Below are 115,343 nucleotides of genomic sequence, written 5' to 3' on the forward strand. Positions count from 1 at the left end.
AGTTTTGAGAGAACACTCTCAATGGTTTGGTGGCGATAGCGAAGAGGTCACACCCGTTCCCATGCCGAACACGGAAGTTAAGCTCTTCAGCGCCGATGGTAGTCGGGGGTTTCCCCCTGTGAGAGTAGGACGCCGCCAAGCGATCTTGACCCAGTTCATGATGAACTGGGTTTTTTATATGAAAGATGTATATATAAAAAGCTAATGCCTTTCCAAGGCATTAGCTTTTTTGTTTATATTGATTTTGTTTTACTGGTGTGATTTTGAAGACTGTTTGATTTTATTGTTTCGAGCATTCTTAAACTGAACACAATCAGCAGCATAAGAAGCATCAGTGCAGTAAACAGCCAGAATGCGGTTTGGGCAGGATATTCATCTAAGCTCCAGCCGACGGCGATCGGAAGGAGTGAACCTCCTAATCCATTTGAAGCGAGCAGAATACTGGTGGTCGTTTCTGTCTTTCCGGGGTAAAAATGATTGGTGATGATCAGGGCAATTGCAAACATGCCGGCCATGAACAATCCTAAGAAGAAACAAAGGGCAAACCCAAACCATACGTTTTTACTTAAAGCTAGTACAGCAAGTGCAGCCAGACCGCCAATACTTATGATCCGGAGATAACGGTGATAGGTCAGTTTTTCAGATACCGGGCCTGTTAATAACCTGCCGATAATCATCCCGGTCCAATACACTGTTACTGTTATCGTTGCTAAAGAGCTGGGGATATCCCATTTTTCAGCGAAAATGGAGGAGATAAAATGCACGATTGAAACTTCACTGCCGCCGTAAAAGAAGAAATAAGCAGCCGCCAGCGCGATAAACAGCACTCCGTGTGACCGATACCCGGAGCTTTTCTTTTTAGTATCATCAGAAGAGACCTCTTTGCGTACGAGAAGCTCATCAATACTGCCGAAACTCATTTGCTTCCATGCGATTAAAAGTGCAAAACTGGATAACCCTAATACTAAGAAAGCAATTGTCCACATGTGGCTGTTGATAAGAAAGCCTGAGAGCAGAGGCATGAACAACGCCCCTAATCCGTAAGCCACTTCCATCTTGCTCATGGCCACGGCTTGTCTTTCTTTTATAGCTGTGAGGATGATTGTGCCTACGCAAGATTCCACCAATCCTGCGCCAAGTCCTGCGAGGCTGACGAGAAGAAAGAGCAGCGGCCAGGGCGGCAGGAAGGTGATGAAAATTTCACAGCTGATGAGCGCCAGGCCAAGGATAACGGCGTTTTTGCGTCCGAGTTTTTTCACCATGTAAGGCATTCCGATGACACCTATGAGGAAGCCCATGAACTGAGAAAATACTAATACTCCGCCATTACTGTAGCTTTGTGAATAATGTGTGAGTAACTCAGGCAGTACGGCTCCAAGAATGACAAGTGTAAAAGCAATCGATCCATAAGAGAAACAGCTTATCCACAGCAGACGAGTTTTCATCATTTTATCTCCTTATTGGTAAAATAATTTTTCTCTCTACTTGCACGACATGTTGTTTTTACAAAAAATCCAAGTATTGTTACTATATCACATAACCTTTTCACGTACATCCCTTATGGTAACGTTAACAAATTGTTAACATTTTTTACAAGAAAGATCGTTGACATTATTTTCAATAATTAATACGATAAAAAGCGAGTTTCTAATAATTTCATAGGGGTGGTATTTGTGGGAACGAAGGAAATCACGAATCCAGACAGCTTGTATTACAGTGTTGACGACGTAGTCATGGAGCGCGGAGAAGGGATTTACCTGTACGACCAAGAGGGAAATGAGTATATTGATTGCGCCTCTGCCACATTTAACTTGAATTTAGGATACGGTAACAAAGAGGTCATTGATACGGTTAAAGATCAAGCCGACAAGCTGATCCATGTGACATCGTCCTTTCAAACAGATGCCGTAAATAAACTAGCAGAAAAACTAGTAGAAATCGCCCCCGATAATCTCACAAAAGTACACCCTAAAGTCAGCAGCGGTTCCGGTGCAAATGAAGGAGCTATTAAAATGGCTCAGTATTACTCCGGAAAAACCGATGTCATCTCCTTATTTCGAAGCCACCTCGGACAAACGTATATGACTTCCGCTTTGTCCGGCAACTCATTCAGAAAAGAACCTTTCCCGCCGCAAATTTCTTTTGGCTTACAAGTTCCAGATCCCTATTGCAGCCGCTGTTTTTATAATCAGAAACCGGATTCGTGCGGTATGCTGTGCGTAGAAAGAATTAACGATTTTATTGAGTATGCGAGCAATGGAAAAATTGCCGCCATGATTATTGAGCCGATATCCGGAAATGGCGGAAACGTCGTCCCGCCTAAAGAGTATTTTAAACAGCTGAGAAAGCTTTGTGATGAACATGAAATCGCCCTGATCTTTGATGAAATTCAGACCGGGTTCGGACGGACGGGCAAAATGTTTGCCGCAGACCATTTCGATGTGAAACCTAATATGATGACGGTAGCAAAAGGGCTCGGAGGCACAGGCTTCCAAGTCGCCGCCACTCTGACGGAGGACAAGTACACCGGGCTTCCGGGGTATACGCATTCCTTCACGTACGGGTCAAATGTGATGGCCGCCGCTGCCGCTTGTAAAACCATAGATATCATGCAGCGTCCGGGATTTTTGGAGAACGTAACGACAGTCGGTCATTATATTATGGATTGCTTAGAAACGATGAAAGAGGATTTTGCTTTTATTTCTGAGGTAAGAGGCGTCGGTCTGATGATCGGTGTGGAAATTGTCAAAGAGAACAATGAACCGGATGTGGAATTGACCAATTATATTGCCAAACGGGCGATGGATTACGGGCTGATTCTCCGGACATCCCGTTACGGATTCGGAAATGTATTTAAAATCCGTCCGCCTTTAACCATTACACTTAGTGAAGCTGAGGTGCTCTGCTACAGACTTCGCAAGCTATTGGAGGAAATCAAGTGAGAAACTATATCATTGAGCTTGGACAATTTGTTTATCAAAAGGTGAAAAATCAAAAAGGCACACTGAAAAACCGGCTTGTTAACGGATATTCACCTGGTGGCGACGCGCAATTTAATATAGACGCCGCTGCTGAGGAGGCGGTGCTGGATTATATCCACGAAAAGGGCCATCCGGTTGCTTTTTACACGGAGGATGGCGGCCTGAAGCTGATTGGAGAAGATCCGCAATATATTTTAATTGTAGATCCGATAGACGGAACGCGTCCGGCCGCCGCGGGGCTTGAAATGTCATGTATCTCGATTGCGCTTGCTTCATATAAGCCAAACGCAAAGATTAAGGATATCGAATTTGCTTTTTTGCTTGAATTGAAATCGGGCGCTTACATGTACGGTGATATTTACAGTGATGCCATTCAGTTTGAGGGGTATCAGGGAGAATTGCCGAATTTGAGCGGAGTGCAGGATATTAAGAATATGTTTTGGAGCCTTGAGTTTAACGGGCATCCGGCGCAGCTGATGACGGACGCATACGGTCATCTGATTGACCGGTCGGCCAATAACGGAGGAGTCTTTGTTTTCAACAGCGCTTCTTATTCGATTTCACGAATTATTACGGGGCAGATGGATGCTTATGTGGATATCGGCAATCGTCTGCTGAAAGATGATCCGAAACTGCTTTCAGATTTTCAGCAGGTCGGGAACGGACAGGTGCTGCACTTATTTCCTTATGATATTGCCGCAAGCGTCTTTTTGGCGAAGAAAGCGGGAGTGGTCATTACAGATGCGTACGGCCAGTCTTTGGACGAAACGCTTCTGACAGATTTAAGTTATCAGAATCAGCAATCGTGTATTGCAGCATCAACGAAGGAGCTTCATCAAACATTATTAGACCAAATCCGCTGGGGCAGAAAGGAAGAGAGATATGAAAGCGTTGGTCTGGACTCCTAATGATAAGCTTGAATATCAAGAGGTGGACGAGCCTCAAATTCGAAAATCCAATGATGTGAAGGTGAAAATTTTCGGCACCGGAATCTGCGGCACGGACTTAAATGTGCTGAAGGGAAAAATGAATGCGACCCATCATATGATTATGGGGCATGAATCCGTGGGAGCGGTCACGGAAGTCGGGCCGGACGTGACAAATGTAAAAGTCGGAGACCGCGTCGTGATAGATCCTACGCAGTTTTGCGGGAAATGCCATTATTGCCGGAGAGGGCTGACGTGTTATTGCGAAACCTTCGAGGAGTGGCAGCTCGGAATCGGGGCGCACGGGACGTTTGCGGAATATTACGTGGGGGAAGACAGGTTCATGTACAAAATTCCGGATTCAATGGAATGGGAGCGGGCCACATTGGTTGAACCTCTCTCCTGTGTGCTGAATGTTGTGGATAAGGCTTCGATTCAGCCGGAGGACTCGGTTCTGGTTTTGGGTTCCGGACCGATCGGACTGCTTGTGCAAATGATGGTGAAAAAACTGGCGCGATTGACGGTTGCGACTGAAATAGGCAGTTTCCGGAGCGAGGCGGCAAGCCGGATATCGGATTATGTCTACCATCCTGAAGCATTAACTGTAGATGAAGTGAAACGGATTAATCAAGGAAGAAAGTTTGATGTGATATTTGATGCGATCGGCAACCAGCTTGATTGGGCTTATCCTTTTATTGAAAAGGGAGGCCGAATTGTGCCGATGGGCTTTGATGATACGTATGAGATGACGGTCAGGCCGTACCAGCTGCTGTCAAACGGCGTGACGATTGTGGGCACAGGTGAAGCCCGGCAGATCATGGAAGCCGCGTTAGCATGCGCATCCGATCTCCCCCAGCTCTATGATTTCATTACTGAGAAGACAGAACTAAAGAATTATGAAGAAGCCATTGATCATCTCATGGGCATCGACCCGGTGACAAAAGAAAGAAAGGATATCAGTGCAATCAAAACCATTCTTGTGTCTGATCCGGAACTTTTATAAAAGCGGAAGCGGCTCCAGTGAGAGCCGTTTTCTTTTCTTATTTATACGGTCTTGCACATTTCTTTAAAGTTTAATATGATACTCTTTGTTAACCATTCCTTTCCTCAACGATATGATACTCTGAGCGTGTCCCCTTTTTCCCCGTAAGCTTGCCTCATATTCCCCAGATGAAAATCAATGTTTCCAACTGATAGGGTGCGGATTTTTATAGTAAAAAGGAGTCGTTATCATTTGAAAGATTATACGTTACAGCAGCAATGGTTCGGGAATGTCCGGAAAGACATTCTGGCGGGTATCCTTGTTGCTCTTGCTCTGATCCCTGAGGCGATCGGGTTTTCAATTATTGCAGGTGTCGATCCGATGGTCGGCCTTTATGCATCATTTTGTATCGCGATTATTATTTCTATCTTTGGCGGCAGACCGGGAATGATTTCAGCCGCTACGGGTTCAATGGCGGTTGTTATGGTGACATTGGTGGCCGATTACGGACTGCAGTATTTGTTTGCGGCAACCATTTTGACAGGTATTATTCAATTTATTCTTGGTGTCAGTAAGATAGCGAGATTGATGAAATTTATTCCGCGTTCGGTCATGATCGGATTTGTGAACGCCTTGGCGATCTTGATTTTTTCTGCGCAGCTCCCGCAGTTCAAAGGGGCTTCATGGGTCATGTATGCCATGCTTGCCGGATCACTGGCTATCATATATGTATTGCCGAAGATTACGACTGCCGTGCCGTCTCCGCTGGTGGCGATTATTGTCATGACGGTTATTGCGGTGGTTTTCCATGCGGACGTCCGCACAGTCGGTGATATGGGCGGAATTACAAGTTCACTTCCGCATTTTTTGATACCGGATGTTCCGTGGACGTTTGAGACATTGCGGATTATTTTCCCGTATTCATTGGCGCTTGCATTCGTCGGATTGCTTGAGTCGCTGCTGACGGCCCAGATCATTGATGAAATGACGGATACGGATAGTGATAAGAACAAAGAAAGCCGCGGACAAGGCATCGCCAATATTGTGAACGGCTTTTTTGGTGGCATGGCCGGATGCGCCATGATCGGCCAGTCTGTCATTAATACGAAAGCCGGAGGTCGCGGCCGGTTATCGGCTTTTACGGCCGGAGCGTTTTTAATGTTTTTAATTGCCGTATTAAGCGGCATCGTCGTGAAAATTCCGATGGCTGCGCTGGTGGCGGTGATGGTTATGGTATCCATCGGCACGTTTGACTGGTCGTCGATTAAAGGTTTGCGGAAAGCGCCCCTCACTGATTCGATCGTTATGGTTATTACCGTCGTGACGGTCGTTCTGACCAATGATTTATCAAAGGGTGTTTTCGCGGGTGTGCTGCTAAGCACGATCTTTTTCACGGCTAAAATTTCTAAGCTGAAAATTGTGTCACATTCCGAACAGAATGATGTCAGAACATATAAGGTAACGGGACAGATCTTTTTTGCTTCCGTGTCTGAGCTGATGAATGCGATCGTTTATGATGAAGGTGTGAAGCGGATTGTCATTGATTTGACTAATGCTCATGTCTGGGATGATTCTGGAGCGGCGGCTCTTGAGAAAATTGTCGGCAAATGTAAAGAATACGGGATTGAAGCTGAATTAAAGGGATTAAATCAGAAAAGCCGAGATTTAATGAAACAAATGGCATAGGATTTGTGAAGTCCGGATGAATATATCCGGGCTTTTTTTCGGTTAAATTCGCCGGTGTGCATTGTTATAATGAATGAGACTTGAAAACCGTATATAGGGGACTTGCATATGATGTGGCTTCAGAAGTTGAACCAAGTGTTGGGGAGAATCATGCCGCTGTTGACTCCATCAAGTGTAGCGGCGGGTGTGCTGTTATCTCAGCATATCAGCTGGATGGCCGGCGCTGTGCCGTGGATTTTTGCATTTATTACATTTACGGGCAGTCTGAGTGCCAATTTTCAATCGCTGAAGCGCAGTATTGAGCAGCCGCTCCCGATGATTATGGCATTGTTTGTTCTGCATATTTTCATGCCTGTTTTTGCATGGGGAAGCGGCCATCTGATATTCAGCGGTGACCCTTTAACCGTGACGGGGCTGATTATGGGTGTGGTAATCCCGACCGGAATTACGAGTTTGATTTGGGCTGCGATGTATAAGGGAAATGTCGGATTGACGCTGTCTATTATCCTTGTTGATACCGTGCTGTCTCCTTTTATCGTACCGTTAAGCCTTTCTGTCCTGGCCGGGGCGAATGTTCAGATGGATGTATGGGGAATGATGAAAGGGCTGGCGGAAATGGTGGTGATCCCGTCTATCGCAGGGATGATGGTCAACCAGTTCTCTCCGCCGGTAAGGACTCAGGCGATAAGCCGGTCACTGTCTCCATTTTCAAAAATCTGTCTGATGATTGTCATCGCCATTAACAGTTCGGAAATCGCGCCGTATGTCACGCACGTGGATATCAAGTTTGCGGGCATCGCGGCTATGGTATTTTTTATTGCCATGACGGGTTATGCCGTGGCTTGGCTGATCGGAAGGCTGATGAAGCGGAGCCGGGATGAAATTGTGTCTCTGATTTATACGGGAGGCATGCGTAATATCAGTGCGGGAGCTGTTCTTGCCGTTTCTTTTTTTCCGTCCCAAGTGGCGGTTCCGGTCGTCATCGGGATGCTTTTTCAGCAAATCCTTGCCGCTTTGTTCGGCTATTTGCTGAGACGTTTTGAACTTAAACCGGTCGTGATGAAGTATGAAAAAAACCGCTCAGCCACGTGAGCGGTTTTTTCTGTATAGCCAGCTTAGAGCTGAATTGAATTGTCTTTTGAACGCTTCTTGATGGTGCACGGCGCCCTCTTCGATCGTGAATGAGAGCTGAGCTTGAGAAAAGCCTTTTTGCCTCAGGCTTTTGTACACGTCTTTATTTTGTCGGATCATGGTGTTTTGGATGTTACATTTTTGCTCTGCTTCACGGCTTCCGACAGACATGTAGATACGCTGCCGTGCCGGCTGCAAAGACGCGGAGCGGACAAAGTCAGCCGATTTTTCATACCAAAAGGACCCGGAAATACAGCCGATTCTGCCGAATGTTTCAGGCTTCAGTAACATCGCATATATCGAGAACAGTCCTCCTAATGATGCGCCGATCAGTCCTCTTGTATCCGGATGGGCAGACATGGGATTCATACTTTCAATCGTTGGGATGATGACATTTGTCAGCTCCTCAAGAAAGAGGCTCCCTTTGCCGCCGAAATCAGGAAACGCAGGACTCAGAGAAGGCACAGGCCATGGCGTGTACTCATCGAGCCTGGTATCCGGTTTGATGCCGGCGAGAATCAATTCAGGGAGTTTTCCGTTTGCGAATTGGAGTTCAAGCTTATCCATCTGCTCTAAAAACAAATCGCCCCCATCAAGCACGTAGACACAGGGTAAAGCCCTCGTTTGAACCGGAGCGGAAGGAGGAAGGTATACCGTGCATTCCTTTCCGTTTATCCGGTGTTTTGTAAGTGTGCCTCTCAAGCATCCAACCCCTTTTTTTGCTTAAACAGAAGAAAAAAGAAATAAGGAACGCCGAGAATCGCAAGAATAATGCCCGCCGGCACCTCTGAAGGCTGAAAGAATAATTTGCCCGCAAAATCGGCGGAGATGACGAGCAGCATGCCGACCAGTCCGCTGACAGGTAATGAATATCTGTGTTCAATGCTGGCAAGCCTGCGGGAAATATGAGGCGCGATCAGTCCGACAAATGCCATGCTGCCCGCTGCGGTTACACATGCGCTGATCAAAGCGATGCAGGCAACGAGTAAAATGGTTTTTTCTTTATTGGTTGAGACTCCGAGGCTTTTCACCGTGTCCTCATCGAAACGAATGGTATCCAGCAATGACGTTTTTGCCATCAGCAGAGGAATGAACACGATCAGCCACGGCAGTATTGCGGTAATGGTCATCCAGTTTGCCGACCAGATGCTGCCGTTCTTCCAGACCATCGCCATCTCATAATCCTGCGGGTCCATTTTTAATGAAAGAAATAAAGACAGCGCGCTGAATCCGGAATTCATGGCGATTCCCACAAGAATAATTCTTCCGGATTCTAAATGCCCCCGGTGCCAGGCGAAAATATAAATCAGCACGGCAGCCATTAATCCGCCGATGAGCCCAAAGACAGGCATGCCCATTGCGGAGGCAAGCGCCGTCGCTTCAGATTGACCCTGAAACAGAAGCATAAACGTGACGATTCCCGCACCGGCTCCGGCATTGATGCCCAGAATGCCGGGATCGGCAAGCCCGTTCTTGGTAACGGCCTGAATAACGGCTCCGGCTATCCCCAATCCGAGTCCGACGGCAGCCGCCATGACAATACGCGGCAGCCTCAGCTGAAACAGCAAAATGTCATATTGAGGATTCGGATGGATGCGGAAAAGCGCACTGAGCAGTTCACCCGGTTTTGCTGAAAAAGGCCCGCTGGTCATGCTGAAATAACTTACGAGCAGGATGAGAGCAATCAGAATGATATAGATTCCGGCCATTTTACGCACCACGCTGATCCCCTCCTTTTCTTTTAATCAAATAAAGAAAGAAAGGAACACCGATGATAGAAGTGACAACTTCAATAGGCGTCTCAAACGGATAATTGATCAATCGGCTGGCAAGGTCGCAAAGGGTCAGGAAGACGCCGCCGATGATGCACGCACAGGGAATCAGCCGGCTGTAGTCCGATCCGACGAGAAAACGGGTGATGTGCGGAACGACCAAACCGACAAAGGCAATTTTTCCGGCGAGCGCCACCGAGCTTCCGGTCAATATGACAACGGCCGCCATTGCCATGAGTTTGATGGTTCTTTTCTGCTGTCCCAGACTTTTTGAAATGTCGTCTCCTAATGATACGGCTGTGACCTTTTTGCTGAGAATCATGGCTGTGATGATTCCGAGTGCAAAAAACGGGACGGCCAGTTTCAAAAAATCAGGGTTCATTTGATGCAGTCTCGCACTGTACCAAAAACTGAGATCCTGCGAGATTTGAAAATAAATCGAAAGCGCAGCCGACAGACTGCTGAGAAGCATACTGGTCACCGTTCCGATAATGGCAAGCTGCACCGGGGTAAAACCGCCGGGAAGAATGGAGGCCAGCCCGAAAACAAGGGCAGCGCCGAATGCGGAACCGACAAACGAGTATATGATCATTTCAATGGATGTTGATTGAGGGAGCAATACCATGCAAAGGGTAATGATAAAAGCGGAGCCGTCCGACACACCCATGATCGAAGGCGAGGCCAGATAGTTCCGTGTGATTCCCTGCATGAGCGCCCCGGAAACAGCAAGGGCGGCGCCGATAAACATCGCGCCAACCGCCCTCGGGATTCTTGAATGCCATATGATCTGATGGTCGGTATTCTCCGGATTAAAGTGCAGCAATGCGGAGAACACGGTATGGAAGTCAAGCTGCTTTGCGCCGTATAAAACGGAAAGCAGCAGTGACAGAACAATGGCAATCGGTGAAGCGATGATAATAATGTGTGTCCGCCGTTTTGCATACATGTGAAAAACCTACTCTTTATTAGTCTTGAGTCAATTTGTCAGCCGCAACCTGTAAGAAGCGGATTTTACTCCAAGCGGTACCGCCTTGGGCTAATGGATCGATCGTATTGACGTATACATGGTCTTTTTTGACTGCCGTCAGGCTCTTCCAAATCGGATTTTTCTCTAAGTCCTTCAAAGCATCCGGCTTATCTGCGTTTTCATCATCAGAAAATTGTACGAATATATGGTCGGGGTTCATTTCGCTTAATTTTTCAAGAGAAATCAGCTCCTGCGCTTTCGCCGCTTTCACTTCGTCCGGCGCCTTCAGGCCTAAATCACCGTAAAGCGTAGAGTTGAAATAAACTTGTTCAGGGTAAATGTAAATATTGCCTTGTCTGATTCTGATGACCAGTGCGTTTGCCTGTTTTGCTTTGCTGTTCATCTTTGTTTTCGTCTTTTTCAGGTCCTGATCGTAATCAGCAATGATTTTTTTTGCTTTTTCCTCTTTGCCTGTAAGCTGGGCAAGCAGCATCATGTTCTCTTTCCAGTTTGATGAGATATGAGAGACAGGAATGGTCTCAGCCGTGCCGCTCAATTTTTTTATCGTTTTTTCAGGGAACTTGGTTGATGCCAGAATGACGTCCGGCTGCAGTTCAAGAATTTTCTCCATATTCGGCTGCATTTTTTCACCTGTTGATACGGATTTATCTGTAATATCTTTAAACAGTTCCGGGAATTTGCCGGAGAATGATATCGCTCCTGCCGGATGGACGTCGAGCAATTTGGCGTCTTCCATTGATTCTACGCTGCCCGTAATGGCGATTTTGTCAGTCGGCGCTTTGACTTCGTATGTTTTTCCGAGATATTCGATTTTCTTTTTATTTGAAGAAGCGTCCTTACCTTTACTTGCTGTATCAGATGTTTCTGAGCTTCCGCAAGCCGCGGCCGTGAAAGCCAAAAGCAAAATCATGAAAGCGAATGCCAATTTCTTCATCTATTGTTCCTCCTGTTCAATTGATAACTATTATCAATTGGAATTATAGAGAATGAACAAAGATAAGACCATGGACAATTTCCGGTATTACCATGGACGATCTTCGGAAAAAAAGGAAATGCTTTGTTCAATCATCCGCTGATGCCCGCTTGGAGAATATTCAATCCACGGGTCAGATGAAACGGGAAACACACGTTTATTGCTGACGGCTCTAAGGTTCTGCCATATTTCAGACTGCTGAATGCGCTGAAAATAGCGAAGCGTTTCCGGTTCTTTGCAAGTGAAAAGCATGATGCAGTCAGCCTGGCAATCCGCCAGCATTTCCAATGAAATCTTTTCGTCGGGAGCAAAAGATTCCGGTTTTGCGGAGGCAAAGCCCAGATCACCGAAGAAGACATCCTCAATGCTGTTGTTATGGGCGATATACATATTTTCTTTATATACACGGACAAATAAGAAACGCTGATGCCGCACGTGTTCAAGAGCGTCTTTTGCTGAGTATACGAGATTTTGATAGGCTTCAAGCCAGTGCCGGGCTTCCTGTTCTTCATTCAAGTGTGCAGCTGCGTGAAGAAACTGATCTTTCCAATTGTCTTGAGTCGGAATGTAGAAAACTTCGGTGATGTCATTCAGACGCTGTTTTTCTTCTTCACTGACAGAATCCAGACTGAAAATGATGTCCGGCGCAGCTTGAGACAGCGTATGCAGGTTCTCTTCCCAATTTGCGTTATAGCGGTAAGCGCTGAGGTGCACGGGAATGTCTGAAGAGAATTGTTTATAGTAATAGGCCGTCCATTTCGGATGAAGCGTTGCAGCGTAAGGCACGTGATGCAGAGGAATCAAATGTCCCATCATTTCTTTCCCGTACGCGGCCATTTTTGTGCGCCTTTTTTTCATATAGCTTGTAGGTGAGCTGCCCGTACGTTTTTTAAAGATGCGGCTGAAATAAAATTCGTCTTGGTAGCCGATTTGATGAGCGATTTCCCGCAGTTTGCAGCTGGCCTTGGCCATCAGTTTTTTCGCATTGGTTATGCGGATGTCTGTGATATATTCTGTTACGCTTTGTCCATATAGTTTTTTAAAGGTTTCACTGTAATGCTTAGGACTGATTCCCGCCATTTGAGCAAGCTGGGTGAGTGTGATTTTTGTGTCGGACTGGGCATGTATGAATTGTTTTGTCTGTTCGATCGCCGCTTTCGTATTGTTTTGATGGCACACTTTTGCGGCATAAAGGTCGTACATCAGCTGCTGAAAGTCGGCTGTTGACTTCATTTTCTGCAATTCATCCGCCGATCGCGCGTTTTCGGAAAGTGACTGAAGCCGGCTTGTCAGGTGTTCAACCGTTTGCAAATTCATTTGCTGAAGTCCGCGGAAGATGTCTCCTCCGTTATCCGGAAGCATCGCTTTATCATCTGATGAATATGAGAAAATACGGAGTCTGACGATATACAAATGGATGCCGTCTGACGGTGCAGGGTCAATATTGAATGTCTCATCACAAGGACAGATGTAGAGCGTTTCCTTCTGCAGCGGGAAGCTGTCTGTTCCGATATCAATTTGTCCCTCGCCTGTCACATGAAAGATCAGTACCGGGGAATCAGTGAGCTGATGCTCTGACAAAAGGTCTGCTGTTTTTTTTACGGAGATGATATCAATTGGGTGAAAGAATAATGTGTTTTTCATGAGAAACCACCTTTTAGGAAACATTCATTTAAATGATAACTGTTATCATTTGAATTGTACCAAATAAATGAATGTTTTCCTATAAAAAGCGGAAATGTGAAATGCGTCAAAATGTTACACGTGTAACACGAACGTTGTCAGTATATGAGGTATTGCTTTCTTACAAGTTTGAATTGGTCAAGCCGGCGTTGATAAGTGCTGGTGATGTCTTGAATGGAAGCGCCTTGTTCTATTTTTTTGCGTACCCAGCCGTTGCCGATCAGCTTGTCAAAAGCTCCTGTCGGCAGAAATGAGAAGTCATTCGGATATAAGTCATGCATGGTTTTCAGAATGGAGAGCCCTGTTTTTGCCGCTTCAAAGGTGTTTCTGTTCGTTACGTAGACTTGTACGCCGTGGCATAGCTTGCCCTGGTGCTTGGAGAAGCTGGGGATAAATGAAGCGGCTCTGAAGGTGACGCCCGGAAGCTTGAGACTGTTAAGGCGTTCTTCGAGCTCGGTGCTTTTCATATAAGGTGCGCCGATAAGTTCAAACGGCTTTGTCGTGCCCCTTCCTTCAGATACGTTCGTGCCTTCGATTAGTCCTGTCGCCGAATAAGCGAATATGCTGTCCGGGGTCGGGATGTTAGGCGAAGGGAGGACGAACGGCAGACCGGTATCTTCAATGGTCATCGTCCGCTTCCAGCGCTTCATCTTTACGACGGTGAGGTCGGCGCCAATATGAAACTCTCTATTGAATAGGAGGGCAAGCTCGCCGATGGTCATGCCGTGTTTCAGCGGGATTGGATACAGTCCGACAAATGAAGCGTAGTCAGGTTCAAGAACCGGGCCATCCGGATGTCGTCCGCCTTGCGGATTCGGCCGGTCCAAGACATAAAAAGGAATGCCTTTTTCTTTGGCCGCCTCCATGGCATAGGCCATTGTATAAATGTAGGTGTAGTATCGCATTCCGACATCCTGAATATCGAAAATCAGCACATCGGTATCTTTCAGCATGTCAGGCGTCGGTTTCCTCGTTTCTCCGTAAAGGCTGTAGACGGGAAGACCTGTTTTTTCATCTATATAGGATGTGACTTTGTCTCCGGCCTGAGCGTCGCCGCGAACACCGTGCTCAGGTCCGAATAATGCCGTCAAATGCATGTCTTGTGCTTCGTAAAGCACGTCAACGCTGCTTTTTAATGTTGAGTTCACACCGGTCGGATTAGTGATCAGTCCGATTCTTTTTCCCTTCAGTTCTTGTTTATAATCTTTCAGCAGGCGGTCAATGCCTGTTTGGATGCTTGGTTTTTTGGCAGTGTGTGTGTTTCTGTCAGAAGCCGCCGTGACTGCCGTCATAGCACTGATGACGACAAGTCCGGCGAGAAGTGCAGCCGTATGTGTTTTCATGATCAGCCCTCCTGTTTAAAGCGGTTTTCCGGTCTTCAGATTGATACCGAAACCATATGGATACAGTGTCGTTTCCGGATGGGTGACGGAAGGAATAGCAGCGGGCAGCCTGCCTTTCGGTTTTGTCTGCCCGAATATCGCTTCAATGCCTGCCGGAATGTTTGGCTGGAGAAATTGTCCGTCTGCATATCCTTTAAACCCGTAGACTGCGATAAGGGCGTCAGCTTCTTCAAAATTCGCGGCGTCGTAAGGATTCCGAAGACTCATCAGCACAAAGGGTTTTTGGTTCGACTGCGCAGCCTTCATGACGGCCCGCGGAAACGCGGTCGTCCATTTGCCGGGATCTTTGACGGAATCGTCAATGACGCCGTCGTTTACGACAGGATCATTTTTTACGACATATGAGCCTGTAATGACGTAATCAGCGTCTGATACCAGCTTTTTGTGCTCGTCATGAAATGTGCGCTCGGCGAAGTTCATTTTACTGATGGTTACCGGCCGGATTTTTTTCTTCTTGATGAGCTGCCGAATGGTTTGTTCCATTGACGCTGTTTGATCTTCATAAGGAGCGGCAAGGAGAACGCGGCTGTTCTTTTTCGGTTTGAATGGGAGCGTGCGGTTTTTGTTTTGTAAGACGGTGACGGATCTTTCCGCGATTTGTTTTTCAGCCTTCAGATGGTTTTTGCTGCCGACGGTTTTATGCGCTTGAGCAATCTTCTTTTTCAGACTTGTTTCTTTCGGAGCGGGATATATCCCTCGTTTTATTTTCAGGGAAATGATGCGCTCAACCGATTTGTTGATTTGCTGAAGAGGAATATCACCTTTTTGAACCGCCTTTTTTAAAGCGGAATGAACTTGGGCAAAGCGGTTTTCTGTTTGCAGCGATGTCACTTGGGCCGGCATCAGGGCGATGTCGACTCCTGCTTTTATTGCCATGACGACCGCCTCTTCCTGACCGAAATGATCGGCAATGGCTTTCATGTTTAATGCATCCGTCACAATGACGCCGTTAAACCCCATTTCCTCACGGAGAAGATGAGTCATCACTTTTTTCGAGAGTGTGGCAGGTACAAGAATGTCTGAACCGTCCAGCTTGCTTTTATAGGTTGTATCATCAAAAGCGGGAAATTGCACATGGGCTGTCATGATCATATCGGCCCCCGCCTGAATGGCCTGACGGAACGGATACAGTTCGATCTGCCGCAGCCTTTCTTGACCGTGGGTGACAAGCGGAAGGCCGTAGTGGCTGTCGACATCCGTGTCGCCGTGTCCCGGGAAATGTTTGACGGCGGAAGCGACATCCTGTTTTTGCTGAGCCTTCATTGAGGCAAGGCCGAGTGTTGCTGTCAGATTCCGGTCTGAACTGAATGACCTGACACCGATGACCGGATTTCCGGGATTATTATTGATATCGAGAACGGGAGCGAAATTCGTATTAATGCCGAGTGCTTTCAATTCTTTCCCGATAATGGCGCCGGTTTGGGATGAATAGGCTGTTTTTCTTGCGGCTCCGAGTGCCATATTGCCTGGGAAATGAGTGCCCTCACCAAGTCTTGTGACGATGCCGCCTTCTTGATCAATGCTTAATAATAGCGGAATGTCAGGGCTTGCTTTTTGAAAGGCATCTGTCAGGCGGACTGTTTGTTCAGTGTTTTTTACATTTTCTGCAAATAAGATAACGCCGCCGAACCGGTACTTTTGAATAAGCCCTGCGACTTCGTCATTCATTTGAGTAAGAGCCTCAGGTGATGACTGCCCCTTTTTTTGCCAATTGCGGAAGTCTGGCATGAGCATCTGCCCTAATTTCTCATCTAATGTCATGCGGGATACCGTTTGTTCCGCCTGTGACGGAATATCCGGTTTTGTCGATGCATGATGCGTGCCGAAAACAATAAACAACAGTAATACAGCTGAGATGACAAGTTTCATAATGGCGCCCTCCTGCCGTCATAGTTTGGACAAAAGACATAGGTTGTCATTCAATGGCTTCGTAAATCGCTTTTACGACGCTGCCGTAGCTTCCGGTCGGGAAAAGATCCCCTTCAAAAACATTCGGATTTTCACCGGGGCTGACGACGGGTGAATGCTTTTTGTTGGTCAAAAGCGTGATCCCGAGATGATAAGCGGGGTCAATGATCGTGACGGTGCCGGTCCATCCGGTATGGCCGTAAGCCTGCCTGCTTGCATAAGGGCCGAACATCCACTCCATATCAGGGCTGCCGTTTTTCCGCCAGCCGAGAGCGAAAGTCGGGTCAGAGGATGACGCCGTTGTGAACAGATCGGCCGTTTGCCGTGTGAAGAGAGAAACATGTTTGTAACTGCCGCCGTTCAGCATGACTTGAAGAAGGACGGCCATGTCATCAGCTCTTGAAAACAGTCCTGCATGGCCGGACACCCCTCCCATTGAGTAAAATGCTTTTTCGTCATGAACCTCTCCTTGCAGCGTATACGTCCTGATATGAGGAAAATGGATAACCCCGTCACGCGTGTTGCCTAAACGTTCAGTAGCTGCGAATGCTTTTTCTTTGAAGCCTTTTTGCAGCGGGTTAAACAGTGTGTGCGTCAGTTTCAGCGGTTTGTACAGTTCTTGTTCCGCATAGGCATCAAGGGTTTTTCCGGTTATGTTTTCAATAATGCAGCCGAGCAGCATGTAACCGATATCACTGTATACGTGTTTTGTTCCCGGTTTGTATTCAAGCGGGATCTGGGTGAGAAAACGGATCGTTTTGTCCCGTTCTTGTGAATAAAAAGGGCCTGCGGTGTCCGGCTTATAAAAATAAAAGCTTGCCGGCAGACCGGATTGATGCTGCAGCACATCAATGACGCGTATGCGGTCTTTTCCTTGAATCGGATCGCTTTTCCTGTCTTTGAAATCGGGAAGGTAAGCCGAGACTTTTTGATACACATCCAGCTTTCCCTGGCTGACGAGGCGCTGTAATGCAAAATTCGCCGCATACATTTTTGTGTTGGAAGCTAAATCAAACATAGTTGACGTTTTCATTTTTTTCGGACGGGATAAAAGGCTGTTTCCGTCATATTTTTTGCTGTAGCCGTATGCTTTCTTTTTGATCACCCGTCCGTCCTTTACGACAACGAGGACGGCTCCCGGGAATCCTGCTGCGATGTCTTTTTCAATCATTTGATCAACCTTTCTGAGCTTTGCTGTGTCGTATAATTTGGATTGGGCTCCGGCTTTGTGCTGCGGCAGAAAAGAGAGGCTGATGACCATGGTGAGTACGGCGGCTGCCAGTGTTTTCATATTCTGTTCCCTCCCGGCTTATTCAAATTCAGCAGCCATGTCATCCTTAAACCCGAAAGCATAGGTGAAGACAAAGCCCGCCGCATAAGAGATGAAGAGACCGATGATATACAAAACGATTTGAGCCGGCTGTACGAGAAAAGAGAGCGGAAGGCCGGAGACACCGATTGAAAAAGTCGCTACTTGAAAATGGGCTTGAAAGGCGCCGCCGATACCCGCCCCTAAACACGCTGTTAAAAACGGCCGGCCGAGCGGAAGTGTGACGCCGAAGATGAGCGGCTCCCCGATTCCGAGCAGACCGGATGGAAGTCCGCCGCCGATCGCTCTTTTCAATGAGGCTTTTTTTGTTTTTATAAAGATGGCGAAGGCCGCGCCTACTTGACCTGCGCCTCCCATTGCGAGAATCGGCAGAAGCGGGTCATCCCCGATGGATCGGATGAGTTCCAAATGCACGGGAGTCAAGCCTTGATGCAGGCCGGTGATGACAAGCGGCAGGAAGGCGGCTCCTAATACAAATCCCGACAGCACTCCCCCGATATTCAGCAGCGACAATAAACCTGATGTAATCAAATCAGAAATAAAACCGCCTGCAGGGATGAAGATGACATATGTCACCAGTCCTGTGATGAGCAAAGACAAAGTAGGCGTGACGATAATGTCGATGGATTGATGGACGTATTTTCTGATAAACCGTTCCGTATAAGCGATAAAAATCGCAGCGAAAAGAACGCCGATTAAACCTCCCCTGCCCGGGAGCAGATTCTCTCCGAACAAACTGATATTGGCGATCTCCGGGTTTAAGATCAATATGCCTGCAAGGCCGCCCATCGCGGGTGTTCCGCCGAATTCCTTCGCCGCATTGATGCCGACAAGGACGCCGAGGTAAGCGAATAAGCCTGAACCGATAACCGTTAAAATAAGTGCGATTTGAGATTCTTTCGGGAGCCAGCCGGCCTGAATGACGGCTTTCGTCATGCCGGTGATTAAACCTGATGCAATGAGTGCGGGAATAAGAGGAATGAAGATGCTTGATATTTTTCTCAAAAGCAGTTTGATGGGTGTTGTATTTTTTCTGTTAAGATCGGCTTTTTTCCGTGAGGCGGCTTCTTTTAAATCAATGTTTTTTCCGGGTGACACCAGTTTTGCGAAAGCGTCGGCGACATGATTGACGACACCCGTGCCGAGAATGATCTGCAGTGTTTCGGCTTCGACGACGCCTATTACTCCGTCAAGACGTTTCAGCGCTTCAATATCCGTTTTGTCCTGATCTAAAGGCGTAATTCTCAGGCGTGTCATACAGTGGGTAAAGCCCGAAATATTCGATGAACCGCCGCAGTTGTCCAGAATATCTTTGGCCAGCGACTGATAAAATGCCTCTTTGCTCATGAAGACCCTCCTCTTTCCGTACCATTTTTCCCGCGGAGCTGTGCCTGAAACGCATCCTGAAAGCGCCTGCGCCGATCATGAAAACGGCGCGGCTGGTAAAAGGCACATGATGATCAGTAACGGAGCCAAAAGAATGATCAGCGATTTGTTTCGCTTGAAACATGCTGTTCTATGGCTTTGTCAATGAAGCCTTCCGATTCTTCGAGCAGTGCTTTCGCGTGTGTTTTGTCCGAATTCGTCTTCAGCATGACGATTGCCGTTTTGACATGGCTGTCTGCGGCCTCAAGGGTTTCTTTTGCTTTATCGTACGGAACGCCCGTAATGCTTTGGATAATGCCGATTGCCCGTTCTTTCAATTTTTCGTTGCTGACATGAACGTCCACCATTAAATTTTCGTACACTTTGCCGCTTTTGATCATCACGGCCGTGGAAATCATGTTCAGAATCATTTTATGTGCCGTCGCGGCTTTCATTCGTGTTGACCCTGTAATCACTTCGGGGCCGACGACGACTTCAATGCTGTGATCGGCAAAGGTGCTGATCAATGAGTGCTTATTGCATGTGAGCGCGACGGTTTTGGCGCCGATTGTTTTTGCGTATTTCAGCACACCGGCCGCATACGGTGTGCGCCCGCTTGCGGCGATGGCGATCACGGTGTCTTCAGCGGTAAGGCCGATCGTTTTGAGATCGAGAGCGCCGGTTTCCTCGCTGTCTTCTATACCTTCAGCCGCTTGCAAAAAGGCGTCTGCCCCTCCGGCCATCAGACCGATGACGGTGCCGGGACTTACGCTGTATGTAGGCGGGCATTCAACCGCATCAAGTACACCAAGCCTGCCGCTTGTGCCCGCTCCCGCATAAATCAGCCTGCCGTTTCGCCGCAAAGACTGATGGGCAAATTGAACGGCAATTTCAATATCAGGCAGCACCTGCTGAACGGCGTCCGCCACTTTGAAGTCCTCTTGGTTAATGATGCGGAGGATTTCCATCGTGTCTGCTTGATGGATTGAAGCGGTCTGCGGATTTCTTGTTTCTGTGGTCAATCTGTGAATGTTAAGCCGGTCTGTCATGAAAGTACCCTCCCAAGTCTTTATTACTTGAAGTATAGGGGCTTCTGAATATATGTTTCAAGAAAAAAATCAAACGCTTTCACAAAAAAAGATGCAGAATGTGCTGTTCGCCGATGGGGCCGATCCTGCGACGCTCTTTATCAATAAAACCGGAAGACAGGTACAGGTTCTTTGCGCGATGATTGCGATGGTTCACTGCAAGCACGATCTCGTCACACCAAGGAAAATAACTTGCGGCAAAAGCGGGGAGCTGCAGCATCGCTTGTTTGGCATAACCTTTTCCTTGCTGCCGCGCATCTATGGAAAGTGCGCTCAGTAAAATGGCAGACACGCTGTTCGAATATGGAGCTATGGTTTCCTTTGAGGTATGTAAAATGAAAAAACCGACGGGGGTGTCTTCTTTTAAAACGACTGTAGGATAGCGCTCCCGGATGACAAGAGCCTGCGGCAGTACATCCTTCGGGAGCGCTGTGAACATTTTATCTTCTTCACTGAGTACAAACCCGTTCAGGCCGTCTGCATGCTCCGGTTTATAAAAGGATAGGGCTGCAACCATGATATCTACTCTCCTTTTTATAGTTGATCCAGTTCATTTTCTGATAACACGCGGCAGCCTGCCCGTTTTAATAGAGCGGAAGTGATGCCGTCCCCGATTATCTTTTTCCCGGAGAAAGTGCCGTCATAGATGAAGCTGCTGCCGCAGGACGGACTGTTTTCTTTAAGGATGACCGTTGCGGCGCCTATTTCTTTTGCGTATGCTAACGTTTTTTCCGCGCCGTCTATATATAAAGATGTAACGTCTTCACCTGATGCTGTTACGATTCTTGCTGTTCCGTTCAGCACGTCTTCGCCCGTGCCGCCGATGATTTCCGCCGGTTCGCGGGGAGTGGTGAAGCCGCCCAAAAGTTCGGGGCAGACCATAACAGCTTTCTTTTCCTCTACGAGTCTGCGGATTTTTTCCGAAGCGGCGTGAGAGCCGTTATACCTGCATTCGATACCGCCGAGACAAGAGCTGACTAAGATCATCTGTGTCCATTCCCTTCAATATTTTGATACTTTCATCTTAAATGAAATAAGAGAGAAGGGACGAGTTTTTCAGTTAAAAAACGGGTAAAAAAGTTTGAAAATAAAAAAAATAAATTTTCTCTTTACAAAAGGGGTATAACCTGTATATAATAACTTTTGTCAGCTCGACGCGGACACAACGGCCCGTTGGTCAAGCGGTTAAGACACCGCCCTTTCACGGCGGTAACACGGGTTCGAATCCCGTACGGGTCATATGGAGGATTAGCTCAGCTGGGAGAGCATCTGCCTTACAAGCAGAGGGTCGGCGGTTCGAGCCCGTCATCCTCCACCATATTTGCCGGCCTAGCTCAATTGGTAGAGCAACTGACTTGTAATCAGTAGGTTGGGGGTTCAAGTCCTCTGGCCGGCACTGTTTTTCAACAAAATACGGAGGGGTAGCGAAGTGGCTAAACGCGGCGGACTGTAAATCCGCTCCCTCAGGGTTCGGCAGTTCGAATCTGCCCCCCTCCACCATTTTTGGGCTATAGCCAAGCGGTAAGGCAACGGACTTTGACTCCGTCATGCGTTGGTTCGAATCCAGCTAGCCCAGTCTCAGACACCTTTTGCATAAGGTGTCTTTTTTATTTGTATTTCGTCTCGAATTCTGATTGTTCATCAGATATACTATTTTTAAGCTGCTGTTAAGGCATTATATTCTGTATTTTCCATCTACACCCTGCCTGAAATTTGGTAAAATAAATGTAATAAAAAAATGAAACCTTTTAAAACAATCAACGTATAGATACAGACCGGTGAAGGGCAGAGGTAAGATAAAACATGGAAAACCTGATTAAAAAAAGAATCAAGCAAGTCAAAAAAGGCGATCAAAATGCGTTTGCGGAAATCGTTGACCTTTATAAAGATAAGATTTACCAGCTTTGCTACCGCATGCTCGGCAATGTCCACGAAGCGGAAGATATTGCGCAGGAAGCTTTCATCAGAGCGTATGTCAATATCGAGAGCTTCGACATCAACAGAAAGTTTTCAACGTGGCTTTACAGAATTGCGACCAACCTGACCATTGACCGAATCCGCAAGAAAAAGCCTGATTATTATCTGGACGCAGAAGTGGCGGGCGCAGAGGGGCTGACGATGTATTCGCAGATCGCCGCGGACGGGGTTCTCCCTGAAGACGCCGTGTTGTCATTGGAGCTGTCGGACACAATTCAGAAAAAGATTTTAAAGCTGCCTGACAAGTACAGAACGGTTATTGTATTAAAGTATATTGATGAACTCTCTTTAATTGAAATCGGGGAGATTCTGAATATCCCTGTCGGCACCGTCAAGACAAGGATACACAGAGGCAGAGAGGCTCTTAGAAAACAATTAAGGGATCTTTAAGTGGGGTGATGAAATGAGCTGTCCTGAACAGATCGTGCAGCTTATGCATAAGCATCTTGATGGAGATATTCTTCCTGAAGATGAAGACGTATTAAAACAACATTTGCGGTCATGCGGGAATTGCAAACGGCATTTTCATGAAATGGAGAAATCCGTAGCGCTCGTCCGGAGCACATCGCATGTCACAGCCCCTGCTGATTTTACTGCCAAAGTTATGGCGAATCTTCCAAAAGAGAAAAAACGCGCTTCTGTAAAACGATGGATCAAAACTCATCCGATAATTGCAGCCGCGGCGGTTTTTGTGATTTTAATGGGCGGCGGTTTTTTCAACAGCTGGCATAACGACCACAATTTCAGTGTGTCAAAGCAGCCGAACCTTGTCGTGCAGAATCACACGGTCACCGTCCCTGAAGGAGAGACCGTAAAGGGCGATGTCACAGTAAAAAACGGCAAGCTGGTCATTAAAGGGAAAGTCGACGGCAACGTGACCGTGGTTAACGGAGAAAAATACATGGCCTCAGCCGGACAAGTCACCGGGCAGATTGAAGAAATTAACGAATTGTTTGACTGGGTCTGGTACGAACTGAAAACAGCGGGTCAGGGCGTCGTGAGTGCTTTAGACTCCGATTAAAGATGAGTAAAGCGTATAATCGCTTTACTCTTTTTTTACGCGGCGCCGCGCTGGCTGATTTCACTTGATAAATCAAAATGTGGTATAATGAGCACGCTATATGATGTACATATTGCTCATGCAGCACAATTCATAACAAAAAACGAAATGACTGAATTCTTGGAGGACGAGGAAATGGCTTTTGAGGACATCCCATTTTTGCAATACCTCGGCAATGCCGTTGATATTCTCCTTGTTTGGTATGTGATATATAAATTAATCATGGTCATACGCGGAACGAAGGCGGTTCAGCTTTTGAAAGGAATCGTCGTCATCGTGTTGGTCCGGATGGCCAGTTCATATTTGGGACTCAGTACGCTTCAGTGGCTGATGGACCAAGCGATAACATGGGGATTTTTAGCGATCATTATTATATTCCAGCCTGAGCTGAGACGGGCGCTTGAACAGCTCGGACGGGGCCGGTTCTTTTCACGGAGCGGCACCCCCGTGGAGGAAGCGCAGCATAAGACAATTGAAGCGATTACAAAATCAATCAGCTACATGGCGAAACGCCGCATCGGCGCCCTTATCGCCATTGAGCGCGACACGGGGATGGGCGATTATATTGAGACGGGCATCCCGCTTAATGCGCAGGTCAGCTCGGAGCTTTTGATTAATATCTTCATTCCGAATACGCCGCTGCACGATGGAGCGGTCATTATGAAAAATAACGAGATCGCAGCGGCTGCCTGTTATCTGCCGCTTTCTGAAAGCCCGTTTATTTCAAAGGAGCTGGGGACGCGGCACAGAGCTGCTGTCGGCATCAGTGAAGTGACGGACAGCTTAACCATTATCGTATCTGAAGAGACGGGCGCCATCAGCGTGGCCAAAAACGGAGACCTTCACAGAGAATTGACGGAAGAAGCACTGAAAGAAATGCTTGAAGCCGAGTTTAAGAAAAACGCCAGAGATACTTCTTCTAACCGCTGGTACTGGAGGGGCAAGAAAAATGGATAAATTCTTAAACAACCGCTGGGCTGTAAAGATCATTGCATTGCTCTTTGCGCTCCTGCTTTATGTTGCGGTTAACAACAACCAGGCGCCGACTCCGAAAAAGCCGGGGGAATCCTTTTTTCCGACATCAACGACTGACGAGGCTACGCTTACTGATATTCCTGTAAAAGCATATTATGATGAAGCGAATTACGTGGTCACCGGCGTGCCTCAGACCGTAAATGTCACGATTAAAGGATCGACAAGCGCGGTGAAAAAGGCGAGACAGACGAAGAATTTTGAGATATACGCCGATATGAACAAGCTGAAGACCGGGACTCATAAGGTCGAATTGAAGGCGAAAAATGTATCGGACGGACTGACGATATCCATTAACCCGTCAGTCACGACGGTTACGATTCAGGAAAAAACGGCTGAGAGTTTTCCGGTTGAAGTTGAATACTACAATAAAAGCAAAATGAAAAAGGGGTATACGCCCCAGCAGCCGATTATCAGCCCGAAAAACGTACAGATTACGGGTTCGAAAAATGTGATTGACAACATTTCGCTTGTCAAAGCATCCGTGAACCTTGAAAATGCAAATGAAACCATTGATAAGGAAGTGAAGGTGACCGTCTATGACAAAGACGGCAACGCACTTCCTGTTGATGTTGAACCGTCAGTCATTAAAGTGACGGTTCCCGTGGCCAGTCCGAGCAAAAAGCTCCCTTTCAAAATCGAAAGGAAGGGAAGTCTTCCTGACGGGGTGAGCATTGCAAGCATTGACTCGAATCCGAGTGAGGTGACGGTTTACGGCCCGCAGGACGTGCTGGATTCACTTGAGTTTATCGACGGCGTATCTCTTGATTTAGGCAAAATTGATAAAGATACGGATATAGATGCCGACATCCCGCTCCCTAAGGGTGTGACAAAGGTGTCGCCGGGGAAAATTACGCTTCATGTTAAGGTAGACAGTGAAGACAAAAAAGATTTTGACAATGTCGCAATCAAGACGGTCGGATTGGGAGGCTCGCAGCAGATTGAGTTTCTCGACCCTGAATCGCGGGCGATAAATATTACGGCCAAAGGCTCTCCGGCCAACATTAAGGCGCTGAAAAAGTCGGACATTGAACTGTACGCCAATGTCTCAGACTTAGATGACGGAGAGCATTCTGTAAAGCTTGCAGTAAACGGACCGCAAAACATCACATGGTCCCTGTCCAAAGATACGGCTAAAATCAAGCTGACTTCTAAGAAAAACACAAGTTCAAATAAAAATAACGGCAGCTCCGCCGATTCCGGCAATAAGGACGGAACAAGCGGAGACGCAGATAAAGACAAGAACAAGAACCGGGAAGAAGACACTGACAGCGATCAGAATAAAAGTCAGAACCAGGATCAAAATCAAGACCAGGATGAAGGCGGATCAAGCGCTGATTCATCTTCAACAGAATGAAAAAGGAGCGATACAAAATGGGCAAGTATTTTGGAACAGATGGTGTAAGAGGTGTTGCCAACAGCGAGCTTACGCCAGAGCTGGCCTTTAAAGTGGGGCGTTTTGGCGGTTATGTCCTGACCAAAGATAAACAGCGCCCGAAAGTGCTGATCGGCCGTGATACACGCATCTCCGGACATATGCTGGAGGGAGCCCTTGTCGCCGGACTTTTATCGATCGGAGCTGAAGTGATGCGCCTCGGCGTCATTTCTACACCGGGGGTATCCTATTTAACGAAAGCCATGGATGCTGAGGCGGGCGTCATGATTTCCGCTTCTCACAATCCCGTACAGGATAACGGAATTAAATTTTTCGGAGGAGACGGCTTTAAGCTTTCTGATGAGCAGGAGGACGAGATTGAACGTCTTATGGATGAACCGGAAGATAAGCTGCCGAGACCGACAGGCGCGGACCTCGGGCTTGTGAACGATTATTTCGAAGGCGTTCAAAAATATCTGCAGTTTTTAAAGCAGACGGCAGACGAAGATTTCACGGGCATTCATGTAGCGCTTGACTGCGCCCATGGTGCGACATCTTCCATTGCGACGCACCTTTTTGCCGATCTTGATGCTGACGTGTCTACAATGGGGACGTCTCCGAACGGATTAAATATTAATGACGGCGTCGGTTCTACACATCCGGAAGCGCTGAGTGCTTTCGTCAAAGAAAAAAACGCCGACATCGGCCTTGCATTTGACGGCGACGGCGACCGCCTCATTGCCGTTGATGAAAAAGGAAACATTGTCGATGGCGATCAGATCATGTACATATGCGCGAAGTATTTGAAATCAGAGGGCCGTCTCAAAGATGATACCGTCGTATCAACCGTGATGAGCAATCTCGGTTTCTACAAAGCGCTTGAAAAAGAAGAAATCAAAAGCGTTCAAACGGCAGTCGGAGACCGCTATGTCGTAGAAGCGATGAAAAAAGACGGCTATAATGTGGGCGGCGAGCAGTCAGGGCACCTTATTTTCCTTGATTACAACACTACCGGTGACGGGCTCTTGTCCGCGATCATGCTTGTGAATACGCTGAAAGCGTCCGGCAAAACCCTTTCAGAGCTTGCGGCTGAAATGAAAAAATTCCCGCAGCTTTTAGTAAATGTGAAAGTGACGGATAAATATAAGGTGGAAGAAAACGCTAAGGTGAAGGCCGTTATTTCTGAAGTGGAAAAAGAAATGAACGGAGACGGCCGGATATTAGTGCGTCCGTCAGGCACCGAGCCGCTCGTCCGCGTGATGGCTGAAGCGAGAACAAAAGAGCTTTGTGACGAATATGTCACAAAAATCGTAGATGTCGTGCGGACAGAAATGGGAGCGGAGTAGCGAAGTTTATAAACAGAGAGCGAACAAGACAAGTGCGATCAGCATAATATGATAGTAAACATGATGCCGGGGCGGCAAAAAATAATTGACCGTCCTTGGCACATGCTGTAAAATCAAGCTTGTTCGGCCTTTGTTTTTCACTTGCAGGGAAGGCGGAATTGTTTGCATCTTTTATAATTACAGCGCCCGAACTAAGCGCCCGAAAAACGGCTTAGTTGACGAGGATGGAGGTTATCGAATTTTCGGCGGATGCCTCCCGGCTGATTCATTTAGATCACAGCCGTAAGGATTTCTTCAAACCGGAGGGGCGACTCTCCGAACAAAGGGAAATCACATGATCTTCCAAAAAAACATGTGGGAGGGGACGATTGAAAGTCCCCTTGTAATTCGGCTTTCTTCGTCTCCTTTTACACCTTTAGGAGGAAGAAAAAATGTGTGGAATTGTAGGTTATATCGGTCAGCTTGATGCGAAAGAGATTTTGTTAAAAGGATTAGAGAAGCTTGAGTACCGCGGATATGACTCTGCCGGTATCGCTGTGGCGAACGAGCAGGGCGTGCATGTGTACAAAGAGAAAGGCCGCATCGCCGACCTTCGTGAAGTGGTGGATCCCGCGGTTGAATCTCAAGCGGGAATCGGACATACACGCTGGGCGACTCACGGCGAACCAAGCTTCCTGAACGCTCACCCGCATCAAAGCGCACTCGGCCGCTTTACACTTGTTCACAACGGTGTGATCGAGAACTATGTTCAGCTGAAGCGCGAATATCTTGAACACGTTGAACTGAAAAGCGACACGGACACTGAAGTAATCGTTCAAATGATCGAGCAATTTGTGGCGGGAGGTCTTAATACAGAAGAAGCGTTCCGAAAAACACTCACTCTGCTAAAAGGCTCTTACGCAATTGCATTATTTGACGGCGAAAACACAGACACCATTTTCGTTGCAAAAAACAAAAGCCCTCTGTTAATCGGTCTTGGAGATACGTTTAACGTCGTGGCATCTGACGCGATGGCTATGCTTCAAGTAACGAATGAATACGTTGAGCTTTTGGATAAAGAAATGGTGATCGTGACAAAAGACGAAACCGTGATTAAAAACCTTGACGGTGAAGTCATGACACGTGCGTCTTATATCGCTGAGCTTGACGCCAGTGATATCGAAAAAGGCACATACCCTCACTACATGTTAAAAGAAACGGATGAGCAGCCGCTTGTTATGCGCAAAATCATCCAAACGTATCAAGACGAAAATGGCAGACTGGCTGTGGCCGGCGATGTCGCTGACGCCGTGGCGGAAGCGGACCGCATTTATATCGTGGCTTGCGGAACGAGCTACCATGCCGGTCTTGTCGGGAAACAATATATTGAAATGTGGGCAAACGTCCCGGTTGAAGTGCATGTAGCGAGTGAATTCTCTTACAACATGCCGCTTCTGTCTAAGAAGCCGCTCTTTATCTTCCTTTCTCAAAGCGGAGAAACAGCGGACAGCCGTGCCGTGCTTGTTCAAGTCAAAGCGCTGGGCCACAAAGCGCTGACAATTACAAACGTTCCGGGGTCCACGCTTTCCCGTGAAGCGGATTACACATTGCTTCTGCATGCAGGTCCTGAGATCGCGGTTGCATCAACAAAAGCGTATACGGCTCAGATTGCCGTGCTTGCGATCCTTGCATCAGTTGCGGCAGAACGCAACGGCGTTGATATCGGCTTTGATTTAGTCAAAGAATTAGGTATCGCGGCAAATGCCATGGAAGCCCTCTGCGACCAGAAGGACGAAATGGAAATGATCGCGCGTGAGTACCTGACTGTTTCAAGAAACGCTTTCTTCATCGGCCGCGGCCTTGACTACTTCGTATGTGTCGAAGGCGCCCTGAAGCTGAAAGAGATTTCTTACATCCAGGCGGAAGGCTTTGCCGGCGGCGAGCTGAAGCACGGAACAATCGCCCTGATCGAAGAAGGAACACCTGTCTTTGCACTGGCAACACAAGAACACGTCAACCTGAGCATCCGCGGAAACGTGAAGGAAGTCGCAGCCCGCGGCGCCAACACTTGCATCATCTCGCTGAAAGGCTTAGATGACGCAGACGACAGATTCATCCTGCCGGAAGTCAACCCTGCGCTTGCTCCGCTGGTTTCTGTTGTGCCATTGCAGCTGATCGCTTACTACGCTGCACTGCACCGCGGCTGTGACGTTGATAAACCGCGTAACCTTGCGAAGAGTGTGACTGTGGAATAGATATATTTAACCCCTTTGGTTATTAGCCAGAGGGGTTTTTTAATGCGGAAATGAGAAAACCCTACTCTTTGCGATTTTAAAGAAATCCCCGTTTATATATTGAAAAGGAATAACACCTGCTTTATAATACGAGTTGCATTCCGGTTAACATCCATAAATGTAATCATTAGTAAATCGTTTTGTGCATGCCTCATCGGAAAGTAATCACCTCCAGCAATTTTCATCATGAATATCCATTCTATAAACGTAATCAATCGATTGCACTTCCACATTATGCTTAAGACTTTAAAATCTTTTTTGTTTTGCCGACTCCGGCTTCATTATGGAATACCTCGACTAGATATAAAAATCACAATATTTTTGCAATAATCCGGTTCAATTCTTGAAAAAGTCCTGACAGCAGTGATAGGAGTGGAATGATGTCAAATCTTTTAGAAGTCAGAAACCTCAGCAAATCTTTTGGTCATAAAGCTGTTTTAAAAGATGTCACATTCAATGTGCCTGCCGGGTCCATTGTCGGTTTTATCGGTGATAACGGTGCAGGCAAATCAACAACATTTAAAACGATATTAGGGTTAATCTCTCAAGATAGAGGGAAAGTGAAAATCTTTGGTGAGGAGAATCTGGATAAACATATAAAGTTCAAAGAAGATATAGGGGCCGCATTTGATGCGATGAATCTGCCCGTGCATCTTACGATAAAGCAGCTGAATCATGTATTTAAAAAGCTATTCGGTGCTTGGGACCAAGACAATTTTTATCGGTTGGTTCAATCTTTCTCTTTACCTATGGATAAAAAAGTAAATACATTCTCGCGCGGCATGTCGATGAAGTTATCCGTAGCTGTTGCTTTGTCGCATAACGCAAAATTATTAATCTTGGATGAAGCAACGGGAGGGCTTGATCCCTCTTCAAGAGATAATCTGTTAAATGAATTAAAAAGCTTTGTGAGTAAATGCAACGGCGGTATTTTACTTTCATCACATATTATGTCTGATGTTGAGAAGATAGCAAGCCATATCATTATTATGAAAGATGGCGAAATTTTATTAAATGAAGAGAAAGACAAGGTTCTTGCAAGCTATACTGTTATAGATGTTGATGAAGGTCAATTGGCTGAGCTCAACGAAGATATCGTTCTTGCAAAAAGGAACCTTGGATCTTATTGGAGTGTGCTTGTATCGGATCGACAGAAATTGCCGAATGGCGTAACGGCCAAAACCATTTCAATAGAAGAAATCAGTGTCTTTTTAACGAGGAGTGAAAAACATGAGAGGTCTGTTATTGACTAACTATTACTTAGTTTATCGAAGTTTCTTTGCATACACGGGGTTGGCCATATTGATATCAGCAGTCATCTTTTATTTTGGAGACGCTTCAATGCATCGTTTTGTTGCTATGCTGATTATTTTGTTTGTCGTCATGCCCGCACTTGAGGTTATAAAGTATGAGAGTAAGTCTGGCTATGACAAGTATGTGCTGACTTTACCGGTCAGCAGAACAAATATTGTTCAAAGCCACTATGTCTTCTATCTTTTGGTTGTTATGATCGGAGCTGTAATATCTTATGGCGTTTTCTTTGTATACAGCCTGGGTTCTGATGAACAAATTGTCGGCATATTGAATATTGTCTCTTTTGGAACGTTCATCGTTCTCTTTGCCGGTGCAATCGTTTATCCTCTTCTCTACATGATAGGCCCGGAAAAGTCTGATGCTATTGTAATTGGAGGGGCAATGGGGGGACTTTTTGCTACCTTTGGATTGCAAAGTGTCGTTGGTTATGTAGCAAAACAATTATCGCCGTCGTTTTTGCACATAAATCCTTCTTTATATGTCCCGATTATATATCTCATGATCGGCGTTATCTTATATATCATTTCATTTTTCATAGCCGCAGCTATCTATCATAAAAAAGAATTTACAACAGGATAAGGCATGGAACGGGCTCATAAATTAACCTAAACCCAAGGAGAAAGCCGCCCGCACAATGGGCGGCTGTTCTTCTCATTAATACTGTGATGTCACATCATACTCATAATCAATCTTCAATTTTACATTTTTCATAGTCGATCTAGCTGTTGCAAGTGTGTTGTATTTAAAATTCCAGATGCTTGAGACTGAGAGGTTATCATCCAGTGTGATACCGTAATTTCCTTGAGTGGAGCTGTTTGTGAGTGCGCGGTGCCACACTTTATTTTCTTCAGACATTATGCTGTGTTTTGTGTTTCCTTGACTTGGTATTTGAGTCGCGGTGGTGCTGATTCTTTTCACTATGGCGTCTTTTGGAATGCTTGTCTGTTTGGTTAAGTCGAGCCTGAGAACGGTTGAATCTGATCCGTTCGGACTGAGGCTTGTATTTCCTTTATTTTCAGCTGTGCCGCTGGATGCGAAGGTCTCGCTTCCGGCTTTGATTCGATCGTAAATGGAGAGTGTAAAGTATATATCGTCAGTGTATGAGCCGCGGGACACTTTCACGTAGAACGTCTCGTTATTTTCTTTCGCATCTGTAATGGCATAGATAAAAGGAAGCAGCGTATCAGGGTTTATCACTTCTGTGCCTTTACTGACCAGCACTTTATGCTTCTTGTTGAGCTCTTGACATAGAGTCTTTCTCCCTTATTGGCAGTGAAAGTGAAGTACGAGTCTTTTTCCCCTTTCGGCAATACGGCTGTATCAATATTTTTATATTTCCAGTTTCAAATGAGTGATTTCCTGTAATAGTACTTACTTGAAACGCAGAGGCTGAAGCTGAAGGTGCGAACAATACGCCTGATAATACGATTGCAGTGACAAATAGAATAGATATATACTTCTTCATGGAAAAATACCCCTTTTTACTTCATCATATATAAAAACAACCCTTATGTAAATATTTGTTATTTAAGGTTAAAATCAACTGGGAAACAGCCGATAAAAACACTAGAACATCATCTCAAGCGGAGGTTAAAAACATGCGCCTAAACGCTCGTTATATAAAAAATCAAACAATGGCTCAGCAAGTGCTTCAGCAGTATTCTTCCAAAACAAATGCGAAAGATGCGGCAAAAAGGCCGGACCGGTTATTGATTCAATCAGGCGGGACCCGTGATCTGAGCCAGGTGAATTATTCAAGGAGCGGTGTCACTGAGAAAGGGAGCAGCCTGTCCCGTTTATATCAATCCGCAAATCAGAAAACGATTACGGATAATGGGAATGAGACGGTAATAGCCGCTGATAATCCGTATGAGTCTGAGAGTGATATTGCAAGCAGGATTCTTGATGAGAAATACAGCCGTATCAATGAAATCAATAAACGAAAATCAGATCCTTTACGTTTTATTAAGGACAAATACCAGCGTCCCGATTCACCTTATTTCAGGAGTGATTTAACAGAATCAGAGCGTCAGGCCGCTTATCATAATGAAACGGAATGGCTGTTTAAGGGGAAAGCCCAAAGCTATGATTTCCGTGATGCTGCGTTTCGGGGTGAAACACTCAATGGAGAAATTCAAGGAGAAAATGAAAAGGTGTTTCAGAGAGGGCAGGTCAATCAGCAAATCGGAGTGCTTTTTCATCGGAATCATATTCAGATTCCGGAGGGCGCGAATCTTACATTTACGATATCACCGATTGATTATCTGTTAAAAGTGAGCGGGACTGACGATAAAGAGCTCACTCAGCAGATCGAAGCTGTCTTAAACTCCGGGGAAAACAGCAAAGAGCTGTTTGCGCACATCATTCGCAGCCGGAGTGATGACTCCTCGCAGTTTACGCCGGAAGCGTATGAGAAATATCAAGTCGTTCGGGAAATGTATGAGGTGACCGGCTATCATCTGAAAGACTTGCAGACTGTGGGCGGGAAGTTCGTCACAGAAGACGGCCGCGACCTTTTAGAGGTTTATAAGGAAGCGCTGCAGCAAGATCCTTTGCTGAAACATACGGCGGCAGAAGCGGCTGCCCATTACGGACAGGCGCTTACGAAGCTCGCGAGAACGGGTTATGATGCCATTCCTGATTTGGTGCTGTCCATTGATTACAAAGACGGATCTCTGCGTGATGCCGGCCAAAGCAGGCAATACGGATCTGGGGATACGGATTGGCTTTCTGAATGGAAACGGGAGCTGGGTGTGCGTATATAAAATGAGAAAAAAGCTGACGAATGATGCCGTCAGCTTTCTTTATGTGCTTGCTTAAAACTCCTCATATTCCGCCGGGTCTTGGCCGTTTATGCGTCCATCCGGGCGGGTAAGCGAATCGATAAGTTTCATGTCGTTTTCATCAAGAGAGAAATCAAAAACAGAGATGTTTTCGAGCTGGCGCTCTGGTGATGCTGATTTTGGAATCGGGATGGCGCCCAGCTGAATATGCCAGCGTAAAATGACTTGAGAAATGGTTTTATCGTATTTGTCCGCAATCTGTCCGAGTTTTTGGTCGTTCAATACTTCACCGGCGCGGGCTAACGGACTCCATGATTCTGTCACGATGCCCTGTTCTTCATGCCATTGCCGCTGCTGCTGCTGATTAAAAGCGGGATGCAGTTCAATTTGGTTTATGCCTGGCTTTACGCCGGTTTCACGTTCGAGCCGTTCGATATGCTCAGGCAGGAAATTGCAGACGCCGATGGAGCGGATCAGGCCCCATTTTTTCGCATCAATCAGTGCCTGCCATGCTTCAGTGTAGCGGTCTTGTTTCGGATTCGGCCAATGGACGAGATACAGGTCATAGTAATCCAGACCGGCGCGGTATAAAGATTCTTGGATAGTTTGTACAGCTTTGTCATATTCATGGTAGCGTCCCGGAAGCTTGGACGTCACGTATAGCTGCTCTCTCGGAACAGAGCTTCTCTTGATGGCTTCTCCGACCGCCCCTTCATTTTCATAGTTATAAGCGGTGTCAATCAGGCGATAGCCGATATCAATGGCGCTGGTAACGGCATGAACGCCGTTGTTTCCATGAAGAGCGTATGTACCGAAGCCGATCGCGGGAATGCTTGTCCCATCCAGCAGTTTCTTTTGCGGAATTGCTGCAGTCATCTTAAATCCCTCCTTGTTTTCTACTTTACCATTCTTCTTACAAATGAAACATCTATATTGGAAGAAAATGAGATAATCTGCATATAAAAAAGCTGACGGAGAACCGCCAGCTTTAAATTTGAAACATCCATGCTACGTAGTAAGCGAATAGTTTGTTTTTATGAATATTATCAGAATTCATACAGGTATTTAGTAGAAAATAACTTTCCATCTTTGAAGGAATTTCTTCCATTCTATGCAATGGGACCTTTGAGATTTAATATTTGCTTTTATAGGGATGATGAATTTGGTGGCGGAGTTGAAGTTACTTGGGAGCCTGCTGTTGATATAAGGGAGAGTAAACCATATATTGTCCAAATTCCAAAAAGAAAAAATCGACATGATACAATTCAAGGAGAGAAAGATTATAAAAAAACTAATGAAGCCTTATCGAAATTAGGAAGAAAAAGCCTACCTTTTTTTAGTAGTAGTAACTCAGCTCTTAGAGGTTGTCTCGACGTACGCTCTTGATAGGGGAATAGCTATTCCGATTGTATTAGAAAAAACTATGAGATCGTCAAAACTTGTCACGTAAAAGGCATCCCTAACTTTTGTCTATTAAGTCAATACGGTCAGATCGTAGCTAAAACGATGGGGGATGTCGGTTGGGGTAAGATGGTAAAAAAGATTAAAGGCTTGTGAAATTTTCTGTCTTGTAAGTATGTACGACAAACAGTTAATACTATGATCAAACGATCCTTCCTATGAGTGGGAAGGTTTTTTAATGTCAAAATAAAATTTCCTAAAATTAATCAGAAATTTATTTTCATATCGTATCCTTTCCGTATCACGTGAAAGGAGCATCATATGAAAACATTATGGAAAGTCCTAAAAATCGTTTTTGGCGTTTTGGCTGCCTTGATTTTGCTTGTATCCGTCTTGGTATTTATTTATCACCACTATCAATTAAATAAGGAAGCGGCACTTCTTAAAGGTAAAGGCACAGTAGTCAATGTTGATGGGAAAAAGATGAATGTGTATCAGGAGGGAAGCGGGAAGGATACGTTTGTGTTTATGTCCGGTTCGGGGATTGCTGCGCCTGCTTATGAGATGAAAGGTTTGTACAGCAAATTTTCAAAAGAAAATAAGATTGCTGTTGTTGATCGGGCAGGTTATGGATACAGTGATGTGTCTAACGATGATAGAGATATTGATACGATACTGGAACAGACAAGGAAAGCGCTTATGAAAAGGGGGAATAAGCCTCCTTATATTTTAATGCCTCATTCCATATCCGGGATTGAGGCGATATATTGGGCACAGAAATATCCTAAAGAAATCAAAGCCATTATTGCGATGGATATTGGCTTGCCTCAGCAGTATGTCACGTATAAGTTGAGTGGGATTGACAGATTGAAAGTGAGAGGATTCCATCTGTTAACGTCGATTGGTTTTCATCGATTTATGCCTTCCGCTGTATATAACCCTGAGGTGATTCGTCAGTCGTTTTTAACCGATAAAGAAAAAGAAATCTATAAAGCCATTAACTTTAAGCAATTTTTTAATGCTGATATGGAGCATGAGCTTTTACAGTTTTACCAAAACGGTAGCAAATCTGTGAATCTGCCGGCCCCGAAAGAAACTCCTGTCTTATTGTTAGATGCGGTTTCTGACCAAAATAGAAATTCAAAGTATGCCATACGAAACCGAAAAGATTATGAAGCGTTTGCGGCTCAATTCAATACAGCCGATATAAAGGAACTGAGGGGAACACACAGTATTTATTTATATCAGCCTGATCAAATATATAAACTTTCCATGGAGTTTATTAGAAAGGTTCGCTAGGATGAAGGGTTATCATATTTTAATCGTGGAAGACGATGTGATGATTGGTGTTCTGCTGCAGAAGATTTTGCAGCGTGAGGGCTATCATGTGATGTGGAAAACAGATGGGGCGGATGTGCTTTCAGTGATTCAGAAGGCGGATTTGGTCATTATGGATGTGATGCTGCCGGGTGAAGACGGGTATCAAATGTCTGCAAAAATCAAAAAGCTGGGGCTTCGTATTCCGGTCATTTTTCTTTCGGCCCGCAATGATATGGACAGCAAGCTCCAAGGATTGCAGATCGGCGAGGATTATATGGTGAAGCCCTTTGATCCGAGAGAGCTGCTGTTAAGAATGCAGAATATGCTTGAGCATCATTATGGGACCTTTACGCAAATCAAGCACTTGTATATTGATGCTGAAACCAAAAAAGTGTTCAATGAAAGCCTGCATGATGAGGTGTTGTTTACTGCGATTGAGCGGAAAATTTTCTTTTATTTATATGAAAATAGGGACAGCACCCTGACAAAGGATCATTTCTTTGAATATCTGTGGCAGCTCGAAGACAGAAACCCGAATATCGTCAATGTGCACATTAAAAAAATCAGAACCAAAATCAATGATCAAGCAGGTGAGATTATTGAAAATATATATGGAGAAGGGTATCGGCTGAATACCGTTGTGAAGAAATGAAGTTAAAGACAAAATATCAGTTGTTATTATGTACGGCTGTCATTAGTGTGCCGGTGCTATTGCTGGCGGTTAGTATTTTGATGTCTGTCATTTATGAAAACATGTTTAAATCAATGAATCACGGTACGCCTTTTCATAGGTCTTTTGCGTATCCGGCAATGCTCGTTGTATTTTTGTTATCACTCTTATTATTAGCTTTTTTATTTTCGAAGTCGATTCATTCTCTGCTGCATAAAATCAATCTATTACATCATACCATTCGGCATCTGGCGAGTGATCAAAAGGTGCCGGATAAAATAGAGGTGAAACGAGCTGATGAAATCGGGGAGCTGATTAAGTCGGTCAATTTGTTAATTGAACGGACGACATATCGTGAACTGGAACTGAAACAGCAGGAGGAAATTAAAAAAGAGCTATTGCAAAAACTGCGGCATGACATTAATACACCTTTGACCGCTTTCAGGCTGCAGTTGTTTTATTTGGAGGGCCAATGTCATGATCAGGCCGTATTCGAATCGCTGTATCAGCAAATCGATTATATCTCGGAACTAACCAATGAATTCAATCTATATTCTGCTGAGACGCTGGAAAGCTCTTATATTGTAAATGAAGAAGTGCGTCTAAACGAGCTGTTAGAAATAACGGTGAAAAAGTGGGATTATTTATACAGTATGAATGGGATTGAATTGCACTATAAGCCGGCAGATCAAGATGTGATATGGATGAGCAACGCGTTATGGATGCAAAGGCTGTTTGATAATATTTTTCAAAATACGTTAACGCATTCAAAAGCTGAAAAGATGGAAGTCATGATCGAAGATGGCACTGTTTCTATTCGCGATGATGGGACTGGGTTTGATCAGAATGAGAACAGTGAGGGGCTTGGGTTGAAGATTATTGAGGACATATGCAGGCTGCTTACGATAACATATGAGCTACAGACAAATGAGAATGGAACGGGGTTTTTGTTTGCAAAAGAGTGACCCCGCTGATGTTTTTCTTTCTCCCATAAACTATTTATAATAGGAAGAAAGAAATGAGGTGATTAGCATATATTTAAAAAATTCATCAAAACGATCAAGCACCTCTCAAGCAGCTCTAGTGACCGATATCGCAGACACCGGCATTACAGCAGCCGGCGCAGACATTACCGAAGTTACAGCAGCAGTTAATCCAAAAAAGTTCTTGTTCCGCTTTTGCGACAAGGGTTTTTTTATGTGACCGATTGAATGGCGCGGTTTAGGTCTTCGCGAATGAAAGCGGTGTGCTGGTACTCTTCATCAATGCCTAATAATTTTTTCAGCAGCAGGGTTATTTCATTTGTGAGCGTTAATTCCTCCAGCCAGGTTCCGTTTTTCTTCTTTTTCCCTTTGTATTGAGAGTAGAGCAGGAAAAACAGCGTTTCTCCGAGATCGAAGAAATCATCCTGTTTTCTTATCTTTATTTCCTCCGTTTCTTCAGGAGTCAATTGCTTTGCAAGACCGAAATCGATGAGGCAGAGCCTGCCGTCATTGATGATGATATTAGGCGTTCTGATGTCGCTGTGAAATATGAAGCGATCATGCAGGTATTCGACGATCCCGAGAAGCTGTGAAAGCAGCTGTAACGCCAAGAGTTCTGTAAATGGCTGTTTTTGGAAAAATAATAATTCTTCTATATTCTCTCCCTCAATGAGCTGCATGACATAATAAGCCTGTCCGTCTATGATGAAATCATCTATGAAGTCCGGAATTTGTGGGCAGTGAATGCTTTTGAGCAGTTTTATTTTCTGCTGGAACCGGACTTTTTCTTTTTCCTTTTTCGCTTTTGTCGGCCGCAGCTGTTTTAAGACATAAGGTGTTTGAGTTAGGATATCGGTGCACAAATAAACCAAACCGTAGCCGCCCATGCCGAGGCATTCTTCAATTCTGTATTGATGATGTAGGGTAACACCATTCTGTAGAGGGCGGTCAAAAAGTAGCTTTTTTCGCTGTTTTAATGCCATATTTGCACTTCCCTTGGTTGTGCTGACTATAGTTTACCTTCTAGGCTGAGAATAAAAAAGAGCCGGATAACCGGCTTGGTATAAGTTAAAACTGCTTTGTTACGTCGTATTCATAATCTATTTTTGCTTTGACATTACTCATCGTTGATCTGGCCGTCGCTAATGTATTATATTTAAAACTCCATACCTTTGCCACACTGCAGTGACAGACACAGGGAAAGAAACAGTGATGACTCCAATAATTCCTATGAATCTGAGAGTGATATCAGAATCAAAATACTAGATGAAAAATACAGCAGGATCAATGCAATTAACAAAACAAAGTCTGATCCATTAGGCTATATTAAGGATAAGTATCAAAATTCAAAGTCTCCTTATTTCAGAAGTGATTTGTCTCCTGCAGAAAGACAGGCTGCCTACGACAATGAAACAGAATGGCTATTCAAAGGCAAGGCGCAAAGCTATAACCTGCAGGATGCCGCATTTCGCAATGTCACATTCCGGAGGGGACAGAGCTGACGTTTACAATCACGCCGATTGACTATAAGGTGCAGGTGAGCGGGACAGACGATGAGGACCTGATCAAGCGAATTGAGCAAGTGCTGCAATCTGGGGACAACAGCAAAGAGCTATTTTTACATATCATGAAAAGCCAAAGCAGTGATTCAACACAATTTTCAGAAGAGGCTTATCGAAAGTATCAGGCAGCTCGTGAGATGTACGAGGTCACAGGCCATCACTTGAAGGATTTAGCAGTGATTGACGGGCGGTATGTAGCGCTTGATGGACGTGACTTATTAGACGTGTATAAAGAAGAGCTTGAAAAAGTTCCTGTGCAAAAACAAACGGCATCCTATGCTATATCTCACTATCGTTCAGAACTGAGTAAGATTGCGGAAGCCGGGTATGGTGCGATTCCGGATTTTATTTTATCAATTGATTACAGCAATGGATCTTTGAGAGATGTGGGGCAAAGTAAGAGCTATGGCACCGGAGATAGCGGGTGGCTTGAAATATTAAAGCGCCAAACTGGCGTGAATTATTAGATAAGCTGTTCATTGAGAACAGCTTATTTTTTTATGAAAGGTATAATTTTAATATTCTAATGATTTAATTATATCTATATAAAAGATTTTAATCGAAGTTTTGGTGAAAAACTCTGGATATATGTGTTTGCCTGAAAAAAACAATTGTATTTTCCAGAGAAATTTATTATGATGAAATAAGTAATTTTGGAGATTATATAACAATTTTAAGTTTGAATTTTCTGATTGTTGAGAAGGCAAGCTGTTCTGTTGTTTTCTCATTTTCGAGTATGTGGTTAAGAGGAGGAAGCGAAGTGGCAAACAAGGAGTTAAAAAGAGGCTTAGGCGCGCGTCATATCCAGATGATTGCGCTGGGCGGCACGATCGGTGTCGGTTTATTCATGGGGTCATCCAGCACGATTGGATGGACAGGGCCGTCTGTTCTGCTGGCTTATGCGATCTCGGGTATCTTTATCTTTTTTATCATGCGTGCGATGGGCGAAATGCTTTATGTAGAGCCGAGTACAGGGTCGTTTGCGACATTCGGCCATAAGTATATACATCCGTTAGCCGGCTATATGACGGCGTGGAGCAACTGGTTTCAATGGGTGATCGTCGGGATGTCTGAAATTATCGCCGTCGGTTCGTATATGAAATATTGGTTTCCTGATCTGCCGGCATGGATTCCCGGCCTTATCGCCATGGCCATTCTCGGTGCGGCGAATTTGATTTCGGTAAAATCTTTCGGTGAGTTTGAATTTTGGTTTGCCATGATCAAAATCGTCACCATTATTCTGATGATTGTTGCGGGTATCGGCATTATTTTCTTCGGTTTCGGCAACGGGGGTCATGCGATCGGATTATCTAATTTATGGTCGCACGGCGGTTTCTTTACAAATGGTTTTTCCGGGTTTTTCTTTGCTTTGTCTTTGGTCGTTGCGGCTTATCAAGGGGTTGAGCTGATCGGGATTACGGCAGGGGAAGCGAAAGATCCGCAAAAAACGCTGCGAAGCGCGATTCAGAGCATTATCTGGCGGATTTTGATTTTCTACATCGGTGCGATTTTCGTAATCGTTACCGTATATCCGTGGAATGAGCTTCACTCACTCGGCAGTCCGTTTGTTTCGACATTTGCGAAAGTCGGGATTACGGCGGCAGCCGGTTTGATTAACTTTGTTGTGATTACCGCTGCGATGTCCGGCTGCAACAGCGGGATTTTCAGTGCGGGACGCATGCTTTATACGTTGGGCGTGAACGGACAGGCGCCGAAATTCTTTAAGAAAGTTTCATCGAGCGGTGTGCCGATATTCGGTACGCTCGCAGTATTAATCGGACTTGTGATCGGTGTCGTGCTGAACTACATCGCGCCTCCGAAAATATTTGTCTATGTCTACAGCGCGAGTGTGCTCCCTGGAATGATTCCGTGGTTTGTTATCTTAATCAGCCATCTCGGTTTCAGACGGGCGAAGGGCGCTGAGCTTGATCAGCACCCGTTTAAAATGCCTTTTGCGCCGTTTACAAACTATGTGACGATCGCTTTCTTAATCATGGTATTGGCCGGCATGTGGTTTAACAAAGAGACGCGGATATCTTTGGTCGTCGGGGTGATTTTTATGGCGATTGTGACGATCAGCTATTATGCGTTCGGCATCGGCAAGCGCATGTCTGATGAAGACTCGAAAATAGAAGACGCTGTATAACTCAACAAGACACCTCTCTTAAAGGGGTGTCTTTTTCGGCTTGTCCGCGAGTGGTATACTGGTTAAAAAAAGCAGAACCGGGGGAAACATCGATGAGTCACTACCGTACGTTATTATTTGATATAGACAATACGCTGCTGGATTTTACCGCTTCAGAAACCGATGCTCTTCAAAAATTGTTTCAAGGTTCAAAGCTGGAACTGACGCCAGAGGTGGAAGCCCGTTATAAAGCAATAAATCAAGGGTTGTGGAAGGCGTTTGAAGAGGGGGATATGACCCGCGATGAAGTGGTGAATACACGGTTTGCCCTTTTGTTTAAAGAATACGGCCTCGAGGCGGACGGCGTGCTGATGAATGAGGCGTACCGCCGATACTTAGAAGAAGGACACCAGATGATAGACGGAGCTTATGAGCTGATTGAAAGGCTGAGTCCTTTATTTGATTTATACATCGTGACAAACGGTGTATCAAGATCCCAATATAAGCGGCTGGGTGATTCCGGTTTGTATCCGTTTTTTAAAGATGTGTTTGTATCTGAGGATACGGGTTTTCAAAAGCCGATGAAGGAATACTTTGATTATGTATTTGCGAGAATTCCCGGTTTTTCTGCCGAGCGCGGGCTTATTATCGGCGATTCACTGAGCGCGGACATAAAAGGCGGTCAGATGGCGGGAATTGATACGTGCTGGTTTAATCCCGGAAAGAAAATAAATGAGTCGGGGATCATTCCGACGTATGAAATTCATTCGCTTGATGAGCTGTATGATCTGCTGAACGTGGAGCGAAAAGCCGCCGCTCATCTGTAAGGAGAATACGATGAAGATTGCACATACGAAGTTACTGATCAGGGGCTTTGCGTTACTATCAATTTTTCATACGATTCTTCAGCTTCCTCCCGGCCGGGGGGAGCTGAAGGTTTTTTTGTCTGTACTCGTGATGCTGCTGACGGCGAATGACTGCCTGCGGCCGATATATATGAAGAGACAGTCCGCCATCTATCACGGATCTTTTCTCCTGAGCAGCGTCATGGCGGGAGTTCTGCTGTACAATGTCTATTGCATTGGTGCACAGGCCATAATGGTGCTTTTATTGGTGGAGGTGCTTATTACTGATAAGCAGATTTCGGCTGTTTTGTTAACGATGCACGCCGCCGCATTTGCCGCCGCTTTATACGCCTCCGGAGCGGGTGTCAGTGATATCGTGCTCCCTTACTTCATCATGTTTGCGGTGATTTATTTATATCGGAAGAATCTGCAGGAGAAGTCAAAGGTTGAATCGCTGAATCGAGAGCTGAAGACGGCCAACGCCACACTGAAGGAATACTCAGAACGCATTGAAGAACTGGCGGTTACGAAAGAAAGAACAAGAATTGCGCAGGAGCTGCATGATTCTTTAGGTCATTATCTCGCTGCTCTGAAAATGAATTTGGAGTTTGCCGGGAAGACAGCCGGGCATCAGCCGGAAAAAGTAAAGCAGATCATTCATAAGGCGCATGATCTTACGAAAGAATCGATTTTAAAGCTTCGCCAGGCCGTGATGCTGCTGCAGGGCTCTTTGCCGGGGCGGGGATTTGAACAAGCGCTCCGTGACATTTTCAGCCATTTTCAAGAGGCGGGAGGGATACACTTCGAGCTGGAGATGGACGAGGCCATAGAAGCGGCGCAGCCTGATGTGAAGCACTGTCTTTATCAAACCATCCAGGAATCGATTACGAACGCGGTGAAGCACGGACATGCGTCATATGTTTCTGTCCGGATTCAAAAGGACCTGAACATGATATTGGCGCATATTCATAATAACGGCTCAGCGTGCGGGACGATTATAAAATCAAATGGTCTGAAAGGAATTGAAAAAAGAGCGGCCGCGCTTGGCGGAGAAGCTGTTTTCACTTCCGGAAATGAAACGGGTTTTGACGTGAAAATAAAGATACCGTGCAAGGAGGAATGATCTAGTGAATGTCATGATCGCAGACGACCAGTCCATTGTCAGGGAGGGGCTGAAAATGATTCTGAGCCTACACGAAGAAATTCAAGTATCGGGAGAAGCTTCTTGCGGTGAAGAAGTTCTGCAGCTGCTTCCGCAAACCGATACCGATGTGATTTTAATGGATATCAGAATGCCCGGCATGGACGGAATCGAAGCGACAAAAGCAGTAAAAGCCAGCTATCCGTCCGTAAAAGTCATCATTCTGACAACGTTTGAGGATGATCACTATATTTTTGCCGGGCTGAAAAGCGGGGCTGACGGCTATATCTTGAAGGATGCTGATTCAGAAGAAATTATTGCCTCTCTTCAGGCCGTTTATGAAGGAAATATGATGCTGAATCCCAAGGTTACGGTTCAAGTCGTAAAAGCGCTGAATCATATCGGCATCCCGGCCGTTCAGGAGGAGCCGCAGCCAAAGCTGACAGAGATTCTCACGCCGAGAGAGCTTGATGTCGCAAAACACATTATGGAAGGCAAAAGCAATAAACGCATTGCCGCAGACTTATTCCTGACTGAAGGCACTGTGAAAAACTATGTATCCAGAATCCTCGATAAACTCGAAGTGACAAACAGGACTGAGCTTACATTATATTTGCAAAAAATGATATAACCCCGCTTCACCCCCTCCCTCTTTTCATCACCAAACATATGACGAAAGTAATATCCATATCGAGTACGAAAGTGAATAGAAAACAAGGATCGCCAAGAGTAGAATAAGTGCAGACATGACACAAGGAGTGCTGCACGAATGCTTGAATTAACCGATTTGACAAAGAAGTACGGCGATTTTACCGCTGTCAATCATATATCGCTGCGCGTCGAAAAAGGAGAGATATTCGGTCTGCTGGGACCAAACGGCGCCGGTAAATCAACAACGGTGTCAATGATCAGCACCGTGCTCTCACCGACGGGCGGAACCATTTGCATTAATGGAATGTCATTACAAAAACAGCCTGCGGCCATAAAAAAAGTGATGGGTATCGTCCCGCAGGAAATAGCCTTGTATCAAGCGCTAAGCGCAAAGGATAATTTGGCTTTTTTCGGGAGCCTGTACGGACTTTCCGGTAAGGAGCTCGATAAGCGGATCGATGAAGTGCTGGACATCATCGAATTAAAGGAACAGCGAAACCAAAGGGTGTCTGAATTTTCAGGCGGTATGAAGAGACGGGTGAATATCGGTGCTGCCCTGATGAACGAACCGAAACTATTCATTTTAGATGAACCGACCGTCGGAATTGATCCGCAATCCAGACACCATATTCTTGAAACCGTTAAGACGTTAAATCAAGAAAAAGGAATGACCGTCATCTACACGAGCCATTACATGGAAGAGGTCGAATATCTATGTGAAAGAGCGGCGATCATGGACCGCGGCTCAATCATTGCCTGCGGAACGAAAGACGAATTGAAACAGTCAGCGGGTGCCTCCGATACCCTGATCGTGAATGCAGAGGGTCTGAATGATGATGCCGTACAAAAAATCCGCCGCATTCCCGGTGTTTCCGAAGCCGCCGTCAGCCATCAGACCATTTCGATGCTCGTTTCCGCGGCAGAGCGGAATATCCTTGATATTGCGGATGATATCAGAAGAACCGGTATCACTATTAAGGGCATTCATTTCGAGGAAGCCAATCTTGAAAGCATTTTCCTCCGGCTTACCGGCAAAACGCTGCGGGATTCACAGGGGGCGTCATGAAAACACTGATCAGGCTGATTTTATTAGATTTTCGGTTAATGGCCGGAGAAAAGTCTTTCTATATAAAACTGATTCTATTTCCGGCGCTGATGATTTTTATTTTAGGAACGGTTTTTCACGGCGATTCGAAAGCGAAGTCATTTAAAATCGCGTTTTATAATGCGGATCACGCGGAGAGTGCTTTGGGAGACATATTAAAGAATGACGTTCTGAAACAAAATGATCTCATCCGTGTAAAAGACATAAGCGGTTATCAAGCAGGGAAACAGCTTGTCGAAAGCGGCAAAGTTTCGGTTTTTGTATACGTGCCGAAAGGCTTTGCAGAAGCGGCGGAACACAATGAAAAAACAAATATCAACGTCATTTCAGACCAACAAGGCTCTGTAAACGGAGACATTGTTGAGATAATGGCCGATTCGTTTGTCACCAGAGTAAAGATGAAAAACAGCGAAGAAAAAACGGTGCTGAAACAGTCGGGACATCTGTCAAAGGAGGAAGTCGGCAGCATAATGAGCGGACTTTCCGCTGAGCGCGGACAGGCTGTGGCCATTCCGAAACAGTCGGCTGGCCATCACGCGGCTCCGATTGATGCGATGCAGTATTATTCAATCGCGATGGTCGTCATGTTTTCTATCATGACCGCTTTTGCGCTCATTCACGGCATAGTGGAAGAAAGGCAGCAGCACACATTCTTCAGAATCAAATCAATGCCTGTATTACATATCCAGTACGTGGCTGGAAAGCTTTTGGGGATCATGTTTGCCATCCTTATACAAATGGCTGCCGTCATCATCGCAAGCAGCATCTTGTACCATGTGAAATGGGGCAATTTTTTTGAAATATTGCTGGTGACGATCGTTTATTCATTTGCGGTCGGCAGTATCGTGCTTCTTTGGGGGTTTACTGCAAAAAACCACGAGACCGTCTCAAGCATGGCGGCTCCTATTCTGTATGGCTTCAGTTTTTTAGGCGGAAGTTTTATTGCAAAAGACAGCCTGCCTGCCGGTTTGAAAATCGTGCAGGAGCTGATACCGAACGGCAAAGCGATCAACAGCTACGTAAGTGTCACGCAGCATGCCGGCCTGAGCGGTATTCTGGCGGATTTGGCAGAGCTTTTCGCTATCGGCGCCGTGTTTTTATGTTTGACCATATGGGTGTTTAAGCGGAAGGAGGCTGTTTCATGATGCAGCTGTTATTCATGATCAGACATCAGCTGAAACTGATGTTACAGAATCGGGTTGCGATCTTTGCGACCATTTCCGTCCCGCTCCTTCTGACTTATCTCTTTTCCTTTTCTGCCGATGACAGTCAGCAGAAGGAAGTCTATGTGGCTGATAAGGATCAGAGCGTCTTTTCAGCACAATTGATGAACATGATTCAGACAGCCGGCCATGTAAAAGTCACGAAGGTCACGGAGGATGTTTTAAAAACAAAGGTTAATCATCAGGATATTTCCTTCGGATTGCTGATCGGAACTCATTTTGAAGAGACATTATTTTCCGGAGATGAATTGAACGTTTCATTTATACAGAATGAAGAAAAGGGTGATGCTGTTTTGACAGAGCAGCTGATTGCGCAGCAGGCGGGCACGCTGAAAAAGATCGTCCGCGATGCGGCAGTGATGTCCCGCACGCTGCACACTGACGCTAAGCAGGCGGCGGCTGACCTGTTGAAGGATATCCAAAGCCATTCTGCCGTAAGCGTTGACCGCCAGCACATTTATGCAGGCGGACAAGCGGCTGACAGGCTTATCGGATTTTTAGTAATGTTTATCTGGTTCGTTGCGGTTCAAAGCTTGCGATCATTTATAGACGAAAAAGAAAATCATACATATGCCAGATTGCTGAGCACGCCCGTGTCCTATACGGCATATGCAATCTCTAAGTTTGCGGCGGCGTATCTTTTCGGACTTCTCCATATTATAGTGATTCTCGGTGCCGGAACATTCATGCTGCATATCCGTTTTGCCGATCACGTTCTTGCTGCGGGAGCAATGCTTGCGGCCTGTGTATTTGCGCTGACTGCTGTAACGATGGCGGTGATCCCGTTTATGAAGAGCCAAAAGCAATTCACATCGCTTGCTTCTGTTTTCATCGCTGTTACGGGTTTATTGGGAGGGGCTTTCTTCACTTTAGATGCGGCTCCGGAGTATATGCGGACGCTGTCGTTGTTTACCATTGAAAAATGGGTGATCGGCGCATTTCAAAACAATGGCGGAGACAGTGTTCAGATTGCGCCCTTGAGCCTGTTTCTTGCCGCCGGCGCAGCGGCACTGGCCTTATCACTCTGTTTGATAAACCGCAATATGAAAAAACACAGTTAGGAGGATGGCTGCTTTGTATATGGCAGAAATCATCGGAATCATAGAATTGCTTGCTGGAGCCGCAATGAACGTCTGGATCGGCTGGCTCGGAAAAACCTTTTTCGGTAAAGATGACAGAAGTTCAAGAGTCGTGTTAAGAATCTGCGGCATCTTTCTGATCATCAATGGTGTTTCCAGAGCGTTTCATATCTAGTTCACAAAGTTTTCCAGACTCTTTTTTGGAATGTAATCTTTTTCCTTTGGAATCATGTAAAATAGAATAGAGTTCTATGAAAATATGACAAGAGGAGGAAGAAACATGAAAAAAAGAATCTTGATGTTATTCGCCGCGGCTGCCGCTGTATTGATGCTGGTAAGCGGGTTGTGGATGCCGTCAGCTTCTGCGGCGCCCGCTCCTGCTTTAACACAAATCCGTATTATCGGTGTGACGTCTGACGGACAGAATTATCAATGGGAAAATATCGGACCGAACCAAATCAGCGCATCAAAACCGATGAAGGGCACAACGGGGTATTTAGCTGTATATTTTCAAGGGTATCCGAACAATAACACAATTCAGGCGTTTAACAACGGAACGAATATTACAAATCTCACGGCAAAAGCGCTGGAAGATGAATATACGAAAAACGGCAATATCATTACAGGCTACATTAAATATTACAGCGTTCCTCTTTCTTATGTCAGTTCAGGAACGTTCTCTTTCTCCGCAACGGGGCTGAATGGGCCGTACACACCGTTAAGCAGCGGATTTTTCTCCATTCAGGTACAGAGTTAAAACAGCCTCGCTTTCATGTATAGTTTTTCTCTCTTTCCGGGAAGCTATTCCTAAAGAAAAGGGAGGGCTTACATGATGGACACGACACTCGGGTATTTGCGCGAGTCGCTTTCGAACCACTTGGAGCATGATGTTTGCCGCGGGATTTATAAAAAGCTGCAGGTGAAGCATTATGCAAATGAGGGCGAGTTCGTGAAGGATCTTAATGATCTGGAAATGGATGCGCTGAATCAGGTGCTTGAGAAGGAGATCAAATATGCTGAGAACGAGCAGGATGAGAAGCGTACAATGGAATTGAATGAAGTGTATGAACTGCTGTTTTAAAAAGCCTCCCGGCGGCCGGGAGGCTTTTTATTGTTTCGGAAATAGTTTACAGAATCATCCAACCCTTTGTATAATGGATAGTTGTGAAAAACACAGACGGAGGAGAAACATGAACGAAATAAAAAAACAGACGGTTCTTGAGTTGTCATCGGCTGAGAAAGCTTTGGTTTTTCTGGTGCCGCCATTATTGGGTCTGGTCATCGGCTGGTTTCTGCCGGTCATTGCGAAATGGGCCGTTACATTGGATTGGCTGCCTTTTCACGGGCCGCTGAAAATCATCGCATCTTTTCACGGATTGAAGGCTGCGGCAGCAACTGCCGTTATCGGCTTAATTGGGGGAGTGTGGCTGACGCGGGCGGCTTTTAAAGAAAGTCTTGTGGCAGTCGTGACGGACAGTGAGGTGTCCTTAACCATACATAATAAAGAAAGCGTGTTTTCGAAAGACAGCATTTCCGGTGTGTTTACGGATGGGAAGTATCTGGTCTTATTGGGGACTGAAGGGCAGGAGCTTTTTCGGGAAAAGCTTGAGCCGGCGGTTGAAAAAGCGGCTGATGCGTTTTGCGGTCATGGGTATGTCTGGCTGGGAACGGAAGATCCTTTTAAAGAAGAATACAAACGGTGGGTGCCGGACATGCCGGATTTGGAGCCTGGGGCAAACGCTCTCTTAAAAGCGAGGGAAAAGGCGCTGAAACAGGATGAAACCGAAGATGCGAAAGAACTGAAAGCGGAAATATCCAAACTGGGCATTACCGTGCGGGATCAAGGGTCGCGTCAATATTGGCGGATCTATAAAAAGCCGTCTGCATAAAAAAGCTGCCGCCGTTTATACGGCCGGGCAGCATGGGAACAGATTATTTCTTCTTGTCATCGTAGTATTGAACCGGATACATGGAGCCTTCGGATACCATTTTGTTATCTTCAATATCTTCGGGATGCGGGTTGCCTGCTTTGTGGACGGGAAATGATTCAATATCGTGCTTCCCTGAAAGCGATGTTTTCATATTGCGGATAAAGTCCTTCACCTTTTGGCGGTTTGATTTATCTTTGAGCAGGTAGGAAGTCACTCCGACAGTCGACACGGCAAGTCCTGAAATGAGCAGTTTTTGTTTCATGATAAAAACTCCTTTCTATTTCTGGCTTGCAGTAGTTATTCCCGCTTGACGGCTGTTTAAACATCAAAGGGTAATTTTTGGATTCCTGCTTTAATGCGATAAAGATTGACAAAACTATTTTCAGAATAATATTATAAATATATGATAGCGTTGGAGTCATATATTAATTGAAAGGTGTTAACTTTATGAATCAATTACATCGCAGAATGGGAACGTTTGCACTCATGATGGTCGGACTTGGGTCAATGATTGGCTCTGGCTGGTTATTCGGGGCATGGCGGGCGGCTCAGATTGCGGGACCTGCCGCAATTATTTCCTGGATTATCGGTATGATCGTTATTTTGTTTATCGCACTTTCTTACAGTGAATTAGGTTCAATGTTCCCGGAAGCCGGGGGAATGGTAAAATATACTCAATATTCTCATGGATCATTTATTGGATTTATCGCAGGATGGGCAAACTGGATTGCGATTGTTTCCGTTATTCCGGTGGAAGCGGTCGCGTCCGTTCAATATATGAGCTCATGGCCGTGGGAGTGGGCGAAATGGACAGGCAATCTCGTTCACAACGGCACACTTACGGGAGAGGGTCTCGGCTTTGCGTCCGTATTGCTGATTATTTACTTTTTACTGAATTATTGGACAGTTAACTTATTTTCAAAAGCGAACTCATTGATTACCATCTTTAAAATCATTATTCCGGGGCTGACAATCGGAGCGCTGCTGTTTACCGGTTTTCACGGCGGAAATTTCACATCCGGGTCAAGCATTGCGCCGAATGGCTGGGCGAGCGTGCTGACAGCAGTGGCCACATCAGGTATCGTCTTTGCGTTTAACGGGTTTCAAAGCCCGATTAACATGGCCGGAGAAGCAAAAAATCCCGGTAAATCGATTCCGATTGCGGTTGTCGGTTCGCTGTTGGTCGCAACTGTCATTTACGTCCTGCTGCAAATCGCGTTTATCGGTGCGGTTGAACCTTCTATGATCGTTCACGGCTGGAGTCACCTGAACTTTAACTCTCCATTTGCCGATTTGGCGATCGCCTTGAATATCAACTGGCTTGTCATTATTCTTTATGCGGATGCGTTCGTATCTCCGTCAGGAACCGGTATCACTTATACCGCTACGACGTCTCGCATGATTTACGGCATGGAAAAAAATAAATATATGCCGAGCATTTTCGGAAAGCTTCATCCGCTGTACGGCGTGCCGCGCCAAGCGATGATTTTTAACCTGATCGTATCGTTTATCTTTCTGTTTTTATTCAGAGGATGGGGCGTGCTTGCTGAAATCATTTCCGTTGCGACACTGATTTCTTATATCACGGGTCCTGTGACGGTGATGACGCTGCGGCGGACGGCGGCGGATTTGTACAGGCCTCTCCGTCTGAAAGGCCTCAGCATGGTTGCTCCGCTCGGCTTCGTGTTCGCGTCTCTCGTGCTGTATTGGGCGCGCTGGCCGCTAACGGGGCAGGTGCTGTTTATCATTTTGATCGGTCTGCCGATTTACTTCTACTACCAAGCGAAAGCGAAGTGGAAAGGATTCCGCAGAAACTTTAAAGGCGGCGTCTGGATGGTTGTCTATCTGCTCAGCATGATGACCATTTCATGGCTCGGAAGTGAAAAATTCGGCGGTCTGAACATCATTCCGTACGGCTGGGATATGGGGCTGATCGCAATCGTTGCCCTTGTCTTCTATGCGTGGGCGCTGAAGAGCGGATTCAAGACTGAGTATTTGAAAGACGCCAAAGCAATCAACGATCAATTAAAAGGCGGACAGGCCGAAGCCGCTGCCGGAAAAGAATAACGATTGATACAACCCTTGCGGTACATTTCCCGCAAGGGTTTTTTGATCGCGCAAAAAAACATGGGTTCGGCATCATCTCCGAACCCATGCTGGCTTTATGATTTGTATTCTTTTTTGACCTTTTGGAATATATCCGCATAGTTGGTGAACACACCGGTTACGCCCCAATCCAGCAGGCGGCGCATGTCCGCTTCGCTGTTTACGGTATAAGGGTGAAGCAAAAGGCCGTGGCTGCGTATGTTCCGGACGTTTTGAGCGTTCAGCGCTTTGTAATCCGGCCCGATTCCGACGGCATAGGTTTTGATGTCCGCTAAATCAGCGTCAGTCATTGACGTCATCTGATCCGCTTCAAGCAATTGGACGGCGGGAAGTTTCGGATCGAGCTTTTTGATTTTCAAAAGGCTGTCCCTGCTGAAAGACTGAATGATCACTTGTCCAAGTTTCGCATGCTTACCTGCCAATTTGTATTTTTTCAGTGAAGCGATCAGTTTCTCTTCCATACCCGGATACGTTTCAGGCGCCTTCGTTTCAATATAATAATTTGCGTGTCTGCCGAACCGTTTTAACACGTCATCAAGTGTGGGAACGTGAAGTCCGGCGTATTGCGGTTTAGCTTTTTCCGGATAGGCTTTATTGAACCAAGAGCCGGCGTCGAGCTTTTGAATCTCGGCTGATGTATGATCCTTCACCCAGCCGTGTCCGTTTGTGGTGCGGTCCAGCTTTTCATCATGCATGACGATCAGCTTGCCGTCTTTTGTCATTTGTAAATCCAATTCAATATAGTCTGCCTTCATTTTTTGCGCAGTTTCATAAGAAAGGATCGTGTGCTCCGGGACATACCCCGAAGCACCGCGATGGGCAATGGTTAACATTCTGTCAGGAGACAAGAGGTTTCCTTTTCCCGCCGCCGATACAGGCGTGACGATGAATGACAATAAACCGAATGAAAGCAATACCAAAGCAAACAACTTATGTTTCCGCATGTTTTCTTCCCCCTTAATAAATCAATATCTGTCTCTAGCGTAGAAAATCGTTGTAAATTCTGTACTGCAAAAATATTAATCTTTTATGTTGTTTTCTTATACATGCTCCGCCCGCTTGCCGGTATTCCACGTCATAGCCAAGAAGACGATGGACAGCGCGCATGAGGTGACAAGCATGATAAAGCCTCCGTTCCAGTCAAAGCGGTCTACAACATAACCCATGATGGCGTTGGCAAAAGCCGAGCCTCCGATGTAGCCGAAAAACCCGGTTAAGCCGGCTGCCGTTCCCGCCGCTTTTTTAGGCGCAAGGTCAATGGCCTGAAGCCCGATCAGCATGACAGGTCCATAGATTAAGAACCCGATGCTGATCAGCGCGATATTGTCGATGAGCGGATGACCGGCAGGGTTAAGCCAGTAGACCAATACAGCGATAAATACACCGGCCATGAACAGTACGCCAGCTGGCGCGCGGCGGCTTTTGAAAAACCGGTCGCTGATCCAGCCGCACAAAATCGTGCCCGGAATTCCCGCATATTCGTAAAGGAAATAAGACCATCTGGAGTCTTCAGGAGAGAATCCTTTCGCTTCCGTCAAATAAGTCGGCGCCCAGTCAACGACTCCGTACCGTACGAAATAAACAAACACATTGGCAAATGCGATATACCACAGAAATTTATTATTCAGCACGTATTTAAAAAGAATTTCTTTGGTCGTCATTTCTTTTTCCTGGTCTTTAAACGCATGTTTCGGATAGTCATTCCGGTATTCTTCAATCGGCGGCAGCCCGCAGGATTGCGGCGTGTCACGAACGAGAAGAACGATGACAAATGAAATGACAATGGCGATAATAGCCGGAAAGAAAAACACGCTTTTCCAAGTAACAAACATGGCGATGCCGAGAGTCACGAGCGGGGCGAGAATACCTCCGCCGATGTTATGGGCGACATTCCATATCGACATTTTCGTGCCGCGTTCACTGATGGAAAACCAATGAGCCATCGTCCGTCCGCAAGGCGGCCAGCCCATCCCTTGAAACCACCCGTTAATAAACATAAAAATAAACATAATCGTCACGCTTGACGTGACCCATGGCATGGAAACAAATAAAATATTTACGACACCTGACAAAAACAGACCCGTTGCAAGGAAATATCTCGGGTTGCAGCGGTCAGACACCATCCCCATAATAAATTTGCTGAAGCCGTAAGCGATTGATACGGCCGCAAGCACCAAGCCAAGTTCCCCTTTTGAAAACCCTTGCTCCTGAAAGTAAGGAATAGCGAAGGCAAAGTTTTTGCGGAGCAAATAATACCCGGCATACCCGATGAAAATCCCCAAAAATACTTGCAGCCTGAGCCGTTTATAGGCCGCATCCGTCTTTGAATCATCCAATCTCTCAATATGCGGAGCCGGCTTGAACAACTGAAACATCATATCCTCCCCTTTGCTGAACGTCTATCATGATGTATGTATGACTCCTTTCCTTAAAAATAACAAAAAGAACCAGAAATCACCCTTGTGTAAGGGCGGGTTTTTCTGGCTCTCCTCATCTCCATCCAAAAATCATTAACTTGTGTATGATAGCGCTTTCTTAAATTATCACAGTCTGCCATAAATGTAAACGCTTTAAGAAAAGTTTTCATTTTTTTGAATAAATCACCGAAGGGAATATCAGCGTGAGCGCGAAAGGATTTGAAGTACTTGTTTTTGTACTCAGGCATAAGATGTGGTAGGCCGATTTAAGAAAAGGGAAAGGAGTGCCTCTGTTGATTGATGAATTGGATTTTGCGTTCGGTGTTCTGCCGCTTTGTATTATCATCTTGTCAGTCGCCGGAACATATCTGTTTAAAAACGCGTTTATTATGCCGGCTGCCGCTTTGGCCGTTTGCCTTATATGCACTTTTACTGTATTGAATTTCTCGTTTATCGGATGGGCCGCTGTGTACACGCTTGTCTCTTTCGCGTTATCGCATATTACGATGGTGGTGATCAGTCAAAATAAAAAATAGGATCGGCGGCAGCCGATCCAGCTATGATAAGCAGAGATGAGGCTCTGCTTTGTTTTATTTATGAATGTTCAGGAAGTCCTTGATGACAGCGGTCTGTTCTTCTTTCGGATAGCTATTGTACAGATGGCTGGCCAAGCGGACGGGGTCACCGAAGAAGTACCGCTCATATTGTGTCTGTCTTGTTCCGAAAGGGCTCATGGTCAAATCCCATGCCAGACGGAACACTTTCACCCGATCCTCGGCATTCAATTCAGTTGCCTGTAAATATTGGTCAAGGTCTCCTCTGATGTCTGAATGAAACGCTTTTTCAGTCGGCAAAGTCACCATTCCGCTTGCCCCGATCAGCTGAATGATCTCTGTGAAGCGCGGGTAGATGTCAGGGAAAATCGCGCTGACCACACGAAGCGGAGTGACACTCGGCCGCATATATCCCCATTCATCTGTTTCGGCATCATTCTCCGACTTTTCCAAGAGAGCTTTCATCGTTTCCAGACCGGTGATGATTTCAGCCATCTTAGCCTGAATATGCTGAAACTCGCTGACATCTATCGCATCGACAAGCGTTTGGGCAAGACCCAGGAGAAACTCCGTCTTTACAATTTGTCTCGTGATGACTTGGTGAAATGCGAAGGCGTTAAAAGAGCTTTTCATATTGAAATCATAAGCCGCCTCGTAATTATCATAAAAAAATACGCGTTCCCAAGGGACTAAAACGTTATCGAATACAACGATGGAATCCATTTCTTCATATCTTGAGCTGAGCGGATAATCAAATGATGATTTTCCCAGTACGAAAGATTCCCTGCAGATGAATTTTACGCCCTTTGTATTGGAAGGAATGGAAAAAGCGAACGCTTCATCTGATTCAAAATACATCTTAGGCAGGGAAACCACGAGCACTTCATCCGTCAGGCCGCCTTGTGTGGCCAAAATCCGGGCGCCGTGAATGACGAGGCCTTTTTCATTTTTTTCGACGACTTTTGCGGAGATCGGTGTTGGTGATACGTTTACATCCATTTGTGAACGATTCACCTGAGGGGTGATAAACGTGTGCGTAAAAGAAAGATCCTGTGTGACAGCGCGTTCGTACAGCGCCTGAACATGTTCCGGAAAACAATGCTCCCGGTCTTTCAAAAGCGCGGCAGAGGAGGCGAAGCTCATCAGGACAGTATTCATGTAATCCGGGCTTCGTCCCATCATTCCGTGCGTATGCCTGGCCCAATGCTCGAACATCTTTCTTCTTCTTTTCACGTCTTCTTTCGTTTTCGGCTGCAGGTATGAAAGCCCGGCCCGCTCTTTTTTACCGGGGAGACTGTATGTCATCTCGTCTTTCATGCCCGGTTTCGTTTGCAAATCATAAAGAGAGCGCTTCGTTTCCAGAAGGCCCTTAAATGCGGGATGTTCAGAAATGAGTCCCTCGATCTTTTCACCGTCAAGCCAAATCTCATTTTTAAGCTGGTTTAATCGGTCAATATACATTTTGCCATTAATGATACCCATCATGTAGCCCTTCTTTCTTTACAGATCCACTACCACATTATATTGAGAATGAAATTGGGTGTTCCGGTTATTTCCAGTGGGGAAGAGCCTTTTTAGAAATTTTGATATTACGGCTTTTGAGGTCCACTCGGGAAGGGAAAAATTATCTTTGGAATTTTTGCATAAAAAACCCCTCCTTTATAGAAGGGGGGCAGGGGGGTTGCTTAGCTCACTATGCCTTTATATCTTTGTTCAAGAACAAAATCAATCATTCCGATGATACGAAAGTTTTCAGATTTTTCCTTGAAGTTTTTTGAGATTTGAATTTTCCGGCTGTTTTTATAGACAGAAATAAGCCAAAGAAATCCTATAACACCAATAAATAAGCGAAAAATCATTCCCGTTAAATGAGAAAATTCATTGGTCGCAAAAAACATAAATAAGGTGAATAATGTCCCGCATACTGTGATTTTTATAGAGTGTGTAAGTGAAAGCCGAGGTTCAGAAAAGTAGGTTTTTAACCTGTTAAGTGTAATGGAATCTTGTTTTTGAAGATATGTAAGCAGTTCTGTGTCGTTTTTACTGCTATTCAATAATTCTGATTCTGCTATGCTTTTGATTTCATCATATATTTGATTGTCAATTTTCATACATCATCCTCCTTAGAAGAACTACATGAATACCTTTAAGAGTATTCATGTAGTATAAAATGTTGGTCAGCCTTTAAGAAAATAATGCTCGAAAAGCACTGATAAATGCTGAAGCTCCAGCCATTTCGGGAAAAATAGTAACTAAGACTACAATTCCCAAAACTACAGCTGCGCCTGCAGTAGCTACACTAACAGCAGTTTCCCAGTCTGGTTTAAAAACTTCTTCTGATTCTGGTACTGTAAATTCCTTCTGCTTAATAATAAACGTTACAGTCGTTGCAAGTCTAGTTGTAGTACCGTCGCTTACCGGAATATTTGGTGTATAAACAGTAAACGAAATCTTTAAAGAGTCAGCGGATGGTGTGACAGCCACTTGTATATAACCATTTCGTACTGATAGACTCAAGCTGTTTAACATATCTTGATAGGATGTTAGCTGTGAAGCAGCAAGGGTCGTTTTCGTCTCACCTAACAATCCTGTTACGGATGCTCCAGGTTTTCCATTTGATATACTAATTACATTAGCTGAATTAGTACTTGGCAATATAAAAGACAATGCAGTAGAAAGGGTAATATCTAGACTTGGTGACTCATAAAGTGTTTGACTATTATCGAAGTGAAACATAGTTGTAGCGATATCCGGAATGTTACTGATTGCTGGTATACTGGATAAAATATTTGTTAAGGTACGTAACCGTGCATCATAAGTTGGATTTTCAGGCGGCTGCACGCTTGAGGCACCGCTATCTTTTCCGGAATAACTATCTTTGTCAATGGCAATGCTTTCAGATTTGCCATTAACAGTACCTTCATAGAATTGATCAAACGCCCAGTTTTTGGGCATAGGGTAGCCAAGATTGCCGCTGAATCCAGTTGACATATTTGCAACAAAACTGTGTGTTGTTAATTTTTCTTTAGCTGTTCGGATACAGATATTGCGCGGTCCATATACCCCGATATGATACTGTGGTGAATCAGGGAATCTTTGCATATTGTTGAATGCAGTCTTGATTTCTTTAAAATAAGGAATGATTTTATTGGTTACTTCATAATCATAGGCGTCAAAATCAACGGCAAAATAAATGGTTGTACCGGAGGGAAATCCCAAGGTTCGTGCTGCATCTGCTGCACTATAAGCATCTCTTGTTCCTTGATTTTTAACAAAATATGATGATTCGTATCCGCCGTCTTGATAAATAGGAAATACATTTAAGCCCGCATTAAAGATAATTGACAACTCTTCTTTGCTCAGCGCTTTAGAAGTAACTAAATCGCTACCAATCCGCACATTCCCGGTCAAATATCTTCCCACGATTTTATAGCCATTCTCACGTAAAGTTTTAGCGGTATCTGCCGTTATAATTGCAGCAGTGTCACAAGCCGAAGCAGCCCGCGTTGTGTCGCCTGAGCTTGATAATAAAGCTTTAATCGTCGGCATGTCCGCATAACCTGTTTGCGGCAGGCACATAAACTCTTGGAAAGCTTTCACTGCCGATACAACGCCGACGCCGTATTTTCCGTCGAATTCACCGGGGTCAAATGATTTCCCATTACAGTAAAGCGCGTATTGAACAATCAAAACAAAGCCTGTCCGTGAATCGCCGGGAGTCAGGGTAGGACATAAGCTGGTCGTTCCGTTCCCGAAAAATCCATTGGCTACGCTTGTGCTCATGCCTTCTTCTTTTTGGAGGGCATAAATGAGAGCCTTGTTTGTATCGCGGGCATATAAGCCGTCACAAGGCATCAAGCCGATGTAGTCATTGTAATCCCTGTTCAGGTTCTGCTGGATTTGGCGGATTTTTTTGTCGCCGCCCGCTACTAACCGAAAAGCGCTCATATCCAGCAAGGCTTTCATAATGAGTGCTGTGACGATGCCGTCTTGCTTAGTGAGCCCGGCCGCTTTTTGAAACTCTTTTACAGCGCTTTCGGTATTTTCATAGAAAACGCCAGAAAATCCGCCCGGGTTAAATCCTTTACACCATAGCGCCCCTTGCAGGATGTAATTCATGTTTGTCGGCTTTGAATCGGGAGCCTGCTTTTTCAACGGTTTAAACAATCTTTGTGTCGTCGGTCCGAAGTTATCGGCAGGTTCAGAAATACCAAGCTCGATTTGAAGCGCCCGTGTCAGACCGTAAATGGTATCCCAACCCGTTTTTCCGTTTTCCGGCACTTTGTTGTACCCGTGTCTGCCTTTGTACGTCTCATTCAGCCATTGCTGTGTTTCCAGGACCATTTCGTCCATTGCAATCCCTCCATTACGTGTAGTGTGCGTTCATTAATAGGTGGCAAACGTATGACAGCTTGTCTGCGCCTCTGAAACTTTGGAACGTCAGGACGGGCATAGGAGACATCTTCAAAAAAGGCAGCAAGCGATCCTGCATCAATGGGAATCGCTCGCTTTATTTACACGTTTTCAGTATTCTGCTTTGGATTTGGTTTCATTTCTGACCTATTAAATCCGCATAAAATGAGTGCCCCCGCAAGTGGCGATCCAAGTCATTTTTCCTGAAGGAATATCACAGATGGAGATTACCATGCGCCATTCTGCTCTCATCTGAATTCAATTTCACACTGCTTATCGATTTAAGTATAGTTCAATTTTTTTTGTTACTTGTTTTAACCATTCTAAAGGTGATATTTCGTAGTAAGGAAAGTAAACTCCATCGGCACATTCATCTATGAGAGTATTTTTTTCTTCAATTGTCCAATCACTATTGATAAAGTTTCTCAGAAGAGGAACCAGAGATATTAAGTATTGTCTTGATTCTTCATTCAGCAATTCTTCGTATACGGATTCCATTGAATCATAATCCTGGTGAAAGTAACAAGATAAAAAATTGCTTACTTCCTCTAAACTCTCATTCTTTACCTTTTCCATTTTACCCACCTCTATTTAACCGGATAGCCAGTCAGTATAAAACTGCCATCTGTTTTTCTTTCTAATAAAATTTTAGTGTTTGTCATTTCTATTATACGAGTTGACCCTTACAGTGTCCTTTCGCCTGATTTTCTCCGACCGTATTTTACCATGAGGATGCCAATTTCTGTTCGTGAATTGAGAAAAAGAGGAAAAGGGTACTTTTTTACCGCTTCTTTTGATTCATTTAAAAATGTACCGATATAAAAAAGGCGTCACGCGGTGTAAAATGGCTATATTGATAAATATGGAGGTTGAGATGGATCAAGATTATATGACTGAGCTTGTCTCGGTCCAGCTGAAGAAAATCCGGTCGGAGAGAGGCTATACGCAAGAGAAAATGGCGGATGTGATCGGTCTTTCTAAAAAGGCGCTGGTGCAGATTGAGAAAGGGCGGGCGCTTGCGGAATGGCCGCATGTTGTGGCGGTTTGCGCGCTTTTCAGATCAAGTGAAACACTGCAATCCGTATTAGGAGATGATCCGCTGGAGGTCATTGAAGCGGTTGCCCATCGCACAATTGACAGGCCGAAGGGGAAGACGATGGGCGGCAAGGTGTGGTGGAAAACCATCGAGAAAAAAGGTGAGTTCCGCTTGCAGCAGCATTTGATTTCCCACCATTACCGCATCCTGGATTCTTATGATGATCTGTGGTTCAGCAGTTTTGAAAAGGCAGAGGCTTTGGAGCGGCTTGATGAGCTATTTATGGAGGCGGAGGAAGCGAAGCGCTGACGCACCTCCGGTTGATGTATTTTCTGATAAGTGAGAAAATATATATAAATTCCAGCCAGAGGAGAGATTCGAATGAAGCCTGAAGATATCGTGCGAAGCGGCCCGAATCAATATATATGTAAGGAAGGAATCGCAAAAGAGCTTCCGGGGCTGCTGGAGACATTCAGAAAACCCGTGATTGTGACCGGAATCAAATCCTATCAGGCGTTCTCCGATTACAGCGGCGGTTCTTCCTGGGATGTGATTCAGCATAAAGGATACTGTTCACCTGAGGCGGTGCGTAAGGTCTGTGAGCAGGCGAAAGATGCGGATGTGATCATCGGTATCGGAGGCGGCACGATGTTGGATTTGGCAAAAGCGGCGGCAGACCGGCTTGATATTGAGACTGTGATGGTTCCTTCCATCGCGGGGACGTGTGCGGCAAGTACGCCGTTAAGTGTCATGTATGATGAGAGCGGCAATTTTATCAGAGTGGATTATCATAAGCGTTCAAGCTATTTGACGCTTGTTGATCCGCTGTTTTTGCTTTCCTCTCCCATTGAATATATGAAAAGCGGGATCGGTGATACGCTGGCGAAATGGTATGAGGCCGAAGCGGTCATCAGAAATACGGGGACGGCGCCGCTGATGGCTCAGGCGGGGCTGAGGCAGGCGGAATATATCCGTGATCTGTTATTGCGTTACAGTGAAGCAGCCGTCGTAAGCATGGAGAAAGGTGAGCTGTCAGTACCGTTCATCCAGACGGCGGAAACGATTATTATGCTCGCGGGAACGGTCGGCGGCTATGGGGGCCGTTTGTGCAGGATGGCAGGGGCGCATGCGGTGCACAACGGACTCAGCTTTATTCAGGAGACACATCAGGTGCTGCACGGTCAGAAGGTTGCTTACGGCATATTGGTGCAGCTTGCGCTTGAGAATCGGAGACATGAGATTGAAGAGCTGCTTCCGTTTTACCGCCGGCTCGGATTTCCCGTCAGTCTCCAAGAACTCGGCATCCGTGACATGCATGAGGAAGCCAAGCGCCGCATCTCTTCTCACGCCTGCCGGGCGGAAGAATCGTTATGCTTAATGGGGCAATATGGCGAGAAGGACGTGTCAGCGGCGATTGAATCGCTCGAATCAGCGCAAAAGACAGGATAGAGCTTGGTTATCTGTCTTGTCTTTATTTTTTGAATATTTCCGTTATAATGAGGGAGGTATAGAAAGGGAGGGGCCAAAGGACATGTATCAGGCGAAAAAGATGTTGTTATTGGGATCAGGCGAGCTGGGGAAAGAAGTCGTCATTGAAGCGCAGCGGCTCGGGGTTGTCACTGTAGCCGTTGACAGCTATGAGCATGCCCCTGCCATGCAGACCGCGCACAAAAGCTATGTCATCGATATGCTCGATAAAGCGCAGGTCAGAGAAGTCATTGAAAAAGAAAAACCGGACTTGATCGTACCGGAAGTGGAAGCCATTGCGACGGATGAGCTGCTGAAGCTTGAGGAAGAAGGCTTTCACGTCATCCCGAATGCGCGTGCGGCGAAGCTGACGATGGACCGTGAAGGCATCAGACGGCTAGCGGCAGAGAAGCTGCACCTTCCGACTGCCGGCTATGAATTCGCGAATACATATGAAGAATTTAAAGAAGCGGCGGAAACAATCGGCTTTCCGTGCGTGGTGAAGCCGCTGATGAGCTCTTCCGGAAAAGGGCAAAGCGTGTGCCGCTCGGCTTCCGGGCTGGAAAGCTGCTGGAATATGGCGATGGAAGGCGGCCGGGTGAAAAATGGCCGGGTCATCGTTGAGGAATTCATTCCGTTTGAATCCGAAATCACCCTTTTGACAGTGCGCGCGGCGAACGGTACATCCTTTTGCGCACCGATCGGACATGAACAAAAAGATGGTGACTATATTGAATCGTGGCAGCCTCATCATATGACAGAACAGCAGATTGAAGAGGCGAAACACATTGCGAAAAGCATAACGGACTCACTCGGCGGATACGGTTTGTTCGGGGTTGAGCTTTTCCTTACTAAAGATAAGGTATATTTCAGCGAAGTGTCTCCCCGTCCGCATGATACGGGCCTCGTCACACTTGTGACGCAAAATTTGTCAGAGTTCGCGCTGCATGTCCGTGCGATAATGGGATTCCCGATTCCGGAAATCACACTGCTGTCGCCGGGGGCAAGCCGTCCGCTGAAGGCGCCAAAAGAGCTTGCTGATTACGCGGTTGAAGGTGTGGAGAAGGCCTTGGCGGTAAAAAGCACTCAGGTCCGCATATTCGGAAAACCTGTCACGAAAGCCGGACGCCGAATGGCGGTTGCGCTTTCTGCAGCCGAGACGGTTGAAGAGGCGAGAGAAAGAGCGGCCGAAGCACTCAGTCATTTATCTGTTACATAAACCTATCTTAAGAGGCGTTTTTACCGTAATGGTAAGGCGCCTTTTTGTGTGGGCAGACTATATACTGGAAAACGGGGTTGTGAGATAATGTATGAGGCCGTTTTTTGCCGGTTTTTTCATTCATGAAACTTTTTATGTCCGCAATCGTTATATGTAATGTTCTCATTTAACGGAGAAGGAAATAACTATACATCATAAGGCTTTTCATTCGTGAAGCGCGGACAGACCGTCTCATCGGCATGGAATATTTAAGCAGGGTAATCCGGAATAGAGATAACCCCGATTGCTTACCTTAATATGAACGGCGAAAAAACAAAAATCACCAGATTAGATTGTTCAAATAACACCAAATGCTGTATAATAAAAGAATTTGAATGATAGCATTGAAAGAATTTCATTTTATGTTTCCGTAAAATGGAGTCTTTATGCATACGCAGTCCGATTTGATATGGTTTTAATTGGAGGTTTGTGTAAACTGTGAATTATATACCTAGTATGATCACAATTGGAAATTTTATTTGCGGGCTTCTATCGATTCATTCCCTTTTGTATCATAATATTCACTCCGCGGTGATCTTTATTTTCATCGGGATGTTTCTCGATTTTTTTGACGGTTTGGCCGCCCGTAAGCTGAACGCGGTATCGGAGATGGGAAGGGAGCTTGACTCTTTTGCTGATCTCGTGACGTTCGGCGTGGCGCCGTCTATGCTTGCTTACACTGTTTCACTATATACGATTCCGTTCATCGGAATTTTAATCGCGCTTTCCTACAGCATCTGCGGAATGATCCGGCTCTCGAGATTTAATATCGGACAAAGCAAGCTGCCGACGTTTATCGGGATGCCGATTCCGTTTGCGGGGATGTGTCTTGTCATTTTGAGCTTCATCAATAACGCTTTTCTTCTGGGGGCGGGAACGATCGCGCTCGGTTATTTAATGGTCAGCAATATTAAATTTCCCCACTTTAAAAAACAGGCGCCTGAAAACCTGGAGAGCAGAAGATGGAATTAGTTCAGCAATTAATCTCCGATTACGGATATATCGCGATTTTTCTCATGCTGACACTTGGTATTATCGGATTGCCTATTCCGGATGAAGTCATGATGACGCTTGTGGGCTACTTCGCCCATATAAAAGTGCTGAATTATGAGCTCTCCATTCTGATCAGCTTTATCGGAGCTCTCCTGGGGATGATTATCAGCTACTTCATCGGCAGAAAAGCCGGCCGGCCGTTTATTAATAAGTTCGGAAAATGGGTCGGCCTGAAGGAAAAGAGGATGGAGAAAGTAGACAGGTGGATGAAAAAGTACGGGCCGTACACCATTATTTTGGGTTATTTCATCCCAGGCATCAGACACGTGACCTGCTACTTTTCCGGAATCGGCAGAATGGATTTCAAAACCTACTTATGCTTCGCCGCCATCGGAGCGTTTTTATGGTGTTTTATTTTTATTACTATAGGAAAATTCATAGGAGTAATCAATGTTTAATACTGCTGCTAAAGTTCTTTATCGTTCATTGATTGAACTGACTAATAATCGATTGACGTCCCATCTCATTAAAAACTTCTGTGAATCGAAACTGAGCAAGCCGATGATTCCGCTGTTTTCCAAACACTATCGCATCAACTGGAATGAAACGGAACGGACAGCCTCTGACTTTGATTCACTGGCGTCATTTTTCATTCGTGATATTAATTTGAATCTCCGCCCCGTGGCAAAAGAGAAGAACGCCATCGTCAGTCCTGTGGACGGCGTCGTTCAGACGGTGGGCATGATTAATCCGAATCAAACCTTCATGGTAAAAGGGAAGGATTATTCGTTCGCTGAACTGACGGGGTTTAAAAGCGCCGATCACAAATACAACGGCGGCCGTTTTGCCGTGCTTTATCTGAGCCCGAGACATTACCACCGCTTCCATTCCCCCATCAGCTGTACGTATCAGAAGCTGGCCGAGCTGGGGAAACGCTCCTATCCCGTCAATACGATGGGATTGAAGTACGGGAAAGACGTGCTCTCAAAAAATTACCGTTATGTGTACGAGCTCACCCGTGGTAACCAGCAGATGCTCATGATTCCGGTAGGTGCGATGAATATTAATTCCATCGTTCAGACAAACACCGGAAACAGGCTTGAAACGGGTGAAGAGCTGGGCTATTTTTCATTTGGATCGACCGTTATTTTAGTATTTGAGAAGGATATGTTTACCCCTTCGGATAACCTCATTGAAGGCCGGGAGTTACAGGTCGGCCAGATCATCGGTTATGCGGAGTCACAGGAGGAGGCGTCCGCTTTATAAAAGCTGCTCCTCTTTTTTATATGGTGTAAGGAAGTGAACAATATGGAAGAAAAGGATTTGGCAAAGCTGATAGAGCAGTACCGGCTTACAGCCAATCAGCAAGCTTTGGAAGCCGTGCGGGATGCCTGCTGGCCTGTCATCGAATCGCTCATCTCGGAACTGGGTGAAGACAGCGCCGATGTCCTGCGCGAAAAAGGCCGTGATCGTTTTCCGTTTATCATCGGCAAGTATCAGACTGCCGCCGGCCTTTCACTTGAAATCTTTTTGCGCAATACGTATCGGTTTTATTTTCAGCAGGTAATAAAAGGAGAAGCGTGACTGGAAGAAAGAGTCCGGACGGAAATGTTCATCTTTCGCCCGTTTTCCTGTATGATATAGTATAGTGTGCGTGATCATTAATATAATTGAACAGGGTGTATAAATCATGGAAAAACAATATAGAGTTTTACTTTATTATAAATATGTAAAGATTGATGAGCCTGAGGAATTCACGGCTCAGCATTTGAAGTTTTGTAAGGAGCTCGGTCTGTTAGGCCGTATTTTGATTTCTGAGGAAGGCATTAACGGTACGGTGTCCGGAACGGTTGAACAGACGGATCAATACATGAATGCGCTGAAAGCTGATCCGCGATTTGCCGACATGCCGATCAAAATTGATGAGACTGACGGACATGCGTTCCGCAAAATGTTTGTCCGCCATAAAAAAGAGCTGGTGACGCTTCGTCTCGAAGATGATGTTGATCCGAATACCACGACAGGCAAACACTTGAAACCGAAAGACTTTTATGAGCAAATGCAGGATCCTGACACGATCGTGATTGACGCCAGAAACGACTATGAGTATGACCTCGGTCATTTCCGCGGAGCGGTCAGACCTGATATTGAGGCGTTCCGTGAGCTGCCGGACTGGATTGAAGAGCACAAAGACATGCTCGAAGGCAAAAAAATCCTCACGTACTGCACAGGCGGCGTACGCTGTGAGAAATTTTCCGGCTGGCTGCTGAAGCAGGGCTTTGAAGACGTGTCCCAGCTTGACGGCGGTATCGTCACTTACGGTAAAGATCCTGAAGTCCAAGGCAAACTGTGGGACGGACAGTGCTACGTATTTGACGAAAGAATCAGCGTACCGGTCAACCGCGTAGAGCATGTCATTATCGGAAAAGATTATTTCACGGGCGAGCCTTGCGAGCGTTATGTGAACTGCGCAAATCCGGCATGTAATAAAAAAATGATCTGCACACCTGAGAATGAATACAAGTACATGCGCAGCTGCAGTCACGAATGCCGTACAAACGAACGCAATATGTATGTGAAAGAGCACGAAATGACTCAAGAAGAAATCAATGAACGCCTTGCTTTGATTGAAAAAGAAGATCATGCGGCGATTGATTAATAGAAAAGACCACCAATGAGGTGGTCTTTTTTGTGTTTACATACTTTCTGTCCGGGCGGTCTGGTCCGCCGTGACGGACCCTTTATATGTGAAGGCTTTTTCCCATTTAGATACGACGATACAGGCGACCGCATGGCCGGGCACGTTGACGCCGGTTCTCGCCATGTCCATGACGCGGTCGACACCGGCAATGATGGCGACGCCTTCCGCAGGGAGACCGACGGCATTCGCTGTCGCCAGAAGCACGACGAGTGAGCCTGACGGGACGGCGGCAATGCCTTTGCTTGTCATGACGAGCACAAGCATCATCAGAAGCTGCTGAGAAAGCGGCATCTCCACATGAAAAGCCTGCGCCAGAAAAATACATGACACCGATAAATAGAGACTGGAGCCGTCACAATTCAGCGATAAGCCTGACGGAACCACAAAGGAGACGACCCGCTTCGGGCAGCCGTATTTCTCCATCCGATCCATCAGCTGAGGCAGAATGGTTTCTGTGCTTGTCGTGGAAAAAGCAATCAAAAACAGATCCCAAATCATTTTCAGCACTTCAAAGTACTTGATTTTAAAGATAAGCCCGACAATCGGAAACAGAACGAAGAGGATCAAAAACAGCCCGAGAAACACAGTGCCGATCAGCTTCAGCATCGGGAGCAAAAGCGCGATTCCGAATTGTCCGACTGAGGCGGCCATAAGGGCAAGAACGCCGATCGGAGCGGTGACCATCACCATTTGCGTCAGCTTGAACATAATATTTGCCGTTGATTCAAAGAAATTCATGACAGGTGCGGAGGCTTTGCCGATGCCGGCTGCGGCAACACCGAATAGGATCGCGAAAAAGATGACGGCGAGAAGATCGTTTTTCGCCATAACGTCAATGATATTAACGGGGATAATATCAAGAAGCATTTGTTTCAGGTCGACTACTTTTTCCGTATAGCCGGAAAGCTCGTGAATGTCTTTTTTAGCAAGGTGAGAGAGGTTAAGGCCGACTCCCGGCTTCAGCACGTTTGCCAATAGGAGGCCGAGCCCCAGAACAAGCGTCGTAATCACTTCAAACCAAATAATCGTTTTGATGCCGAGACTGCCCATCTTTTTCATACTGCCGCTGCCGGCGGCTCCGATGACAATGGTCGAGAACACGATCGGCACGACAATCATTTTAATCAGGCGGATAAATCCGTCTCCCACGGGCCGCAGCGCCATCCCGAAATCCGGGAAGAAATGGCCGATCAGTGCTCCGATGGCTAAGGCGATCAAAATCTGAAATGCGATAAATTTTTTCAAGCGAATCCCCCTTTTACTTGCGCATTTCTTACGTAATTCGTGAAGCAGGCGGCAACCACCTTCCTCTCCGCCATAAATTTGTCACAAAATTGACTTTGCGAAAGAGAGGATTTCTTTACATTATGTAAGCGCAATCATTTAATATGACAGAAAGTCCTCATTGAAAAAAATGAAGGAGAATAAAATAAAGTCAGATTTTCGCTTGAAAATATCAAAAATTTTGATAATTATCCTCTTATAAGTGGTATATTTGATATGATACGGTCAACTGCATCCTTATATATCTGTGCATACACGATTCAGGCAGAGAAAACAGGCAGCTTATAAAAGACTGAAAATTTAAACAATTACAAGAAAGGTGTGCTTTTGTTGAATCAACTGATTGAAAGACGTAAGGTCACAGCTAGAAAAGAAAAACCGGATTCCGCTTCATTGGGATTTGGCAAGTACTTCACTGATTACATGTTTGTCCTGGATTACGAAGAAGAAAGAGGCTGGCATGATCCGAGAATCACACCATATGAACCGGTTCATCTTGATCCGTCCGCATCCGTTTTCCATTACGGGCAGGCCGTATTTGAAGGGCTGAAGGCTTACAGATCAGAAGACGGACGGGCATTGATGTTCCGACCTGACCAAAATATAAAGCGGCTGAATAAATCGCTGCGGCGGATGAGCATGCCGCCTCTCGATGAGAAGCTTGCGCTGGAAGCATTGGTACAATTGGTGGAGCTGGAGCAGGAATGGATTCCGAAAGAAAAAGGAACTTCTTTATATATCCGTCCGTTTGTGATTGCGACCGAGCCTTCTTTAGGCGTCCGGCCTTCCAAGCGGTACAAATTCATGGTTGTCCTGACGCCGGTCGGTTCGTATTACGGCGATCAGCTGAAACCGATCCGTATTTATGTCGAGGATGAGTATGTGCGCGCCGTCACCGGCGGAGTGGGCGATGTTAAAACGTCCGGAAACTATGCGGCCAGCTTACAGGCTCAGCGGAAAGCCGAAGAACTGGGTTATGATCAGGTGCTTTGGCTCGACGGAGTGGAAAAGAAATATGCTGAAGAGGTAGGCAGTATGAATATCTTTTTCATTATAAACGGAGAGGCTGTAACGCCGGCGCTAAACGGAAGCATCCTCGGGGGCATCACCCGCGCATCTGTGATAGAGCTGTTAAAAAGCTGGGGCATCCGCGTCAGGGAAGAACGGGTTGCCATTGATGACATCTATCATGCCGCGATGAGAGGCGAGGTGTCAGAAGTATTCGGTACGGGAACCGCAGCCGTCATCTCACCGGTCGGCGAGCTGCACATTCACGGAGAAACAATTGAGCTGAATAACGGCTTGATCGGTGAAGTGTCAGAAAGGCTCTATGAAACCATTACCGGCATCCAGGTCGGGAAGGTGCCGGATTCGTTCAGATGGGTGGTTGAAGTATAAACAAAAAAAAAGAACCCTTGCGCGGCAGGGTTCTTTTTTGTTTATTAAGATTTTGCGGCTTGAACACGGGTGCGGCTGTTCCGGTTTTTTAAGTAATAAACACTGTAACAGACGGCCATAAAGGCAATTCCGCAATAAAGGGCAATGGCCTGATTCGGATCAAAAGCAATGCCGATACAGGAGGCAAGGCACAGGATAAAAGCCGCTAGCGGCACGGCCGGATATCCCGGTGTCCTGTATGTTAAGTCTGAAAGCTGATGGCCTTCTTTAAGAAACCGTCTTCTGAACAAAAATTGCGATGCGGCAATGCTCATCCACACCGCCACTACCGCAAATCCTGAGACAGAGACGAGAACAAGATACACTGTATCCGCTGCGAACACGCTTGACAGCAGTGACAGAATGCCGCCGATCATACTGAAAATCAGGGCGTTAAAAGGAATGCCTTTAGACGTCAGCCTGGCAAAGGCGGGGTGAAGCTCACCTTCTTTAGACAGGGACCACAGCATTCGTGATGATGCATACAGCCCCGAATTCGCCGCAGACAGAAGCGCCGTCAAAATAACGAAATTCATCAGATCGGCCGCATACGGCACGCCGATTCTGTCGAATACCGTAACGAACGGGCTTTCAATCACACCCGCTTCTTGTATGGAGATCATGCCCGACAGCACAAAAATCGTTCCGATAAAGAAAAGCGCCAGCCGCCAGACTGTAGTCTTAATGGCGCGCGGAACGGTTTTTTCCGGATCAGCGCTTTCCCCGGCGGCAATTCCGATCAATTCCGTCCCTGAAAAGGCGAAGTTTACTGACAGCATCGTCATCAGTATCGGAAAAAAACCATTTGGAAAAAGACTGCCGCCATCCGTAAAGTTCGACAGCATAGGTGCCGCCTCACCGCTTTTCATCGGGACGAGGCCGAACATCGCCGCTCCGCCCAATAAAATAAACAGCAGGATGGCTAAGACTTTAATGCTTGAGAACCAAAACTCCGATTCAGCAAAAAATTTCACGGAGAAGGCGTTTAATAAAAAGATGAAAAGAGCGAAAACGGCACTCCACATCCAAACTGAAGTATGCGGGAACCAGCGCTGCATGAAGAGCCCGGCCGCCGTGAATTCAGAGCCCAGCGCCACCGCCCACGTCAGCCAGTACAGCCATGCGACCGTAAAGCCCGTCGCGGGCCCGATATAGGTTTTCGCATAGGTGTGGAAGGAACCCGTGACCGGCATGGCCACTGACAGTTCACCGAGGCAAAGCATGACAAGATAGACGATGCCCGCGCCCAAAAGGTATGCAAAAATGGTACCCGCCGGACCCGCCTGATGAATGGTATACCCCGAGCTTAAAAACAGCCCCGTTCCGATTACACCTCCGAGTGAGAGCATAAAGAGGTGCCTGCTTTTCATACTTCTCTGAAAATTCGTCTCGTTCTTGTTGTTCATTGTTTTCCAACTTTCTGCGAAAGCCGTTCTAATAAAAAATCTCATGCCGGCGAACGGCACGAGATTCCGGCGAACCGGCTTTTTGATTAGAATATACAAACTATTCCGATTAGTCAAGTTGTTTTTATGGTTTTGGCCCAAGCGGCAATGGCCTGAATATCCGCGGGTTTCGTCCGGCAGCAGCCTCCGATCAGGCTTGCGCCGTTTTCGTACCAGCTTTGCGCGCTCTTTCCGAAATGTTTTGCGCACGCTTCACCTTTCCAGGTTTTTGTTTTCGGGTCATATTGTTCGCCTGAGTTCGGATAGACGATAATCGGCTTGGACGCTGCCCGTTTGATTTCTTTTATCAGCGGCGGAATATGTTCGATCGGTGTGCAGTTGATGCCGATCGCCGCGATCTGGCTGCAGGAGCCGAGCAGGGCCGCGCATTCGGAAATAGGCGTGCCTTCGCTGATATGCCGTCCGTCCTTGGCGCTGAAGCTCATCCACGCATAAGTGCCGGGGAATTCCTCCAGCAGCCTTACGATCGCTTTTGCCTCTGACAGGCACGGAATGGTCTCGCACGCCAAAAGATCGGCGCCGGATTCTATAAGGGCTTTCATCCGGGGGCGGTGAAAGCTGATCAGCTCATCCTCCGTCAGTCCGTAATGCCCGCGATATTCAGAGCCATCGGCAAGGCTCGCGCCGTAAGGTCCGATAGAAGCGGCGATCAAAGGTTTGGGACGGTCTGAACGGTTTTCTTCATGCGCCCAAAATTCATCGCGAGCTTGGACGGCGAGCTCAACTGATGTCTGAATCAGGCGGATCGCATCGGTTTCTGAGATGCCGCGAGCCGCAAATCCTTCAATCGTTGATTGATAGCTGGCGGTGATCGCGCAATCAGCGCCGGCGGCAAAATATTCGGCATGCACCTGTTTGATCAGTTCGGGTTTTTCCAAAAGAATTTTGGCCGACCACAGATCGTCATGTAAATCACAGCCCATCCGTTCAAGCTCGGTTGCCATTGCTCCGTCTATGATCATAACCGGGTATTCATCTAATATGTGTGTAATGGGGTTCATAGGCGCTCCTTTCTGACTTTCCTGAAAATATATGAAAAGGGTAATGGACAGTTTCCTCTTTGTCAATGAATCGGCAGAAAAAAAGATGTTCAGGACGCTGCCCGAACACCTTTTGTTTAGGAAATATGTTTGCCTTTCGCACTTTTCGCGATGTCTGAATACTCCCAGCAGTCGATCCCGTCATCATCAGGGAGCACATCTCTGTAAAAGATGGGGTCCTTTCCGGCTTTCTTTTGCCGGGCATAATCGCTCAAAGCGGCAAACGCTTTTTTCGACAGAAGGAAAATCGCAATTAAATTCACGACCACCATTAAGCCCATGAACAAGTCAGCCATATCCCACACAAGCTGGACTTTGGAAATGCATCCGAACAGAACCATTCCGAGTACACAGATGCGGTAAATGAACAGCCATTTTTTGTTCTGGCTTAAAAATCCGATATTGGTTTCTCCGTAATAATAGTTGCCCATCAAAGCGCTGAAGCCGAACAAAAGCATTAAGACGGCTAGGAAACCTGATGCCCACGAGCCGACATGGTCGCTCAAGGCAGCCTGAGAAAGCGCGATGCCGCTCAGTCCCGGCTGGTGATAAGCGTCTGAAAATAAAATGATAAGTGCCGTGCTTGTACAAATGACGAGCGTATCCGTCAGGACGCCGAATGCCTGAATGAGCCCCTGTTTCACCGGATGGCTCGTCGTAGCTGTCGCCGCCGCGTTCGGAGCGCTTCCCATTCCCGCTTCATTTGAGAAAATTCCGCGTCTCACACCTTGCATCAAGGCCGCACCTAAAGCGCCGCCCGCTGCCTGATCAATACCGAACGCATTCTTTACGATAAGCGACAGAACGCCGGGCAATTGGGTGATGTTCGTCAGAATGACAAAGAAAGCGACGCCGATATATAAAACGGCTAAGACGACTACGATGTATTCCGCCATTTTCGCAATTCGTTTGACGCCTCCGAAAATTACGCCGCCGAAAACCAAGATTAAAATAATGCCCAATGTAAGCCGGCTGGTGCCGAATGCGTTTTGAAAGGCGACGCTGATCGTATTGGACTGAACGGAATTAAAGACGACTCCGAATGACAGCGTGATTAAAACGGCGAACAGCGCGCCCATCCAGCGTTTCTTCAAGCCTTTTTCCATGTAATAGGCCGGGCCGCCGCGGAATCCGTTTTGATCTTTTACTTTATAAATTTGGGCCAGCGTGCTTTCAACAAAGCTTGAAGCCGAACCGATGACTGCGATAATCCACATCCAGAAAATAGCGCCCGGGCCGCCGAGCGCGATCGCAATGGCGATTCCGGTAATATTCCCGGTTCCGACACGCGCAGCCATGCTGATGCAAAATGCCTGAAACGGGGAAATGCTGTTTTTTGACCGGGCGGCCGCGCCTTCTTTCAAAACCCGGATCATTTCCCTCAGCATGCGGACTTGCAGACCCTTTGATCTGAACGTAAAAAACAGTCCCAGAGAAAGAAGCAGTACGATTAACAGTTTTGACCACAAAAAATCATTTGCCGAGCCGATTACATTTTCAAGGAATTCCTGCATCCAATCACCTCTTGGTTCGTTTGATTAAAAAATACTGAGCTCCCACTCCTGTGCGATATGTTTCAGCAGCATGCCGCCGGTCAGGCTGTTGCCATATTCATCAATGGCCGGACCGTAAATGCCGATGCCGCAGCCGTTATGAAAAGGCTGTTCTCTTCTGGCGCTTGGGGGAACCAATGCCATAATGCCGCCGGATACCCCGCTTTTGGCCGGGACGCCGACGAAAGCCGCATATTTTCCTGATGCATTGTACATCCCGCACGTCAGCATCAGTGCTTTGGCGAGTTTCGCGACATCTTTCGGAATGACCTGTTCCCGGCGGATCGGATGGTAGCCGTCATGCGCAAGAATCAATCCGATCAAAGCGATGTCCTCGGTTGTCCCCTCCATGGCGCATTGCTTTAAATACACTTCAAGCGTTTCTTCGACATCCGCCTCGAGAAAGTTCGTTTCTTTTAAATAGTAGGCGAGCGCTCTGTTCCGGTGTGCGGTCTGCCATTCAGAGCGGAAGACCTCTTCGTGTATGTGAGGCCGTTTTCCTATCAATTTTTCAAAAACGGAAAAGAGATATTCCAATTTATCATGCGCCGTTTCACCGGGAAGAAGCGAGGCGACGGTAATGGCGCCGGCATTGATCATCGGGTTGAACGGCTTCCCGGGTTTATGGATTTCAAGCCGGATGATAGAATTAAACGCATCACCTGTCGGCTCCACGTCGACACGATCGAGCACATAAGGAATGCCCCTGGACATGCAGGCGGCAATAAAGCTGATGACTTTTGAGATGCTCTGCAATGTGAACGGCACATTCCATTCACCGGCATGAATCATTGAGCCATCCGGCTCTAATATGCAAATGCCCAGCTGAGAGTCGTTGATTTCTCCGAGGGCGGGGATATAATTTGCGCTTTTTCCATTGACGGAAAACGGTCGGTAATGTTTGACCCAATCTTGTAAAAGTGAAGCCAGTTCCTCTTTTTCAAGGCGCTCTCTGACCATATCTTTCATAACATTCCTCCTCTATTACAAGCCTGTCCGCAAGCGGAATTCGGTCTTGGAAAACGTTTTCAAATATAGCGTGTTCCATGTTAATGTATAATGACATCTACAGAATCATATAAAATACGACAAAATCATTCTTAAAATAAGCCGATAGATTTATAAATCAGCAGGAGCGTCCCGCCATACGGGTCTAAAGAAATTTGCGGGCTCACTCGGTCTTATTCAAAATAGATAGAAGAAGGAAGTGATTGTGATCAGGCTCGACTATTTACTAAAAAAAGACGGCTATTTATTCGCTCTCATGCTGATCACCGTGCCGCTGGCGGGGGAACTGAAATTTTACCCCCTGAATGAGGTGTACCGGATCAGCTTCGGCGCCCCGGCTTTTTTCTTTTTTCTGCTGCTGCTGCGGCATGTGCCGGCAGTATTGTCAGGGCTGTTGACAGGTGCAGCCGTTGTGGCATTCCGGATCGGCCTGGCGTGCTGGGGAGGAGAGCATGCCGGCTTTACGGAGGCTTTTTTCAGCCAATATCCCAGTTTCTTTTTTTACTTTACATATGCCTGCTTGTTTTATGTGCTGAGGGTCAGGTTCTTTCGGGATCGGCCGCTCATGATCGGATTCCTCGGCTTTCTCATTGAAATCGCTTCCGACACCGTTGAAATGGCGGTTCAGTTTTCAGGAGGCCGGCTGATTATGATGCCGGACAAACTGGCAGATATTGCGGTCATCGCCATTTCTCACACATTTATTGTGCTGAGTTTTTTCAACGTGATGAAGCTGCACGAATCCCAGGTCAGGGAAAAGCAAACGAGAAAGCAGCATGAGCACATGCTGATGATTGTGTCTAACTTATACGAAGAAACGATTCATTTGAAAAAAACGCTGAAAACGACGGAGCATGTGACGAAAGAATCCTATCAGCTGTATCGGGAAATGAGCGGGAACGACCGGGAGCTCGGCAGCCGAATGCTGCGCCTTGCGGGAGAAATCCATGAAGTGAAAAAAGACAATCAGCGGATATTCGCCGGCCTGTCGAAGCTGATTTCAAATGAGAGATTCCGGGATTACATGGATGCCGCCGCTCTGATCGGAATCGTCCTCCGAATCAATGAAAAATACGCCGAATCTTTAGGCAAGGATATTCAGTTCCGGAGTGTGATTGAAGGAGATCATCCCGATTATCACGTCTTTACCGTCCTGTCGATCTTGAATAACCTGACCGCCAATGCCGTAGAGGCCATGGGGGACAGAGGTGAGATCCGCCTCACGCTGCGCAGGGCGGAGGGGGAGATGGCTGAATTTCAGGCGGAAGATGACGGTCCCGGCATTCCGGAAAAAATCGGAGAGGTAATCTATGATCCCGGATTTACGTCCAAATACGATGAATTCGGCACCCCTTCAACGGGCATCGGGCTTTCATACGTGAAGGAAATCGTAACCGAACTTGAAGGCGGCATCTCCTTTCACAACAAGCCAAAAGGCGTCATATTTACGATTCAGCTGCCAGTGAGGCATTTAATTGCAGAAAGGGTGAGTTCATAATGCGCTTTTTTATAGCTGATGATGACCGGGCGATCCGTTCCATTTTAAGACAGATCATTGAAGATGAGGACTTAGGCGAAGTCGTCGGCGAGGCGGAGGACGGAAGCCAGATTGAAGGGCATTATCTCCATTTTAAACAAGTCGATATTTTATTAATTGACCTGCTGATGCCGGGGCGGGACGGGATTGAGACGATACGGCATCTTCAGGATTCGTACACCGGAAAAACGGTGATGATATCCCAGGTGGAAGCGAAGGAAATGGTGGGGGAAGCCTATTCTCTCGGTATTGAATATTTTATCCACAAACCGATCAACAAAATTGAAATCATCACCGTGCTCCGAAAAGTGAAAGAGCGGATCGAACTGGAAACCTCGATCGGCGACATCCAAAATTCGCTAAGACGGCTTGTTCAGCGCAATGAACCGCAGCAAAGCCGCTCTTTTAAATCCTGCGAAAAATCCGTGAAAGAGACCGGGAAATTTCTGTTATCAGAACTAGGGATTGTGGGAGAAAGCGGCGCGCACGACCTGATGGCCGTGCTGCATTTTTTATTTGAGGATGAGCAGGCGCAAAAAAGCGTTCCGTCGCTGAAGCGTGTGTTTACAAACGTCGCGCTGCGGAAACTGGGACCGGCGGCGTCGGAAGCAGACATCAGCAGGGAGACAAAAGCCTCCGAACAGCGGATCAGAAGAGCGATTATTCATTCGTTAAACCATTTCGCCTCATTGGGCACAACTGATTTTTCAAACCCCAAATTTGAATATTACGCCTCGAAATTCTTTGATTTCCCTGCCGTCAGCAAGAGAATGAAAGAAATGCAGGCGAAAGAAACCGCTCCGCTTTCTCCGGTTAAAGTGAATATGAAGAAATTTATTCACGTCTTCTTTTTGGAGGCGAAAGATTTACGCGAAGGATCGAAGTTTGTCAGCGGAGGGAGCAGGTAAGCTGATAAATGGGGTTTACTTATATAAGGTCTTTGTGTAAAATAATGTTAACTAAGAAGGGACGGAGGGATCCTGATGGCTGATCAAATTCCGGTTTTTGCACTAATGAAATAGTGTCAAAGTCTCTGCCTTGAGGGCGGAGGAAACCGGGATTGTCTGCCTGAATAAGGAACCTGACATAATAGTGAGGGGGCGGCGATTATGCCGCCCTCTTTTTGGCGTCTTCACATATCTCTTTCTCCTCCGCCTCAGGCGAAGCTCTGTGTCAGTAAATAAGGGAAATGGGGAAACAAGATGACAAAACAAAGGGAAATAGAATCCGTTCTGAACATCGCAAAGGAAAATGGCTTACGGTTAAAACATGAAGGGGCGGACATAAATGAAACGGGTATGGACTTCCAAGTCGTATTTGCTGAAGATGACAGCGGCGTGACATGGGTGCTCCGAAAGCCGCGCCGTCCCGATGTTATCGAAAGAGCGGCTGCAGAAAGCGATGTTCTCGCGTTTCTCCGCAGCCATGCCGCGGTATCAGTGCCCGATTGGCGGGTTCATACACCGGAACTGATCGCTTATCCGAAACTGGACGGAAAACCCGCTGCCGCAATTGATCTGGATAAGAAACAGTATGTCTGGAATATGGAGCACGAGCCGCCTTCAGACGGTTTTGTCGGCTCGCTTGCCGCGGCATTAGCCGAGCTGCACGGAGCAGATCTGGCTGCGGCCTCCAGATCCGGAATCGAAATCATAAAACCGGATGACGTCAGGCAAAGGGCGGCGGAATCAATGGATCATATAAAAAAAGAAATCGGGGTCTCAGAACAGCTTTGGCAAAGATGGCAAACATGGATAAATGACAGTTCGTACTGGCCTGATTTTTCCGCGCTGATCCATGGAGACTTGCATCCTCCGCATATTTTAATCGGTGAAAATCAGCGTGTGACAGGTCTCCTCGATTGGACAGAGGCAAAGGTTGCCGATCCGGCCAAAGATTTTGTTCTTTATCAAATGATATTAGGGGAAAAAGAAACGAAACGTCTGATGAAGAGCTACGAGGCTGAAGGCGGACGCGTCTGGCCGAAAATGCAGGAGCATGTAACAGAATGGCAGGCCGCCTATCCTGTGGAAACAGCGAAGTTTGCGCTTCAAACGGGGCAAGAGGAGCATATGCAAAGGGCGCGGGAAATGCTCGGCCTGTCCGATTCGAAAGGTTATTGACTTCGCCCGGAAGACAGCGTATGATACATGTTAAAATAAACGAACGGATGAACAATGCTGAGGAAGAGTAAGTACGCATCAGCGCGCGGGGTTCAGAGAGTCGGTGGCCGCTGTGAACCGATCCCCGTCCGGTGCCGAATGGGCTTCTGAATTGCTGCGCTGAAATGACAGTAGGCGGTGCCGGGATTCTTTCCCCGTTATCAAGAAAGGAGTATTGAAACCGTGTGTTTCCGTACTTTTTGAGTGAAGGCTTTACAGCCGATAATAAAGGTGGCACCGCGAAAACCTCGTCCTTTGATGGACGGGGTTTTTTTGTATCGTTAAGGAGGTGATGGCCATGGAAAGTGACTGGAGACGGACAAACAATCAAAAAAGGAGGGATATTCATGGTGATCGCCACCGACGATCTTGAACTCACCTGTCCGCATTGTGAAGGAACCGGGGCGGAGAAGGAAGGCGCGCCCTGCCCGAAGTGCGGCGCGAAGGGGGTCATTTTGACGGCTCAGGGAAACACGCTGCTGTATTTTATCAAAAAGCATCTTGATCAGTGAAATCAAACGAAAAAGGCCGTTATCCGGCCTTCAGGCTGTCGAGAAAATCTCGATAGCCTTTATTTTTCCCTTAAAATATCCTGTCATAAAATAAAAGAAAGACTGAAAAGGACGGTGTCTTTCTCATGTGCCACACAAGAAATTCTTCTCAAAACACAGCCGAATTCGTCTGCTTGACCAATTCGTCGAAGAAGATCATCTGCTTTGAAAAATTGATAAATACATAGACTTCTCTTTCATCGTTGAAAAGTTGCCACATACCCAGCTAAGCAAGGCTAGGCATGCGGGAGTGCTTTTTCTGCACCTGAAATCAAATGAATATGTAAAGAAACAGCACAAAAGAAAAAAGCTTGTAGAGAAACATCATTTTCTCTACAAGCTGCTTTTTCATTCTTCGAAATAAGGATTCACATGAATGAGCACTTCTTCAACATCTGAAAAATGTCTTTTAATTTCATTTCGGATTTCGCGGGCTATATCGTGTCCCTGCTTAATCGTCAAATCATGATCCAAAGATAACCGGACATCAAGCAATTTATAGTGGCCGTGTTCTCTCGCTCGGATTTTATCGAGCCGTTTGACTTGAGGACAATGCAAAATAACCGCTTTATATTCCTCTATCAGTTCGGGATCGACACTTTTTTCCATGAGAACGTCAACAGACGGCCTAATTAATTCCATTGAAATCTTAAAAATGAGGTACGCCACGATGACACTGGCAATTGCATCGGCGTACAACAGATAGGACCATCCGCGTGTGTTCCCGATAATCGCCAATAGGACGCCGATAAAAGCGGCAAGAGAGGCAACGATATCGCCTTTATGATCGTATGCAATCGCTATAATCGCTTTACTGTTCCATTTTTCTCCTTGTTTGATCGAATAACGATATAAGATCTGCTTAGCCGCGTAGGATATCAGAGCCGCAAACAATGCGCTGTATTGCGGAACGCTTGGACCTTCAACAAAGGACGAAATCGCTTCGATTAGAATATACACAGAAACGAGCACTAATATGATTCCTACAATTGCTTCGCTGATGACCTCAGCTTTGCCATGCCCGAAAGGATGGTCTTGATCGGGCGGCTTATTAGAAATGCCGATGACGGCCAGGACAGCAATCGAAGCCACGACATCCGCTGCAGAGTGTATACCGTCGGCAAAAACGGCTTCACTATCGCCTATCAGTCCAAAAAAGATCTTTCCTGCCATTAAGATCAGATTGGCTATCAATGCAGTCAAAGCGACCTTTTTGCTTATTTGTTCTCTTTCACTTGTCATTTTGTCCTCCTATAAAACTGCGCAAAAAAAGAGGAGCGCTTTTGATTCGCTCTCCGTATCCTTTCTTGTGTAATCACTTTGCTTATCATACCAATTCAGTTTCGAGTGGGTCTATAGCAAGGTTTTTTCCTGTTTACTAATAAATAAGGTGACAGAAAAAAAGTTGGAGCAGGGCTAAACAGTACATAGACAAAATGGCGCTGAATTTAAAAATGAACTGTTGACATTTAAGTATTTATCCTTTATTATTATCTCGAAGTCAAGATATTTTAATTCAAGATAATTTAATTAGAGTGCAGGATAAGAACCTGCCGATCGTTTAAATTGCGAAAAGATCAGTAAGAGAACGTTTCGTTTTTTGATCATATGTTATTTGATTTTTTATACGATAATATCTCGAATTCGAGATAAAAAGGAGTGCGAGAGAAATGGCTGAATTTGTACAGCTGGTAAATGAAAGAATATCTGCAAGTAACTTTCTTCCAGATCATCCAATCACAAGAGATGAACTCAACGAAATGTTTGAATTGGTTGCGTTGGCTCCATCAGCTTTTAATTTGCAGCATACAAAATATGTGACAGTTCTTAACCCGGATGTAAAAGAAAAGCTGAAGCAGGCCGCAAACGGACAATATAAAGTGTTTAGCTCATCAGCGGTTCTTTTGGTTTTAGGGGATAAGCAGGCATATCAGCAAGCGGCTGACATCTATGAAGGGTTGAAGATGCTGGGGGTATTAAATAAACAAGAGTATGATCACATGGTTCAAGACACCGTTTCGTTTTATGAAAACAGGGGAGAACCATTTAAGAGAGATGAGGCGATAAGAAATGCTTCACTTTCTGCGATGATGTTTATGCTGAGTGCTAAGGAAAAAGGCTGGGACACCTGTCCGATGATAGGGTTTGATGCTGAAGCCGTGAAAGAGATTTTGAATATAGATGATCAATTTGAGGTTGTCATGATGATTACAATCGGGAAAGAAAAAACAGAAAGCAGAAGGCCGCGCGGCTACCGAAAGCCTGTGAATGAGTTTGTGGAGTATATTTAACTATTTGTAAAGGGGCGGATAAAAATGGCTAAAAAAACGATGGGAATCCATCATATTACAGCAATTGTCGGTCATCCTCAAGAGAATGCTGATTTCTACGCTGGAGTGCTGGGGCTGCGATTGGTCAAGCAAACGGTCAATTTTGATGATCCTGCTACGTATCACCTTTATTTTGGGGATGAAGGCGGGAAGCCGGGAACAATCATCACCTTCTTTCCGTGGGCGGGCGCCCGCCAAGGCATCATTGGAGACGGACAGGTCGGCGTGACATCTTACGTCGTGCCGAGGGGTGCTATGGCATTTTGGGAAAAGAGACTTGAAAAGTTCAACGTGCCATACACAAAAATCGAGCGTTTTGGAGAACAATATATAGAATTTGATGATCCGCATGGCCTGCATTTAGAAATCGTGGAAAGAGAAGCAGGGGACGCCAATACGTGGACTTTCGGAGATGTAACCCCGGATGTTGCCATTAAAGGCTTTGGCGGTGCAACCCTGTTATCAGCACAGCCTGAAAAAACAGGTGAATTGTTAGAAAACATCATGGGGCTTGAGCGAGTCGGCAAAGAAGGAGACTTCGTTCGTTATCGTTCTGACGGTGATATCGGAAATGTGATTGATCTGAAATTAACGCCTATCGGCCGCGGACAAATGGGTGTCGGCACGGTCCATCACATCGCTTGGCGGGCTCAGGATGATGAAGATCAATTAGATTGGCAAAGATTCATTGCTGCGCACGGATATGGTGTAACTCCTGTTCAGGATAGAAACTATTTTAATGCGGTTTACTTCAGAGAACATGGGGAAATCTTATTTGAGATCGCAACTGATCCGCCGGGCTTTGCCCATGATGAGTCACAAGAAACAATGGGCGGGAAATTGATGCTCCCTGAGCAGTATGAACCGCACCGGGCACAAATTGAACAAGGGCTGCTGCCGTTTGAAGTGAGAGAACTAGATTGATTTATAGATGAACGTGAAGCATGAAGAAAAATAAAAAGACATACATTTAACAGATGTTTGCTGGAAGCGGCTGTTGGTAAACAGCTGCCTTGCAGACATCATATAATATGAAAAATAAGGAGAGATAAAAATGGAAGATGCAGGACTATTACTTATTCGAATCATGATTGGTGTGGTGTTTCTGTTTTATGGATCACAAAAATTATTCGGCTGGTTTGGCGGATACGGGATTAAAGGAACCGGACAATGGTTCGAGTCAATTGGAGTTAAACCAGGTAATGCCGCGGCCGCTTTATCAGGTCTCGGGGAACTCGCAAGCGGAATTTTATTTATTTTAGGTGTATTCCTCCCGCTTGGAGCTGCTATCATAACGATTATTATGTTAGGTGCCATTGTAAAAGTTCATGGAGCGAAAGGGTTTGCGAACGGTGCCGGCGGCTTTGAATATAACTTGGTGCTGATTGCAGTTTCCATCGGAGTTGCACTCATCGGTTCAGGAGCTTACGCTTTGCATTTTTAATATAAGGATCTAAGAACAGTTACTGAAAAGCGGTAACTGTTCTTTTATTTTTCAAGCACAACGTTAAGGTGCTCTGAATCGCAAAAAAGCGGATATGTTCAATATAAATGTGTATAGTGAATGTACGAGTATTAATGAGCTTGGTCATGAAAGACGAGCCGATTTGAAGGAGGGTTTTGATGAAAGAGCTGACAGACTTACATTCATTAGATTCTATCGAGAATTTTATTAAACAGCATCAATTCAGTTTTACCTACATTTCAAGACCCGCCTGTACAGTATGTCACGCTGTTCTGCCGCAGCTCAGAAAGGTATTGGATCAGTTTCCGAATATCAAATTGGGGCATATCAATGCTGACGAGGCAGAAGAGGTTGCCGGCAGATTTTCAGTCTTCACTGTCCCCGTGCTTCTTTTGTTCATTGATGGGACTGAGTTTCTGAGAGAAGCCCGCTTTGTTCATTTTGAACAGCTCGAAGAAAGGCTGAAAAGGGTTTATCAGTTATATCAAGATGTATAAAGCGTTTATACCTTTACAAATAAAAAGCCCCCTTTAAGGGGGCCGTTATCCGGCCTTTTTTGCGTTATTCGGACCGAGGCTCTAAAAATCGGGACCCGCCCAAGTCTTTTCTCATCAGATAAATATGGAAAAAATATTCTCCGACAGCGATGATGACGGCGGAAATAAGAGCGGCAAACGCCAGTCTTCCTCCTGAAATGCCCATGGACAGCGGCATTCCCATCAGCCAGACAACAAGAAACGCAATTCCGAAATCAGCGGACGCCGCCGTGATATTATTCCATCTCGGCAGCACGTACAGATCGCCCGTAAAGTAGGAAACAGCTCCCAACACAATGGTCATCAGCAGCACGTCGCCGAATGTAAAGCGAAAACCTAAGCCGAGTATGAGATACAGAATAATGATGGTCATGATGCCTTTAATGGCAAGCGCTTTAATATGTTCCATGCGAATTCCTCCTTATGGAAATCATGTTAGTATGTTTCCTCATCCCGTGAAATATAAACCTTTTTTTGTGAACATTTGTTTTCTGGCTTTTGGCTGTCATCACTGGGCCGCGGCTGAATATGATGAAGGGAGAAAAACGGGAGGTGTCATGATGGCAGTCGTAAAAGCGTCGAGCGCCGATGTCGATCTAATGGCAAGGCTGCTCAGGGCGGAAGCGGAAGGCGAAGGAAAGCAGGGAATGCTTTTGGTCGGCAATGTAGGAATCAATCGGGTGCGGGCGAATTGTTCTGATTTTAAAGGCCTGCGCACCATCAGGCAGATGGTGTTTCAGCCGCACGCGTTTGAAGCGGTGACTCACGGATATTTTTACCAAAGGCCGCGCGAATCTGAGCGGAGGCTTGCCCGACGTAATATTAGCGGAGAACGGTTTTGGCCGGCTAAATTCAGCCTGTGGTATTTTAAGCCGCCGGGAAACTGCCCGCCGACATGGTACAATCAGCCGTTTGTCGCCAGATTCAAATCCCACTGCTTCTATCAGCCGACAGGGGAAACGTGCGAAAACGTGTACAATACATTTTAATCCCGGAGCACCGTTCTCAGAATGAACGGTGTTTTTTAATTTCTTGTGAAGAAAAATAGGAACAAAGTGCGCTTGACGGATGAAAAGCCAAACAGAAACAGAGGGGGATTTCTCCCGGACGGGAAAGATTTGTCGAAACAATGTGAAAAATGTCTCCCGCCGTTCACTTTCCGCCCTTACAAATCCTTCACACTTCTTCATAACGGTTTAACATTTCTTTTCTATAATGGGGGCGATCAATGAGACGAAAGGGGAACTGACATGACACATGACGGCCGTTTAGATGAATGGATCAAGGAATTGGAGAACAAAAGCTTTCAAAACAATACGTTTGACCGCCGCGCATTTATACAGGGCGCCGGGAAAATCGCAGGCCTTTCCCTCGGGCTGGCGATCGCGCAATCCATCGGCGCGTTTGAAGTGAATGCCGCTCCGACATTTTCAAACTATCCGTTCACCCTCGGCGTGGCCTCCGGTGATCCGCTGTCTGACAGCGTCATTCTCTGGACACGTCTTGCCCCGGACCCGCTCAATGGGGGAGGAATGCCGAATCAGGCCGTTCCGGTTAAATGGGAAATCGCCGCAGATGAACATTTCCGCCATGTCGTCAAACGCGGAACGGAAATGGCAAAACCGAATCTCGGACATTCCGTCCATGTTGAAGCGGACGGGCTTAAGCCCAATAAAGTGTACTATTACCGGTTTAAAAGCGGGCATGAGCTCAGCCCCGTCGGCCGGACGAAAACGCTGCCCGCTTCCGGTGCTGACGTATCCGCCATGACGTTTGCGTTTGCCTCTTGCCAACAGTATGAACACGGCTATTATACGGCGTATAAACATATGGCGAAGGAAAAGCTTGATCTCGTATTCCATCTCGGAGATTACATTTATGAATACGGGCCGAACGAATATGTGGCAAAGACGGGGAATGTCAGGACGCACAGCAGCGCCGAAGTGTACACGCTGTCAGATTACCGCAACCGTCACGCCCAATACCGCTCAGATGCCAATCTGAAAGCTGCCCACGCCGCATTTCCGTGGGTCGTGACTTGGGACGATCATGAGGTGGAGAACAATTATGCCAATGTCATTCCCGAAAAAGGCCAATCGGTTGAAGCGTTTGTACTCAGAAGGGCTGCGGCTTATCAGGCATATTATGAACACATGCCGCTCAGACGCATGTCGCTTCCGAACGGCCCTGATATGCGGCTGTACAGGCAATTTTCTTATGGCAATTTAGCGTCGTTCAATGTGCTTGATACAAGACAGTACAGAGATGATCAGGCCAACGGCGACGGGAATAAACCGCCTTCTGATGAATGGAGAGATCCGAAGCGCACATTGATGGGGGCAGAGCAGGAGCAATGGCTCTTCGACAACTTAGCCGCTTCAAAAGCGAAGTGGAATGTGCTGGCCCAGCAAATCTTTTTCGCGCAATGGAATTTCGGAACAACCGACAAGCCGATATTCAGCATGGATTCATGGGACGGCTACCCGGCGCAGCGGGAGCGGGTCATCAATTTTATAAAAAGCAAAAACCTGAACAATGTCATCGTGCTGACGGGTGATGTTCATGCAAGCTGGGCGTCAAACCTGCATACCGATTTTAATCAAACGAATTCAAAGATCTTCGGAGCCGAATTCGTCGGGACTTCCATCACATCGGGAGGAAACGGGGCGGATAAACGGGCCGATACGGATCAAATCTTAAAACAAAACCCGCATATTAAGTTTTTCAACGATTACCGCGGCTATGTCCGCTGTACGGTGACGCCTGCCCAATGGAGGGCGGATTACAGAGTGGTGCCGTATGTGACGGAGCCGGGGGCTGAGGTTTCCACGCGGGCTTCATTCATTTATCAAAAAGACCAGACGGGGATTCGGAAGGTCTCACAAGCAGCGGTTGCAGGCGGATTAAAGCAGTCAAATGAGGTGGAAGAGGATCGTTTCTTCGCCCATAACAGTGCGCATGAAAAGCAAATGAGAAAGAAACGGGCCAAAATTTCACAATAAGGGGGCATACTTATGTTTTCAAATATCGGCATTCCCGGGTTAATCTTGATTTTTGTCATCGCTCTGATCATTTTCGGGCCTTCAAAGCTTCCGGAAATCGGCCGTGCCGCCGGCCGCACGCTGCTTGAATTTAAAAGCGCCGCAAAAACACTGGTCTCAAATGAAGAGCCGGACAAGCAGACGGCTGAGAAAGACAAAACGGCAGGCTGAATCCTGACACGGGGGCAGAGATCCGTTTCTGCCCCCTTCTTTGATATAAGGAGGAAGTACGATTGGATAAAAAAGAAACCCACTTGATCGGGCATTTAGAGGAAGTCCGGCAGCGTCTCATTAAAACCGTTATCGCCTTTCTCGTGTTTTTTATCGGCGCATGCTGGTTTGTGCAGGATATTTATGACTGGCTGATCAAGGATTTGCATGGAAGACTGGCCGTTTTAGGGCCGAGCGAGATTTTATGGGTGTATATGATGATTGCGGGAATATGCGCCCTTACGGCAGCGATTCCGGTTGCGGCCTTTCAGCTCTGGCGTTTTACGGCGCCGGCTTTGACCCCGTTTGAACGCCGCGCCGCTTTGCTTTACATTCCGGGGCTTTCGCTTTTGTTTATTATCGGAATTTCCTTTGGGTATTTTGTGCTGTTTCCGATTGTGCTCGGATTTTTAACACAATTATCCGCCGGCCATTTTGACATGGTATTTACGGCGGACAAGTATTTTACTTTTATGCTTAACATGACATTGCCGTTCGGGTTTTTGTTTGAAATGCCTCTGGCCGTCATGTTTCTGACGCGGCTCGGGATTGTGAACCCATCCCGGCTGGCAAAGGCGAGGAAGCTTTCGTATTTCGTGCTGATCGTCGTCTCGGTGCTGATTACGCCGCCGGATTTTATGTCTGACTTTCTCGTCATGATTCCGCTGCTCGTCCTCTATGAAATCAGTGTGACGCTGTCCCGCATCGTTTACCGAAAGAAGAAATGGGCCGAGACGGCGTCAGCCGCTTAGTGAAGCTCGCCTCCGCCGGTTTCAATATCGTCCTCATGCGCCGCGGCGGTCACCGCGGCGATTTTGAGCGCTTTTGTGATGTGATCCAGGCTGAGGCTCGGCGCGGACTTCTGCAAGGTTTGCTCCGGAATGTACGGGATGTGAATAAACCCGCCCCGGATGTGCGGATGATGGCGGCTGATTTCATCCATCAGCCCGTAAAAGAGATGATTGCATACAAACGTCCCCGCCGTGTAGGATACAGCCGCGGGAATGCCTTCCTTTTTTATTTCTTCAACGATCCGTTTGATCGGAAGGCCGGTCCAGTAGGCCGCGGGACCGCTTTGAGAAATGTCTTCCCCGACAGGCTGATTCCCTTCGTTATCCGGTATGCGCGCCTCATTCAGGTTGATTGTGACCCGTTCCGGCGTGATCTGCATTCTGCCGCCTGCCTGTCCGGCACAGATGATAATGTCGGGCTGATGTTTCTTGATTGCCTCCCGCAGCACGGCAAGGGACTTATAAAAAACGGTCGGCACTTGTTCAGATACGATAGCAGCGGGGCCTTCAGCGGCACCGTCCAGCCGTTTGACCGCTTCCCATGAAGGATTGACCGTTTCCCCGCCGAAGGGGTCAAAGCCTGTCAGCAATACTTTTTTCTCCATACAAAACCCTCCTTTTCTTTTTACCATACTCTATAATGGACATATATTCCTGCCGAAGGGGGAAACATGCCTTGAATTCGTCTTTGGTGCCATACCGATCTTTATTTCCGGCGCTCCGCACACATACGATGCTCGCCAGCTGCTCCCAAAGCGCTCTTGCCCGGCCGGTTTCAAAAGCGATCAATGACTACCAGGAAAGCCTGCTTCAGAACGGCGGAAACTGGGATGAAGCCATGGGCCGCACGGAGCAGGCAAGGTGTGAATTTGCGAAATTAATCGGCGCTAAGCCTGAAGAAATCGCCATTTTACCTTCAGTAACGGCTGCCGCCTCTGCCGTCGTCTCAGCTTTACCGGATTGCCGAAAGAAGCAGGCGGTGTATACGGAATTGGATTTTCCGGCAATCGCCCACATTCTGAAGGCGCAGACTGAGATGGAGCTTTCAGTCATCCCGTCTGAAGAAGGAATGATCCCGTTAGAACGTTATGAGACATATATCACGGAGCAGACGCGTATCACCTGTGTTCCGCATGTGTCCTATACATCCGGTTTTGTCCAGGATATGAAGCGCATTGCCGAGATATCCGCAAAGAAGGGATCGCTTCTTTTTGTCGATGCTTATCAATCGGCGGGGCACATCCCGATTGATGTAAAAGAATGGGGAGTTGATATGCTCGCTGCGGGCGCGAGAAAGTATATGCTCGGCATACCGGGAACGGCGTTTCTTTATGTCAGAAAGGAACTTGCCGAACGGCTGAAGCCGAAAGTCACCGGGTGGTTCGGACAGCAGCGGGAGTCGATGCTGGATTTGACCCGTTTTTCTTATGCGGACGGAGCCAAACGCTTTGAGACCGGAACTCCGGCATTTATCAGCATATATGCGGCACAGGCGGCTTTATCCCTTTTAAACGATGTCGGCACAGACCGCATTCATCGGGAAGTAAAAAAACTCAGCGCATTTGCGTATGAATACGCTTCTGAAAAAGGACTGACTCTCACAGGCCCCCCGTCAGCCGATGACAGACCCGGCATGATTTCCATACGGGATGAAAAAGCGGCGGAGACCGCTGCGCTTTTGAAGCGGAAAAACATCGTATGCGCACCCAGCGGACAACTCATCCGGCTGGCTCCTCATTTCTATAACACGGCCGATGACCTTATCTGTGCGATTGATGAATTGGCTGAAGCGCTCATGATATAAAAAACAGCAGACCCGCGGGGAGTCTGCTGTTTTCTTATGAGTGATTCACTTTGACCCGTTTCATAAAGAAAGCGCTGATCAGACCGATAACGGCGACAATCATCGCGAAGATAAAGGCGTGCTGGACGCCCGCAATCAGCGCGTGAGAGTATGCGGAAGGATCATTCGGGTTTTTCGCGGTGCTCATATAATTCTTCTGGCCGGCAGCCATGATGCTGACCGCCACCGCAGTGCCGATTGCGCCGGCCATCTGCTGGAGCGTATTCATAATGGCTGTTCCGTCCGGATAAAATTCCGGCGGCAGCTGATTTAAGCCGTTCGTTTGCGCCGGCATCATGATCATGGAAATTCCGATCATCAGGCATGTATGAAGCGCGACAATCAGAAGCGCCGTTGAAGCGCCGTTAATGTTTGAGAAAAACGAAAGCACGGTTGCCGTGATGACAAACCCGGGAATGACAAGCCACTTCGGTCCGTATTTATCAAACAGACGTCCCGTCACTGGAGACATAAAGCCGTTTAAAATACCGCCCGGAAGCAGGATGAGTCCGGACGTAAATGCCGTCAGCAGCAATCCGCTTTGTAAATACATAGGCAAGAGAAGCATTGTTGATAAGATAACCATCATACAGATAAATACAATCACGACACCGAGAATAAACATCGGATAGCGGAAAGCGCGCAGATTCATCATCGGCTGCTTCATTTTCAGCTGCCTGATGGAGAATAAAATGAGCGCGATCGCACCGACAGTAAGCGAACCGATAACCGTCGGGCTTGACCAGCCGCCTGATCCTTCGCCCGCATTGCTGAAACCGAAGACGATGCCGCCGAATCCGATCGTAGACAGAATAATGGAAAGCACGTCAATTTTCGGCTTTGTAATGTCGGATACATTCTGCATGTAGGCGATGCCGAATAAAAGAGCCAAGACGAGAAACGGCAGGGAGATCCAGAAAATCCAATGCCAGTTCAAGTGTTCTAACACAAGCCCTGAAAACGTCGGACCGATTGCAGGAGCGAACATGATGACAAGCCCGATCGTCCCCATTGCCGCTCCGCGCTTATGCGGCGGGAAGATGACGAGGATCGTATTAAACATCAGCGGCAGCAGCAGTCCGGTTCCTAAAGCCTGCACGATTCTTGCCGCCAAAAGAAACGGAAAGCTCGGCGCAAGCGCTGCAATCAGCGTGCCGATAATGGAAAAAGCGAGTGAAACGATAAACAGCTGTCTCGTCGTAAACCATTGCAAAAGCAGACCTGAAACCGGGACAAGAATACCGAGAACGAGCAGATAGCCCGTCGTCAGCCACTGGACGGTCGCGGGAGTGATATGCAGCTCCTTCATCAGGTCGGTCAGGGCAATATTCAGCGCCGTTTCACTGAACATGCCGATAAATCCTGCCATCAGCAAAGAAATCATGATCGGCATAACTTTATATTGTTTGGAAGGCTGAGCGTTTTCCAAAAACATTCTCCTCTCTTTCTTTACGTAACATGTCTCTTGTATTTTATGTCTTCAGCAGGTTGGGGATTTGTTTGGAAATATGGATGATCGGCATTTTGTCTTTTTTTGCTAAAGACAAAATGATGCCGCCTTCTATCATGGCATTTAAAACAGTGCTGATTTCCGCCGCTTTCTCATCGGAAAACCCGGCTGATCTCAATTTGCCGGCGAACAGATTCTCCCATTCCTGATAAGCGCATTGACAGGCCTGCTGGAGCTTTTCGCTCGTTAAAGCCGTCTCAGCAGCCAGTAAACCGACAGGAAATCCTTCAAAATTCTCCGGACATGTGAATTGGCTTGATAAGTCCTGTAAAAACGCTTGAATGCTTTCCGCAGGGTCGGGATAGGCATCAAGGCTTTCTTTTATTTTCATACGGATATAATGGCTCATTTCTTTGACAGCCTCAATGGCGAGCTGCTCTTTGCCGTCCGGAAAATGATAGTAAAGAGAACCTTTCGGCGCGCCGCTTTCTTTAATAATCTGATTCAGTCCCGTGCCGTAATACCCCTGAAGCTGAAACAGCCTGGTTGCCGCAGCGAGGATTTTTTCACGAGAATCTCCATAACTCATAATGTTCCCACCTTACTGATTGATGACAAATTTAAAATATAGTGACTGGTCTATTATCTTGATTTCCCATGACGGTGTCAAGGGTTTTTACAGTTATTTTCTTCGGAAGATTGCCTGACAAGCGCATTGACCGATGAGAGGGAAATCTTCATAAATAAAGAAAAGGAGAGAAAAGAATGAAAAAACAATTCATGCCATTCATTACATTTATCACGGCTCTATTCTTCATAGCGGCCGGCTGCTCCCAATCTCCTCAGGCGAAAGAAACACCGCACCAGATGGCAGCCGCAACCTCAGCAAAAAAAGACGGACTGCCGAATATTAAAATTCTTGCCACCGGCGGCACAATTGCAGGCGCTGCTCCTTCAAAGACGTCCGCCACGGAGTACACCGCAGGGGCAATCGGAGTTGATGCCCTGATTCAGGCAGTCCCGGAGATGAAGGAGATCGCGCATGTCAGCGGAGAACAGATTGTGAATATCGGCAGCCAGAATATGAATAACGAGACCCTGCTGAAACTTTCAAAACGGGTAAACAAGCTGCTCAAGTCTGATGATACAGACGGCATTGTCATTACACATGGAACAGACACACTTGAGGAAACCGCCTATTTTCTCAATCTGACGGTCAAAAGTGACAAACCCGTCGTGGTCGCCGGGTCAATGAGGCCGTCCACGGCGATCGGAGCTGACGGGCCGTCCAACTTATATAACGCGGTAAAAACCGCGGCTGCGCCTGATGCGAAAGGCAAGGGGACGCTTGTCGTATTAAATGACAGAATCGCTTCGGCGCGATATGTGACAAAAACCAATACAACCGCGACCGACACATTCAAATCGGAAGAAATGGGTTATATCGGTACGATTGCTGATGACATCTATTTTAATAACATCATGACCCGAAAGCATACGAAAGATACAGATTTCCAGATCGATAAACTTGATAAACTGCCGCAGGTCGATATTATATACGGCTATCAAAATGACGGAAGCTATCTCTTTGAAGCCGCCGCAAAATCAGGAGCGCAAGGCATTATTTTTGCAGGCCCGGGAAACGGCTCAATGTCTGATGCGGCGCAAAAAGGCGCCGTAAAGTCGGTCAAAAGCGGGCTGGCGGTTGTCCGCTCCACAAGGACGGGAAACGGGGCGGTAACACCTAATCGAGAGTATGAAAAAGACCATCTGACAGCTTCAAACTCTCTCAACCCTCAAAAAGCGCGGATTCTGCTGATGCTCGCGCTGACAAAAACGCATGACCCTAAGCGGATTCAAACCTATTTCAATGAGTACTAGGAGAAGAGAACCAGGTGTTCTCTCCTTTTTTTGTTTGCCGTATTAAAGTATAAGTGTGCTTTCGGGAAAGGGGCGTCTTTCTCATTTTTCCGCCTCTTTTTCAATTGTTGAAAACAGGAAAAAATACTCTATTTTTTCCTTTTCTTCTCTAATAGAATGAAAATTGCAAAAAATTACATAACAGGAGGAAAGTTCATGAAACAAATCAAAAGCAAAATCCTAGCGATTCTTACAGTCTGCATGCTGTCCGTCATTTCCGTATTTGCCTTCCAGCCGACCGTATCGAAAGCCTCCTCAGAGCATAACCCGGTTGTCATGGTCCACGGAATCGGCGGGGCGTCCTTTAATTTCGCGGGAATCAAAACGTACTTGGCATCCCAAGGCTGGTCAAGAAATGAGATGTACGCCATTGATTTTCTGGACAAAACCGGAAACAACAGACACAATGCACCGAGACTGTCAAATTACGTGAAAAAAGTGCTCAGCGAAACGGGCGCGAAAAAAGTCGATATCGTCGCGCACAGCATGGGCGGCGCCAACACGCTCTATTACATTAAAAATCTTGACGGCGGGGACAAAATCGCAAACGTCGTCACACTCGGCGGAGCGAACGGTCTTGTGACCAACAGAGCGCTTCCGGGAACTGATCCGAACCAAAAGATTTTGTATACATCGATTTACAGCTCAGCGGACTTAATCGTCATGAACCCGCTGTCACGGCTGATCGGCGGGAAAAACGTGCAGATTCACGGTGTCGGGCACATCGGACTTTTAATGAACAGCCAAGTAAACGGGCTGATTAAAGAAGGTCTGAACGGCGGCGGACAAAATACAAATTAACCGTTTCAAAGCCCCGGAGAAAGAGAATCTCCCGGGGCCTTTTTTTCTTCCAAATTCTTTTTTAGCCGTAAACCAAGCCCTCTGAAGTTATTTTTGTTAAAATAATAAAGTTATATCAGAATTCGGAGGGTTTATTGTGGGAAAAGTGAAAAGAAATGCCCCTTGCCCATGCGGCAGCGGGAAGAAATATAAAAAATGCTGCGGAAGTAAAGCAGCTGCCATTCCGGCAGACATCGCGGCAAAAGAAGCGAAACAGATTCAGGAAAGCCTAATGGAGTACGCCTTTACAGCACATAGAGACGGCATATCATCATTTATTAACCAGCACGAGTTCATTGCAGAGCTGGACAGACAGACAAAAGACATCGGAGTCTTCAACCTCGGCATCTGGGGCATTTTCTTCCGACCGCTGGCAGGCGGCAAGACGATTTTTGAAGAATACCTTCAGAAAAAAGCCGGCGGCATCAACCGTCCGAAAACACGAGAAATCGTTGAATCATGGAAAAGCATGACACCAGCGGTTATGGTGCTTGAAGATGTGAAAGAAGGAATGATTCACTTTGAAGATGTGATGACGAAAAAACAATTCAAAGTGGAAATGGACGTCAGCCAGCAGGATCTTCCGCCGGAGGGAAGCCTGATTCTCGGCTATCCGATCCACGAAGCGGAAAAAGCGGAGTTCTTCATGCAATTTACGATCTTCCCTGTGAAGCGGACCGAAGCTTTGATCAGCAAAGTGAAAAAAGCGGCGGCCCCGGCCCTTGCGGAAGGAAAATCGCCTGAGCGCTTTATGGAGGAAAACTTCGACACTGTGCTGGCCGCTCTTTTAGGAACTGCGGAAGAGCCTGAGCAGGCTGCTGAAGAAAAGCAGACAGAGTGGGCCAACGACATGGAGAAGGAAACGGCAGACGCCATTGAAAAAGGCCTGAGCGGGGATGAATACCCGGCTGAGCTGGTTCCGGCCGTTATTGATCTGTGGAAAACGTTCTGTGTCAAAAAAGCACCGACGATCAGAAAGCCGGAAGCTTTCGCGGCGGCGGTCGAATATTATGTGAACAGCATTTCTCTGAACGGCGCGTCCGTTTCTCAAGCGAAGCTGGCGAAGAAGTACGGCGTCAGCGCCTCAACGATTTCCAGCCGCTATAAGGAAATCGAGGGTGCTCTCACGGATGAAGCCGAACGCTTCGCCGCAGCTCTGACATCTTAATACACGGCAAAAAAACCTTGAAGGGCAAACGCTTTTCAAGGTTTTTTCTGTAGATAGGCTCTCAGGCAGGATAATTCTTACCGTCTATCTAATACTAAACAGAGGTATAAAAGGAAGGGGACTTGAGCCATGGAGGACACACGTACGCTGGGCAGGACGGATTTACGGGTAAAGCGTATCGGTTTTGGCGCAAATGCGGTCGGAGGACATAATCTGTTTCCTAATCTCAATGATGAAACGGGAAAAGAACTCATCCGCACAGCATTGGATGGCGGCGTCAATTTTATTGATACGGCGTTTATATACGGTTTGGGGCGTTCAGAAGAGTTAATCGGTGAAGTTGTCGCAGAGCGCGGCGTGCGGGACAGCCTCGTCATTGCCTCAAAGGGCGCGCCCAAAGAAGTCAACGGGCAGATCGAACTGGACAACAGCCGTGAATTTCTTCGAAGTGAGGCGGAAAAAAGCCTGAAGCGGCTGAAAACAGATGTGATTGATCTGTACTACGTTCACTTCCCTGACGGAAAAACACCGCTGTCCGAGGTGGCGGGTACGTTAAAAGAACTGAAGGACGAAGGGAAAATCAGAGCAATCGGCGCGTCCAATCTCAGCTTCGGACAACTGCAGGAGTTTAACGCGGACGGCTATTTAGAGGTTTTTCAGTCGGAATATTCACTGATTCAGCGTGAGGCGGAGCGCGATCTGCTGCCTTACTGTGAAAAGAACGGCATTTCCTTTATTCCTTATTTTCCGCTTGCTTCCGGCTTGCTGACGGGAAAGTTTACAAAAGACACAGTCTTTGAGGACAGCCGAAAGAACAGGCCGCCGTTTCAGGGAGAAGCTTTTCACCAAAACCTGGAGAGAGTGGATAAGATGCGGGCCGTTGCTGAAGAAAAAGGCGTGCATACAGCGCATATCGCACTCGCGTGGCTTCTGTCGCAGCCTGCGGTGGATGCGATCATTCCCGGAGCCAAACGCCCCGACCAGCTGAAACACAATCTGGACGCGCTTGATGTGCAGTTAACCGAGGACGAGGTTCAATATATCAGTGATATCTTTAAGTGAAAATAAAAAAAGGAAATAGCCTGCGCTATTTCCTTTCTTGTTGTCAGGACGTTTTCAAAAACGCTTCCGTCAATCCTTCCAGATCGGCATCTGTATCCAGATACCACTGGCCGCGGGCGTTTTTCTTCATTTCAATTTCTTTTGTCACTGAAGAAGAAGCCGGTTTCAGGCGCATAAACTCTTCTGGATAGACAGAAAGCAGGTGGCTGACAATTTCGTTTTCATCAGCATCGGGGTGCTTTCCGGCATAGTCTTGCACGCGGTCTTGCAGCCGGCCCGCAAGCGGAGACATATCAAGCGGCGTCACATTGGCTTCAAGGACGGCTTTTTTACCTGACATGGATTTGGTATGCACCTTGAGCTCTGTGTTATCCCGCAGGGCTGATGACATGGCGTCAATAATAGCGGAAATGGCTTTTGAATCCGCCTGTTCCTGTGAAATGCCTGCTGAAGCGATAAAGCTGGCTTTCGCCGATTCCTGATATGCGGCGGCCGTCATTTTTTCATTTACGCCGGTCAGGCGGGTGAAATCTTTATTGTGCTTGCCGTACAGCATCACATCAATGTATGCGGATAATGCGTCCGCCGGTTCAGGTTTTGCTTTTGAGGCTGTGCCTTTGACTTTCAGTTTATAAGATAAAGGCTTCGCGTCTTTTGCCTGCGGCTGATATACCAATTCATATGACTTGCCTTCGTCAGCCGTGAAGTACAGATTGCCCGTCACTGTCTTGCCCGCATGAAGCGTGCCGCTCTGCATCTGGTCTTCCTTATCGGCCGCCGCTGTTTTCGCGTCATCCTGGTAAAGCGAGAAGTCGCTGCTTTTGACGGTAAGCGGGTCTTTGCCCGTATTTTTGACGGTGACCGTTACTTTAAGTACGGCCGGATGTTCGGTATCGTCTGAAGCGGCCCACGCCGTATCTTTTATATTCACTTTCGCCGTGCCGCTTTCCTGGCCGCTGCTCGTTTCGCTGCTGCATGCGGCAGTAAATGCCGTGAGAAGCAAAATGAAAAACACGGCGCTCATTTTTTTGATGGACATCTGGTTAACCCCCTGTTGTTGTAATGGTTGATTCAATAGTCATGAAGAAAGGCAGGTTAATTATACTAGATTTGTTTAAAAGAGTCTTGGTAATCATTAATCTTTTTGGAAGAAAAGGAAGTGTTATGATGAAAAAAGAAGAATTGAAACAGCTGGCTCTCAGAATCGGAAACGTACCTGCAGGCTACGAGAGTAAGGTGGAAGAACACCAGGAAGATGAGGTTCTGTTTTGGTGGGAAGACAAGAATGATCCGGAAGCCGGCATCATGGTCGAATTGGACGGGGACGGAAAACTGAAATCCTTATCCCGTCCGGCTTTTCGGACTGATCTGCCGCCTCTTTCGGAATCGGACATAGAAGAACGGATGCGGGCGTTTGCAGAAACCCACCGTCCGGGGGCATTGGCTGAGTTCGAATGGGAGAAAAAAAGCTCCGTAAATGATGGTGATGTAAGATATTCCTATGTTCAGATGGCTGACGGTCTGCCGCTTCCGATGACCGGTTTTTACATCGACCTGGCTGTGACAGGGGAGGTAACCGGCTTTTCTTATTATGTGAGGGCGGATGAGCTGTTAAGACCCGGGACAATTGCGGACAAGCGGGATGCATTGGCTCACTTTGTCAAACAAATAGAAGCAGAGCTATTGTTCACCGTACTGCATCAGTCCGTCTATGTGCAGGGGGATGACAAGCCCCATCTCGTCTATGAAATCGTGTCTCCGACGCGGCCGATATCGGCTGACCTGAAGGAAGAGAATGAAGAATTAGAAGAGTATGAAGAGCTGGAAGACGACACGCGGCCGTATGTCCCGATTTCACGCCCTGCACCTGAAGCGGAAAAGATGAGCATCAATGACATGATCGGGCTGCATGACGGTTTTTATAAAGAGAGGGAAAGCGATCTTGGAGAGGGCAGTATCGGTATTGCCTGGCGCCCTGAAAAAACAAAATCCGTACGGGAAGATAAAAGCTTTGAAAGTCTGTTAAAAGAGCGGAATGAACATGTATTGAAAACAAGGTATGATAAAGAATCGGGCCGACTCACCGGGGTGATGTCATTTATACAAAGTGAAGGCGAACCGGAGTTTTCCGAGGAAGAATGCCATCACATGGCCATCCGCTTTTTATTTGCCATGTTTCCGGAAGCGGATCAGTATTTCCGGGTTCAATATGATGAGCCGGATGATGAAGGAGAAAACGCGGGACTTACATATAAGGCTTGTTCGGGCGGCGTTGATTTGCGATTCGGAGAGGGGAGAATCTGTGTCAGCAAAATGACGGGTCTTGTCACTGTATATATGCCGCCGGAAATTGATCCGAAAGAGCTTGATCATATCGATCCGGTTCCTTCATTGACAATGGAAGAGGCGAAGGACGCGATCCGCCGGAATATCAAAGCCGAGCTCGCTTGGGATCGCTGTTACGATGACGACAGCTGCCGAAAAGTGTACAGGCTCGTATACAAGCCGGTTTTCCCGCGGTTTATTGAGGCGCATACGGGAGAAGCGATTATGAGTTTAATAGGCTGAAGGGCATAGGCATTCGTCCCGGGACTTTCGCGGGAAGCATGACATTTGTATGAAAAACAGCCGCTTTGAATACGGCTGTTTTCCCTCTTTGCTAAAAATAGACACATAAAAGGCACTTTCTTCCCTTTAAAAGGATAAGGACGTTTTTATATAATAAAAAACAGTTCTTTTTTATACACTCTTCTGAAAGGATGACCCCATTGCTGAAAGAACATCTGAGAAAAAAAGCGCTGGAGATCGGGAACATACCGCCGCACTATGAGCTTGAAATAGAAGATTTTGATGAAAAACAAAAAACGAGAGCCTATTATATATGGAAAGATCGCAACCATCCGGACAAAACGGTAACGATTGAGCTGGGCGGCGACGGATCTTTGCTTGCATATTCGCGCAATGACCGTCCGGATTCAGACATTCAGCTGTCAGATGCCGAATTAAAGCTGACGGCTCTTCGGTTTGCGGCCAGACACCGCCCGCTAACTTTTATGAACTTCACTTTTCAGGCGAGGGAAGAACGCAATGGGTGCATCCGTTTTAACTATACAAAAAAAGTGTTCGGCAGGCCGCTTCCCGATTCGGGTTTTTTCGTTGATGTAACCGAGAGCGGCTTCGTCGTGCAGTTTATCTACTATGGGGATAGGGGTGAAGCGCCCGTCCCGGAAACATTCGTCGATCAGGAGAAAGTGATCTCGCATTATATGAGCGGGCTGTCATTCAGTCTCGTCTATGACGTTGTCAATTTTGAGAAAACGCCGCGTCTCGTCTATGAACCGATCCTGCCGGCCTACAGCTATCCTGCCGGAGAAGATGAAATCGTTCCGGATCAGCCGCTTTGCGAAGACAGAAACGAACCGGCAAAACCGCTTCCCGCGCTTAAATATAAAGGGGAAGCCAGCATCTATGAATTGATGGGGTTTACCGCGGATATGATTCAGACACGCCGCCGCGGCCTCGGAGATGAGATCGGAACGACATGGCGGAAAGGGTCAGTTCCGGAACGGAAAGATTTGAGTATAGAAAGCTATTTTGAAAGCAGCAACAAAAATACAATGAAGATGAAAACGGACAAAAAGACAGGGAAAATGACGGCCTTTAAATCTTTTATTGAGCATGCGGGCCCGGCCGTTTATTCAGCAGAAGAGTGTGAGGAAGTCGCACTTCAGTTTTTATACAAGCTTTATCCGAGAGCGGAAGAGTTTTTCAAAATGAATCCGCTGAAAACGGACGGCAGGGGCCGGTTCCGCTTCCATTTTTCCGTATGGTATCGGGATATTCCGCTCCGTTTCGGCGCTGCGAGGATCATTGTCAGTCCCGTAACCGGGCTTGTGGAAGCTTACATGGCGCCTGATATTGATCCGGAGCAGCTGGAGCGGATCAATCCGGTGCCGGCCGTTACCCTTGAAGAAGCAAAGGCCGCTTTTTTATCTGATTTCCATCTGCAGCTGGAATGGCAGCGCGATTTTACGCCGTCCGGCAGTGAAGGGTATAAGCTTGTGTACAGGCCTGTATATCCTCCGTATATTGATGCGCAAAAGCGAAAAAAGAAAAGGTTTTATTAGCCAGGGATCATTTGTAAATGAGGATAATCTTTAAAGCCTCTCCAATCGCCTCCCCAATCAAAACCGAGCGTTTTGGCAATCGATACGACCTCAAGCCAATCGGGCGTGCCGTTTCGGTTTCCGTCATACGTCATATCCCAAATCAGGCTGCCATCCTTTTTCTGCAGGGCGAAGTCGATGGCAAGGCCGTAATTGTGGTATGATTCTCCGCCTTTTGCGTAGGTGACGATGTTTCCTTTTTTTGAACGTCCTTGACGGTACAATTCGTTTTGTTCCTCAATTGATCTGAAACCCTCTGTGATAACGACGGTGATGCCTTTTTTCAGTGCGGCCGTCTGCAATAACTGCGCATTCTGTTTAACGAGCGGATGAAGATCGCTTGGTATATCTCTTTCCTGTAATGCCGTTTGCGGCCTCAGTTCTTTCTGCACATAGGAAAAACATAGGTCTGCGGAAAAGAAGAGGATGAAAAGCAGCGCTATTCTGGCTGGTAATCTCATGGCGGAATACTCTCTTTCTTTAATTGGTTAAAATCTTTGTTTGCTCACTGTTATAAATTTGCTATGATAAAATATAACATAATTAGTAGCCGGAGGAAGGAGGCAAATCTATGAAATCCAAGATTCCATCTGAAGAAGTAGCCGTAAAGATGAATGAATGGTATAAGCTGATCCGTGCGTTTGAAGCCGATAAAGCTGAAGCGCTGAAGCGGGAGATTCAATATGAACTCGAAGATATGGAAGAGAACCAGGACTTATTATTGTATTTTTCATTGATGGAATTTCGGCACCGCATCATGCTGGATAAATTAAAACCCATGAAAGACTGCGACGGCCGGCCTCCGTTCTCTGAAATGCTCACTGAGATTGAGATGAACCAGCAAAAGCTGACCGGTTTACTGGAATACTATTTTTACTATTTCAGAGGAATGTATGAATTTAAGCAGAAAAACTTCATCTCAGCGATTTCTCATTACAAACGGGCTGAGGAAAAGCTTGAATATGTGGAAGATGACATAGAGAAAGCCGAGTTTTTGTATAAAATTTCTGAAGTGTACTATCATATCAAGCAGACTTTCTTTTCGATGAATTACGCGGGACAGGCGCTTGATATTTACAAGAAATATGAATTATACGGGATGAGAAGGGTGCAGTGCAAGTTTATCATTGCCGGAAATTTGATGGACGCCCAGCAGCATAAAAAAGCGCTGGAATACCTTGAATGCGCCTTGGAGCACGCGGAGCGGCTTGATGATCAGTATATGATTGCTGCGGCCTATTATAATATCGGACACTGTATGTACAGTCTGGGTGACTTTTGCAAGGCGGCGGATGACTTTGAACGTGCGGCTGCCGGCTTTGAAGCGCACAGCTTCCAACAGGTCATTCAGGCTGTTTTTTCACTCACACATATATACTTTAAAATGGAAAAATACAGTGAAGCCGCCGCCAGCTGCGCACGGGGCATGAAAAGCGCGGCGGAGTGGGAAGATGAGATCTATATGACAAAATTCCGTCTGATTAAAGAGCTTTATCAGGGGGAAGGCGGGCAGGACTCGCTCAAAGAGTATTTTGATATTCTGGAATCTAAGGAACTGTTGGCTGACACGGAGGAGCTGCTTCAGGATGCGGCCCATTTCTTCCATAAACGGGGGAACTACAAAGCGGCATCTTATTTTTTCAGCCGGCTTGTCGGCGTGCAAAAAAGGCTGCAGATGAACAACTACGCATAATGAAAATGAACGGTGGAGCTTCGGTCTCATCGTTCTTTTTATGATTCCTTCTGTTTTCAGCCGATCAAAACCGGGTACATGCCCTGTATCAACATCAGGGAGGAAATGAGACAATGTATCAGGATTTACAGGAAAAAACGGCGATTGTAACAGGTTCTTCGAAAGGAATCGGAAAAGCCATTGCCGAACGCTTCGGCGATGAGCGGATGAATGTGGTTGTAAACTACCTCGGTGATGCTGTCGGAGCAGATGAAACGGCGGCCATGATTGAGAAAGCGGGAGGCAGAGCCGTCACCGTAAAAGCCGATGTATCCTCAGAGAAAGAGATTCAGGCGCTGTTTGATGCCGCACAGGAGCATTTCGGCGGAGTGGACGTGATGGTCAACAATTCCGGCTTTAACGGTGCCGAAGCGATGCCCCACGAAATGAGTCTGGAGGATTGGCAAAAGGTCATCGACGTCAACGTGACCGGCACCTTTTTGGGGGCGAAAGCGGCCCTTAAACATATGCTCGATCGCGGAAAAAAAGGAACGGTCTTAAACATATCGAGCGTCCATCAGCAAATACCCCGCCCTGAAAACGTGCAGTACTCAGCATCCAAAGGCGGGATCAAAATGATGACGGAAACGATGGCGCTCAATTATGCATCCAAAGGCATCCGGGTCAATGCCATCGCTCCCGGCACGATCGCTACGGAGTCTAATAAGGATCTGGAAGATGAAACACATAAACAGGCCCAGCTGAAAAAAATTCCGATGAACGCCTTCGGAAAACCGGAAGAAGTCGCAGCCGCCGCCGCTTGGATGGTGTCTGAGGAAGCAAGTTACGTGACCGGAACGACACTTTTCGTCGACGGAGGCATGACGCTTTATCCGTCTCAGCTGGAGTGAACATTACACTAATTTCTTATTTTTAATGTCACTTTCTTCTTTTAGGAGACGCCAGTCTTCGTTTCGAAGTGAAGTAAACAGAAAAACAATATTTGTCAAGATAATAATAAATGAGCCTGCTTGGAACACATGCAAAGTGCCAAGCTTATGAGAAAAATAGCCTGCGGCTAAAACGCTGAGGGGAGCCAGTAATGTTGAAATGAGCCTTGAACCGCTAAAAACGCGTCCTAAATAGTCAGCAGGGACATGAGTCTGAAAAAGCAAACTTACAAGTCTGGAATTTAAACCTATGCTCCCCATTAAAATGGAATTAAGAATCCCGATTATAAGCCAATGATCGCTGTATGCAAGAATCAGTAAAGACAATGCAGTCATGAAAGATGAAATAAATAATGCATGTGCTGACTTGAAAAAACGGTGCACGTAGGGAAGAATAACTCCGCTAATGATTCCGCCTGCAGCACTTAGCGTATAAATGAAACCGATTTGTGTTTCCGTGATATGAAGCTCTTCTTTTAGTTTGAACATAATCATAAGAACCGCCCCTGTTAACCCTAAATTTATAAATAGGTTCCATAACGTCAGCAGCTTGTAAACTTTAATCGAGAGGGTATATTTAAGACCTTCAAAACTTTTCCTGAGAATTTCCTTAGGAGTTGCAGCGGCTGTTATCTCTTTATCTGAGTAGTTTATTAATTTAAGCGAGAAGATAAGGATTAAAAAACCTAAAAATGTAAACCATAGGCTGTTAAACAATCCAAATATAGTTAATGATAAACCGGCTATTGAAGGGCCAATTGATGTGGCTATTGATAAAGCGATCTGAGAAAAAGAATTAGCTGAGGGCAGATCACTCTTTTTCACGATTTCAGGAATGATAGATATGTCAGTTAAACCATACATTGCGATTAGCAGATCAATAAAAAAGGCAATGAATAAGACAAGAGGTGCTGTTAGGATCTGCAATTCATGGAAGATCGGAATTAAAGAAATGAGGAATGCCTGCGATATTGAAATGAAGATAAGTACCTTTTTCCTATTATATGAATCAATAACAGCGCCGCCAAAATAGGCTGCAAGAAAATCTGCCAGAAAACCTAGAGCGTAGCAAACCCCCATTAATATTGGAGAGTTCGTGAAATAAAGTATTAACAAGGGGAGAACAAGGTCATATATATTTTCAGTTAATTTGTGTATAAAATTACTGCTGACTACGAAAAGAAACGCTCTGTTTTTAATCATGATTTAATCCTTTCCCATAATGTTAAATACAATAAAGAGAAGAACTTAGGACAGCTAAGTTCTTCTCGATTACTCTACTCAATCGTAACTTCGTAATTGTCCCCTATTTCTTTCAGTAAATCTTTAGCGCTTTTTGCTTCAATTGAGGCAGCGCCATAAGGTGTTTGAGCGATTTTTCCAAGCAATGCAATCGAGGCTTCATCCATAAGCTGAGGAGTAATACAATTGATGAATGCCTTTAGCCCTTCTTTTTCTAAAGGATTATCAATTTTGTTTACTAGATCTTCCAGCTCATGCAGGGAAGTATATATATCTTCCATTACAGTTGTCATTTATATCACCCCCTTTCAATTTCCCGTTGGTTTCATTTGTATTCGTCTCAGTTCCCCGTCAATATAAGCTTTATAAGAAAATGGAGGTGTTTTACCAGTTTTCAGGACTTCTTGCTCCTTTTTTAACAGGAATTGCAACGCCTCTTTGGGCAGAGGGAGTTTATTGATATTTACTTTAGGGAATTCCTCCGCATTTGTATTTTCAGAAAAAATTAGGCGGTCATTTCCTACGATATAACCATTATTTTCGTTTGTTGCAAAAAGTATTGGTTCGGAACGTATTGTTGTATTTTTCAATCCAAGGAATCTCTTTGCAATGCCTCTTTCTATAACTAAATGTTTTCGGGGGTCAGGTGTGAATTCCATTGTTAATTTTTGATGAAGTGTAGGGGAGTTCTCTCTGCAATCAATAAATTCAGCTGTTATCATTTGATTTTCGTTTCCGATAAAAGTGAATCTGTCAATTTGTCCAATATGCAAATAAAAGTTTTTATAATGGGTATCATCCTCAAAAAAGAATACATCAGTAACAATCGGCCCCTCATTTGCCACCAAAGTATAACTGCGGATTCCAGTTCCTACATAATAATTTTTTTTCCAATACAGTCCCTGTATATTAGTTTTTTCGATTGTATTCATGCTACACCTCACTTCTTTTTTTAGGTTTTAAATTTACATAGCGCATTTCGCCATCTAATTGAATTTGAAATCTATGAGGGAATTCTTGGAGATCTTTCATATTGTGTTGTTGAACTTTAAGAGCGAATTCATAGGCTTGTTTTGGGATAGGATATTTGTTCACTTCTAAAATGGGGAAATTTTCAATGCTTTCATTTCTATCTACATTGACGACGTCATTTGCCATATTATAATGAATGTTTCCAGTTGAGAGATACCAAATAGGCTCGTCTCTAGTTAAGACATTTTCCAGTCCATCAAAAGTGTGTGCAATGCCTCTGTCAATATAAAGCATTTTTTTAGGATCTGGATAATATTCAAGTACTACTTTTTTATGAAGTGTTGGTGAGTCCTTTCTGCAATCAACAAAATGACCGATGATTTTTTGTGTTCTGTCACCAAAAAAAGTTAATCTATCTACCTGGGCTATGTGAATGCCGTAATGTTGATAGGAGAATTGATTACTATGAGTAACCATATCAGAAATCCCGGGCCCATCGCTTGCTATTACGTGAGAGTATTTTTCATCAGGAGAACAAGTATATAGATTCTTTTGGAAAAACAATCCTTCAATTTCGGTTTTCTCGATCTCTTCCTCTTTCATTAGTATCCTTCCTCTCATTTGATTTAAATACTGATTATTTTGAATAAACTAATAATAACCAATTTTTAGAATGTTGTAAACATATTTTGTAATAATTGGATTTTTTTATTTTTGGTCTGTGACTCAAGTGGTCATATCATGTTTGGAAATATAGGGAAGACCTTGTTTACATTTAATAAAAATAAGGAAATAATCTATTAAAAATAAAGGAGATTAGACTTTATGCCGAATGACTGGTGGAAAGACGCCGTTGTCTACCAAATCTACCCGCGGAGCTTTCAAGACACGAACGGTGACGGCATAGGCGACTTGCGGGGAATTATCGCGCGTCTCGATTATATAAAAGAGCTTGGCGCCGATGTAATATGGATCTGTCCGATTTACCCGTCGCCAAACGTTGACAACGGCTACGATGTGACAGATCACCAAGCAATTATGGAATCATACGGAACGATGGAGGATTTTCACGATCTGCTTGCGGAATGCCGCAGCCGAGGATTAAAGCTTGTGATGGACTTCGTCTTAAATCATACATCCACAGAGCATCCTTGGTTCAAAGAGGCGGAAATGAATCCCGACGGCAAATACCGCGATTATTATATTTGGCGGCCGGGCACCGCGGACGGCCCGCCGACCGATTGGGTGTCGGCTTACGGACAATCCGTCTGGCAGTACGAAGAACATACGGGCGAATATTATCTGCATATGAACGCCGTCAAACAAGCCGATCTGAATTGGGAAAATCCCGAAATGCGGCAATCCGTGTACGAGATGATGAGATTCTGGCTCGATAAAGGCGTGGACGGCTTGCGTATAGACCAGCTCCATTTTCTGTCCAAAAAAGAATACTTGGCGCCGTATGAAGATTATATCGCTCGCCGGGCCGATCCGAAGCCTTTCCGGCCAAACGGAGCACGGATACATGATTATTTAAAAGAAATGACGAAAGAGGTATTTTCCAAATATGACGTGATGTCGGTCGGCGAGGCCGGATCAGTGACGCCTGAGGAGGGGCTCGTTTATACGGGAACCGATGAGCATGAGCTGAATATGATTTTTCATTTTCAGCATATGGAGCTTGACCAGAAGCCGGGCCAAGAGCATTGGGATGTAAAGCCGCTTGAGCTGGCCGATTTGAAGAAAGTGCTTACAGACTGGCAGAAAACACTTGAACATCAGGGCTGGAATACGCTGTATTGGTGCAATCATGACCAGCCCCGGATCGTATCCCGCTTCGGAGACGAAGGCAAATACCGAAAGGCATCAGCCAAAATGCTTGCCGCCCTGCTTTATTTCATGAAAGGCACGCCGTACATTTATCAGGGAGAAGAACTCGGCATGACAAACGCCCCGTTTGACAGGATTGAGGACTATCAGGATATTCAGACCGTCAATATGTATCACAAAAGGGTATTTGAAAAGGGCAGTGACAGAGAAGAAGTCATGGCGTCCATTATGGCGAAAAGCCGTGACCATGCCCGTACACCGATGCAGTGGGACGGCAGCAAGAATGCCGGGTTTACAAAAGGAGAACCGTGGCTGAAGGTCAATCCCAATTACAAAACCGTCAATGCAGCCGAGGCTCAGGATGATCCCGATTCTGTATTGAACTTTTACAAAAAACTGATCCGCCTGCGAAAACAGTATGCTGATGTCATAAAAGGCAGCTACACGCTGCTGCTTCCTGATGACCCGCAGCTGTTTGTGTATGAAAGACAGGCAAACGGACAAAAACTCATCTCCATCAGCAACGTATCGAAAGAAGAAGCCGTTTTTTATTGGCCGGATGGCTCCAAACCTGAAAGCGCCGAGCTTCTTCTCAGCAACTATGAAAATGGCGGCGGCGCGGAATCCCGCATCACATTCCGCCCTTATGAAACAAGAGTCTATCTGCTGGCCTGCTAAGAGTCAGACCCCCCCTGTCCTTACCTGACGGGGGCTTTATAGGTAAATCGGATATCAATTTAGAAAAAATATCTTGCAAAACGTAATTACTTCGTTTTATTATGGTATAGGTAACAAATGAGCGAGAAAGTACGATTCGGAAATCGTCATCATTCTGATTTGAAGAACAGGGGGAAACGGCTTGTTTAAAAAATGGAGCGGAATCATCGTCATTGCGGCATGCTTTTTAATCGCGGCGGGCTGCGGCAATTCATCTTCAAAAGGTTCGTCAGGTTCTTCGAAAAACGGCAAACTGCACGTCGTGACGACCTTTTATCCTATGTACGAATTCACAAAACAAATTGTAAAAGACAAAGGCGATGTAGACATTCTCATCCCGTCTTCGGTCGAACCCCATGATTGGGAGCCGACGCCGAAGGATATCGCCGGCATTCAAAACGCCGATCTTTTCGTATACAACAGCGAATATATGGAGACATGGGTTCCGTCAGCGGAAAAAAGCATGAGTTCTAATCATGCGAAGTTTGTAAAGGCGTCAAAAGGAATTGACCTGCTCAAAGGCTCGGATGAAGAGGAAGAAGAGCATGAACACGGCGGTCATGACCGCAGCATGGACCCTCACGTCTGGCTGAGCCCGGTTCTTGCGCAAAAAGAGGTCAAAACCATTACGGAGCAGATCGTAAAACAGGACCCGAAGAATAAGGCATACTATGAGAAAAATAGTAAAGAATATATTGCAAAACTGAAGGATCTTGATAAACTATACCGTACAACATTAAATAAAGCGGCGAAAAAAGAATTGATCACACAGCATGCGGCGTTCAGCTATCTCGCTAAAGAGTACGGCTTGAAACAGGTCGCGATTGCAGGCCTTTCTCCTGAAGAAGAGCCGAGCCCGGCCAAACTGGCAGATCTCAAAACGTTTGCCAAACAGCATGATGTGAAGATCATCTACTTTGAAGAAGTCGCATCGCCTAAAGTTGCAGATACACTTGCCGGTGAAATCGGCGCGAAAACGGAAGTGCTCAATACACTGGAAGGTTTAAGCCAAAAAGAACGGGATAAAGGCATCGGATATATCGACATTATGGAGAAAAACCTCGATGCACTGAAAGATTCGCTATTGGTTAAATAACATAGTGTGCGCCGCAGGGTGCACACTATTTCTATGCGGGAAAGGAAGGTCAGCATGAATCTCGTTACATTAAAAGATATCGTTTTTGGTTATTCGCATACACCGGTGCTTGACGGCGTGTCGCTGGAAATCAAAAGCGGCGAATTCGTCGGCATTACAGGGCCGAACGGCGCGTCAAAATCGACGCTCATGAAAGTCATGCTCGGCATGCTCAGACCTTGGGAAGGAACGGCCGAGATCAGTAAAAAAAACGCAGCCGGAAAACGCCTGACAATCGGCTATGTTCCGCAGCAGATTTCTTCATTTAACGCGGGGTTCCCGAGCACGGTTCTTGAGCTTGTGCAATCCGGCCGTTATACGAAGGGAAAATGGTTTAAACGATTGAACGAAACGGATCACCACGAAGTAGAAAACGCGCTGAAGATGGTGGAGATGTGGGATTTCCGCAACCGGAAAATCGGCGACTTATCCGGCGGACAGAAGCAGAAAATCTGCATTGCGAGAATGCTTGCGAGCAATCCGGATCTGCTGATGCTTGATGAGCCGACAACAGCGGTTGACTATGAAAGCAGACAGGGCTTCTACGAATTTATGCACCATCAGGTGAAAAATCACAACCGCACCGTCGTCATGGTGACACACGAACAAAACGAAGTACAGCAGTATTTGGATAAAGTCATACGGCTTGAGAGGGGGGAAAAAGGCGGATGGAAATGTTTGACTTGGAATTCATGCGACGAGCTTTTCTAGCGGGAAGCATGATCGGAATTATGGCGCCGATATTAGGCGTATATCTCGTGCTGAGAAGACAGGCGCTGATGGCGGATACGCTGTCTCATATTTCATTGTCGGGCGTCGCCATCGGTTTTTTTCTCAGTACCAATATTACGGCGGCGAGCATCGTTGTCGTCACGATCGGGGCCATCGGCATCGAATATATGCGGCGGGCATACCGTACATATTCTGAGGTGTCCATCGCAATCTTAATGGCGGCCGGGCTGTCGTTTGCGATGTTTCTGATCAGCCTGTCAAAAGGCGGCGCGTCGATGAGCATTGATCAATATTTATTTGGATCGCTTGTGACGGTCAGCCAGCAGCAAGTCTATATTATCGGTGGAATTACCCTGCTGATCCTGCTTTATTTCATTATTTTAAACAGGCCGCTCTATCTGCTTACCTTTGATGAAGCGACGGCGAAGACATCCGGCATTAACACCAATCTTCTGTCAATGTCTTTCAGCATCGTGACGGGGCTTGCGATTTCGGTCATTATTCCGATTATCGGCGTGCTGCTTGTTTCCGCGCTCCTCGTATTGCCCGCGGCTTTTGCGATCCGTATCGCCAAAGGATTTAAATGGGTGTTTACGGCCGCCATTGCCATATCTCTGTTCAGTGTGTTCACGGGGCTGACGTCTTCATACCAGCTCGGAACGCCTCCGGGGCCGTCAATCACTTTACTGTTAATCATTCTGCTTCTGCTCGGCTTTACGCTGCAGGGGATTTGGAATGCGTTTAAAAAAGGAAAAGAACGAAAAAACCGCCGTTAAGCGGTGCAGCAGGCTCATCTGCTGCTCCGTTTGGCGGCTTTTTTTTACAGAAATATATCAGCAAGACGCTCATATGACTCTTTTTTGGCTTCGAAATCAAAGACGTTGCACAGCACCATCATCTCTTTTGTCTGATAACGTTCGGAAAGTTCAAGCAGACGGCGTTTGACTGCGGCGGGAGAGCCGATCACCATCCGCTTCCTGTTTTCTTCAATCTGCTTACGGTCCTCCGGCGAATACGGGTAAGCCTTTGCTTCTTCCACACTCGGCACGCGGCTGTCGGCACCTTTCCCGACACGAAGCAGCCATAAATCCTGGCTTAACGCGAGTTCTTCCGCTTTCTCATCCGTAGCCGCGCATATGACGAAAATGGCACAGAGCGAGGCGGGAGCGGAGAAATGGGCGGAGGCCCGGAAATGGTCCCGATAGATCTGAAAAGCTTTTTCCCCGCGTTCCGGATTAATGAAATGGCCGAAGACATAACCCGCACCCTGAAGAGCGGCGCGCCTGGCGCTGTTTTCCCCGAGGCCGAGCACCCAAAGCTGCGGGGCTGTTTCAATCAAAGGCGCTGTTTTTATTCCGGCATAAGCATGGTCCGAGGGAACCGAATCTGTCAAAAAGGATGACAAATCCTGAAGCTGCCTGTTGAACTCGGTCATGCTTTTCTTTACCCCGTCTGTGAGGGCGAGCCGGATTTTCGTCGTGCCGCCCGGTGAGCGTCCGACCCCCAGATCAATACGGTTCGGATGGAGCGCCTCAAGCTGGCGGAATGTTTCCGCGACTTTATAGGGGCTGTACTGCGGCAGCAGAACGCCGCCTGAGCCGACCCGGATAGTCGTTGTGGCTGCGGCGGTATGAGCGATCATAATTTCCGGCGAAACGCTTGCGAGCCCTCTTGTGCCGTGATGCTCGGCAAACCAGTACCGCTTATAGCCCCATCCTTCGCTGAGGCGGGCGAGCTCCGCGGAATGGCGGAGCGTCTCGTGCGGCCCTTTTCCTTTGGATACTGGCGCCTGATCAAGTATGCTTAAATCAATCACTCGTCTGCCCCTTTCCTGACATGTTTTGATACAAGGATAGGAAAAATGTTCAGTCCCCGTCAATTTCTTTGTTTTTTCTATTCTCTCCGGAACGAAGGAGAATATAGGAAGTGATTTTTCGCCGATTTTCGTCAAAAATTCTTATGTTTTATGAAACTTTGATATAATAAAAGACGTATATCTTAATAAATACCGGGATTCATGTCCCGACATTTTGTGAAAATGCGCACTTGCGGCGTGCTTAGCGGCACCCTTACAGAATAGGAGTGAATCATATGGCGATCTCTTTACAAAAAGGCCAGCGGATTGATTTAACAAAAGGAAAAGCCGGCCTGTCAAAACTGCTGGTCGGACTCGGCTGGGACCCTGTATCATCCGGAGGCTTTTTCGGAAAACTGTTCGGCGGAGGCGGTGCCAATATCGACTGTGACGCTTCCGTACTGATGCTTGAAAATGATAAAATGACAGACAGTAAAAACGTCATCTATTTCGGCAATCTGAAAAGCCGATGCGGCGGTGTCGTACACACGGGTGACAACCTGACGGGAGAAGGCGACGGCGATGATGAACAAATTCTCATCGATTTGGCGAAAGTGCCCGCTCAGATTAATAAGCTTGTGTTTGTCGTCAATATTTACGACTGCGTCAGACGAAAACAGGACTTCGGCATGATTCAAAACGCGTTCATCCGCGTCGTTGATCAGGCTAACCGCGAAGAACTGGTGACTTACAATTTAAGAGATAACTATTCAGGCAGAACGAGCCTGATCGCGGCTGAAATCTACCGCGAGGACGGCGAGTGGAAATTCGCTGCGGTAGGTGAAGGCACAAACGATACGAAAATCGGCGATATCGTTAACCGATACGCCTAAACGAAAAAAAGGAGAGTGCACACATGGCAATTTCATTGGCAAAAGGACAAAAAGTAGATTTGACTAAAACAAATCCGGGGCTTACTAAAGTCGTTGTCGGCCTTGGCTGGGATACAAACAAATACGACGGCGGACATGATTTTGATTTAGATTCCAGCGTCTTTCTATTAAATGAAGCAGGAAGATGCGCGTCGCCCGATGATTTCATTTTCTACAATCAGCTTGAAGGCGGAAACGGCTCTGTCGCACATTCAGGCGACAACCTGACAGGCCAGGGCGAGGGCGATGATGAAAGCGTAAGAGTCAACCTGAGCGCAGTGCCTGCCGCTATTGACAAAATTTCATTCGTCATCACGATTCATGAAGCGGAAGCGCGCGGCCAAAACTTCGGACAAGTTTCCAACGCGTTTGTGCGCATTGTCAATGAAGAAACAAATGAAGAGCTGATCCGCTATGATCTGGCTGAAGATTTCTCAATTGAAACAGCCATTATCGCAGGGGAGCTTTACAGACATAACGGCGAATGGAAATTTTCCGCGATCGGATCAGGCTATCAAGGCGGACTGGCCCGTATTGCGACAGATTACGGTCTGCAAATCGGCTGAACCATATCAAACACAGAAGGGAGAGACGGCACATGGCTATTCAATTGGCGAAAGGACAGCGTGTTGATCTGACAAAAACGAACCCCGGCCTTACAAAAGCGGTGATCGGCTTAGGCTGGGATACGAACAAGTACTCCGGAGGGCATGACTTTGACCTTGACGCGTCGGCTTTTCTGGTCGATGCCCATGACAACTGTGTAAATGATCTTGATTTTGTTTTCTACAATAACCTGGAACACCCGAGCGGCGGCGTCATCCATACGGGAGACAACCGGACGGGCGAGGGCGAGGGAGACGATGAACAAATTATCGTCGACTTCTCAAAAATACCCGCAAATATTGAAAAGATCGGTATTACCGTCACGATTCATGATGCGGAAGCGCGCGGCCAAAATTTCGGACAAGTTTCCAACGCGTTCGTGCGCGTCGTCGATGAAAACAGCCAGAATGAACTGCTTCGTTTCGATTTAGGGGAAGACTTCTCGATTGAAACGGCGGTTGTCGTTTGTGAGCTTTACCGCCATGGGGCTGAGTGGAAATTTAACGCCATCGGCAGCGGGTTTTCCGGCGGTCTGGCATCACTTTGCCGGAATTACGGCTTGCAGGTGTAAGCAGGAAATTACCGTTTTACTAAATAGGAGGAAAAAACTTGGATTTTCTACATCATATTATGTCGACCTACGCTTCCTTTTTTGATTGGAAAATGTGGGGTGAGGTGCTGACTGACCCTGTATCATGGGGGCTGATCGGTTCTCTGGTTCTGCTGGAAGGGCTGCTGTCGGCCGACAATGCGTTAGTGCTTGCGGTTATGGTAAGGCATCTGCCGGAAAAACAGCGGAAGAAAGCATTAACGTACGGATTGTTCGGGGCATATATTTTCCGTTTTATCTTTATCGGAATCGGAATGCTGCTCATTAAGTTCTGGTGGATCAAAGTGCTTGGCGCGCTGTACCTGGCTTGGCTCGTCATTAAGCATTTCTGGATCGGAGAAGGTGATGACGATACGGAAGGCATGAAGAAAAATTCATGGATGGTCCGTACGTTCGGGATTTTCTGGGCCACTGTCGTTTCAGTGGAACTGATGGATCTTGCTTTCTCTGTGGACAGCATTTTGGCCGCGTTTGCGGTATCTGAAAAAGTGTGGGTGCTTTTGATCGGCGGTATGCTCGGTATTCTCATGATGCGTACAGTCGCAAAAGTATTCCTTGTTTTAATTGATAAAATCCCTGAGCTTGAAAACACGGCTTTCGTGCTGATCGGGATTATCGCCGTGAAAATGGCGGCGAGCGCTTTTGATTATGAAATGCCGCACGTGGTGTTCTTCGGAATCATCATCGCTGCGTTTGTGGTGACGTTTATCATCCACTATTTCAACAAACAAAAGCAGGTTCAGGAGCAGACGGCTGCATCTAAAGAAGAATAAAACCAAAAAAGGAGGGAGAGTTGATTTCCTTCCTTTTTTGTACCGATTATCATGAAGAGAAAGGAGGAAGATCATGAGGCAGGAAGAATTGGTGATCCGAAAAGCCGAGCCGGAAAACGATGACTGGGAAACGTTTCTGATGCAGCCGCTTCCGGAACGCCCCGGTTACGAGCGGGAAAACGGGCTGGCGTTTACCCGTCTAGCCGTCCGGATTCTAGGCACTCCTTATGATGAGACAGAGTACTACAATAAGCTTTTCGAGCTGTCTTCTCATGAAAACATTCATGTGTTGAGCGAGACACTGGATAAGACCATCGCGCCGGAAACGTTTCAGGCGCTGCAGCACATTCATTCGGTCAATCAAAAGGAAAAAGGCCTTTCTGTTTCCAGATTTGTCGCGTTTCTCGACGGGGGCAGGCTGCTTGCCAAACATGCTGATCCGCTTATGCACCGCCGGCTGAGAACGGCTTTTATGACGCTTTTGGAAACCTTTGCAGGCCGGCATGAAAACGGGCTGAATCATCCCGATTTCAGGCGGGTGCTCTTAGATGTGTCAAAGTTTTCGCTGAACCACCTGAATCCATGGCTCGAACAAGCCGATATAGAGCGTGAGATGCCGAAGGTGGTGTGGTATGGAGACGCTACCAAAAGCCAGCTCTATTTTCTCTATTATCTCATGCTGATCGGCTGTGATGTCTTATTGTTTCATCCGTCAGCGGAAGATCCGTTCAGCTTGATTGATCCGGATGAGGAGCTCAGTCTTGTGATAAAGCTCCCCGCAACAGGCGGCCTTAAGCCTTTTCCGAAAGAAAAGCCGGACAGAACGTCAACGACGGCCTACCGGTCAACGAAAGAAATTGAGCATGTGCTGAACCATGAGGAATCCATGATGTATAAGCCTTGGCAGTTCAGGGAGCATACCCCGCAGTCCGTAACCTTAAAAACGACGTATGATGAGTTATTTCTCATTGCGAAGGAGCGGGCGTTTATCCGGCCGCAATTTAAAGCGGACAGGGAGCGGGTGGCCGTTCCGAACCTTTTTGCGAAGGTGATGGGGGTTTCCAAAGATACGAAGGAATATTGGAACAGACTCCATACCGCCGCGGACTATCAGGAGACACACATGATCCGCAGTTTTCCGTTTACAGAAGAGCTGAAAGCCAACTACCAGTATCACTACAGTCAGGTTTTGAACGAAGAAGGAGCGATTGACGCGGACAGGCTGAAAAGGAGCAACATCTGGCAGTACAAGCATCTGCCTTCAGGTGTGCAGAGCGCGATCGCCAATGTGATTTCTGACATGTGCAGAAACCCCGGACTGAAGGCTTTGCCCGGGGAGCAGGCAAGGGATGCCGCTATCTATTTGTTCCGCCAGGCGACGAACCTGCCCGCCTCGCTGCTGCAATTGATTCAGACATTTGATTACGCCCAAACCGTTCCGAAACTCGTTTTATATCATACCGAACAAAATGGCGAACTCACACGTTCGGACGCAGCCGCTCTTTTGTTTTTAAATAAATTCGGCGTTGATATCATCTTGTATAATCCGCCGGGGCATCAAGACATCGAGCATTATATAGAAGAAAGCCAATTCGATGTCCATTGGCTGGAGGACATGGTGTTTCGGCAGGAATATAAAGAGCCGTCACTCGTAAGAAAGCTGTTTAGAACCATTACGCAAAAGCAGGGAGAGTAAATAAACATGACAGAAAATCAAAATCCGCTTGTTCTTGATAAAAATGAAGAGATTTCTGAACAAAAAGCAGATGACATCAGAGTGCAGCTGCGCCAAGACCCTGAGGTGCAGCGCATTGCGCAGCAGATTGACGTGAAAAACCAAATGGAACTGCTGGAGTACGGAAAAGAACCGGCAGTTGAGATCTCGAAGTTTTCCGACCGCATCTTAAATATGATGAAAACAACAAGTGTCACAGATTCAGGCACAATGCTGACGCAGCTCGGGAAAATCATGGACCGTTTCGACAAGAATGATTTCGATGAACCAAAAGGATTCCTCGCTAAAATGTTCAAGCGCGGCAACAGCATGATTGAAAAGATTTTTCAGAAGTACCGCACCCTGGGCGGAGAAATTGAAAAAATCCATGTTGAAATTTCGAAATACAAAGATGAAATGGCAAAGACGAACCATACACTTGAAGA

General features: G+C 46.4%; 109 protein-coding genes, 5 tRNA genes, 1 rRNA gene, 5 pseudogenes and 1 other annotated feature (1 of these 121 running past the window's edge). Of the genes and pseudogenes, 79 read left to right on the top strand and 41 right to left on the bottom strand.

The genetic code is table 11. The features are described from left to right. Positions 1–25: 25 nt before the first annotated feature. Positions 26–141 (top strand): 5S ribosomal RNA (rrf, locus tag ACH32G_RS17100). Between the two features lie 92 nt (positions 142–233). Here rrf and ACH32G_RS17105 read toward each other — a convergent pair. Further along, positions 234–1,445: an MFS transporter gene (locus ACH32G_RS17105; RefSeq protein ID WP_448814619.1), complete on the bottom strand. Its 1,212-nt coding sequence runs from the start codon at positions 1,443–1,445 to the stop codon at positions 234–236. Positions 1,446–1,673: 228 nt separating this feature from the next. Here ACH32G_RS17105 and ACH32G_RS17110 point away from each other — a divergent pair, with 228 nt between their 5' ends. From ACH32G_RS17110 to ACH32G_RS17130, 5 genes are all read left to right on the top strand, one after another. Next, entirely contained in the window at positions 1,674–2,942 is a 1,269-nt protein-coding gene (locus tag ACH32G_RS17110) for an aspartate aminotransferase family protein (protein ID WP_016936939.1), read from the top strand. Then, entirely contained in the window at positions 2,939–3,889 is a 951-nt protein-coding gene (locus ACH32G_RS17115; protein ID WP_448814620.1) for an inositol monophosphatase family protein, read from the top strand. Before ACH32G_RS17110 ends, ACH32G_RS17115 begins: the two co-directional genes overlap by 4 nt. Further along, positions 3,864–4,910, top strand: a complete 1,047-nt coding sequence (locus ACH32G_RS17120) for a zinc-dependent alcohol dehydrogenase (protein ID WP_016936937.1) — start codon at positions 3,864–3,866, stop codon at positions 4,908–4,910. The genes ACH32G_RS17115 and ACH32G_RS17120 overlap by 26 nt, the downstream gene beginning before the upstream one ends. Positions 4,911–5,141: 231 nt before the next feature. Then, entirely contained in the window at positions 5,142–6,575 is a 1,434-nt protein-coding gene (locus tag ACH32G_RS17125) for a SulP family inorganic anion transporter (protein WP_095241899.1), read from the top strand. A gap of 150 nt (positions 6,576–6,725) precedes the next feature. Further along, positions 6,726–7,667, top strand: coding sequence for a bile acid:sodium symporter family protein (locus tag ACH32G_RS17130; protein ID WP_099743946.1), 942 nt, complete (start codon positions 6,726–6,728; stop codon positions 7,665–7,667). Here the strand turns inward: ACH32G_RS17130 and ACH32G_RS17135 are convergent. The 12 genes from ACH32G_RS17135 to ACH32G_RS17190 form a co-directional block, all read right to left on the bottom strand. Further along, positions 7,656–8,408, bottom strand: coding sequence for an alpha/beta hydrolase (locus ACH32G_RS17135; RefSeq protein ID WP_448814621.1), 753 nt, complete (start codon positions 8,406–8,408; stop codon positions 7,656–7,658). The genes ACH32G_RS17130 and ACH32G_RS17135 overlap by 12 nt on opposite strands. Then, positions 8,405–9,415: an iron ABC transporter permease FeuC gene (gene feuC, locus ACH32G_RS17140; RefSeq protein WP_342008068.1), complete on the bottom strand. Its 1,011-nt coding sequence runs from the start codon at positions 9,413–9,415 to the stop codon at positions 8,405–8,407. Before feuC ends, ACH32G_RS17135 begins: the two co-directional genes overlap by 4 nt. 1 nt (position 9,416) lies before the next feature. Continuing rightward, positions 9,417–10,424, bottom strand: coding sequence for a FecCD family ABC transporter permease (locus ACH32G_RS17145; protein WP_060963731.1), 1,008 nt, complete (start codon positions 10,422–10,424; stop codon positions 9,417–9,419). 19 nt (positions 10,425–10,443) lie between these two features. Further along, positions 10,444–11,400 (bottom strand): iron-hydroxamate ABC transporter substrate-binding protein, encoded by a 957-nt coding sequence (locus tag ACH32G_RS17150; protein ID WP_045926353.1) that lies wholly within the window; start codon positions 11,398–11,400, stop codon positions 10,444–10,446. A gap of 87 nt (positions 11,401–11,487) precedes the next feature. Then, a complete protein-coding gene (gene btr, locus ACH32G_RS17155) occupies positions 11,488–13,083 on the bottom strand; it encodes a bacillibactin transport transcriptional regulator Btr (protein WP_448814622.1) in 1,596 nt (531 codons plus the stop codon). Between the two features lie 137 nt (positions 13,084–13,220). Next, complete coding sequence (locus ACH32G_RS17160; RefSeq protein WP_448814623.1) at positions 13,221–14,465, bottom strand: exo-beta-N-acetylmuramidase NamZ family protein; 1,245 nt, start codon at positions 14,463–14,465, stop codon at positions 13,221–13,223. Positions 14,466–14,480: 15 nt separating this feature from the next. Next, positions 14,481–16,394: a glycoside hydrolase family 3 protein gene (locus tag ACH32G_RS17165; protein WP_448814624.1), complete on the bottom strand. Its 1,914-nt coding sequence runs from the start codon at positions 16,392–16,394 to the stop codon at positions 14,481–14,483. 46 nt (positions 16,395–16,440) lie between these two features. Then, positions 16,441–17,724 carry a penicillin binding protein PBP4B gene (gene pbp4b, locus ACH32G_RS17170; RefSeq protein WP_049627797.1) on the bottom strand — a complete coding sequence of 428 codons (1,284 nt, stop codon included), beginning with the start codon at positions 17,722–17,724 and terminating at the stop codon, positions 16,441–16,443. An 18-nt stretch (positions 17,725–17,742) separates the two neighbouring features. After that, the gene (locus ACH32G_RS17175) at positions 17,743–19,110 is read right to left on the bottom strand and encodes a PTS transporter subunit EIIC (RefSeq protein ID WP_448814625.1); all 1,368 of its coding nucleotides are present in this window, start codon (positions 19,108–19,110) and stop codon (positions 17,743–17,745) included. Between the two features lie 137 nt (positions 19,111–19,247). Beyond that, complete coding sequence (murQ, locus tag ACH32G_RS17180; RefSeq protein ID WP_045926348.1) at positions 19,248–20,177, bottom strand: N-acetylmuramic acid 6-phosphate etherase; 930 nt, start codon at positions 20,175–20,177, stop codon at positions 19,248–19,250. A 79-nt stretch (positions 20,178–20,256) separates the two neighbouring features. Next, positions 20,257–20,733: a GNAT family N-acetyltransferase gene (locus ACH32G_RS17185; protein ID WP_448814626.1), complete on the bottom strand. Its 477-nt coding sequence runs from the start codon at positions 20,731–20,733 to the stop codon at positions 20,257–20,259. A gap of 17 nt (positions 20,734–20,750) precedes the next feature. Then, on the bottom strand, positions 20,751–21,203 hold the full coding sequence (locus tag ACH32G_RS17190; RefSeq protein WP_045926346.1) for a DUF523 domain-containing protein: 453 nt from the start codon (positions 21,201–21,203) through the stop codon (positions 20,751–20,753). Between the two features lie 180 nt (positions 21,204–21,383). Between ACH32G_RS17190 and ACH32G_RS17195 the strand changes: the two genes are divergently transcribed. From ACH32G_RS17195 to ACH32G_RS17255, 13 genes are all read left to right on the top strand, one after another. Further along, positions 21,384–21,455 (top strand) — tRNA-Glu (locus tag ACH32G_RS17195). Between the two features lie 3 nt (positions 21,456–21,458). Beyond that, positions 21,459–21,534: transfer RNA gene (locus tag ACH32G_RS17200), tRNA-Val, on the top strand. 5 nt (positions 21,535–21,539) lie between these two features. Further along, positions 21,540–21,612 (top strand) — tRNA-Thr (locus ACH32G_RS17205). Positions 21,613–21,631: 19 nt separating this feature from the next. Continuing rightward, positions 21,632–21,716 (top strand) — tRNA-Tyr (locus tag ACH32G_RS17210). 4 nt (positions 21,717–21,720) lie between these two features. Further along, positions 21,721–21,792: transfer RNA gene (locus tag ACH32G_RS17215), tRNA-Gln, on the top strand. Between the two features lie 227 nt (positions 21,793–22,019). Then, a complete protein-coding gene (gene sigW, locus ACH32G_RS17220) occupies positions 22,020–22,583 on the top strand; it encodes an RNA polymerase sigma factor SigW (RefSeq protein WP_047476068.1) in 564 nt (187 codons plus the stop codon). 13 nt (positions 22,584–22,596) lie between these two features. Next, a complete protein-coding gene (gene rsiW / locus ACH32G_RS17225) occupies positions 22,597–23,214 on the top strand; it encodes an anti-sigma-W factor RsiW (RefSeq protein ID WP_016936922.1) in 618 nt (205 codons plus the stop codon). Positions 23,215–23,388: 174 nt separating this feature from the next. Next, positions 23,389–24,210 (top strand): diadenylate cyclase CdaA, encoded by an 822-nt coding sequence (gene cdaA / locus ACH32G_RS17230; RefSeq protein ID WP_003156763.1) that lies wholly within the window; start codon positions 23,389–23,391, stop codon positions 24,208–24,210. Then, positions 24,203–25,642, top strand: a complete 1,440-nt coding sequence (locus ACH32G_RS17235; RefSeq protein ID WP_047476073.1) for a CdaR family protein — start codon at positions 24,203–24,205, stop codon at positions 25,640–25,642. The genes cdaA and ACH32G_RS17235 overlap by 8 nt, the downstream gene beginning before the upstream one ends. A gap of 17 nt (positions 25,643–25,659) precedes the next feature. Beyond that, on the top strand, positions 25,660–27,006 hold the full coding sequence (gene glmM / locus ACH32G_RS17240; RefSeq protein ID WP_045926343.1) for a phosphoglucosamine mutase: 1,347 nt from the start codon (positions 25,660–25,662) through the stop codon (positions 27,004–27,006). A 431-nt stretch (positions 27,007–27,437) separates the two neighbouring features. Continuing rightward, positions 27,438–29,240, top strand: coding sequence for a glutamine--fructose-6-phosphate transaminase (isomerizing) (glmS, locus tag ACH32G_RS17245; protein ID WP_045926342.1), 1,803 nt, complete (start codon positions 27,438–27,440; stop codon positions 29,238–29,240). Positions 29,241–29,659: 419 nt separating this feature from the next. Further along, positions 29,660–30,532 carry an ABC transporter ATP-binding protein gene (locus ACH32G_RS17250; RefSeq protein ID WP_448814627.1) on the top strand — a complete coding sequence of 291 codons (873 nt, stop codon included), beginning with the start codon at positions 29,660–29,662 and terminating at the stop codon, positions 30,530–30,532. After that, on the top strand, positions 30,510–31,172 hold the full coding sequence (locus tag ACH32G_RS17255) for an ABC-2 transporter permease (protein ID WP_448814628.1): 663 nt from the start codon (positions 30,510–30,512) through the stop codon (positions 31,170–31,172). Before ACH32G_RS17250 ends, ACH32G_RS17255 begins: the two co-directional genes overlap by 23 nt. A gap of 75 nt (positions 31,173–31,247) precedes the next feature. On the opposite strand, the pseudogene ACH32G_RS17260 reads toward ACH32G_RS17255, so the two are convergent. Further along, positions 31,248–32,058: pseudogene (locus ACH32G_RS17260) on the bottom strand (hypothetical protein). Between the two features lie 133 nt (positions 32,059–32,191). Between ACH32G_RS17260 and ACH32G_RS17265 the strand changes: the two are divergent. Next, entirely contained in the window at positions 32,192–33,358 is a 1,167-nt protein-coding gene (locus ACH32G_RS17265; protein ID WP_448814629.1) for a DUF4885 family protein, read from the top strand. Between the two features lie 51 nt (positions 33,359–33,409). On the opposite strand, the gene ACH32G_RS17270 is transcribed toward ACH32G_RS17265, so the two are convergent. Beyond that, complete coding sequence (locus tag ACH32G_RS17270; protein WP_016936910.1) at positions 33,410–34,252, bottom strand: aldo/keto reductase; 843 nt, start codon at positions 34,250–34,252, stop codon at positions 33,410–33,412. A 481-nt stretch (positions 34,253–34,733) separates the two neighbouring features. On the opposite strand from ACH32G_RS17270, the pseudogene ACH32G_RS17275 reads away from it, so the two are divergent. The 5 genes and pseudogenes from ACH32G_RS17275 to ACH32G_RS17295 form a co-directional block, all read left to right on the top strand. Next, positions 34,734–34,933: pseudogene (locus ACH32G_RS17275) on the top strand (TlpA family protein disulfide reductase); the annotation flags it as partial. A gap of 165 nt (positions 34,934–35,098) precedes the next feature. Further along, positions 35,099–36,076: an alpha/beta hydrolase gene (locus ACH32G_RS17280; protein WP_415273268.1), complete on the top strand. Its 978-nt coding sequence runs from the start codon at positions 35,099–35,101 to the stop codon at positions 36,074–36,076. Between the two features lies 1 nt (position 36,077). Continuing rightward, positions 36,078–36,749 carry a two-component system response regulator YbdJ gene (gene ybdJ / locus ACH32G_RS17285; protein ID WP_448814630.1) on the top strand — a complete coding sequence of 224 codons (672 nt, stop codon included), beginning with the start codon at positions 36,078–36,080 and terminating at the stop codon, positions 36,747–36,749. Beyond that, positions 36,746–37,732, top strand: coding sequence for a sensor histidine kinase (locus tag ACH32G_RS17290; protein WP_448814631.1), 987 nt, complete (start codon positions 36,746–36,748; stop codon positions 37,730–37,732). The genes ybdJ and ACH32G_RS17290 overlap by 4 nt, the downstream gene beginning before the upstream one ends. Positions 37,733–37,790: 58 nt before the next feature. Then, a pseudogene (locus tag ACH32G_RS17295) lies at positions 37,791–37,978 on the top strand (hypothetical protein). On the opposite strand, the gene ACH32G_RS17300 reads toward ACH32G_RS17295, so the two are convergent. Then, entirely contained in the window at positions 37,963–38,733 is a 771-nt protein-coding gene (locus ACH32G_RS17300; protein WP_448814632.1) for a serine/threonine protein kinase, read from the bottom strand. The pseudogene ACH32G_RS17295 and the gene ACH32G_RS17300 overlap by 16 nt on opposite strands. An 85-nt stretch (positions 38,734–38,818) precedes the next feature. Then, a pseudogene (locus ACH32G_RS17305) lies at positions 38,819–38,932 on the bottom strand (hypothetical protein); the annotation flags it as partial. A gap of 3 nt (positions 38,933–38,935) precedes the next feature. Here ACH32G_RS17305 and ACH32G_RS17310 point away from each other — a divergent pair. The 12 genes and pseudogenes from ACH32G_RS17310 to ACH32G_RS17365 form a co-directional block, all read left to right on the top strand. Beyond that, positions 38,936–39,779, top strand: a pseudogene (locus tag ACH32G_RS17310) (DUF4885 family protein); the annotation flags it as partial. A 293-nt stretch (positions 39,780–40,072) separates the two neighbouring features. Beyond that, positions 40,073–41,458: an amino acid permease gene (locus tag ACH32G_RS17315; protein ID WP_049627808.1), complete on the top strand. Its 1,386-nt coding sequence runs from the start codon at positions 40,073–40,075 to the stop codon at positions 41,456–41,458. 92 nt (positions 41,459–41,550) lie between these two features. Then, a complete protein-coding gene (locus ACH32G_RS17320; protein WP_045926332.1) occupies positions 41,551–42,264 on the top strand; it encodes a YjjG family noncanonical pyrimidine nucleotidase in 714 nt (237 codons plus the stop codon). Positions 42,265–42,274: 10 nt separating this feature from the next. Beyond that, entirely contained in the window at positions 42,275–43,405 is a 1,131-nt protein-coding gene (locus ACH32G_RS17325) for a sensor histidine kinase (RefSeq protein ID WP_448814633.1), read from the top strand. Positions 43,406–43,409: 4 nt separating this feature from the next. After that, positions 43,410–44,054, top strand: coding sequence for a response regulator (locus ACH32G_RS17330; RefSeq protein ID WP_047476092.1), 645 nt, complete (start codon positions 43,410–43,412; stop codon positions 44,052–44,054). A 138-nt stretch (positions 44,055–44,192) separates the two neighbouring features. Beyond that, entirely contained in the window at positions 44,193–45,140 is a 948-nt protein-coding gene (locus ACH32G_RS17335; RefSeq protein WP_448814634.1) for an ABC transporter ATP-binding protein, read from the top strand. Next, positions 45,137–46,324, top strand: a complete 1,188-nt coding sequence (locus ACH32G_RS17340) for an ABC transporter permease (RefSeq protein ID WP_448814635.1) — start codon at positions 45,137–45,139, stop codon at positions 46,322–46,324. Before ACH32G_RS17335 ends, ACH32G_RS17340 begins: the two co-directional genes overlap by 4 nt. After that, positions 46,321–47,463, top strand: coding sequence for an ABC transporter permease (locus ACH32G_RS17345; protein WP_448814636.1), 1,143 nt, complete (start codon positions 46,321–46,323; stop codon positions 47,461–47,463). Before ACH32G_RS17340 ends, ACH32G_RS17345 begins: the two co-directional genes overlap by 4 nt. 13 nt (positions 47,464–47,476) lie before the next feature. Beyond that, a complete protein-coding gene (locus ACH32G_RS17350) occupies positions 47,477–47,656 on the top strand; it encodes a hypothetical protein (RefSeq protein ID WP_016936899.1) in 180 nt (59 codons plus the stop codon). 105 nt (positions 47,657–47,761) lie between these two features. Then, positions 47,762–48,238 carry a DUF4879 domain-containing protein gene (locus ACH32G_RS17355; protein ID WP_448814637.1) on the top strand — a complete coding sequence of 159 codons (477 nt, stop codon included), beginning with the start codon at positions 47,762–47,764 and terminating at the stop codon, positions 48,236–48,238. A gap of 75 nt (positions 48,239–48,313) precedes the next feature. Further along, complete coding sequence (locus ACH32G_RS17360; RefSeq protein ID WP_029575245.1) at positions 48,314–48,562, top strand: sigma-G-dependent sporulation-specific acid-soluble spore protein CsgA; 249 nt, start codon at positions 48,314–48,316, stop codon at positions 48,560–48,562. 109 nt (positions 48,563–48,671) lie between these two features. After that, positions 48,672–49,370: a YqeB family protein gene (locus ACH32G_RS17365; protein WP_448814638.1), complete on the top strand. Its 699-nt coding sequence runs from the start codon at positions 48,672–48,674 to the stop codon at positions 49,368–49,370. Between the two features lie 43 nt (positions 49,371–49,413). On the opposite strand, the gene ACH32G_RS17370 is transcribed toward ACH32G_RS17365, so the two are convergent. Continuing rightward, positions 49,414–49,674 (bottom strand): hypothetical protein, encoded by a 261-nt coding sequence (locus ACH32G_RS17370; RefSeq protein ID WP_016936895.1) that lies wholly within the window; start codon positions 49,672–49,674, stop codon positions 49,414–49,416. 185 nt (positions 49,675–49,859) lie between these two features. On the opposite strand from ACH32G_RS17370, the gene ACH32G_RS17375 reads away from it, so the two are divergent. Beyond that, positions 49,860–51,479 (top strand): APC family permease, encoded by a 1,620-nt coding sequence (locus tag ACH32G_RS17375; RefSeq protein WP_016936894.1) that lies wholly within the window; start codon positions 49,860–49,862, stop codon positions 51,477–51,479. A 95-nt stretch (positions 51,480–51,574) separates the two neighbouring features. On the opposite strand, the gene ACH32G_RS17380 is transcribed toward ACH32G_RS17375, so the two are convergent. After that, positions 51,575–52,462, bottom strand: a complete 888-nt coding sequence (locus ACH32G_RS17380; protein ID WP_016936893.1) for a glycerophosphodiester phosphodiesterase — start codon at positions 52,460–52,462, stop codon at positions 51,575–51,577. Between the two features lie 96 nt (positions 52,463–52,558). After that, positions 52,559–53,893: a glycerol-3-phosphate transporter gene (gene glpT / locus ACH32G_RS17385; protein WP_016936892.1), complete on the bottom strand. Its 1,335-nt coding sequence runs from the start codon at positions 53,891–53,893 to the stop codon at positions 52,559–52,561. 335 nt (positions 53,894–54,228) lie between these two features. On the opposite strand from glpT, the gene ACH32G_RS17390 reads away from it, so the two are divergent. Next, entirely contained in the window at positions 54,229–54,471 is a 243-nt protein-coding gene (locus ACH32G_RS17390; protein WP_016936891.1) for a DUF2651 family protein, read from the top strand. 54 nt (positions 54,472–54,525) lie between these two features. On the opposite strand, the gene hpaB is transcribed toward ACH32G_RS17390, so the two are convergent. From hpaB to ACH32G_RS17410, 4 genes are all read right to left on the bottom strand, one after another. Continuing rightward, on the bottom strand, positions 54,526–55,971 hold the full coding sequence (gene hpaB / locus ACH32G_RS17395) for a 4-hydroxyphenylacetate 3-monooxygenase, oxygenase component (protein ID WP_016936890.1): 1,446 nt from the start codon (positions 55,969–55,971) through the stop codon (positions 54,526–54,528). Between the two features lie 203 nt (positions 55,972–56,174). Then, positions 56,175–56,600 (bottom strand): hypothetical protein, encoded by a 426-nt coding sequence (locus ACH32G_RS17400; RefSeq protein ID WP_049627821.1) that lies wholly within the window; start codon positions 56,598–56,600, stop codon positions 56,175–56,177. A gap of 73 nt (positions 56,601–56,673) precedes the next feature. Further along, positions 56,674–58,842 (bottom strand): glycoside hydrolase domain-containing protein, encoded by a 2,169-nt coding sequence (locus ACH32G_RS17405; RefSeq protein WP_049627822.1) that lies wholly within the window; start codon positions 58,840–58,842, stop codon positions 56,674–56,676. A gap of 333 nt (positions 58,843–59,175) precedes the next feature. Beyond that, entirely contained in the window at positions 59,176–59,478 is a 303-nt protein-coding gene (locus tag ACH32G_RS17410) for a contact-dependent growth inhibition system immunity protein (protein WP_095241842.1), read from the bottom strand. A 298-nt stretch (positions 59,479–59,776) separates the two neighbouring features. On the opposite strand from ACH32G_RS17410, the gene ACH32G_RS17415 reads away from it, so the two are divergent. From ACH32G_RS17415 to trhO, 8 genes are all read left to right on the top strand, one after another. Further along, positions 59,777–60,247 (top strand): helix-turn-helix transcriptional regulator, encoded by a 471-nt coding sequence (locus ACH32G_RS17415; RefSeq protein WP_448814639.1) that lies wholly within the window; start codon positions 59,777–59,779, stop codon positions 60,245–60,247. Between the two features lie 72 nt (positions 60,248–60,319). Continuing rightward, positions 60,320–61,387 (top strand): iron-containing alcohol dehydrogenase family protein, encoded by a 1,068-nt coding sequence (locus ACH32G_RS17420; protein WP_016936883.1) that lies wholly within the window; start codon positions 60,320–60,322, stop codon positions 61,385–61,387. Between the two features lie 82 nt (positions 61,388–61,469). Then, positions 61,470–62,624 (top strand): phosphoribosylglycinamide formyltransferase 2, encoded by a 1,155-nt coding sequence (purT, locus tag ACH32G_RS17425; protein ID WP_188154709.1) that lies wholly within the window; start codon positions 61,470–61,472, stop codon positions 62,622–62,624. A 477-nt stretch (positions 62,625–63,101) separates the two neighbouring features. Then, positions 63,102–63,635 (top strand): CDP-diacylglycerol--serine O-phosphatidyltransferase, encoded by a 534-nt coding sequence (gene pssA, locus ACH32G_RS17430; protein WP_016936881.1) that lies wholly within the window; start codon positions 63,102–63,104, stop codon positions 63,633–63,635. Beyond that, positions 63,626–64,114 carry a DedA family protein gene (locus tag ACH32G_RS17435; RefSeq protein WP_016936880.1) on the top strand — a complete coding sequence of 163 codons (489 nt, stop codon included), beginning with the start codon at positions 63,626–63,628 and terminating at the stop codon, positions 64,112–64,114. Before pssA ends, ACH32G_RS17435 begins: the two co-directional genes overlap by 10 nt. Then, a complete protein-coding gene (locus ACH32G_RS17440) occupies positions 64,107–64,922 on the top strand; it encodes a phosphatidylserine decarboxylase (protein ID WP_016936879.1) in 816 nt (271 codons plus the stop codon). The genes ACH32G_RS17435 and ACH32G_RS17440 overlap by 8 nt, the downstream gene beginning before the upstream one ends. A 42-nt stretch (positions 64,923–64,964) precedes the next feature. Next, positions 64,965–65,240: a hypothetical protein gene (locus tag ACH32G_RS17445; protein WP_047476110.1), complete on the top strand. Its 276-nt coding sequence runs from the start codon at positions 64,965–64,967 to the stop codon at positions 65,238–65,240. A 106-nt stretch (positions 65,241–65,346) separates the two neighbouring features. Continuing rightward, the gene (trhO, locus tag ACH32G_RS17450; protein WP_016936877.1) at positions 65,347–66,315 is read left to right on the top strand and encodes an oxygen-dependent tRNA uridine(34) hydroxylase TrhO; all 969 of its coding nucleotides are present in this window, start codon (positions 65,347–65,349) and stop codon (positions 66,313–66,315) included. Positions 66,316–66,351: 36 nt separating this feature from the next. Here trhO and gltP read toward each other — a convergent pair whose 3' ends face one another. Further along, a complete protein-coding gene (gene gltP, locus ACH32G_RS17455) occupies positions 66,352–67,602 on the bottom strand; it encodes a glutamate-aspartate/proton symporter GltP (protein ID WP_016936876.1) in 1,251 nt (416 codons plus the stop codon). 369 nt (positions 67,603–67,971) lie between these two features. Here gltP and ACH32G_RS17460 point away from each other — a divergent pair, with 369 nt between their 5' ends. Then, a complete protein-coding gene (locus ACH32G_RS17460) occupies positions 67,972–69,039 on the top strand; it encodes a branched-chain amino acid aminotransferase (protein ID WP_016936875.1) in 1,068 nt (355 codons plus the stop codon). A 44-nt stretch (positions 69,040–69,083) separates the two neighbouring features. Here the strand turns inward: ACH32G_RS17460 and ACH32G_RS17465 are convergent, their stop codons facing one another. The 4 genes from ACH32G_RS17465 to ACH32G_RS17480 all read right to left on the bottom strand — a co-directional run bounded on the left by ACH32G_RS17465 (position 69,084) and on the right by ACH32G_RS17480 (position 74,106). After that, entirely contained in the window at positions 69,084–70,484 is a 1,401-nt protein-coding gene (locus tag ACH32G_RS17465) for an amino acid permease (protein WP_415305931.1), read from the bottom strand. 113 nt (positions 70,485–70,597) lie between these two features. Then, positions 70,598–71,545 (bottom strand): homocysteine S-methyltransferase, encoded by a 948-nt coding sequence (mmuM, locus tag ACH32G_RS17470; protein ID WP_448197638.1) that lies wholly within the window; start codon positions 71,543–71,545, stop codon positions 70,598–70,600. Positions 71,546–71,661: 116 nt separating this feature from the next. Continuing rightward, a complete protein-coding gene (locus ACH32G_RS17475; RefSeq protein ID WP_448814640.1) occupies positions 71,662–73,098 on the bottom strand; it encodes an alanine/glycine:cation symporter family protein in 1,437 nt (478 codons plus the stop codon). Positions 73,099–73,122: 24 nt separating this feature from the next. Continuing rightward, on the bottom strand, positions 73,123–74,106 hold the full coding sequence (locus tag ACH32G_RS17480; protein WP_448814641.1) for a glutaminase: 984 nt from the start codon (positions 74,104–74,106) through the stop codon (positions 73,123–73,125). A 244-nt stretch (positions 74,107–74,350) separates the two neighbouring features. On the opposite strand from ACH32G_RS17480, the gene ACH32G_RS17485 reads away from it, so the two are divergent. From ACH32G_RS17485 to ACH32G_RS17500, 4 genes are all read left to right on the top strand, one after another. Beyond that, a complete protein-coding gene (locus tag ACH32G_RS17485) occupies positions 74,351–75,643 on the top strand; it encodes an ATP-binding protein (RefSeq protein ID WP_448814642.1) in 1,293 nt (430 codons plus the stop codon). Next, positions 75,643–76,590, top strand: a complete 948-nt coding sequence (locus tag ACH32G_RS17490) for a DNA-binding domain-containing protein (RefSeq protein WP_016936869.1) — start codon at positions 75,643–75,645, stop codon at positions 76,588–76,590. Before ACH32G_RS17485 ends, ACH32G_RS17490 begins: the two co-directional genes overlap by 1 nt. Before the next feature lie 294 nt (positions 76,591–76,884). After that, a complete protein-coding gene (locus ACH32G_RS17495) occupies positions 76,885–77,805 on the top strand; it encodes a macrolide 2'-phosphotransferase (protein ID WP_448814643.1) in 921 nt (306 codons plus the stop codon). Positions 77,806–77,853: 48 nt separating this feature from the next. Continuing rightward, positions 77,854–78,103: a binding site (T-box leader), on the top strand. A gap of 88 nt (positions 78,104–78,191) precedes the next feature. Then, a complete protein-coding gene (locus ACH32G_RS17500) occupies positions 78,192–78,356 on the top strand; it encodes a tryptophan RNA-binding attenuator protein inhibitory protein (protein WP_016936867.1) in 165 nt (54 codons plus the stop codon). 387 nt (positions 78,357–78,743) lie between these two features. Here the strand turns inward: ACH32G_RS17500 and ACH32G_RS17505 are convergent, their stop codons facing one another. After that, positions 78,744–79,637 carry a cation diffusion facilitator family transporter gene (locus ACH32G_RS17505; RefSeq protein WP_448814644.1) on the bottom strand — a complete coding sequence of 298 codons (894 nt, stop codon included), beginning with the start codon at positions 79,635–79,637 and terminating at the stop codon, positions 78,744–78,746. A 428-nt stretch (positions 79,638–80,065) separates the two neighbouring features. Here ACH32G_RS17505 and ACH32G_RS17510 point away from each other — a divergent pair, with 428 nt between their 5' ends. From ACH32G_RS17510 to ACH32G_RS17525, 4 genes are all read left to right on the top strand, one after another. Continuing rightward, positions 80,066–80,686: a nitroreductase family protein gene (locus ACH32G_RS17510; RefSeq protein ID WP_448814645.1), complete on the top strand. Its 621-nt coding sequence runs from the start codon at positions 80,066–80,068 to the stop codon at positions 80,684–80,686. A gap of 24 nt (positions 80,687–80,710) precedes the next feature. Further along, a complete protein-coding gene (locus tag ACH32G_RS17515; RefSeq protein WP_448814646.1) occupies positions 80,711–81,649 on the top strand; it encodes a ring-cleaving dioxygenase in 939 nt (312 codons plus the stop codon). 130 nt (positions 81,650–81,779) lie between these two features. Then, the gene (locus tag ACH32G_RS17520) at positions 81,780–82,169 is read left to right on the top strand and encodes a DoxX family protein (protein ID WP_007609195.1); all 390 of its coding nucleotides are present in this window, start codon (positions 81,780–81,782) and stop codon (positions 82,167–82,169) included. A 179-nt stretch (positions 82,170–82,348) separates the two neighbouring features. After that, a complete protein-coding gene (locus tag ACH32G_RS17525) occupies positions 82,349–82,687 on the top strand; it encodes a thioredoxin family protein (RefSeq protein ID WP_448814647.1) in 339 nt (112 codons plus the stop codon). A gap of 64 nt (positions 82,688–82,751) precedes the next feature. Here ACH32G_RS17525 and ACH32G_RS17530 read toward each other — a convergent pair whose 3' ends face one another. Next, a complete protein-coding gene (locus ACH32G_RS17530; protein ID WP_003156684.1) occupies positions 82,752–83,135 on the bottom strand; it encodes a DUF2512 family protein in 384 nt (127 codons plus the stop codon). 151 nt (positions 83,136–83,286) lie between these two features. Between ACH32G_RS17530 and ACH32G_RS17535 the strand changes: the two genes are divergently transcribed. From ACH32G_RS17535 to tatC, 4 genes are all read left to right on the top strand, one after another. Continuing rightward, positions 83,287–83,715 carry a cell wall hydrolase gene (locus ACH32G_RS17535; RefSeq protein ID WP_029575244.1) on the top strand — a complete coding sequence of 143 codons (429 nt, stop codon included), beginning with the start codon at positions 83,287–83,289 and terminating at the stop codon, positions 83,713–83,715. Between the two features lie 261 nt (positions 83,716–83,976). Then, positions 83,977–85,728, top strand: a complete 1,752-nt coding sequence (locus ACH32G_RS17540; protein ID WP_448814648.1) for an alkaline phosphatase D family protein — start codon at positions 83,977–83,979, stop codon at positions 85,726–85,728. A gap of 12 nt (positions 85,729–85,740) precedes the next feature. Then, entirely contained in the window at positions 85,741–85,938 is a 198-nt protein-coding gene (locus ACH32G_RS17545) for a twin-arginine translocase TatA/TatE family subunit (RefSeq protein WP_003156681.1), read from the top strand. A 62-nt stretch (positions 85,939–86,000) separates the two neighbouring features. Then, positions 86,001–86,729, top strand: coding sequence for a twin-arginine translocase subunit TatC (gene tatC / locus ACH32G_RS17550; RefSeq protein ID WP_448814649.1), 729 nt, complete (start codon positions 86,001–86,003; stop codon positions 86,727–86,729). Here the strand turns inward: tatC and pcp are convergent. Then, a complete protein-coding gene (gene pcp, locus ACH32G_RS17555) occupies positions 86,726–87,373 on the bottom strand; it encodes a pyroglutamyl-peptidase I (RefSeq protein WP_448814650.1) in 648 nt (215 codons plus the stop codon). The two genes, tatC and pcp, sit on opposite strands and share 4 nt — an antisense overlap. A 71-nt stretch (positions 87,374–87,444) precedes the next feature. On the opposite strand from pcp, the gene ACH32G_RS17560 reads away from it, so the two are divergent. Then, positions 87,445–88,572 (top strand): aminotransferase class V-fold PLP-dependent enzyme, encoded by a 1,128-nt coding sequence (locus ACH32G_RS17560; protein ID WP_448814651.1) that lies wholly within the window; start codon positions 87,445–87,447, stop codon positions 88,570–88,572. A 34-nt stretch (positions 88,573–88,606) separates the two neighbouring features. On the opposite strand, the gene lmr(B) is transcribed toward ACH32G_RS17560, so the two are convergent. After that, a complete protein-coding gene (gene lmr(B) / locus ACH32G_RS17565; protein ID WP_448814652.1) occupies positions 88,607–90,046 on the bottom strand; it encodes a lincomycin efflux MFS transporter Lmr(B) in 1,440 nt (479 codons plus the stop codon). Positions 90,047–90,083: 37 nt separating this feature from the next. Beyond that, positions 90,084–90,650: a TetR/AcrR family transcriptional regulator gene (locus tag ACH32G_RS17570; protein WP_016936853.1), complete on the bottom strand. Its 567-nt coding sequence runs from the start codon at positions 90,648–90,650 to the stop codon at positions 90,084–90,086. A 176-nt stretch (positions 90,651–90,826) separates the two neighbouring features. Between ACH32G_RS17570 and ACH32G_RS17575 the strand changes: the two genes are divergently transcribed. The 4 genes from ACH32G_RS17575 (at position 90,827) to ACH32G_RS17590 (ending at position 95,051) form a co-directional block, all read left to right on the top strand. Beyond that, the gene (locus tag ACH32G_RS17575; RefSeq protein WP_095241813.1) at positions 90,827–91,942 is read left to right on the top strand and encodes a type II asparaginase; all 1,116 of its coding nucleotides are present in this window, start codon (positions 90,827–90,829) and stop codon (positions 91,940–91,942) included. A 195-nt stretch (positions 91,943–92,137) separates the two neighbouring features. Then, complete coding sequence (locus tag ACH32G_RS17580; RefSeq protein WP_016936851.1) at positions 92,138–92,782, top strand: esterase/lipase family protein; 645 nt, start codon at positions 92,138–92,140, stop codon at positions 92,780–92,782. A gap of 136 nt (positions 92,783–92,918) precedes the next feature. Further along, positions 92,919–93,989: a helix-turn-helix domain-containing protein gene (locus ACH32G_RS17585; protein ID WP_016936850.1), complete on the top strand. Its 1,071-nt coding sequence runs from the start codon at positions 92,919–92,921 to the stop codon at positions 93,987–93,989. Positions 93,990–94,118: 129 nt separating this feature from the next. Further along, positions 94,119–95,051, top strand: a complete 933-nt coding sequence (locus ACH32G_RS17590; RefSeq protein ID WP_448814653.1) for an aldo/keto reductase — start codon at positions 94,119–94,121, stop codon at positions 95,049–95,051. Between the two features lie 43 nt (positions 95,052–95,094). Here the strand turns inward: ACH32G_RS17590 and ACH32G_RS17595 are convergent, their stop codons facing one another. Then, positions 95,095–96,090 carry a DUF5105 domain-containing protein gene (locus tag ACH32G_RS17595; RefSeq protein WP_448814654.1) on the bottom strand — a complete coding sequence of 332 codons (996 nt, stop codon included), beginning with the start codon at positions 96,088–96,090 and terminating at the stop codon, positions 95,095–95,097. A gap of 128 nt (positions 96,091–96,218) precedes the next feature. Here ACH32G_RS17595 and ACH32G_RS17600 point away from each other — a divergent pair, with 128 nt between their 5' ends. Together ACH32G_RS17600 and ACH32G_RS17605 are read left to right on the top strand one after the other, a co-directional pair. Further along, complete coding sequence (locus tag ACH32G_RS17600; protein WP_448814655.1) at positions 96,219–97,619, top strand: YcdB/YcdC domain-containing protein; 1,401 nt, start codon at positions 96,219–96,221, stop codon at positions 97,617–97,619. A 200-nt stretch (positions 97,620–97,819) separates the two neighbouring features. Continuing rightward, positions 97,820–99,178: a YcdB/YcdC domain-containing protein gene (locus tag ACH32G_RS17605; protein ID WP_448814656.1), complete on the top strand. Its 1,359-nt coding sequence runs from the start codon at positions 97,820–97,822 to the stop codon at positions 99,176–99,178. Here ACH32G_RS17605 and ACH32G_RS17610 read toward each other — a convergent pair. Continuing rightward, a complete protein-coding gene (locus tag ACH32G_RS17610; RefSeq protein ID WP_045926298.1) occupies positions 99,175–99,678 on the bottom strand; it encodes a M15 family metallopeptidase in 504 nt (167 codons plus the stop codon). The genes ACH32G_RS17605 and ACH32G_RS17610 overlap by 4 nt on opposite strands. A gap of 110 nt (positions 99,679–99,788) precedes the next feature. On the opposite strand from ACH32G_RS17610, the gene ACH32G_RS17615 reads away from it, so the two are divergent. Together ACH32G_RS17615 and ACH32G_RS17620 are read left to right on the top strand one after the other, a co-directional pair. Further along, positions 99,789–100,910: a response regulator aspartate phosphatase gene (locus ACH32G_RS17615; RefSeq protein ID WP_016936844.1), complete on the top strand. Its 1,122-nt coding sequence runs from the start codon at positions 99,789–99,791 to the stop codon at positions 100,908–100,910. 113 nt (positions 100,911–101,023) lie between these two features. Next, positions 101,024–101,800, top strand: coding sequence for a glucose 1-dehydrogenase (locus tag ACH32G_RS17620; protein WP_448814657.1), 777 nt, complete (start codon positions 101,024–101,026; stop codon positions 101,798–101,800). 3 nt (positions 101,801–101,803) lie between these two features. Here ACH32G_RS17620 and ACH32G_RS17625 read toward each other — a convergent pair whose 3' ends face one another. The 4 genes from ACH32G_RS17625 to ACH32G_RS17640 all read right to left on the bottom strand — a co-directional run bounded on the left by ACH32G_RS17625 (position 101,804) and on the right by ACH32G_RS17640 (position 104,656). Further along, complete coding sequence (locus ACH32G_RS17625; protein WP_045926295.1) at positions 101,804–103,042, bottom strand: MFS transporter; 1,239 nt, start codon at positions 103,040–103,042, stop codon at positions 101,804–101,806. A 74-nt stretch (positions 103,043–103,116) separates the two neighbouring features. After that, positions 103,117–103,374: a hypothetical protein gene (locus tag ACH32G_RS17630; RefSeq protein ID WP_016936841.1), complete on the bottom strand. Its 258-nt coding sequence runs from the start codon at positions 103,372–103,374 to the stop codon at positions 103,117–103,119. 15 nt (positions 103,375–103,389) lie between these two features. Further along, positions 103,390–104,013, bottom strand: a complete 624-nt coding sequence (locus tag ACH32G_RS17635; protein ID WP_029575243.1) for a dTDP-4-dehydrorhamnose 3,5-epimerase — start codon at positions 104,011–104,013, stop codon at positions 103,390–103,392. Position 104,014: 1 nt separating this feature from the next. Further along, positions 104,015–104,656, bottom strand: coding sequence for a dTDP-4-dehydrorhamnose 3,5-epimerase family protein (locus tag ACH32G_RS17640; RefSeq protein WP_029575242.1), 642 nt, complete (start codon positions 104,654–104,656; stop codon positions 104,015–104,017). Positions 104,657–104,878: 222 nt separating this feature from the next. On the opposite strand from ACH32G_RS17640, the gene ACH32G_RS17645 reads away from it, so the two are divergent. From ACH32G_RS17645 to ACH32G_RS17660, 4 genes are all read left to right on the top strand, one after another. After that, positions 104,879–106,561 carry a glycoside hydrolase family 13 protein gene (locus ACH32G_RS17645; RefSeq protein WP_327815999.1) on the top strand — a complete coding sequence of 561 codons (1,683 nt, stop codon included), beginning with the start codon at positions 104,879–104,881 and terminating at the stop codon, positions 106,559–106,561. 181 nt (positions 106,562–106,742) lie between these two features. Next, positions 106,743–107,696: a metal ABC transporter substrate-binding protein gene (locus ACH32G_RS17650; protein WP_095241800.1), complete on the top strand. Its 954-nt coding sequence runs from the start codon at positions 106,743–106,745 to the stop codon at positions 107,694–107,696. A 54-nt stretch (positions 107,697–107,750) separates the two neighbouring features. Continuing rightward, positions 107,751–108,446, top strand: coding sequence for a metal ABC transporter ATP-binding protein (locus ACH32G_RS17655; RefSeq protein ID WP_016936838.1), 696 nt, complete (start codon positions 107,751–107,753; stop codon positions 108,444–108,446). Further along, positions 108,404–109,243: a metal ABC transporter permease gene (locus tag ACH32G_RS17660; protein WP_016936837.1), complete on the top strand. Its 840-nt coding sequence runs from the start codon at positions 108,404–108,406 to the stop codon at positions 109,241–109,243. The genes ACH32G_RS17655 and ACH32G_RS17660 overlap by 43 nt, the downstream gene beginning before the upstream one ends. Positions 109,244–109,287: 44 nt before the next feature. On the opposite strand, the gene ACH32G_RS17665 is transcribed toward ACH32G_RS17660, so the two are convergent. After that, complete coding sequence (locus ACH32G_RS17665; protein WP_448814658.1) at positions 109,288–110,283, bottom strand: LLM class flavin-dependent oxidoreductase; 996 nt, start codon at positions 110,281–110,283, stop codon at positions 109,288–109,290. A 275-nt stretch (positions 110,284–110,558) separates the two neighbouring features. Between ACH32G_RS17665 and ACH32G_RS17670 the strand changes: the two genes are divergently transcribed. The 6 genes from ACH32G_RS17670 to ACH32G_RS17695 form a co-directional block, all read left to right on the top strand. Next, on the top strand, positions 110,559–111,155 hold the full coding sequence (locus tag ACH32G_RS17670; RefSeq protein ID WP_003156649.1) for a TerD family protein: 597 nt from the start codon (positions 110,559–110,561) through the stop codon (positions 111,153–111,155). 23 nt (positions 111,156–111,178) lie between these two features. Beyond that, positions 111,179–111,760, top strand: a complete 582-nt coding sequence (locus ACH32G_RS17675; protein ID WP_016936834.1) for a TerD family protein — start codon at positions 111,179–111,181, stop codon at positions 111,758–111,760. A gap of 32 nt (positions 111,761–111,792) precedes the next feature. Then, positions 111,793–112,371, top strand: coding sequence for a TerD family protein (locus tag ACH32G_RS17680; RefSeq protein ID WP_003156645.1), 579 nt, complete (start codon positions 111,793–111,795; stop codon positions 112,369–112,371). Between the two features lie 38 nt (positions 112,372–112,409). Then, entirely contained in the window at positions 112,410–113,183 is a 774-nt protein-coding gene (locus ACH32G_RS17685; RefSeq protein ID WP_003156644.1) for a TerC family protein, read from the top strand. 73 nt (positions 113,184–113,256) lie between these two features. Next, complete coding sequence (locus ACH32G_RS17690) at positions 113,257–114,879, top strand: YceG family protein (protein ID WP_448814659.1); 1,623 nt, start codon at positions 113,257–113,259, stop codon at positions 114,877–114,879. Between the two features lie 6 nt (positions 114,880–114,885). Next, positions 114,886–115,343 carry the beginning of a toxic anion resistance protein gene (locus ACH32G_RS17695; protein WP_064777966.1) on the top strand. Its footprint extends 631 nt past the window's final position, so only the first 458 of its 1,089 coding nucleotides appear in the window; it begins with the start codon at positions 114,886–114,888; the stop codon falls past the right edge of the window.

It is taken from the genome of Bacillus sp. CIS52 (assembly GCF_053545315.1).

What these genes read in the sequence shown, in the direction of transcription:
- ACH32G_RS17680 (WP_003156645.1), top strand. Translation starts at nt 111,793, where the DNA reads ATGGCTATTCAATTGGCGAAAGGACAGCGTGTTGATCTGACAAAAACG.
- ACH32G_RS17465 (WP_415305931.1), bottom strand. Translation starts at nt 70,484, where the DNA reads ATGAACAACAAGAACGAGACGAATTTTCAGAGAAGTATGAAAAGCAGG.
- ACH32G_RS17480 (WP_448814641.1), bottom strand. Translation starts at nt 74,106, where the DNA reads ATGAAAGATATGGTCAGAGAGCGCCTTGAAAAAGAGGAACTGGCTTCA.
- ACH32G_RS17630 (WP_016936841.1), bottom strand. Translation starts at nt 103,374, where the DNA reads ATGACAACTGTAATGGAAGATATATATACTTCCCTGCATGAGCTGGAA.
- ACH32G_RS17490 (WP_016936869.1), top strand. Translation starts at nt 75,643, where the DNA reads ATGCGCTTTTTTATAGCTGATGATGACCGGGCGATCCGTTCCATTTTA.
- ACH32G_RS17625 (WP_045926295.1), bottom strand. Translation starts at nt 103,042, where the DNA reads ATGATTAAAAACAGAGCGTTTCTTTTCGTAGTCAGCAGTAATTTTATA.
- ACH32G_RS17185 (WP_448814626.1), bottom strand. Translation starts at nt 20,733, where the DNA reads ATGGTTGCAGCCCTATCCTTTTATAAACCGGAGCATGCAGACGGCCTG.
- ACH32G_RS17270 (WP_016936910.1), bottom strand. Translation starts at nt 34,252, where the DNA reads ATGACTGCAGCAATTCCGCAAAAGAAACTGCTGGATGGGACAAGCATT.
- ACH32G_RS17615 (WP_016936844.1), top strand. Translation starts at nt 99,789, where the DNA reads ATGAAATCCAAGATTCCATCTGAAGAAGTAGCCGTAAAGATGAATGAA.
- ACH32G_RS17525 (WP_448814647.1), top strand. Translation starts at nt 82,349, where the DNA reads ATGAAAGAGCTGACAGACTTACATTCATTAGATTCTATCGAGAATTTT.
- ACH32G_RS17690 (WP_448814659.1), top strand. Translation starts at nt 113,257, where the DNA reads ATGAGGCAGGAAGAATTGGTGATCCGAAAAGCCGAGCCGGAAAACGAT.
- ACH32G_RS17280 (WP_415273268.1), top strand. Translation starts at nt 35,099, where the DNA reads ATGAAAACATTATGGAAAGTCCTAAAAATCGTTTTTGGCGTTTTGGCT.
- ACH32G_RS17590 (WP_448814653.1), top strand. Translation starts at nt 94,119, where the DNA reads ATGGAGGACACACGTACGCTGGGCAGGACGGATTTACGGGTAAAGCGT.
- ACH32G_RS17660 (WP_016936837.1), top strand. Translation starts at nt 108,404, where the DNA reads ATGGAAATGTTTGACTTGGAATTCATGCGACGAGCTTTTCTAGCGGGA.
- ACH32G_RS17400 (WP_049627821.1), bottom strand. Translation starts at nt 56,600, where the DNA reads ATGAAAATTGACAATCAAATATATGATGAAATCAAAAGCATAGCAGAA.
- ACH32G_RS17655 (WP_016936838.1), top strand. Translation starts at nt 107,751, where the DNA reads ATGAATCTCGTTACATTAAAAGATATCGTTTTTGGTTATTCGCATACA.
- ACH32G_RS17415 (WP_448814639.1), top strand. Translation starts at nt 59,777, where the DNA reads ATGGATCAAGATTATATGACTGAGCTTGTCTCGGTCCAGCTGAAGAAA.
- ACH32G_RS17600 (WP_448814655.1), top strand. Translation starts at nt 96,219, where the DNA reads ATGAAAAAAGAAGAATTGAAACAGCTGGCTCTCAGAATCGGAAACGTA.
- murQ (WP_045926348.1), bottom strand. Translation starts at nt 20,177, where the DNA reads ATGACAGACCGGCTTAACATTCACAGATTGACCACAGAAACAAGAAAT.
- glmS (WP_045926342.1), top strand. Translation starts at nt 27,438, where the DNA reads ATGTGTGGAATTGTAGGTTATATCGGTCAGCTTGATGCGAAAGAGATT.
- ACH32G_RS17325 (WP_448814633.1), top strand. Translation starts at nt 42,275, where the DNA reads ATGAAGATTGCACATACGAAGTTACTGATCAGGGGCTTTGCGTTACTA.
- ACH32G_RS17355 (WP_448814637.1), top strand. Translation starts at nt 47,762, where the DNA reads ATGAAAAAAAGAATCTTGATGTTATTCGCCGCGGCTGCCGCTGTATTG.
- ACH32G_RS17370 (WP_016936895.1), bottom strand. Translation starts at nt 49,674, where the DNA reads ATGAAACAAAAACTGCTCATTTCAGGACTTGCCGTGTCGACTGTCGGA.
- purT (WP_188154709.1), top strand. Translation starts at nt 61,470, where the DNA reads ATGTATCAGGCGAAAAAGATGTTGTTATTGGGATCAGGCGAGCTGGGG.
- ACH32G_RS17335 (WP_448814634.1), top strand. Translation starts at nt 44,193, where the DNA reads ATGCTTGAATTAACCGATTTGACAAAGAAGTACGGCGATTTTACCGCT.
- pcp (WP_448814650.1), bottom strand. Translation starts at nt 87,373, where the DNA reads ATGGAGAAAAAAGTATTGCTGACAGGCTTTGACCCCTTCGGCGGGGAA.
- ybdJ (WP_448814630.1), top strand. Translation starts at nt 36,078, where the DNA reads ATGAAGGGTTATCATATTTTAATCGTGGAAGACGATGTGATGATTGGT.
- ACH32G_RS17365 (WP_448814638.1), top strand. Translation starts at nt 48,672, where the DNA reads ATGAACGAAATAAAAAAACAGACGGTTCTTGAGTTGTCATCGGCTGAG.
- hpaB (WP_016936890.1), bottom strand. Translation starts at nt 55,971, where the DNA reads ATGGGTATCATTAATGGCAAAATGTATATTGACCGATTAAACCAGCTT.
- ACH32G_RS17145 (WP_060963731.1), bottom strand. Translation starts at nt 10,424, where the DNA reads ATGTATGCAAAACGGCGGACACACATTATTATCATCGCTTCACCGATT.
- ACH32G_RS17265 (WP_448814629.1), top strand. Translation starts at nt 32,192, where the DNA reads ATGCGCCTAAACGCTCGTTATATAAAAAATCAAACAATGGCTCAGCAA.
- ACH32G_RS17580 (WP_016936851.1), top strand. Translation starts at nt 92,138, where the DNA reads ATGAAACAAATCAAAAGCAAAATCCTAGCGATTCTTACAGTCTGCATG.
- glmM (WP_045926343.1), top strand. Translation starts at nt 25,660, where the DNA reads ATGGGCAAGTATTTTGGAACAGATGGTGTAAGAGGTGTTGCCAACAGC.
- trhO (WP_016936877.1), top strand. Translation starts at nt 65,347, where the DNA reads ATGGAAAAACAATATAGAGTTTTACTTTATTATAAATATGTAAAGATT.
- ACH32G_RS17360 (WP_029575245.1), top strand. Translation starts at nt 48,314, where the DNA reads ATGGACACGACACTCGGGTATTTGCGCGAGTCGCTTTCGAACCACTTG.
- ACH32G_RS17510 (WP_448814645.1), top strand. Translation starts at nt 80,066, where the DNA reads ATGGCTGAATTTGTACAGCTGGTAAATGAAAGAATATCTGCAAGTAAC.
- ACH32G_RS17575 (WP_095241813.1), top strand. Translation starts at nt 90,827, where the DNA reads ATGAAAAAACAATTCATGCCATTCATTACATTTATCACGGCTCTATTC.
- ACH32G_RS17595 (WP_448814654.1), bottom strand. Translation starts at nt 96,090, where the DNA reads ATGTCCATCAAAAAAATGAGCGCCGTGTTTTTCATTTTGCTTCTCACG.
- ACH32G_RS17445 (WP_047476110.1), top strand. Translation starts at nt 64,965, where the DNA reads ATGGAAGAAAAGGATTTGGCAAAGCTGATAGAGCAGTACCGGCTTACA.
- ACH32G_RS17290 (WP_448814631.1), top strand. Translation starts at nt 36,746, where the DNA reads ATGAAGTTAAAGACAAAATATCAGTTGTTATTATGTACGGCTGTCATT.
- ACH32G_RS17410 (WP_095241842.1), bottom strand. Translation starts at nt 59,478, where the DNA reads ATGGAAAAGGTAAAGAATGAGAGTTTAGAGGAAGTAAGCAATTTTTTA.
- ACH32G_RS17130 (WP_099743946.1), top strand. Translation starts at nt 6,726, where the DNA reads ATGCCGCTGTTGACTCCATCAAGTGTAGCGGCGGGTGTGCTGTTATCT.
- ACH32G_RS17545 (WP_003156681.1), top strand. Translation starts at nt 85,741, where the DNA reads ATGTTTTCAAATATCGGCATTCCCGGGTTAATCTTGATTTTTGTCATC.
- ACH32G_RS17380 (WP_016936893.1), bottom strand. Translation starts at nt 52,462, where the DNA reads ATGCGGAAACATAAGTTGTTTGCTTTGGTATTGCTTTCATTCGGTTTA.
- ACH32G_RS17640 (WP_029575242.1), bottom strand. Translation starts at nt 104,656, where the DNA reads ATGAAAGAGGAAGAGATCGAGAAAACCGAAATTGAAGGATTGTTTTTC.
- ACH32G_RS17530 (WP_003156684.1), bottom strand. Translation starts at nt 83,135, where the DNA reads ATGGAACATATTAAAGCGCTTGCCATTAAAGGCATCATGACCATCATT.
- ACH32G_RS17675 (WP_016936834.1), top strand. Translation starts at nt 111,179, where the DNA reads ATGGCAATTTCATTGGCAAAAGGACAAAAAGTAGATTTGACTAAAACA.
- ACH32G_RS17515 (WP_448814646.1), top strand. Translation starts at nt 80,711, where the DNA reads ATGGCTAAAAAAACGATGGGAATCCATCATATTACAGCAATTGTCGGT.
- ACH32G_RS17160 (WP_448814623.1), bottom strand. Translation starts at nt 14,465, where the DNA reads ATGAAAACACATACGGCTGCACTTCTCGCCGGACTTGTCGTCATCAGT.
- ACH32G_RS17105 (WP_448814619.1), bottom strand. Translation starts at nt 1,445, where the DNA reads ATGAAAACTCGTCTGCTGTGGATAAGCTGTTTCTCTTATGGATCGATT.
- rsiW (WP_016936922.1), top strand. Translation starts at nt 22,597, where the DNA reads ATGAGCTGTCCTGAACAGATCGTGCAGCTTATGCATAAGCATCTTGAT.
- ACH32G_RS17435 (WP_016936880.1), top strand. Translation starts at nt 63,626, where the DNA reads ATGGAATTAGTTCAGCAATTAATCTCCGATTACGGATATATCGCGATT.
- ACH32G_RS17120 (WP_016936937.1), top strand. Translation starts at nt 3,864, where the DNA reads ATGAAAGCGTTGGTCTGGACTCCTAATGATAAGCTTGAATATCAAGAG.
- feuC (WP_342008068.1), bottom strand. Translation starts at nt 9,415, where the DNA reads ATGGCCGGAATCTATATCATTCTGATTGCTCTCATCCTGCTCGTAAGT.
- ACH32G_RS17300 (WP_448814632.1), bottom strand. Translation starts at nt 38,733, where the DNA reads ATGGCATTAAAACAGCGAAAAAAGCTACTTTTTGACCGCCCTCTACAG.
- ACH32G_RS17345 (WP_448814636.1), top strand. Translation starts at nt 46,321, where the DNA reads ATGATGCAGCTGTTATTCATGATCAGACATCAGCTGAAACTGATGTTA.
- ACH32G_RS17500 (WP_016936867.1), top strand. Translation starts at nt 78,192, where the DNA reads ATGGTGATCGCCACCGACGATCTTGAACTCACCTGTCCGCATTGTGAA.
- pbp4b (WP_049627797.1), bottom strand. Translation starts at nt 17,724, where the DNA reads ATGAAAACACTGGCAGCCGCCGTACTCACCATGGTCATCAGCCTCTCT.
- ACH32G_RS17250 (WP_448814627.1), top strand. Translation starts at nt 29,660, where the DNA reads ATGTCAAATCTTTTAGAAGTCAGAAACCTCAGCAAATCTTTTGGTCAT.
- ACH32G_RS17165 (WP_448814624.1), bottom strand. Translation starts at nt 16,394, where the DNA reads ATGAAACTTGTCATCTCAGCTGTATTACTGTTGTTTATTGTTTTCGGC.
- cdaA (WP_003156763.1), top strand. Translation starts at nt 23,389, where the DNA reads ATGGCTTTTGAGGACATCCCATTTTTGCAATACCTCGGCAATGCCGTT.
- ACH32G_RS17540 (WP_448814648.1), top strand. Translation starts at nt 83,977, where the DNA reads ATGACACATGACGGCCGTTTAGATGAATGGATCAAGGAATTGGAGAAC.
- ACH32G_RS17320 (WP_045926332.1), top strand. Translation starts at nt 41,551, where the DNA reads ATGAGTCACTACCGTACGTTATTATTTGATATAGACAATACGCTGCTG.
- ACH32G_RS17570 (WP_016936853.1), bottom strand. Translation starts at nt 90,650, where the DNA reads ATGAGTTATGGAGATTCTCGTGAAAAAATCCTCGCTGCGGCAACCAGG.
- ACH32G_RS17440 (WP_016936879.1), top strand. Translation starts at nt 64,107, where the DNA reads ATGTTTAATACTGCTGCTAAAGTTCTTTATCGTTCATTGATTGAACTG.
- ACH32G_RS17150 (WP_045926353.1), bottom strand. Translation starts at nt 11,400, where the DNA reads ATGAAGAAATTGGCATTCGCTTTCATGATTTTGCTTTTGGCTTTCACG.
- ACH32G_RS17645 (WP_327815999.1), top strand. Translation starts at nt 104,879, where the DNA reads ATGCCGAATGACTGGTGGAAAGACGCCGTTGTCTACCAAATCTACCCG.
- ACH32G_RS17405 (WP_049627822.1), bottom strand. Translation starts at nt 58,842, where the DNA reads ATGGACGAAATGGTCCTGGAAACACAGCAATGGCTGAATGAGACGTAC.
- ACH32G_RS17620 (WP_448814657.1), top strand. Translation starts at nt 101,024, where the DNA reads ATGTATCAGGATTTACAGGAAAAAACGGCGATTGTAACAGGTTCTTCG.
- ACH32G_RS17610 (WP_045926298.1), bottom strand. Translation starts at nt 99,678, where the DNA reads ATGAGATTACCAGCCAGAATAGCGCTGCTTTTCATCCTCTTCTTTTCC.
- ACH32G_RS17190 (WP_045926346.1), bottom strand. Translation starts at nt 21,203, where the DNA reads ATGATCTTAGTCAGCTCTTGTCTCGGCGGTATCGAATGCAGGTATAAC.
- ACH32G_RS17505 (WP_448814644.1), bottom strand. Translation starts at nt 79,637, where the DNA reads ATGACAAGTGAAAGAGAACAAATAAGCAAAAAGGTCGCTTTGACTGCA.
- sigW (WP_047476068.1), top strand. Translation starts at nt 22,020, where the DNA reads ATGGAAAACCTGATTAAAAAAAGAATCAAGCAAGTCAAAAAAGGCGAT.
- btr (WP_448814622.1), bottom strand. Translation starts at nt 13,083, where the DNA reads ATGAAAAACACATTATTCTTTCACCCAATTGATATCATCTCCGTAAAA.
- ACH32G_RS17255 (WP_448814628.1), top strand. Translation starts at nt 30,510, where the DNA reads ATGAGAGGTCTGTTATTGACTAACTATTACTTAGTTTATCGAAGTTTC.
- ACH32G_RS17340 (WP_448814635.1), top strand. Translation starts at nt 45,137, where the DNA reads ATGAAAACACTGATCAGGCTGATTTTATTAGATTTTCGGTTAATGGCC.
- ACH32G_RS17175 (WP_448814625.1), bottom strand. Translation starts at nt 19,110, where the DNA reads ATGAGCAAAGAGGCATTTTATCAGTCGCTGGCCAAAGATATTCTGGAC.
- ACH32G_RS17670 (WP_003156649.1), top strand. Translation starts at nt 110,559, where the DNA reads ATGGCGATCTCTTTACAAAAAGGCCAGCGGATTGATTTAACAAAAGGA.
- ACH32G_RS17375 (WP_016936894.1), top strand. Translation starts at nt 49,860, where the DNA reads ATGAATCAATTACATCGCAGAATGGGAACGTTTGCACTCATGATGGTC.
- glpT (WP_016936892.1), bottom strand. Translation starts at nt 53,893, where the DNA reads ATGTTTCAGTTGTTCAAGCCGGCTCCGCATATTGAGAGATTGGATGAT.
- ACH32G_RS17235 (WP_047476073.1), top strand. Translation starts at nt 24,203, where the DNA reads ATGGATAAATTCTTAAACAACCGCTGGGCTGTAAAGATCATTGCATTG.
- mmuM (WP_448197638.1), bottom strand. Translation starts at nt 71,545, where the DNA reads ATGAACCCCATTACACACATATTAGATGAATACCCGGTTATGATCATA.
- ACH32G_RS17475 (WP_448814640.1), bottom strand. Translation starts at nt 73,098, where the DNA reads ATGCAGGAATTCCTTGAAAATGTAATCGGCTCGGCAAATGATTTTTTG.
- ACH32G_RS17495 (WP_448814643.1), top strand. Translation starts at nt 76,885, where the DNA reads ATGACAAAACAAAGGGAAATAGAATCCGTTCTGAACATCGCAAAGGAA.
- ACH32G_RS17635 (WP_029575243.1), bottom strand. Translation starts at nt 104,013, where the DNA reads ATGAATACAATCGAAAAAACTAATATACAGGGACTGTATTGGAAAAAA.
- ACH32G_RS17535 (WP_029575244.1), top strand. Translation starts at nt 83,287, where the DNA reads ATGGCAGTCGTAAAAGCGTCGAGCGCCGATGTCGATCTAATGGCAAGG.
- ACH32G_RS17520 (WP_007609195.1), top strand. Translation starts at nt 81,780, where the DNA reads ATGGAAGATGCAGGACTATTACTTATTCGAATCATGATTGGTGTGGTG.
- ACH32G_RS17420 (WP_016936883.1), top strand. Translation starts at nt 60,320, where the DNA reads ATGAAGCCTGAAGATATCGTGCGAAGCGGCCCGAATCAATATATATGT.